The following is a 112,937-nucleotide window of genomic DNA, read 5'->3' on the forward strand; positions in this document are numbered from 1 at the left end:
ACAGGTCGGGACGCAGCCAGACGTCCTTGAAGAGCGGATCGGTGGTGTACTGGTCGAGGCCAGGAGCGGCGGTTCCGAGAAGGCGTTGCACGCTCGCGACCCGGGTTGCCTCCGCCTGCTCGTTGAGCGGCAGGAGCTGCGGCGACGCGGCCGGCAACTGATCCGGCCCGACACGGCGCTGGGCGAAAATGTCCTTGGTGACGGCAACCGCCGCCATGGCGTTTGACCAGCCTGAGTAGAAGGCGAGGTGCGTGATCGTCTCGGAGAGCTCGCGGGGTGTCACGCCGCTGTCGAGGGCAAGGTCGATATAGTGCGGCAGGTCCAGCATCTGGTTGCGCGCGATCAGGATCGCCACCGTCACGAGGCTGCGGTCGCGACGGGAGAGTTGCGGACGCTGCCACAGGCCTGCAACGTCTTCTTTGGCGTATCGGCCGAGGGCCGGAGAGACCGACTGGATGTCGGCAACCGAGAGCGCGGAAGCGGTTTCGAGGGGTGTCGGCATGGAAGCAGTTCCTTGGGCAAGGGCAGGTGTTCCCAACGCGAGGGACACGAGAGTGGCGGCCAGCAACTTCATGGACGATGATCCTTTGTATGGTGATCGACGGGTGAAGGGGGCAGGCGCGACGATTGCGACAGCCGGTGTGGTACTCACGTGCGTACGGATGATCCCGTACGCTTCGTCACGAACGCCATGAGACCCGCAGCGACCAGGATGGCAGCGCTCGCGCTGAAGGTGCTCTGATAGCCGCTCATATCGAACAGCAGGCCGCCAATGGTCGCGCCCAGGGTGATCGCCAGTTGGATGGCGGCCACCATCAGCCCGCCGCCGGCTTCGGCGTCCTCGGGCAAGGTCCGGGTCAGCCAGGTGTTCCAGGCAACGGGGGCCGGAGTGCCGAGCAGGCCCCATGCACCGAGCAGAATGGCCGTTCCGGCAAGCCAGTTGCCAAAGGCGACCAAGGCGATGGCGATCCCTGCCATCGCAAGCGGAATGGCGATCATCACGCCATACATCCCATTCTTCAGGAACGTTCCGATGAGGGTGGTCCCGGCGAGGCCAGTGATGCCTAAGAGCAACAGGATCAGCGACAGGGTCGGAACATCGACATGGGTCACCATCTCGAGGAACGGGCGCAGGTAGGTGAACAGCGCGAACTGGCCCATGAAGAACAGGGTGATCGCCACCATGCCGGAGGCGACCACGGGCCGGCGGAGCAGCTTGAACACGTCGCCAGAGCCGGTGGGCCGCCCAGCGTGCATGGAGGGGAGCTTTGCCAGCAGCCAGACCAACGCGATGGCCGCCAGAGGCACGACGCAGAAGAAGGCTCCGCGCCACCCGATGTACCCGCCGAGGAAGCTGCCCAGCGGCGCCGCGATGATGGAGGACAGTGCCGTCCCGCCTTGCAGGATCGCCAGGGCGCGCGGCACGCTGTCTGCCGGTACCAGCCGCATCACCGCTGCGGCCGACATCGACCAGAATCCGCCGATGGCGATGCCGAGCACCGCCCGGCCGAGCATGAGGACCGAATAGTTCGGCGCAAGGGCCACGACCGTCCCGGAGACGATCAGCGAGAGGGCCAACACGAGCAGGACGGTGCGCCGATCCCACCGGGACGTCAGGCCCGAGATCGACAAGCTCGTGAGGACGGCGAAGATGCCTGAGACGGAAATCGCCTGGCCGGCTTGGCCTTCCGTCATGTGGAGGTCGGCGGCAATCGGGGTTAGCAGGCTGACTGGCATGAACTCTGAGGCAACGAGCACCATGCAGCACAGCGACATGGCGCGGACCGCGCCCCATGCCGGAGAGCGGTCAGGAATTACGTCGCACGAAGAAGCAGTTCCAACTGTCATCAATGTCTCTCGATACGGATGGGAGGCCGGAAGATAGGCCGTCCTCATTGGATCGATTAGGTGCTAAGACCTGCATGAACCTATGAGGGGGGCTCATGAATGGCGCGCGAGAACATCAATGACCTGATTGCCTTCCTGGCGGTCGCGCGGGAGCGGAGCTTCACGAAGGCGGCCGCACAGCTCGGCGTCTCCCAATCGGCCCTGAGCCACACTGTGCGCAGCCTCGAGGAACGATTAGGCGTGCGACTCCTCACCCGGACGACCCGTTCTGTGGCACCCACTCAGGCGGGGGAGCGTCTGCTCCGGACGGCAGGCCCCAGGCTGGCCGAGATTGAGGCCGAGCTCGAGGCTTTGAGCGAGTTCCGCGAGAAGCCAGCCGGCACGATCAGGATCACGGCGGGCTACCATGTCACTGAGACTATCCTCTGGCCGAAGCTCAGGGCTGTTCTTGCCGACTACCCCGACGTCAAGGTGGAGATCGCCCTCGAAGAGGGCCTGACCAACATCGTCGAACAGCGGTTCGATGCGGGCGTGCGCCTTGGCGAACAGGTTGCCAAGGACATGATTGCGATGCGCATCAGCCCCGATGTCCGTTTTGCGGTGATCGGAGCACCATCCTACTTCGCAGGCAGATCACGGCCCATCACCCCTCAGGACCTGATCGGCCATACCTGCATCAACCTGCGCCTGCCCACCTATGGCGGGCTTTACGCCTGGGAGTTCGAGCGTGATGGACAGGAACTGGCCGTCCGGGTCGACGGCCAACTCGTGTTCAATGGCATCTTCCAGGTCCTCAATGCTGCGGTGGATGGCTTCGGGCTCGCTCACGTCCCGGAGGACATCGCGGTGACGCACATCGCCTCCGGCCGCCTCGAGCGAGTCCTCGAGGATTGGTGTCCAGCATGGACGGGGTACCACCTGTACTACCCGAGCCGCCGGCAGTCCTCCCCGGCCTTCAACCTGGTTGTCGAGGCTCTGCGCCACCGGAGCTGAGACAAGCAGGGCCGATCCTTCAAAATCACGCGAGATTGATGAGCCGGGGTCATAAGGGCATGCGCCGCAGCTCCGCTAATCCTCTGCCTTACCGCTTGCTACTGTTTAACCGAAGCCAGGCATCGGCCTGAGCAGGAAAGAGCAGAGATACTGGCATGAACAAGCAGAACAGTCCTGAGACTAGAGCAGCACAGACCTCCGGCCCGGACCTTGCCCGGCGTGACCTCCTGAAGCTGACCGGCGCTGGCGTCGCCGCGCTCGGTGTCGGGTCGCTTTCCAATATTCCCAGTCCGAAGGCTCAGGGCATGTCAGCCGGATGGGACAAGGTTTTCCCCCGAAGCGAGAAGGTCGATCACGAGAAGGTCACCTTCAAGAACCGCTACGGCATCACCCTATCGGCCGACCTCTACCAGCCGAAGAACCGTGCCGGAAGGAGGCTGGCGGCGCTCGCCATCAGCGGTCCGTTCGGGGCGGTGAAGGAGCAGTCGTCGGGCCTCTACGCGCAGACTATGGCGGAGCGCGGGTTCGTCACGCTGGCTTTCGATCCGTCCTATACCGGGGAAAGCGGCGGCGAGCCTCGCAATGTCGCCTCACCGGACATCAACACCGAGGATTTCAGCGCGGCAGTGGATTTTCTCGGCCTGCACCCGTCCGTCGATCGCGAGCGCATCGGCGTCATTGGTATCTGCGGCTGGGGCGGCATGGCATTGAATGCCGTCGCCGTGGACAAGCGCGTCAAGGCCGTTGCAGCCAGCACCATGTATGACATGACGCGTGTCATGTCCCGCGGCTACAACGATAGCGTGACGCTCGAACAGCGCACCCAAACGCTCGAGCAACTCAGCCGTCAGCGTTGGCAGGATGCGGAAAAGGGAACCCCGGCGCATGGTCCGGTATCCCTCGAACTCAAGGGCGGTGAGCCGCAGTTCGTGGTGGAGTATGCTGACTACTACAAGACGCCGCGCGGCTTCCACCCGAGAGCGATCAACTCGAACGCCTCTTGGACGCTCACGACCCCGCTGTCGTTCATGAACATGCCGCTCCTGACCTACATTGCGGAAATAGCGCCGCGCCCGGTCCTGCTGATCCATGGCGAAAAAGCCCACTCGCGTTACTTCAGCGAGACCGCCTATGCGGCAGCGGCGGAGCCGAAGGAGCTCCTCATCGTCCCGGGTGCCAACCACACCGATCTGTACGACCGTGTCGACATGATACCGTTCGACAAGCTCCAGTCGTTCTTCAGCCAGCACCTCTCCGCGTGAGCGGCGAAATGGAGCCTGGACTATTCGGTGCAGGCTCCATTAAGGCGAGGAGGCAACCGCATGCTGAAGTCCCTGTCGGGCGCCACCCTATGAAAGGAAGAAGCGAATGAAGAGCATAACCGTGCACACACGCAGGGGCCTCCGAGGACTACGACTGCTAGTCGGTGCGGGCACTGCTGCTGTGGTCGCGCTGGCAACAGTCCTGATTTCGGTTCTGCCTGCTGCCGCGCATCACGGGTGGCCCGGCTTCGAAACCGATCGCCTCGTCTACATCGCGGGAACGGTCTCTTCGGATGGTGTCTGGGGGAACCCGCACTCGCAGTTCGATGTCACCCTGGACAGCAACCTGCCGGCCGACACTCCCGAACTGGCGATTCCAGAGCAGTTGCAGGATCCCGAGGACAGCGTCCGGGTCAAGGCCGCTCGCTCGTACAAGGGCCTCCACAAGGAACTGGAGGTCATCATCGCGCCGCCGGCCTGGTCGGGCCAGTGGGGCTTGGGCCGTGCGCTGAAGATCGGGGAGCGCTTCCGGGCGGTCGGCTACATCAACCGGACGAATGACGGTCTGTTTCGTCCCGTCGTGTTTTGGTACGGGGACGACGCCGTGCCGGTCAACCAGGTGCTCGGCAACACGCTCCCGGTGCGAGCGCCGCTGCCGAAGTAGGCGTCCTCGACGGCTGCGAGCACCACCCCGTTCTCCGGGTCAAAGCCGCAGTGCAAGACCCTGGGAATTCGATGTTGTGGACGGTGTTCGGGGCCATCATCATCGCGGTCAGTGCGGGTGGTCCTCCACCTGCGCCATCGCACCGGGCGGGATTGAACGGAGTATGCTGGACTTGCTCGACACGTTGCTGATGCTGTTGCAGGGATCGACGCTCGGCGAGACGGTGCGGAGTGCCGAATATCTCTATCCGGTGCTCGAAGCCATCCACATCCTTGGGATTGCTCTTCTGGTCGGCCCGGCTTTCACCTTCGACCTCCGGCTGCTGGGAGTCGGACACCGCGTCGTGTCTGCAACCACCGCCGCGCGCTATCTGCTGCCCGTCTCGCACATCGGCTTCGCCATCGCCGTTACCACGGGTCTCGCACTGCTCAGTGCGCAGGCCACCGTGGTCGCCGGTACCGGAGCTGCACCATGGAAGTTCGGCCTGCTGATCCTCGCTGGCCTCAACGTACCGGTGTTCCACTACGGCGTTTACCGCCGCGTCGATGAGTGGACGGATGCCGCCGTGACCCCGGTCGCCGCACGCGCCGGAGCAGCAGTGTCACTGATCGCATGGACGGGCGTGATCCTCGCCGGTCGGCTCCTCGCCTACACCTGATCTCCTGAGAGTCAAGATACCTTCATCGGTGTCTGAGTGTTCAACTCCGCCACGCGGTGTGCCGGCTGGGCCCCTGAGCGTCTCTACGTAGGAGGCGTCAAGGATATGTCTCCTTCTGAGCCGGAGGAGACCTTCCGGTGGTCGGGCAGAAATGATCCACACCATCCTAGAAGGATGCTAACCTGTTCGAGAGGCGACGGCTGGCGTTGGTGTCAGAGCGCCCACCGCCAGCAAAATGGCCGGTCCGCATTAAGGCGGAAGAACCATGCAGGCTAGCCGGCGGTTGATCGAAGGGTGAGTCGCTGGACCAACGCTGACGCCAAATGCCGTTGGCGAAGCTTCCGCGTTCCAAGGAAGATCGACGCTGGATGAATGGGCTCCTGCACGCGCTCATCTGGGCTCAAGGCAACAACCGACCGAAGAGAGGCGCCTCATGGGCAGAAATAGCCCCGTGCGCTGTCCGAAATGCATCGCGCTCCGTTGGGGAGGGTGATCCCGCCTGCTCCGTCGGGCGGAATGTGGGCCCCAGTGGAGATCGTGAACCCGCCACTGGGATCGGCCGGTACGGTTGAGCCGTCCGGCAGGGTGAACCGGCCATCCCGGTAGGTGATATGCCGGGTGTATCCTGGCGGAAGGGCCGTCGGGACGGGGGGCGGGAGCACGGGAGGTGCTACCTGCGTCGACCCGAGGTTGGCTGGCGGAACGGGCTGGGACGGTGGCTCGCTTGACGAAACGCAGCCTGACAGGACAAGGCCCATCAGCGAGATTGTCGGCAATCGCATCAAATTCCTCCGCTCGGTCAGCGTTGGCCTTCGCGCCAAAGATAGCGGAGTGGATCCCGATCTGAAGCAGAAAATCGATCTGCTCTCTGTGACGTTGATGACTGTTGCCGGTCCACGTGCGTTGCCATCACCTTGGCGATTGAGGTCCTGACGACCAAGCGAAGCAGATCATCTTCCAAGTTGCTCTCGCATTGGCATGCCAGCCTGCGCGCCATGGGCAAGGCAAGCCAGGGATGCCGCGCGAACCGCCCGTTGGAGAGCGCTCGTGAAGGGCATGGCCTCATCCAGGCCATTGGCCAGTACACCGACGAAGGTGTCACCGGCTCCAGTCGTATCGACCGGCCGGATCGGCTCCGCTTCGGCACGCTCGCTTTGCCCATCAGGATGAAACACAAACGCTCCCTGGGCACCCGCAGTGACGACGCAAAGGCATCCGCTTCCCGACAGATGGGATCCAGCCTTCCTGAAATCGTCGATCGCGCAGCCAAGGAGTGTTGCCGCTGCCAAAGCCTCGTGCTCGTTGACCACGAATATGTCAGTCGCGCCGAGGAGATCCGAGAGATCCCTCGCCGCAAAAGCTGGCGGAGGCGGTGCAAAGTTCCAGATGACGCATCCGCCGGCTGCGCGCACACGCCGGGCGACAGTAGGGATGCGGGGAAGGGGACCTCCATCTGGAAGACCGCAACCGCCGCGGCATCCACTTGGAAACCCTGGGCCGCCGCTTCCGTGATCGAGGCATTTGCCCCGCTGCCGACGGTGATCGCATTCTCGCCGCGCTCGTCGACGGTGATGAAGGCGCGGCCGGTCGGCTCCGCAACGCTGGCAACCCGATCGACAACGACGCCGTTGCGAGCAAGGTTGTCGCGCGCCGATCGTCCGAAGGAATCATCTCCGACGCAGGCCGCGATCGCCACCCGACGCGGCAGCGAGACCCGGGCGGCGGCGACCGCCTGGTTTGCGCCCTTTCCACCGAACAGCGTCTCATAGGCCGGCGAGAGGACGGTTTCGCCCGGGCGCGGAATGGAGGCCACGCGAGCGACAAGATCAATGTTGATCGAACCGAAGACAAGGATCATGTCACGCGCCCGCTGCCAAAGCCGGTCGGCATCAACCTTCGGCATCCATGGCGTGGAGCATTTCCACGCGGCGGCGACAATCCTCGTCGGTGGAGAACTCCGCCGTCAGGTAGGACTCAACGAGATCCTGTGCGAGCCAGGAACCGACGATCTTGGCGCCGATGCACATCACGTTGACGTCGTCGTGCTCGACCGACTGATGCGCCGAGTGGATGTCGTGGCAGACGGCGGCGCGAATGCCCTTGACCTTGTTGGCCGCGATCGACGCACCGACGCCGGTGCCGCAGACCATGATGCCGCGCTTGGCCTCGCCTGACTTGACCTTCTCGGTCAGCGCGCGGGCGATATCCGGGAAATCGACAGGCTTGTCATCGAAGGAGCCTACATCGATGACCTCATGCCCGAGCGAGCGCACGTGCTCGACCACCGCATTCTTGAGGGGCCATCCGGCATGATCCGACCCGATTACGACGCGCATTGGATAACCTTTCCTTCGTGGTTGCAGGCCGGGTGGCGCCGGGCGCCACCCGATGTTCCCCTGGCTCAGCTCCGCATCTCCTGGGGAAGCTCGCTGCCATGGAATTTCTTGTAGATCTCGTTCAGCTTGCCGTTCTTGAGATTGGTCGAGATCCACTCGTTGAGCTTCTCGACCAGTCGCGGCTCGCCCTTGCGGACACCGATGGCAAGGTCGAAGGTGCGGATGAGCACCTTGGGCTCGAACGTGCGGGCCGGGTTCTTGACGCCGATCTGGTTCACGATCGTTGCGGACGTCGCAACGCAATCGGCCTGCCCCGAGACGGCAGCCGTCACCATCGTGGCATCATCATCGAAGCGGGCAAGGGTGAGGTTGCGATCCTTCATGTTCGTCAGCTCGGTATCCTGCGTCGTGCCGCGGGAGACGGCAATGGTCTTGCCCTTCAGGTCGTCCCAGCCCTTTGCCTCGACGGTCTTCAAGCAGCCGACAACGGACTGCAAGGCCGCATAGGCCTTGGTGAAGTCGATCACCTTGGCGCGTTCGGGCGTGACGGAAAGGGTCGAGATGATGATGTCGGCCTTGTTGGTCTGAATGTTCGGAATCCGGGTCGCACCCGTGGTCTGGACGAACTCGAGCTCAAGCCCAAGGTCCTTCGCGAGAAGCTGGGCAGTTTCCACGTCCGATCCCGTCGGCTTGAGGTTGGCGTCCATCATGCCGGAGGGCGGGATCGCCAGGTCGGTCGCAATGCGGATCTTCTTCGCCTTCATGATGTCGTCGAGAAGGTCAGCATGCGCCGCGGTGGTGCCAAGCGCCACCATGCAGCTCATTGCGATTGCAGCAGCGGAAAGCGAGCGTTTCATCATCTGTATCTCCCTGGTTATTGATTGTGGTTCAAAGCCCTGTGCCAACGAACTGGGCGAGTTCCGGAGTAGCGGGCGATGTCAGGATCGCGGCGGGCCCGGTCTCGTGGACCTTGCCGCGATGCATGAACACCACCCGGTCGGCGATACCCTTGGCAAATCCCATCTCGTGCGTAACCATCACCATGGTCATGCCGTCCGCAGCGAGCGCCTCAATCACCTTCAGGACCTCGCCGGTCAGTTCCGGGTCGAGGGCCGAGGTCACTTCGTCGAACAGCATCACCTTCGGCTGCATGGCAAGCGAGCGGGCAATCGCCGCACGCTGCTGCTGGCCGCCGGAGAGCTGTTCGGGATATTGGCGGAGCTTGTCCTCCAGACCGACCTGGGCGAGAACCTGTCGGGCCTGCTCCTTCGCCTGGGATTTCGAGATTCCCTTCACGGAGCAGGGGGCAAGCGTGATGTTCTCCTCGATCGTCAGATGAGGGAACAGGTTGTAGCTCTGGAAGACGATGCCCACATCCTGGCGCAGGGCCCGCAGATCGAGCTTCGGATCGCTGACGCGATGGCCGCACACAATGATCTCACCGCTGTCGATCGTCTCGAAGCGATCGATGCAGCGCAGGGCGGTGCTCTTGCCGGAACCGCTGCGGCCGATGAGTACGAGAACCTCGCCGCGATTGACCTCGAAGCTCACCCCGTTGAGCACCTTGAGCGCGCCGAAGCTCTTGTGCACGTCCGAGAGGCCGACGACCGGCGGCGCGGTATCCGTTCTGGTGATGTTGTGCATGTCAGGCAGTCTCGAGTTCGATGCGAGCCGGGCCGCCTCGCGCTTCCAGGCGGTGACTGAAGCGCGAGAGCGGATAGCAGAGGGCGAAGTAGATGACGGCGATGATGGTGTAGATGAGGAAGGGCTCGAACAGGGAGTTGTTGATGATCTGGCCCGACCGCGCGAGCTCCACGAAGCCGACCACCGAGGCCAGCGAGGTGTTCTTGATGATCTGCACCATGAAACCCACGGTGGGCGGTGTGGCGATCCGGACGGCCTGCGGCAGGATGACCTTCATCATCCGCTGGGATCGGCTGAGAGCGAGTCCTTCCGCGGCCTCCCATTGCGGCTTCGGAACGGACTCGAAGCAGCCGCGCCAGATCTCGCCGAGATAGGCGCTGACGAAGATCGTGAGCGATGCACCGGCGGCGGCCAGCGGGGAGACGGTCACGCCGAGCGCGGGCAGTCCAAAATATGTCAGGAACATGATGACGAGCAGCGGCGTGCCTTGGATGAGCTGGACATACCCGGCGCTCAGGAGCCGCACGATCCGGCTCGGCGAGATGCGGCAGAGGGCGACGATGAAGCCGGCGATGCCGCCGCCGAGAAGACCGATGAGCGACAGGCCGATGGTCCACAGCGCGCCGTAACCAAGGAACATTAGGTGATTGGCATTGATGGAACCGCCCATCCTCTCCTCCTCACAAAGGGGTGCCGAGGCGTCGGCGACGCGGGAAAATCACGAGACCGAGAAGCCAGAACCCGGCCCGCATGACCAGCGACAGGACGACGTAGACGATCGCGACCAGGATATAGGTCTCGAAGGCGCGATAGGTGTCGGACTGGATGTAGTTCGCGACTGCCGTCAACTCTTCCGCCGAGATCTGTGACGTCACGGACGAGGCGAGCATCAGCAGCACGAACTGGCTTGTCAGGGACGGATAGACCCTCTCTATGGCCGGCCACATCACCACGTGCCAGTAGATCTGCGCCCGGGACAGCGCCAGCCCCTCGGCGGCCTCGATCTGTCCACGGGGAATGGCGTCGAAGCCCGCGCGTATGATCTCAGTCGTGTAGGCCCCGACATTGATGGTCAGCGCGGCTGCCGCAACCGTGAATGCGGAGAGCTTCAATCCGAGGCTGGCGAGTCCGAAATAGACGAGGAAGATCTGGACCAGCAGCGGGGTGTTGCGGATCGCCTCGACATAGATGCCGCAGAGGCGCGAGACGACCGGGTGGCGGCTACGCCGCCCGATGGCCCCGAGCACGCCGATGACCGTGCCGAGCGCCGTCGCGATGAAGGCGAGCTGAAGGGTGAGCAGCGCCCCATCCAGGAAGGCCGGCCATCGCTCGAGGATCGCGGCGAAATCCAAGTTGAGGTTCATGGCAGGCGACCCCGGGCTAGGTGGCGGCCTGGTTCGTCATCCGGTCGTAGACGCGGAAGAGAGCCTGGTTACCGTTCGTGCCTTCACCGTGGGCGCGCGCCTCGACATACTGGCTGGTCACCAGGGCGGTTCCCGGCAGCGGAACTGATAGCGAGAGAGCCTGCTCCTGCACGAGGCGCAGGTCTTTTAGCATCAGGTCGATGCGGAAACCGGCGGATGCATCCCCGGCGATCATTGCTGGGCCCAGCTTGTCGAGCATCCAGGATGCGGCCGAGCCGCCCAGGAGCACGTTGCGGAGCTGGTCGAGGTCCACGCCGGACGCGCGGCCAAGCGCCAGCGCTTCGCAGATGGCTTGGAGGTTAATGCCGCAGACGAGCTGGTTGCAGAGTTTGACTGTCTGTCCGGCCCCGGCCTCGCCCACATGGGTGATCGTCGTGCCCATGGCCCGGAAATATGGCTCGGCGCGCAGGAAGGCGTTTCGGTCACCTCCGACCATGATCGAAAGCGAGGCATTCTTGGCGCCGACCGGGCCGCCCGACACGGGTGCATCGAGGAAGGCCACGCCGGCGGCCTTGAGATCGGCATGCATGCGTCGGACCGCGACGGGAGAGATCGTGCTCATGTCGACGAGGAGGCGGCCGCGTGGCGGCGACGCCAGAAGGCCGGATTCGCCATAGACGATCTCCTCGACCTGCGGCGTGTCGGGGAGCATGGAAATGACGATGTCTGCGTCGCGGGCCGCGTCAGCCGGACTCTCAGCGCCGGTGGCACCTTGGGTAACAAGGTCGTCGGTGGCCTCCTTGCGCACGTCATAGGCGCAGACTGCATATCCGGCCTTGAGCAGGTTGAGCGCCATCTCGCGCCCCATCGTCCCGAGGCCGACAAAACCGACCGTCGCGTTCTGTTCGTTCCGTCGCATCGTGTCTTCCTGCTCTTGGTCAAGTGTCATGAGTCGTTCCGGGCGTCGGACTCGCCGATCGCGGCGCGTCTACGGAAATTGTCGCCGATCGCGAAATGCTCCCGCAGGACCTTCTCGGCATGCTCCGGGTCCCGGCCGACGATGGCGTCGAAGATCCGGCGATGGTCTTCGATCAGGTAGGTTTTCATGGAGTCGAAAGCCTGAAGAAGCTCCCGGCGACCTCGATGGGAGCGCATCAGAATGCCGGACAGCGAGTTGTGCAGCACGATCAGCGTCTCGGACTTGCCAGCGTTGACGACGGCGCGGTGAAAGTCGAAATCGGCCGCGCTGCCGCCATCGGGGTCGTCGATGGTCTCGACGATGCGTGCGAGCGCCTGCTGCAATTTCTCGAAATCGGACACAGTGGCCCGCTCGGCGGCAAGCCGGACGGCCTGACACTCGATCGCGATGCGCGCCTGCATCACGTCGTCGACGACGTCAGACTGCTGCGCGAACGCAAAGGTGAAAAAGTCATTCAAGACGGAAGGGTCCGGGCGCCGGACAATGGTCCCGACCCGGTCGCGGATTTCAACGACGCCGAGAACCGTCAGGGCGCGCAGCGCCTCGCGCAGGATCGGTCGGCTGACACCGAGCTGCGCAGCGAGATCGCGTTCAGGGATGAGCCGGTCACCCGGTCGCAATGAGCCCGCAAGCAGACGCTCGCGCAAGAAGGCGAAGACCTTCTCGAACCCCTTGCCGCCACTCTCCCTAAGCCGCGTGATTTCAAGATCAGCGGTCATATCTCTTACCTTGGTCATACCAGGATACAGACCACGGTCATTCAGTCAAGTGGATGTTGCTGGATATTGCTGTCTTGGCTCCGCAATGGCATTTGGAGAGTAGAGCCGACGCTCGCATGTCAATCACTACGAAGCTGCGGCGGCGCGGAACGATCGCTCTAAGGTATTGCTAATCTGGAGGAAGGTTGATCCGCATTGTTCAACCGCAGGAACCTCGGCGGTTTCCCGGGCGGGGTGCGGGAGAGCGTGAAGCAACCCGGATGTAACGGGCTACCTCTCAGGTCCGTCCGCAAATGCCTTGCTCCCTGGACTGCTGTCCGACCAAGATCGGGTCCGCCGCGATTTCCAGAGAGATGCCAGGGAAACCCTTGCGTCAGACATAGGTGCTTGAAGCCAGTGTCCATGCCGCCATGCCGGCCAGCTTCGGCTCGACCTGCTCCAGCCGCGTGATCGCGACTTCCACGACCTCAGCGGGACTGACCTGCCGCTGCCGCACGAGATCGGCTAATGCCATGGCATCACAGGCGATGTAGTCCTCGGCCAGTCCCATTGATGCTCACCTGTCCTGTCGCTCTCGCCTGCAGCCCCTGCATTCGGGAGGGCTGGAGGCCTGCGGCTCAGAGGCCCCAGCCGGCCCGCGATGCCTCCTCAGATCACTGTCTCAAGGACGCCAAACCGCACAGGTATCACGGTTCGCATGCTGATCCGCCCATCGTCGGCCTTGTCGATGACAGTGAGGTGTTGGATTTCCGCGGGACCGAGGGGCAGGACCATACGGCCGCCCGGGGCGAGTTGCTCCAGCAGCGCCGTCGGCGGCACCTCGGCGGCGGCTGTGACCAAGATCTTGTCAAAGGGGCCATGCTCAAGCCAGCCACGGGTGCCATCGCCCACCCGAATGGCAACATTCCCGTAGCCAAGCTGCGACAGGCGCGCCTCGGCATGGCTGGCGAACTCCTCAACCAACTCGACGGTCCAGACCTGGCGGGCGAGTTCGGCAACAACGGCAGCCTGATAGCCCAAGCCGGTGCCGATCTCGAGCACAGCCTCATGGGGCTGTGGATCGAGCAGGTCTGTCATGAGGGCGCAGATGAAGGGCTGAGACACCGTCTTGTCGAAGCCGATCGGCAGAGGGGTGTCGTGGTAGGCAATGGCCGCCAGCTCCGGCGGCACGAAGAGGTGGCGCCGCACCCGCCGCATGGCATCGAGAACCCGCTCCCCCAGGGTGGCCTTGCCGATCTCCTCGCTCATGAGATCGGCGTGAAGTGCGACCACCTCCGTCATGTGCCGGCGCAGGATGGCGAGGTGAACTTCCGTCATCGGCTTCATGTCGGCAGATCCTCGATTGAGCTGATCCGAATGAGGCCTACGATCTTACGCTGATTGGGAGCAGGAGCTAAGTGTTCAGTCCCAAGAACTGCGCTGTGTCTCGGTCCACGGGGATGCCGGTGCGCTGCCGCTCGGCCTCGACGGCCCACTCGCGATCACCCGGCGCCATGACGTTTTTGCCCTCACCGGCTCCGCTTGCCCGCAGTGCGGCGAGATAGCGTGTCATGGCCTCATCATAGAGGGCCCGCCCCGCGAACCGATCAGGGTCGACTGCAAGGCAGAAATGCCCGATCCGGCGGGGCGTTTCAAAATCATGCGTCTCGGCCATCCGGATCATTTCATGATCCAGGGTGCTGCCGGTCAAGACTGCCGAAAACAGGGTCACCATTCCGGCCAAGGCCGCACCCTTGAATCCAAAGTCAGTCCCTCCCAGTGGGATCAGCATCTCCACGAGGGAAGGATCCAGCGTTGGTTGACCTGATGGATCGGCTGCAACGCCCTCGGGGAGACCCCTGCCAAGGGTCTTATAGAGGAGCACACGGTTAAACGGGATCGACGAGGTCGCCATGTCGAGAAGCCAAGGCCTCTGGTCTGGAACGGGGGCTGCGACTGCAATGGGGTTCGTGCCATGGAACCGCTCCGCTCCTCCATGAAGCGCAACAATGGAGTCGGTGTTCGACATCGAGATTGTGATGAGGCCAGCCTCGGCGCCCGCAAGCGCATAGGCTCCGGCTGCGCCAAAATGGGACGAGTTGACCACCCCGACTGCCGCAACACCCGACTCTCTGGCCATATTGCAGGCTAACTCCATTGCTGCGTAGGCGGCGGCATGACCAAGGCCATTGTCGGCATCCAGAACGGCAGATCCTGAGGCCGTGCGACGGGTCTCCATCTTCGGCGTAGGATTGACACGTCCGCTCTGCAGTACGTCAGCATAGTGTGACGCCAGCCGGACACCGTGACTGTCGATCCCGAGACGCGAGGCGTGCAGCATGGCACGGGTGGCTGCCCTGGCCGAAGCCTCATCAGCACCAGCGGCTTGCAGCGCAGCAAAGGTTCGAGTTTCAAGCTGGTCTCGTGGAGCAACAAGAATGTCTGTCACATTAACCTCATCTGACCATGAATTTTGGTAGCCACTCGTCTATGATGCCCAGTTGACCTTAAAGTCAGCGTAAAGGCTGACTCCGCCGCAGGCATAGAGCGTTTGGCCTGTCACATACGAAGCATCGTTGGATGCCAGGAAAGCGAAGACGGCCGCGATCTCCTCAGGCTCTCCAGCCCGGCCCATGGGTATATGACTCTCCACTTTGGCGCGAGCCGCCTGGTCGTCCTTCCAGGCGGCATTGATGTCAGTCAAAATGGCACCTGGTGCCACAGCATTCACCCGTATGCCTCTGTCTGCATACTCCAGTGCAAGTGTCCGGGTCAGATTACCAAGCCCACCCTTGCTGATTGAATAGGCGACAAAACCGGGCTTCGGTATGATCTCATGGACGCTGGAGCAGTTGATGATCGCACCACCGCCTGGACGGCTTAGAAAATGCCGGATGGCTGCCTGGCTGCACACCAAAGCGCCCGTCAGATCGACGCTGAGGATGCGATGGTACTCTGCAATCGAATAAAGATGGCTTTCTGCCTCAGACTGAATGCCCGCATTGTTGACGAGGATGTCGAGGCGCCCCCAATCGTGGAGGATGTCATCGAACATCGCGAGGGCCGAGTGCTCGTCGCTAATATCCGCCTGGATGATCCGGTGCTGATCCGCGGTGCCTCCGATCCTCTGGGTCTCCTCTCTGACCGCGTCAAGGGCATCTTCGGCAGCCTGCCGCGATCCATTGTAGTTGATGGCGACTGTTGCTCCTTCCCGAGCGAACCGAACGGCAACTGCGCGACCGATCCCACGCGATGCGCCAGTCACCAAGGCGCGGCGTCCCTGGAGTCTTCTCTGTAATATCATGGCATTCTCCGCACCATCCTTGGATGTGATTTAACATCAAATCGCAGCAAGTAGCTTAATCTATGTCTCTGATCGTAAGACACGCCACCTCCTGCTCTGTCCGACGGAGACGTCACACTCATCAAGTATAGCCATGGAGCCGCTCAACGGGCTCAGACTGCGCACAGCCAAAACCAATGGCTTCCTCGGCGGAAGAGCTCTCCTTGACGAGGATCGGGCAGTACTTCGTGTGCAGAACCAACCGAATTGATGTTCCTATAGGGCTTTCCGCCCCAGCGTTAGGACAAGGTCACCTCGCCGGTTCCGAAATCTCTTGCAGCACACGGTCGGTTCATACATAGAAACTAATGGACGTTTTGAGACCAGACATGATCTTGCGCCTCTCCGACTGCCACAACTTCCACGATTTTCGCCGTCTGGCGAAGAGGCGCCTTCCTGGCCCGATCTTCAACTACATCGATGGCGCAGCCGACGATGAGACCACCTATCGTCGTAACACAGCATCCTTCGAGAGCTGCGATCTTCTTCCAAGCGTTCTCCGCGGTGTCGGTGATGTCGACATGTCAGTTGTCGTGATGGGACAGAAGTTGTCCATGCCCGTCTACTGCTCGCCAACAGCGCTACAGCGGCTGTTCCATCATGACGGAGAGCGCGCCGTGGCCGCCGCCGCCGATCGCTTCGGAACCATGTTCGGCGTCTCATCGCTCGGGACGATCAGTCTGGAGGAAGCGCGCAAGATCAGCACAGCCCCACAGGTCTACCAGTTCTACTTCCATAAAGATCGCGGTCTCAATCGGGAAATGATGGCCAGGGCCAAGCAGGCCGGGGTCGAGGTGATGATGCTCACGGTCGACAGCATTACCGGCGGAAATCGCGAACGGGACAAGCGCACCGGCTTCGCCATTCCATTTCGCTTGAACCTAGCAGGGATGGCACAATTCGCAGTCAAACCAGCATGGGCGATCAACTATTTCACCCATGAGAAATTCCGGCTGCCGCAACTCGACACTCACGTCGACATGGGTAGCGGCACAATGTCGATCAGCCGTTACTTTACGGAGATGCTCGATCCCGCGATGAATTGGGATGATGTAGCCGAAATGGTCAAGATATGGGGCGGACACTTCTGTCTCAAAGGGATCATGACGGTCGAAGACGCGAAGAAGGCCATCGACATCGGATGTACAGGCATCGTTCTGTCCAACCATGGCGGGCGCCAACTCGACGGATCCCGAAGCGGCTTTGATCAATTGGCAGAAATTGTTGCGGCGGTTGGGGACCAGATCGACGTCATGATGGATGGGGGTGTTCAGCGCGGAACTCATGTCCTCAAGGCGCTTTCACTCGGTGCAAAGGCGGTTGGTGTCGGCCGCTATTATCTGTTCCCGCTTGCTGCGGCCGGACAAGCTGGAGTGGAGCGCGCGTTACTGCAAATGCGGACCGAGATCGAACGAGGCATGAAGCTTATGGGTTGTGCGTCGGTCAGCGAACTCTCCATCAGCAATCTTCGCTTCCGCTAAGGCACGGGTGTTGAGACGCAACATAGCTGCACAATCCTTATATAGCAGGCTGCTGACAGAGACATTCTTGCGCAGAGGGGCGTTGGTGCAGGGATCGTGAATTTTGCGGATTATGGTCTTTGATGGCGTGTCCTATGTAGCAGCTACCTTGGAGCGGGCAGACTTCGGGCGTGCGCATGTCAGCATACGATTGAGGACGGCGCAGCCAATGGCGACCTCTGTCTGCTGGGCGTCGAACGACCGCGCCCTTAGCCGTCTCCCGATAACGGCCTTGTATCGGCCGATCGCGGTCTCAACCAGAGACCGCTTGCCGTAACCGGTGACGGCTTGCCATGTCATCCGGCCATCCGTGTTGATTGCCGCAATATGGCGGTCCCGCTGGCTGGGCGGTTCGATATCCGACCGCTTGACAGCGTTGACCCGCGGCGGAATGACGATCGCCGCATCGGCGCTGTGGCTGGTGACAGCGTCGTAGGTCGGTTTGCCATCATAGGCGCCATCAGCGGTGAATTGGCGGATCGGGATGCCGATCTGGTCGAGCAATGGCTCCACCTGCGTGGCGTCGCCAGTGTCCTGATCGGTCATGACGTGGGCGATGATCTCGCCACTGTCGGCATCCAGCGCCAGATGCAGCTTTCGCCAGCTCCGCCGCGACCTGGTGCCGTGCTTCTCTTCTAGCCACTGGCCGGCGCCGCAAATCTCAAGTCCAGTGCTGTCGATGAGGACGTGAACGGGCCCTTCGCCTGACAACCGGCCACCTTGCCGCTCGCCAGACGATCGCCAGGTCCGTGCTCGCCGGCTGAGGGTGGTGTGATCAGGCACAGCGAGATCCAATCCCATCAGTTTCAGCACCGATGTGAGCAAGCCCTCCGTCTGGCGCAGCCGCAGGCCGAATACCATACCCAGCATCAAAGTGGTCTCGATCGCCAGATCGGAATACCGCTGTTGGCCGCCGCGCGTCATGCGCTTCGGCGCTTGCCACAGCGACAGCGCTTCGGGCGCGATCCACACCGTCAGGCTGCCTCGCTGGCGAAGGCCAGCCTTATACTCCGGCCAGTTCGTCACCTTGAACTTCATCTTGCCGATACGATGACGGCGGGCAGCATTGTGTTTGAAAGGCATGACTGGGACAGAGCGACTATTTAGATCGACGGCCGACTACATCCTGACCGCTAAACGATCCGTGCACCAACGCTGTCACGGTGCAGATCCGCCGGCCGTGCCCATCCCGGAGATGTCACATTAACAGGGAATACTGGTCTGTACTCGTCAAGGAAAAATCTCGCGCCATGGGAAATCAACGACTTGGACGGTGCAAAACCAAACCTTGTTGAGCGGCCCCGCAGCTCTACTCAGTTAATGTGACGGTGCCTCGTGAAACAAGACGTGCCGAGTCTTCTCATTGCAACAAAGCTGATTCGATTTCGATCTGGATGGGCGCTCAATCTAGCGTAACCCTGCGCAGAAGCTCGAAATGCGCCGGCACCCTTCCTTCAGCGTTTCGGCATCAGTGGCGTAAGAAATCCTGACGTAGGGGCTCATCCCATAGGCGCTACCCTGCACCGTGGCGACATGCTGCTCCTCCAGGAGTGCAGACACAAAGTCGGTATCAGACTCAATACGCCGCCCCCGTTCCGTCGTCTTGCCAATACATCCGGCAATGTTTGGAAAGACGTAGAATGCACCCTCGGGCGTATGACAGGTGATGCCAGGAATCGCGTTGAGGAACCTAACAACCAAGTCACGCCTTTCACGATAGACGTCCGCGCGCTCCTTCAGAAGATCCTGGGAGCCGTCAAGGACGGCTACCGCTGCGGCTTGGCTCAAGGTGCAGATTCCACCCGTCGCTTGCCCATGTACATTGTTCATCGCTGCGATCAGTTGCTTTGGCCCACCGCAGTAACCGACGCGCCAGCCGGTCATGGCATAGGCCTTTGAGGCTCCATTCACCGTCAGCACGCGATCCTTCAGCTTAGGTTCGACCTCGGCAATCGTACAGAACTCGAAGCCGTCATAGGTGAGATGCTCGTAAATGTCGTCGGTCAGAATCCAGACATGAGGATGCTTCAGCATGACATCCGCAATCGCTTGCATCTCGGAGCGAGTGCATGCCGCGCCAGTGGGATTGTTCGGGAAGTTCAGAATGAGCCACTTGGTCTTCGGTGTAATCGCGGCATCGAGATCATCAGCACGAAGTTTGAAATGATTGTTCTCAGGGCAGGGCACGGGAACGGGTGTTGCCTCGGCAAGGAGAGCTATATCAGCATAGGTGATCCAACCGGGGGCGGGGATGACAACTTCGTCGCCTGGGTTGCACGTCGCCAGAAGGGCGTTGAAAATGATCTGCTTTCCGCCGTTGGCAATCAGGATCTCGTCAAGGGCGTAGTCCAGGTTGTTTTCCCGCTTGAACTTGCGTTGAACCGCAGCCCTCAATGCCGCAGTACCCGGTTGAGCAGGATACTTGGTGTCTCCGGCAAGCGCCGCTTGGTGGGCCGCCTCGATCGCATGCGGCGGCGTCGGAAAATCAGGTTCACCCGATGAAAGGCTGATGATCTGAACACCTTGAGCGCGAAGCTCACGTGCTTTGTCCGTCATGGCTGCGGACGCGGAAACCTTCACATTGTCGAGACGGCTTGCGAGTTGAGGCATCATGGTAGTCCCTGAATTGAAATCTCGCTTGCCGGCAAAAGCTGCTGCAACGGTCACGCGGACGTTCATCGTCAGCCTTTTGCCGGATCTGCCTTCGGTCTTCCCACTCCGGGATGGGAGGTCACACGTTGATGCTTCGCGCTTCCAGCGTATCGACGAATGAGCGGTCCCATCTGCCCTCTCTGATCGCGTGCATGGTCTCTTCCTCTTTCTGCTGCTGGAGAAGTGCCTTTTGAATCACGGTCGGCGCCTCCTCGCGCGACAGCACGACAAGCCCGTCCTGATCGCCGACGACGATGTCGCCCGGGCATACCGCCATTCCGCCGACGGAAACCGGAACGTTGATCGCACCAGGGCCATCCTTGTAGGGCCCGCGATGATTGACGCCCCGGGCATAGACCGGGAAAGGACGCTCGCGGATCTCGGCAACGTCGCGGATGGCGCCGTCAAGAACCATTCCGGCGACGCCCACGCTTGCGGCATAGAAGGTCATGATCCCGCCGACGAGCGCATTGGCGATGTCACCATCGGCGTCGATCACAAGCACATCACCGGGCCTGCAGATGTCGAAAGCGCGAAGGATGGCCAGATTATCGCCGGCGCGTGTCCGTACCGTCACGGCGGTGCCTGCGAGCGGGGCAGGGTGATGGTAGGGCTGGAGTCCGGTGCTGCCCCGGTTGCGCTGCAACTGGTCACTAAGCAGAGCGACCGGAATCTGTTTCAGAGTTGCAATAAGTTCAGGATCGGCCGATGGAGCCGAGGGGTGTTTCCTAATGCTGTTTGTCATTGTTCAGCTCACGGATCTCTGATCGATCCCTGAGTGCTAACGGGGTGCCTGGAGACTAGCCAAGACAAGTTCGGTCTGCCAACATAGGAAAATCTTATGGCTCGCGTGTAGGAGGCGCCCTGATCATGTCCGGTGGCGGGAGCAGTGATCGGATAATGAACCTCAAACGCCTTCAGTACTTCGTGAAGATTGTCGATATCGGCAATCTGACACAGGCGGCAGATATCCTTCACGTGGCTCAGCCGGCCCTGAGTCAGCAATTGGCGACGCTGGAATCGGAGGTCCGCCAACAACTCCTCGTTCGCACGCCCCGGGGCGTGACGCCGACGGAAGCCGGTATGGTTCTGTATCGCCATGCTCAGCTCATTCTTCGGCAATGTGACCAGGCACGCGTTGATATGAGAGCCGCCGGACAGGGCATTTCCGGTGCTGTCTCAGTTGGCCTAGCGCCTGGCACCGCCGCCGCTGGCCTCGCCATGCCTCTGCTGGTGGCCACCAGGAGCCGCCATCCGGGGGTCGTGCTCTACCTCAACGAGACCTATGGAACCACGCTTTCGGAACTCGTCATGAACGGCAGAATGGATCTTGCCGTGCTGTATGGCGGGGGACAATCCGTGCACGGGCTCACGTTCCAGCCTCTCCTGCGCGAAAGCCTCTATCTGGTGGGCCCCAGCAGCATCCCGGCTCTGTCGGATCCCGTGCCTCTCGAACGCATTGGCGAAATGGATCTGTTCCTGCCTCGGCCGTACAATGTAGTCCGCAAAGTCGTGGACGCCGCGTGCGCCGGCATCGGGCTTGTCCCTCGCGTCGTCGCCGAGATTGAGTCGGCAAGCACGTTGGCCTCCGTGATCGCAGCCGGCATGGGAGTGACGATCCTACCTGGCTCAATGGCGAAGCAGGTCGTGGAGTCGACGTCGGCGTGGCACGCCCGGATTGTCGATCCCGCGATTGAGGTGCCCCTGGCGCTATGCCAATCGGACCACCTTCCGCTTTCCGAGCCGGCTGCGGCGATCCGGCAGATTCTGCTTGAACTTGTTCGGGAGCTGCCCGGCAATCTGCTGTCATCTAAAGATGATGGCATCCTGAAGAGAGCATAAGCTGCCCTTATGGGCACAGAGACAATCTGTCTTGGCCACCCTTTTGGGTGGCTGCTAGCGTCATGACATAGGCCCGTCGCGGTGACGGACCGGTGATCCTCATGACACTTGACGAGATCAAAGCGTTAATCGATGCGATGAGCACCTCCGACCTTGTTGAAGTGGAGATCAACAAGGATGGCTGGACCCTGCGCCTCACGCGCGATGCGGGGAATTCGGCGTTCACGCCTTCGACTGGTGAGGCAAGGGCGAGGCCGCCGGCGGCGCCCGCTCGCCCAGAATCCTCCCCTCGTGAGTCCGCGTCTTCCGTCGAATCCACAGGATCCACGACCGATGTCAGCGCCCCCTTGTCTGGGGTGGTCTATCTTGGCCCCTCGCCAGACGCGCCCCCCTTTGTAGCCGTAGGTCAGAAGGTCACGAGCGGAACGACCCTCTGCACGGTTGAAGCGATGAAAATGTTCAATCCTGTCACAGCCGAACGGGATGGCGTGGTCGAGGCCGTGTTCGTCTCGACGGGTGATGAAGTCGCAGCCGGCCAACCTCTTTTGCGGATTGTCTGAACCCATGTTCGACACTGTCCTCATAGCCAATCGCGGCGAAATTGCTCTTCGGATCCAGCGGGCGTGCCGAACGCTCGGGCTGCGGACGGTCGCCGTCTATTCCCAGGCCGATCAAGATGCGCCTCACGTGAAATACGCGGATACCGCGGTGTGCATCGGCCCAGCTCCAGCAGGAAAGAGCTATCTCGATGGCGCTGCCATTCTGCTGGCTGCAGAAGCGACAGGCGCCGAGGCCATTCATCCCGGATATGGATTCCTGTCCGAGAATGCGGGCTTTGCTGAGAGTGTCGCTCGATCGGGCTTGACCTTTATCGGGCCGAGCCCGGAGTGCATCCGCACGATGGGCGACAAGGTCGCCGCCAAGCGAGCCATGCGCGAGGCAAATGTGCCGTGCGTTCCAGGCTCGGAGGGAGCCCTGCCCGACGATCCGGAAGCCCTACAGGCTACTGTCGCCGAGATTGGTTTTCCGTTGATCCTCAAGGCGGCCGGCGGCGGAGGCGGTCGCGGTATGCGGGTCGTCAGGGCACATTCGGAACTTGCCGATGCATTTGCGCTCGTCCGCGAGGAAGCGCGCCGCGCCTTCGGCAACCCGGAGATCTATGCTGAAAAGTTCCTCGAGCGCCCGCGCCATGTAGAGATCCAGGTGTTGGCCGATGCCTATGGTACGGCCCTTTGGCTCGGCAGCCGCGATTGCTCGCTCCAGCGCCGTCATCAGAAGGTTTTGGAGGAAGCGCCAGCGCCGGGTCTGCCCGCCGATCTCATCGCGAGGATTGGTGAACGCTGCGTCGAGGCCTGCCGACGGATCGGCTACCAGGGCGTGGGTACCTTCGAGTTTCTGGTCGAGGACGAGCAATTTTTCTTCATCGAGATGAATACGCGAGTGCAGGTCGAGCATCCTGTCACCGAGGTGACCACCGGAATCGACATCGTGGCCGAAGGTATTCGGGTTGCGCGCGGTGAAGCTCTCACACTGTCCCAGGCTGACATAGGCTGCCACGGTCACGCTTTCGAATGTCGGATCAATGCAGAAGATCCCGACAGCTTCGCACCCTCACCAGGGCTGATCACGGGGTTCGAGGTGCCCGGCGGCCCAGGCGTCAGAGTCGACAGTCATATCGCCGCCGGAGCGACCGTGTCGCCCTATTACGACTCGATGATTGCCAAGCTCATTGTCCATGGACAGACCCGGCAGGAGGCAATGGCGCGGTTGAAGGTGGCGCTGTCTGAGATGAGGGTCGAGGGTGTTGCCACGAATCTTGCTTTGCACCGGCGGATCGTGGACGAGCCCGGCTTCATCGAAGGCGGGTTCGATATCCATTATCTCGAGCAATTGCTGAAAGTCGGGGCCTCTGCATGATCATCAAGGAGCCTCGGATTAGTCTGCTGGGCACCAGAGCGCTTCTCTTCGAGGCGCCCGGCGAGACCAGCCTGACGACGCAGCGGCGGATTTGGTCGCTCGCCCGTGAGGTGGGGACATGGCCGGAGGTGAGCGAAGCCGTACCGGGCGTCAACAATCTCCTCGTGAGTTTTTCGGTGCCGCCGCGGACGCTTGCGCCTATTGAGTCCCGTCTGCAATCCGCCTGGGACGCCGCGACGCCGATGATCCTGCAGGGCCGCACCATCGAACTGCCGGTCGTGTATGGCGGGGAAGGGGGGCCGCATATGGCGGATGTTGTCGCCCATACCGGCTTGTGTCCGGAGGAAATTGCCGAGATTCATGCCCGTCCGCTTTACCCGGTCTATGCGATTGGAAGCCATCCAGGCTATTGCTATCTTGGCGGGATGGATGCACGCATCGCAACGCCGCGCAGAAAAGTGCCGGTGCTGAAGCTTCCGGGCGGCGCGGTATCGATTGGAGGGTCGCAGACCGGCGTGTCAGCCTCGGCCGGTCCCAGCGGCTGGAACACGATCGGCACGACTTCGACGACGTTCTTTGACGCGACCCGCGATCCCCCGGTCCTGCTGCAGCCAGGCGACAGCATCCGCTTCCGCATCGTCGAGGTGGTCCGATGATGGAGATTCTATCAAAGAGCGCTCTTACGACCATCCAGGATCGGGGACGCTTCGGCGCTTTGAAATGGGGGGTCGGCACAGCCGGTGCGATGGACAGTCTCGCGCTTGCCTGCGGCAACCTTTTGCTCGGCAACAGTGAAGATGCTGCCGCAATCGAGATCCAGGTCTTTCCGTTCGAAGCCCGGTTTGACAGTGATGCGGCTATCGCATTAACCGGCGCGACCTGCGAGGCGGCCGTCGATGGGCGGGTCGTTCTTCCTTGGTCGAGCGTCCGAGTGACCGCCGGCTCGGTGCTGCGCCTCGGGTTGACGCGATCCGCCCGTTGGCGGGGAGCACGGGCGTATGTCTGCGTAGCAGGCGGGATCGATATTCCCATCGTCCTGGGTTCTCGGTCCACGCAATTGCGGGGAGCCATCGGCGGGCTTGAAGGTCGAGCGCTGCGGCAGGGAGACAAGCTTCGGTTCGGTCGGCCGAATGACGCGCGCTGCGCTCCAGATGGAACCAGCATTGTACCGCCAGCATTCGCTTTGCCGCTGATGTCGGACGGACTGCCCGCGGTCCGGGTTCTGCCGGCTGCCGAATACGGATGCTTCAAGCCCGAGTCCCAAAGCGATCTGTGGCTGAAGCCGTGGAAGGTAACGCCTCAGAGCGACCGCTATGGGTACCGCCTGTCCGGCCCGGTGCTGGAGCCCGTTGCTCCCATGGAGTTGCGCTCACACGGCATCGTACCTGGCGTCATTCAGGTGCCGCACGGTGGTCAGCCGATCGTGCAGATGTGCGATGCTCAGCCCTCCGGCGGATACCCGAAGATCGGAACCGTCATCGAGGCGGATCTCTGGCGGCTCGGGCAAGCGCCAATCGGAAGTTCCATTCGCTTCATCGAAACTGACTGGGATGGGGCACTGCACGCCAGCGATGAAGTCTCCCGATGGCTGTCCGATGTAGCACGTTGTCTTGATCTGGCGGGAGCCCGGAGAGTGCGCTCATGAAGATCTCGGACATTCCACAAGTTGCGTCCTGGCTGTCCGAAGCGGGGATCGCGACCTACGAGCTGACAGGACCGGACTATCGCATCTGCCTGCGGCGCAGTGTTAAGGCTCGATCCAGGCGTGGTCTCTCGGCAGGTCCGAGACAGGATTCAGCCGGTCCAGTACGAGGCCAATCCGACGCGGTCGTGGCGTCGCCGGGTGTGGGGGTTTTTCTCCGTGCCCACCCTGTCCAGGAAGCCGCGTTGGTGGAGCCGAACGATCCTGTCGCGGCCGGTCAGCCGCTGGGGCTTCTGCAGGTCGGCCCCATTCTCCTTCCTGTCCTTTCTCCCCGCGACGGAACTGTTGCCTCGATCATTGCGCCCGACCGCTCGCTTGTCGGCTATGGCGATCCGCTCGTCGCGCTGATGTCGTAAAGGAGCCAACCTGTGCATATCGATCTCAATGCAGACCTTGCCGAGGGCTATGGCCAGTGGCGTATCGGTGATGACGATGCCCTGTTGGATGTGTTGTCCTCTGCGAATCTCGCTTGCGGCTTTCACGCGGGCGATCCCCTGATCATGGAGAGGACCGTCAAGGCAGCCCTGGGACGCGGCGTCGATATCGGGGCGCATGTCGGTTTCCCCGATAAGCAGGGGTTCGGACGGAGGCCGATGCAGATCGACGCCGATGAGCTGGCTGCCATGGTGATCTATCAGCTCGGAGCGCTGGAGGGGATCGCACGCGTGGTAGGGCACAGGATGACCCACATGAGCTTTCATGGGGCCCTCGGGAACATGGCGGCCGCAGATTCCTCTGTCGCCGCACCCCTCGTTGCTGCGGTCGCGCGCTTCAACCCTGAGTTGATCATCGTCTCCTCAACGAGCCGGGCCATTGAAGATGCGGCGTCATCCTGCGGCCTTCGCGTCGCGACCACCTTTCTCGCGGACCGCGCCTACGACAAGGCAGGCCTCCTTGTCCCGCGCCGTCTGCCGGACTCTGTCATCCACGATGAGGCCAAGGTACTGGAGCGGGTGCGACAAATCCTTCGGCAGGGAACCGTTACAACGTACGAGGGAGAGGATCTTCCGATGCGCCCTCACAGCATTCTGCTGCATGGAGATACGCCTGGAGCCTTATCGCTCGCTCGCAAGATCCGTTCGGAAATCGAGCAGGCTGGTGGGAAGATCGTGCCCGTGTCCCAGATGGCGTAGTCCAGTTCCTACGCCGCAAGATAAGAACAGCTTATCGCCACAAACACAAATGGTCTTGGCGTCTGCTGGCTAACTTCTCCTAAGTTATATCAACCAGCGAGGACACTCATGCCCTTCTCTGATTACAAGACAGCTCTCGTGACTGGCGCTTCTTCGGGAATTGGTGCCGCCGTGGTCGAGCGGTTCCGCCGCGAAGGCTTGGAGGTTCACGCGATTGCCCGCAGTCGAGAGCCGCTGGAACGCCTTGCCGATAGGACCGGATGCATAGCGCATGTCATCGATGTGGCGGACCGCGAACAGCTCGCAAGTCTCGCAGAGACAGTCCAGTTCGACATCCTGGTCAACAATGCGGGCGTCGACCGCCCCAAGAAGTTCCTTGAGGCTGATCCGGAGGACATCGACCTGCTCGTCGATGTGAACACACGGGCCGTGCTCCATCTTTGCCGCCTCATCGTTCCCGGCATGGTGGCGCGGGACCGCGGTCACGTCATCAACATCTCGTCAATCGCCGGTGTCTACAACTTCGGTGGGAACTCGACCTATCACGCGACTAAAGCGGCGGTCAGCATGCTGTCCCGCCAGCTGCGCCTCGACGCTTTCGGGCACCGGGTCCGCGTTACCGAGATCTGTCCCGGGCGCGTTGCGACCGATATCTTTGCGCATGTCCATGGCGACACACCTGAGATCCGGGAGCGCTTCATCGAAGGCTTCGAACTGCCAGAGGCCGCCGACATCGCTGAGGCCATCGCCTTCGCCGTTGCAGCACCTGTATCCATGAATGTGGGTCACATGGAGATCACACCAACCCTTCAGGTTCTGGGTGGCCTCCAAACCGCTCGTCCGGCTGCCAGAGATGGCCAGCCCTCCAAGGCGAGTTAAGCTGCTATGGGCGGGTTCGATCTTGTCGCGATCTTAACGAACCCGAACTTCGGGCTCATGCTCCTCCATGGGCTGGAGATGACCTTTGTGATTGCCACCGGGTCATGGCTCCTCGCCATGACCCTAGCGATTCTGCTCCTGATCATTCGGCTGTCCCCGAGCCGCCTCGCTGATCGCGCCGTTGCGGCCTACGTCTCTTACCACCGCAATGTTCCGACCCTGGTGCAGCTGATGCTGTGGTACTTCGGAATATCGAGCCTCCTGCCCGAAGGGTTGCAATACTGGCTCTCTGATCATAATGCGGAGGCCACTTTTGCCATCGTTGCCCTTGGGCTGTGTCAGGCGGCTTATTTCAGTGAGGATCTGCGCTCCGGTATCCGTTCTGTGCCGGCCGGCCAATCCGAGGCTGCCCGTGCCCTTGGACACAGCTTCTTCGGCACGATGCGCTATGTGCTCATGCCGCAAGCGTTTCGCAATGCTCTGCCCGCGCTCATCAACCACAGCGTATCCTTGTTCAAGAACAGCAGCCTTGCGATGGCGATCGGGGTCGCCGAGCTCACGCATGCTGTTAAGGAAATCGAAAGCCAGAGCTTCAGAACCTTCGAAGCCTACCTGATCGCAACCATCGCGTACCTGATCTGCTCTCTGCTGATCATGTCTGTCGGAGCTGCACTCGGCCGGAAGGCAGCCTTGAGCGGAGGACGCTGACCGATGCTCTGGGATATCCTCTCCATCATTCAGGATAACTGGCTTCTTCTGCTGATCGGCCAATACCCCAACGGGCCGCTTGGAGGATTAGCCGCGACTCTGATCCTCTCCGTACTGAGCATCGCTCTTGCATTCCCGCTCAGCGTGTTGCTCGCCCTCGCTAGGTTGTCGCGATCGCCGTTTCTGCTTTGGCCATCGACCGCACTCGTCTACATCGCGCGGGGCGTGCCGCTACTGATGCTGATCCTGTGGGTCTACTTTATGGTCCCGTTGCTCCTTGGCGCGAATATTCCCGGGTTTGTGACCATGCTCGTAACGTTGGTTCTTTATGAGGCGGCATTTCTGAGCGAAGTCGTGCGAGCCGGGATTGTCGCCGTTGGCCGCGGCCAGATGGATGCGGCGCGTGCCCTGGGCCACAGCTATCTTGGTGCCATGTGGTACGTCATCCTGCCACAGGCTCTCTATAACATGCTGCCCAGCATCCTCAGCCAGTTCGTCTCGACAATCAAGGAGACGACTCTGGGATATGTCATCAACGTTCCGGAGCTTACGTTTGCGGCTAATCAGATCAACAATCGCCTCCTTTCGAAACCATTCGAGGTCTTCTTCATTCTGGCAATCATATACTATCTCGTCTGCTGGACGCTAACCCACGCGGCGACCGTTCTGGAACGACGCATCGCTCGCAAGCGAGCCGGGACGACTACCGGTCCATTGCCCGTCACAATGCAACCTCAAACACTTACGGCTGAGCCATGAGCACTGTGCGTCCGTCCGCGGGAGGCCCACCAATGATCCGCTTTTCAAATGTCCGCAAGAACTACGGATCATTTCAGGCACTTGACAACATCAACGCTGAGGTGGCTCGAAGCGAGGTCGTGGTGGTGTGCGGGCCATCAGGCTCAGGAAAGTCGACGTTGATCAGAACGGTCAACCGGCTTGAAGAGATTCAGTCCGGCTCAATCATCTTCGACGGTCAGGACGTGCATGCCAAAATGCGTAGCAAGGAGCTCAATCATCTTCGAAGCCGCATTGGATTTGTGTTCCAGAGCTTCAATCTATTTCCGCATCTCTCGGCGCTCGAGAATGTCACTCTGTCGCCCGTCACGGTCAATGGCGTCAAGCGGGAGGTAGCTCGCGAAAAGGCAATGCAGCTTCTTGACCGCGTGGGCCTCGCGGCAAAGGCCGGCTCCTATCCAGGCCAGCTGTCCGGTGGTCAGCAGCAGCGCGTTGCGATTGCCCGGGCGCTCGCCATGGAGCCGCCAGCGATGCTGTTCGATGAGCCCACCAGCGCCCTTGATCCTGAGATGGTCGGCGAGGTGCTTGCCGTGATGAAGGCACTGGCCGCGGATGGCATGACCATGATGTGCGTGACTCACGAAATGGGGTTCGCACGGGAAGTTGCGGATCGCGTCTGGTTCATGGACGGAGGTCGCATCCTTGAGGAGGCCGATCCCGAGAGCTTTTTCTCGCGGCCTCAGCACCCTCGCGCGCAGCGCTTCCTTTCGGATCTGCGCCATTGAACGATCAGCATAAAATAAAACCAGAGGAGAAGGACATGTCACTGAAGTCGCTTAAACTCGGCCTTGCGGCCGCCGCTCTCGGTCTCACCGCGATCGCCCCCGCGAGTGCCGATCAACTTGCTGATATCATGGCTCGCAAGGAGCTTCGCTGCGGCGTCTACGCTGACGTGCCGCCGTTCTCGGCGCCGGATCCAAAAACACGCGAGTTGGTCGGTTTCGATGTCGATCTGTGCAAAGGGATCGCCAAGCGATGGGGCGTCGAGGCAAAGCTTACGCCGCTGTCCGTCGAGGCCCGTGTGCCTGAGGTCAAGCTCGGTCGCGTCGATCTGACAATTGCGAACCTCGCCTATACCCTAAGCCGCGCTGAGCAGATCCAGTATAGTGACCCTTACTATATGGCGAAGGAAATGCTGGCTGTGAAGGCGAGTGATCCGGCAACGTCCAAGGCCGATTTCAAGGGCAAGCGGCTCGCCTCGACCAAGGGATCGACCTCCGAGCTCGCCATCAAGATGAATGGATCAGAACCGCTGACCTTCCAAGACACGGGCTCGGCGTTCATGGCGGTTCAACAGAACAAGGCGCTCGGCATGGTCGCTAATACCATGACGATCACGAAACTCGTCAACGAGTCAAAGACGAGAGGCGTCGAGCTGAAGATGATCCCTGAGCCCATGGTATTGCAACCAACGGGCATCGGCATGAAGAAGGACGAGCCTGCATTGTTGGCGAAGGTCAACGAAACCCTCAAGGAGATGGATGCGGCCGGTGAAATCAATGCAGCCTGGGATAAGTGGCTCGGGCCCAACACCGAGTTCAAGATGACGCGGACCGATAAAGTCACGCCTCTAACCGAACTGAAGTTCGAGCCAATTCCCTAAGATCTGGCACTTCCGTTCATTCCTAGCGGACATTCCCGCCGGCTTGCGTCAAGCGAGCCGGCGTCTCCATTTGCGAAACCGCCGCCGACTCTGAGACTCCATTCGATCCTTGGTATAGGCACAGGCGCTGCTTGCGGCATCTTGCGAACACATCGCCATAAGCAAAAGCTATGGCTACAGATTGTAGTTGTCTTTGTCGAGCTGGTTTCCTGAGCCTAGATTTCAAAGGCATTCGGCCATGAGGAAATGGTCGAAATGAACGACAAACTACATCTAAAAGTCCCATCGCGCACGATGGTTGAGAAGGATTCAATGGTGTCTTCATTGTTTTCGCTTGCAGGTCGACGTGCTCTCGTGACGGGCTCGTCACAAGGTATCGGTTTCGCTCTGGCCAGAGGTTTGGCGGAACACGGTGCTGCGGTCGTTCTCAATGGACGTGACCCGGGCAAGATCGAAGTTGCTGCCGCCCAACTGTCGGCGGCAGGACACAGAGTCGCGACTGCAATCTTTGACGTGACCTCGGCGGACGCTGTCCGGAATGGGATTGAGGCCATTGAAGGCGAGGGCCCGATCGACATCCTGATTAACAATGCGGGAATGCAGTTCCGCACCCCGCTCGAGGACTTCCCCGCTGACCGGTGGGAGCAGCTGCTGACCACCAATGTCTCCAGCGTGTTCTATGTCGGGCAAGCGGTCGCCCGGCACATGATCCCGCGCGGGCGCGGCAAAATCATCAACATCGCCTCGGTCCAGAGCGAGCTCGCCCGGCCTGGGATCGCTCCTTACACGGCCACCAAGGGAGCAGTGAAGAACCTGACCCGGGGCATGTGCGCGGACTGGGCCAAGCACGGCCTGCAGGTCAACGCCATTGCGCCCGGCTACTTCAAGACGCCGCTCAACCAGGCCCTCGTCGACAATCCAGACTTCTCAGGCTGGCTGGAGAAGCGCACGCCGGCGGCCCGCTGGGGCAACGTCGAGGAGCTGATTGGTGCGGCGGTGTTCCTCTCGAGCGAGGCCTCCTCGTTCGTCAACGGGCACACGCTCTACGTTGATGGCGGCATCACCACCTGCCTCTGACGCAAGCATCAGCCGCGTCAGACAGCCGCCAGCAAATGCCGACATGGGAGAACGCTCGCAATGACAAAGCCTGAGATCCTGATGATGGGTCCCTATCCGACTTGGGACCTTGAGGACCTGGAGAGCAACTACACGGTTCACAAGCTTTGGGAAGCGCCCGACCGGGCAGCCTTTCTGCGCCAAGTGGGTGACAACGTTCGCGCCATCGCGACCCGCGGCGAGATTGGCGCGTCGGCTGAGCTCATGACGGCTTTGCCAAGGCTTGAGATCGTCTCCTGCTATGGCGTCGGAACCGATGCCATCGACCTCTCACATGCGAAGGCCAATGGGATCCGGGTGACCAACACGCCCAACGTCCTCACCGCTGACGTGGCCGACATCGGCGTCGGGCTGCTCCTGGCAGTGGCCCGTCAGATCCCGCAGGCTGACAAATATGTCCGGGACGGACGCTGGCGCAACGCCAACATGCGTCTCGTCACCCGCGTCCACGGCAAGAAGGTCGGCATCGTCGGTATGGGACGCATCGGCGTCGAGGTGGCCAAGCGCCTGGCGGCGTTCGACTGCCCGATTGCCCATTTCGACATCGCCCAGTGGGATGATCTGCCGTACACCTTCGTGCCTGATCTGATGGCCCTGGCCGAGCAGTCCGAGTTCCTCATCGTCACTCTGGCGGGCGGCGCTAGCACCCAAAAAATCATCAACGCCGATGTCCTGCAGGCGCTCGGACGCGACGGCATCCTGATCAACATCTCGCGGGGATCGACCGTTGATGAGGCAGCCCTGCTCGATGCACTCGAGCACAACATCATCAAGGGCGCCGGCCTTGATGTATTCTGGAACGAGCCGAACATCGACGAGCGCTTCCTGACGCTCGAGAACGTCATCCTACAGCCGCATCACGCATCCGGGACTGTGGAAACCCGGCAGGCGATGGGGAAACTGGTGCGCGACAACCTAGCGGCGCATTTTGCCCAGCAGCCCCTTCTCACGCCCGTCATCTGAGGATTGCCCCATGAAAGCCGTTGTCATTCATGCCGCCAAGGACCTGCGCATCGAGGAGCGTGAGCCGGAGACTCCCGGGCCGGAACAGGTCGAGGTCGCCATCGAGGCCGGCGGCATCTGCGGCTCCGATCTGCACTACTACAACCATGGCGGCTTCGGCACGGTTCGGGTGCGCGAGCCGATGATCCTCGGCCATGAGGTAGCCGGTACCGTCCGCTCGCTCGGCGAGGGCGTCTCGGGTCTGGCCATCGGAGACCGGGTGGCTGTCTCGCCGAGCCGGCCCTGCCAGCACTGCGAGTACTGCCTGAAGGGCCAGCAGAACCAGTGCCTGAACATGCGCTTCTATGGCAGCGCCATGCCGATGCCGCACATCCAGGGCGCGTTCCGGCAGAGCCTGGTGGCCGAGCAATGGCAATGCCACAAGGTAGCGGAGGATGTTTCAATCAACGAGGCGGCGTTCGCCGAGCCGCTGGCGGTGACGCTGCATGCGGTCAACCGGGCCGGATCGCTTCTGGGCAAGCGGGTTCTGGTGACCGGCTGCGGCCCGATCGGGGCTCTCGCGATCATCGCCGCGCGGGCGCACGGGGCACGGGAGATCGTCGCCACGGATGTCATGGATGCGGTGCTGGAGAAGGCACGGGCTGTCGGCGCCGATCGGACGATCAATGTGGCGAGCGAGCCGGAGGCGCTGTCGCCCTTTGCCACCAACAAGGGCACCTTCGATGTTCAGTTCGAGGCTTCAGGCAATGGGAGCGCCGTACGCTCCGGCCTGGAGGTGCTGAAGCCGCGATCCGTGCTGGTGCAGCTCGGGCTCGGCGGCGACGTGTCGATCCCGCAGAACCTGGTGGTGGCGAAAGAGATCGAGATGAAAGGGACGTTCCGCTTCCACGAGGAGTTCGCCCTCGCGGTCGACCTCATCAACGCGCGCCGGGTGGATCTCAAGCCTCTGATGAGCGGGACCTATCCCATCACTGACGCGGTGGCGGCCTTCGAGGCGGCCGGCGATCGTAGCCGGTCGATGAAGATCCATCTGAGCTTCACCTGACACACCGCCAGAGCAAGGACCATTGGCCATGAGGATTGGAACTCCGAGGGAAGTCTTCCCAGGTGAGGCGCGGGTGGCGATGACGCCTGAGTCAGCCCTCCAGCTGCAGAAGCTCGGGCATGCCTGCGTGATCGAGGCCGGGGCAGGGGAGAAGGCGGGCTTCTCGGATGCGGCCTTTGCTGCGGCCGGGGTGAGCATCGTGCCGGATGCGGCAGCCCTCTACGCCGCCTCCGACGTGCTCACCAAGGTGCGGCCGCCGACGCAGGCTGAGGTCCACCAGCTCCGCCAAGGCCAGACCCTGATCTCGTTCTTCTGGCCGGCCCAGAACTCCGATCTTATGGAGCAGGCAAGGGAACGGGAGGCCACCGTCATTGCCATGGACATGGTGCCGCGCATCTCCCGCGCCCAGAAGATGGACGCGCTCTCCTCCATGGCCAACATCGCCGGCTACCGCGCCGTGATCGAGGCCGGCAACCACTTCGGCCGCTTCTTCACCGGCCAGGTCACCGCCGCCGGCAAAGTCCCGCCCGCCAAGGTGCTGGTGGTCGGTGCCGGCGTGGCAGGCCTCGCCGCGATCGGCACCGCGACCAGCCTGGGCGCCATCACCTATGCCTTCGATGTGCGGCCCGAGGTGGCCGAGCAGATCGAGTCCATGGGCGCGCAATTCGTCTTTCTGGAGTTCGAGGCGGCACAGGACGGCGCTGCCACCGGCGGCTATGCCGCGCCCTCCAGCCCCGAGTTCCGCGAGAAGCAGCTCGCCAAGTTCCGCGAACTCGCACCGGAGATCGACATCGTCATCACCACCGCCCTGATCCCCGGCCGGCCAGCGCCGAAGCTGTGGACGGCCGACATGGTTCAAGCAATGAAGCCCGGTTCGGTGATCGTGGATCTGGCAGCGGAACGGGGCGGCAACTGCGACCTGACCGTGCCGGACGAGAAGGTGGTGACGGACAACGGCGTCACCATCATCGGCTACACCGACTTCCCGAGCCGCATGGCCGCCCAGGCCTCGACACTGTATGCCAACAATATCCGCCACTTCCTGACCGACCTGACCCCGAACAAGGACGGTGTCATCCACCACAACATGGACGATGATGTGATCCGCGGCGCCACGGTCACGCACCAGGGCACGATCACCTACCCGCCTCCGCCGCCCAAAGTGCAGGCGATCGCGGCCGCCAAGCCTAAGGAGAAGGCGAGGGAGCTCACCCCGGAGGAGAAGCGGGCGCAGGAAGCCGCTGCCTTCCGGAGCCAGACCAGGACCCAGGTGGGGCTGCTCGTGGCCGGTGGCCTGCTGATCGCGCTGGTCGGTGCCTATGCGCCGGCAAGCTTCATGGCTCACTTCATCGTCTTTGCCCTGGCCTGCTTTGTCGGCTTCCAGGTGATCTGGAGCGTCAGCCACTCGCTGCATACGCCGCTGATGGCGGTGACCAACGCCATCTCGGGCATCGTGGTGCTCGGCGCCCTGCTCCAGGTGGGCTCCAGCCACTGGCTGGTGGTCAGCCTGGCCTCGCTCTCCTTCCTGATTGCCACCATCAACATCGTCGGCGGCTTCCTGGTCACGCGCCGGATGCTGGCCATGTTCCAGAAGTCGTGAGGATCGTCCGATGAGCTTTGGTCTTGTCTCCGCCGCCTATGTGGCGGCCGCCATCCTGTTCATCCTGTCGCTGGGCGGCCTGTCGGGCCAAGAGGGCGCCAAGCGGGCCGTCTGGTACGGCATTGCCGGCATGGCGCTCGCCGTGGGTGCTACGGTGTTCGGGCCGGGTGTGGGCAACTACGCCATCATTGCCGCCACGCTGGTGATCGGCTCAGCGATTGGCTGGTATGTGGCCAAGAAGGTCGAGATGACCGAGATGCCGCAGCTGGTGGCAGCCCTGCACTCCTTTGTCGGTCTCGCGGCCGTGTTCATCGGCTTTAATGCCGATCTCGAGCTCACCCGCGTGCTCGCCCTCGACGAAGCCTCACGGCAGGCGCTGACCGGCTTTGCCGGGGTGCTGGCGCACAAGACCGGGGTGGAGATCGCGATCCTGAAGGTCGAGGTCTTCCTTGGCGTATTTATCGGTGCCGTGACGTTTACCGGCTCGGTGATCGCGTTTGGCAAGCTCGCCGGCAAGGTCGACGGCAAGGCCAGGAAGCTGCCCGGCGGCCATGGGCTCAATGCCGGGGCGGCGCTGCTCTCGCTCGTGTTGCTGGTGCTGTATGTGCAGGGTACAGGCATCTGGGCGCTGGTAGCGATGACCCTACTGGCGTTCTTCATCGGCTACCATCTGATCATGGGCATCGGCGGGGCCGACATGCCGGTGGTGGTCTCGATGCTCAACTCCTACTCGGGCTGGGCGGCGGCTGCGATCGGCTTCACGCTGGGCAACGACCTGCTGATCGTCACCGGTGCCCTGGTCGGGTCGTCGGGTGCGATCCTGAGCTATATCATGTGCAAGGCCATGAACCGGAGCTTCATCAGCGTGATCCTCGGCGGGTTTGGCGCCACCACGGGTCCAGTGATGGCGATTGCCGGCGAGCAGATCGCGATCGACGCCGACGGAGTGGCGACCGCCCTGGAGGAGGCCGACAGCATCGTGATTGTGCCCGGTTACGGCATGGCGGTGGCGCAGGCGCAGCAATCGGTGTCGGAGCTGACCCGCCGGCTGCGGGCCAAGGGCAAGGACGTGCGCTTTGCCATCCATCCGGTGGCAGGCCGCCTGCCCGGGCACATGAACGTGCTGCTGGCGGAAGCCAAGGTGCCGTATGACATCGTGCTGGAGATGGACGAGATCAACGAGGACTTTTCAGAGACGGATGTAGTGATCGTCATCGGCTCGAACGACATCGTCAATCCGGCCGCCCAGGAGGATCCGAACAGTCCGATCGCCGGCATGCCGGTGCTGGAGGTGTGGAAGGCCAAGCAGGTGTTCGTCTCGAAGCGCGGGCAGGGGACCGGCTACTCCGGCATCGAGAACCCGCTGTTCTACAAGGACAACACCCGCATGTTCTACGGCGATGCCAAAGCCAGCATCGATCTGCTCGTCCAGTCTCTCTGAGGCTCTTGTGTGGGAAGTTGACCGACATGCATTGATGCTGTGCCGGCAGAAACCAACGAAGTATAATCGTCTACTTTCGGACTGCGAGAGCGGTGGCATGCGGTCAACGCAGTCCCTTCATGAGGCATGCTGCATTGCAGAGAGGCGCGATGCCGCCGATATCAGCAGTGGCTGATTTCAACGCGGCATCGCCTTTTTCCTCCCGGCTCTGCTGTGTCAGTCGTTCCCTCTGGAAGGTTTTGATGGATTTGTCGGACCTGAACTTCGCCGGACGTTGGCCCGGCTTTTTCTTGTCTGCCGGTCCAGCTCCTTGATGGGTCTAGCGAAAAGCTGGCCATAGCGCATCTGACTTTGGTCATAGACCGAGCGGGTGGGCGAACCAGCTTGGCACAGTCGCTTTTCCCACGAGAGATAAGCCCCAATGCGCCACAACTATAAGCTGTGGTCAGGCGCGCCTGTCTCGCAAAATGTCGCCTCTATACCGATCTTACGTTGAGTTGGCACCCAGTCACAGGGCAGTCGCCAGCGATATTCCAGGTGCCAAGGTTGCTGCGGAGCGGCTTGCATCGGCCATCGTCGCAAGCCTGTTACACGAGGACCTGGCCATTCATCAGCTCCTTGGTTTTACACTGTCTTAACCAAGACAACGAAAACACCCGTATCGTGGCAGCCGGCAGCCTGAGCTGGTCCGTTACAGCCTCTTTGTCGCCCCAACCGTGGGTCCGAATGAGGGGCGCTGAATTTCGGTCATCTTGCGTACGCGGGAGGCGCCCATGTTCCAGGAGTCTGCGCCACGTCTATTGAACGCACATCGCGGCTTAATCCTTGCGCTCAGTCTGTCCGCGGCCGCAGGATGGAGTTCATTCGCTATCGTGAGGCACACGTCGGCTACGGTCGGACGCCAGCTTCAGGATCAGGTCGCAAGCTTGCAGGTCACGCAAACCCAGCTCGTTGCCGAGCAGACCAAAACTCAAATCTCGCTCTCCGAGATGGCCCAGCTCCGTGCAGAGCTTGCCACGGCACATCGCGAGATCAATCGGCTGTCCCAGTCTCGCGAGCAGGCTCGGGTCGAGTATCCTCCCGTCAGGCCTGATGCCAAAGGTGCAAACCGCCAACCCAATGACGTCACCCGTGATGTGTCCCGGACAGATTCCATTGGGGAGAAAACCGGCGCGATCCAAAAAGACAAAGCAGCCTCAGCAAAGCTGCTCGAGAAGCAGGCTCGCAATCTGCAGGTTGCCGCCGTTGGTATGTCATCACCCAGTATCCAAAAGGCAGCTGTAAAGCCCCGCGGCAAAGAACGGGTTGACGTCAGTGAACCAGATACAGCAGCCTTGCGCCAACTCGTGAGGTCGACGGAGACGCCAGGGCGGTAGATAACATCCCTACGGTAGGTGCCGGTTCTACGCCCAATGGCAGGGAGAAGGCGCGAAACCGATTGGCTGCTTAGGAGGTCGAGCACGACCGATCAATCAGCCTTGCACGAACAAGATCCTGCTGAATGAGGAATCGGTACGGCAGCATGAAGTTTGCGCCTCCAGCAAAAGGCATCGCGCATGAGCAAGACGAAGACCGACACCAAACAACCCCTGCACCCTGCATTAGAAGAACTGTGGCAAATCCTTGCCAGAGAGCAGACGCTGGAGGAGTGTCGGAAACGCTCTGGATACGATCCTTCCGCCTCTTCCCGACGGGTCACGGCACGAGAGGTGAGGAAGGCAGCTGAGAAGCGGCGCTAACCTACTAACAGCTACAGTTTCCGCCGACCCGCCGTTCGGGTATCTGCCCTAGATCGACCAAGTGGAGCAGACGGCATGACACCGGAGCGCTTCGCCCTGATGCAGCAACTGCTGAACAATGCGAAATTCGACTGGACCTATGGCGACACGGAGTATCTGCGTGAGCCGGTCGACTTTATTCCGCGCTATCCCAAGAACAGCGTCGTGGCGGATCTGCCGCGGCTCAGAAAGATCGCTTTCACCCTGCATAAGGACCGTGTGGCAATGGTCGACCGCTCCGGTTCCCCACTGACACCCTCGTTCATGATTGCCTGGGTGGAAGCGGAAGGCTACGTGATCCAAGCTTTCGCCTTCGATGACGATGGTGGTGGCATGGCACAAGATATGATCGGTTCCCTATGCCCAAAGTGCCGGAAGTTATGATCCAATATCGCCTTGGGATTATTAGGTCAGCGCCGTGAAAGCGTCAACGTGCCTCCGGCGTTAACTCCTCGTTGAGCATACTTCCCTCATATTAGCTGAGGTCTCTGGGAGGTGGTGAGATGCGCGTGCTGCTGATCGAGGATGACATCTCTGTCGCTCGAAGCATTGAGCTCATGCTCCAGCGCCTCAATGTCCAGATCTCCGTCGCCGATCTGGGCGAGCACGGCATCGATCTCGGCCGGCTCCCCGATTACGACATCATCCTGCTCGATCTCAATCTCCCGGACATGTCAGGCTATGATGTCCTGCAACAGCTGCGGCTTGCCAAGGTGAGCACGCCTGTCCTGATCCTCTCAGGCCTGGACGGCATCCAGAACAAGGTCAGAGGCCTCGGCTACGGCGCCGATGATTACCTCACAAAGCCATTTCATAAGGATGAACTCATCGCCCGCATGCAGGCCATCATCCGCCGCTCGTCTGATCAGACCGAGGCCGTCCTTCAATGCGGCGATCTGACGATCAACCCCCGAGTTCAACAGGCTGAGATCGCAGGCCGCCGGGTGAACCTGACGGGCACGGAGTACAAGATCCTGGCGTTTCTGGCTCAGCGCCAGGGGAACACGCTGACCAAAGAGATGCTCCTCAATCATCTGTATAGCGGCATGGACGAACCTGCGATCAAGATCATCGACGTATTCATCTGCAAGCTGCGCAGGAAGCTCGCGGAGGCTTCAGGTGGCAGGGACTACATCGAGACGGTCTGGGGCCGCGGCTACATGCTGCGGGAGCCACAACTCGTCAAATTGGCAAGCTAAGTCTCAGGTTCACGACCCCCGTCTCACATCCGCTGCCCTGCGTTCTGTCAGCGGATTGCAGGTTTTCTGGATTCTCATGCCCCTGTAGAGCCCGTTTCCTCACACAATCTATGGCAACATCGCGACTTGTCGGACTGAGAACGCCCCAACTGAAGCCTCTTCCAAACTTCAGTCGGGGCGCATGCGATGCCGGTTGCAACACCACATAGAAGCACCCTGGCTGAAGGCCGAGCACCAGACCTCTCACCAGGGCGCATACGATAGGTCTCGACACTGACCGAGGAAGATGATTGCAGACCGTGTTCAGGCAAGTGTGCCTGAGCACATAGCGATGGATTGGCACCAAGCCTTTATCGCGTCGTTCTTCTCACCCGTTTGAAACCGCTGGTTAACCATGAAGGCGCATGCTTTTCCATGTGCTTCAAGGGCTGGGCGGGCTTCCTCGTACCTGGAGACGGTTGCTCATGGCGGAGAACCAATTCACCAACACGATCGAAGAGAAGTTGGCCCTGATCTCGCCAACTGTGAAGGCCATTGAGTTCGGAGGAGAGCTACCCTACCTCCGCGAATTGCAGACGCTCCTCAGACAGCACCTGGCGAGCCTTGTGGCCTTGTTCGAGCGAGATCCCGGCCTGGATGCCGCAACAGCCGACCTGTACGCGGCAGCGGCGGCTGTTGTGAACGACACCGCCAGAGCCTCTCAACCCCTCGCCCGAAAACGCCGTCTGCTCAAGGAAGCGCAGGTCCGCTTCCAGGAGCGCATCGCGACCGCACGCCCGAATGGACGACGAGCCTGCGCCGCTTGGCGACAGAAGGAGCTCTTTCTTGCCGCCTGATCCAGGCCCGGGTTCCGCCTCAGCCCTCAATGGGCCGGAACCCAGTCGCCTGCGTTTCCGGCTACAGGAGTTGCTTGTCCAATTGCACAATCACTCACAGGATCCTGTGCTGCCCCAAGATCCTGTGAATCCGTTCCGTCCCGGTTATTGAGGCCGGAGCCCTCTGGTGGTTTCAATCTTGGGTGGCAAACCCTTTGCCCATCGACTGACTACTAGATTGTCAGCGCATCAGGAGGATCTCACCCATGGCGAAAGCTGCAACCAAGACGACAGCCAAGAAGGCGCCGGCCCGCAAAGCGGCCGCATCGAAAGCAGAACCGACTAAGACGGCCGACGCCGTTGCCAAGAGGTCTACGAAGGCCGCAGCACCGAAGGCGTCAGTCAAGGCAGCCCCCAAGGGTGCAAAGAAATCCACTGGCACCTCGGCTGGCGCGATCCTCACCCTGCGCCACATTGCCGAACAGTTGTCGGAAGTGCACGAGCTTCCCAAGCGCCAGGCTAACGAGATGCTGACGCAAGTCGTTGAGATGATCGCCAAGAGCTTGAAGAAGGGTGACAAGATCCGCCTGAGCGGTCTCGGCATCCTGCAGGTGCGCAAGCGCGCCGCGCGTACCGGGCGCAACCCGCAGACTGGCGAGCCGATCAACATCAAAGCCTCCAAGAAGATCGCCTTCCGGCCTGCGAAGGAGCTCAAGGAGGCGGTCTAGCCGGGAGCCGCAACCGGATGGCTGAAGCGACACCCACCCCACCGGCACGCTGGCGGGGTGGGCCTGTTGTTGCGTCCGCTCAGGAGAGATGCTGGGCAAAGTGCTTGTTCATCTCGAACATGCTGACCTTGCTCTTGCCGCCGAATACAGCCTGAAGCTTCTCATCCGCGAGGATTTCCCGCTTGTTTTCGGGGTTCTGCAGATTGTTGGACTTGATGTAATCCCACACTATTGCCACCGCTGTGTTCCCAAGCAGAGGTGGGGCGCGTCCTGCGCCTTATTGAGCGGTTGGAGGTCGCCGATCATGTGGTGAAGGCGGGAGGTATCAACTCGTTGGCTCAAGCGCAGATGCGGTTGCCTTATCTAGTCTCCGACGGATAGGAGATCCCTTCATCCACCTCTTCGGCGCCTTTGCGTTGGGCGTTCAGCCCGGCACTTCCGACAACCCGGCATCGATCAGGTTTGCCCTTCTGCGCTACATGCGGGGCGAGAACAGGCGCCTGTTCATCACTCCTGAGTGCACATCCTTCAAGGAAGACTTGGTAGACGCAAGGGATCCAAAATCCCTTGGGCTTGTCCGTGCAGGTTCGAGTCCTTCCGTCAGCACCATCAACAAATCCCTTCACTAAACCCCGCTATTTGCTGATGCAGGCGTAGATGAGGTGACTATTGGATCACAGAGGGCCAAGCAGCAAAAAGGCAGGGCCGCTTCCAGACAATAAAATGATCCCGTGTAGCAAGGCCGAGGTCTGGATCTCTTTCCAGTCGAGCGATCTGTGCGTCAACCGCCCTGAGTTTCTGCTCAAGCCGCGCTATCTCACGTCGCGCAAAGGAAACACCTTTCTGCTTTTTCGCTGGCATGTCGCACCCCAATCCTTGTGGTAAGGGCTCATTAACCAGTTTCGTTGAAGGCTGCTGTGCCCTGACGCACGCCAGTGCACGTCCAATGGGGAGATCCGAGGGTAGAGGAACGCCCTCCGGAATAAGTTGGACGAGATCCGCGAACGGGTCCTCCAAGCATTCCAAGTAGCCTGACGCCTCTGGCATCAGCCACCGGAAGTAACCATCCGAGCCAGAACCATAATCTTAAGGGATTGTTGATCTATCCCTTTGAGTTTATTGCGAAACAGAGATGGACATTTACGCTTGAAGGTGGTCTCCAATGGAACCGCAAGCGTGGAACGGGTGGTGGTAACGCGTACAAGGAATGATGTCTGGTCGGTCTCGCACGACGGGCGAAGCATCTCAGTTCACTCCACAGAGGAGCAGGCACTCTCCGCGGCGTTTGCCTTAGCCTCAAGGCGCAAACGGCAGGGGTTTGACGCCGTTGTCGTGATTGCGCGAGAGAGATGAAGATGATGACGCGCTCATGCCAATGGTACTGTCTGTCGCCTATTGTAGGATTTCCTCAACATGGTTGACGATGATGACAAGCTCCTGATGGCTCGTCCGTAGTCGCCCGCCAATGATAGGCTGTCGCGTGTCCTCGAATGGTTCGGTTTGCTGGCTGCCCTAGGTATTATCGGCTGGGCCATCGTCTACACGCTCGGTTAGTCGCCGAGAGGCAGATGCGCCTTGGCCCGGGCTCCGGGAGGCATTCGCAGCAGATGCTGCGTGATCCGACGCGCTGCGCCGAGATCCCGGCAAAATAGGTGAGGCACTGGCGCCCCTCGTAGCCGCAGTTGCCCCGCACGATGCGACAGGTATCCTCGTCCGTCATCTTTTCGTTCCTCAATCCTCAAGACGGGCTTCGCGCTGGAGAGCGAATACCCATAGCGACGCCATCCGACCGGCTCCGCCCAGACATGCGATGGTGCTATCCTGAGGCTTCAATCTTGCTTTCTTGCAGAGCGAAGTCGGCTGCGAGCGCCTGCTGCAGGATCCTGTCACGGATCACCCGCTTCATGCTCCCGACCCTGCGAGCCATGGCATAGACCCGATCTTGCAGGGCTGTCGCATCTGACATGACCTGAAACGGCGGCTCAGGTGGGAACGGCCGCGCGAGTTGCGTCTCCAGCTCAGCCAGCAGGTTCGCAAGATCTGTATGGTCGTCGCGTAGCCGCTGCAACTCTGCCTCGAGCATGTCTGATGCCTCCTGAGCCTCTCCGGGGATCGCCAGCTTCTAGATTTTGGGGCCTCTGCTTCAGGAGGCTACTGAGGCATGACCACGGTCAGGTAAGGGGATGAGGGCTTCTCGTTGGCGCCGACCGGACCGGGTACCTGGTTCCTGACCGGCTTCAGACTCTTCAGATAGCCAGCCAGAGCTTTGGCATCGGCATCCGTGAGCTTGCCATAGGAGTGGTACGGCATGATCGGCACAAGCTGGCGACCGTCTGGCCTGACGCCGGTTCGCACCGCTTTGATGATGTCGGCCTCGCTCCACTTGCCCAGTCCCGTCTCGCGATCAGGGGTGAGGTTGGGTGGATAGAAGATACCGAGCCCGGGGATCTGGAATCCGACCTCTGAACCAGCCAGAGGTCGCTGCAGGTCGGGCTTGCCAAGAAAGGTGCCGGGCGTATGGCAGCCGGTGCAATCCATGATGGTCGCCAGGTACTCGCCGCGCTGCGTTTGGCTCTGCGCCAAAGCCGCCGGAATGAACAGGAGGAGGCTCCCGGCTGCCAAAGCGGAGCAGATGAGTGGTTTCATGAAGCTTCTCTGACTGAGGTTGAACCCAGCCAAGGTGCCAGATGTCCTACAGGAGTGAAGTGCGCAGAAGGTGTAGATGAGTCTATGCCGCTCCCAAGGCACTTCTTATCCAGCCTCTCGCCACAGTGCGTCCCACGCCTATGTGAGAGTGAACCCTTGGTAGGTTTGCAGTGCCGACAAGCTCCATAATGTTTGGCAACAGAACTGCGTGAAGGCGGGAGGTGTGTGGCAACCAAGTTGAAATGTCGCTGCTTGCGCGAAGATATCCCCCTCGCGATCGACACCTCATCGCGAGGCCTCAAAGAAAAAGCCCCGGATCACTCCGGGGCTCTTCCTGTGGTCTGCTGGAGGCAGAGGCTTAGAAACCGCCCATGCCACCCATGCCGCCACCCATTCCACCGGGCATGGCCGGAACAGCGTCATTCTTGGGGGTCTCAGCAACCATGGCCTCGGTAGTGACCAGCAGGCCAGCGACCGACGCTGCATTCTGCAGAGCGGTGCGGACCACCTTCGCCGGGTCGACGATACCGGCCTGGAGCAGATCCACGAACTCTTCCGTCTGGGCGTTGAAGCCGAAGGTGTCGGACTTCGTGTTGTCGTTGATCTTGCCAACGACTGTCGATCCTTCGACGCCGGCATTCTCGGCGATCTGGCGGATCGGGGCTTCCAGGGCGCGCAGCACGATGTTGATGCCCGACTTCACATCCGGGTTGTCGCTGGTGAGCTTGGCCACCGCAGCCTTGGCGCGCAGCAGAGCCGTGCCGCCGCCGGGGACGATGCCTTCTTCCACCGCAGCCCGGGTGGCATGCATCGCATCGTCAACGCGGTCTTTCTTCTCCTTCACTTCGATCTCGGTCGAGCCGCCAACGCGGATCACCGCAACACCGCCGGCCAACTTGGCGAGACGCTCCTGAAGCTTCTCACGGTCGTAGTCCGAGGTGGTCTCCTCGATCTGTGCCTTGATCTGCTGCACACGTGCCTCAATGTCTTGGCTGGAACCAGCACCATCAATGATCGTGGTGTTTTCCTTCTCGATGCGAACGCGCTTGGCGCGGCCGAGCATGTCGAGGGTGACGTTCTCAAGCTTGATGCCAAGGTCCTCAGAAATCGTCTGGCCGGCCGTGAGGATGGCGATGTCCTCGAGCATGGCCTTGCGGCGGTCGCCGAAGCCCGGAGCCTTCACGGCGGCGATCTTCAGGCCGCCGCGCAGCTTGTTGACCACCAGGGTGGCGAGCGCCTCACCCTCGATGTCTTCCGCTACAATCAGCAGCGGCTTGCTCGTCTGCACCACGGCCTCGAGAATCGGCAGCAGCGACTGCAAGGAGGAGAGCTTCTTCTCGTGGATGAGGATGTAGGGATCCTCGAGTTCCGCGATCATCTTCTCGGCATTGGTGATGAAGTACGGCGAGAGGTAGCCGCGGTCGAACTGCATGCCCTCGACCACGTCGAGCTCGGTCTCGGCGGTCTTGGCTTCCTCGACCGTGATCACGCCCTCGTTGCCGACCTTCTGCATCGCCTGAGCAATCATCTCACCGATGGAAGCATCACCATTGGCGGAGATGGTGCCGACCTGGGCAATCTCTTCCGACGAGGCCACCTTCTTGGCGCGGGCCTGGATGTCCTTCACGGCCTCAGCCACGGCCAGGTCGATGCCGCGCTTGAGGTCCATGGGGTTCATGCCGGCGGCCACTGCCTTGGCGCCCTCGCGCACGATAGCCTGGGCCAGAACCGTCGCCGTGGTGGTGCCGTCACCCGCCACATCGCTCGCCTTCGAGGCGACCTCGCGCACCATCTGGGCGCCCATGTTCTCGAACTTGTCGGAGAGTTCGATCTCCTTGGCGACGGTGACGCCGTCCTTGGTGATGCGCGGAGCCCCGAAGGACTTCTCGATCACCACGTTGCGGCCCTTCGGACCGAGCGTGACCTTCACGGCATTGGCGAGAATATCGACGCCGCGCAGCATGCGATCACGGGCATCGGAGGAGAATTTGACGTCTTTGGCAGCCATAGGCTGAACTCCTGTTGGTTCTTATCTGGTCGGGGCGGGTTAGGCGGCCTGCTGCGCTTCGGCAGACTGCTCGATCACACCCATGATGTCGGATTCCTTCATGATCAGGAGGTCCTGACCGTCGATCCGCACCTCGGTGCCGGACCACTTGCCGAACAGAACGCGGTCGCCGGCCTTCACGTCGAGGGCAGCAACCTTGCCGCTCTCGTCACGGGCGCCGGGGCCGACGGCGACGACTTCGCCCTCTTGCGGCTTTTCCTTAGCGGTATCGGGAATAATAATGCCGCCCTTGGTCTTCTCTTCGGCTTCGATGCGGCGAATGACCACGCGGTCGTGCAATGGGCGAAAGGTCATGGGGGTACCTCCTCGTTCTTCGAATTGGAGGCACTCGTCTGCGCCGAGCGGCACGATTAGCACTCGACGCATGAGAGTGCTAACGCGAAGTGATAGTCCAATGCTGCAGGTGAGGCAAGGCCACTCAAAGGCCAAGCTTAAGGTGCGTTGGGCTCTCGTGACTCCTGTCGGAGCCGGTAGCCCTGGTGGTCCTCTGTCACCGGCGGCTGACGCCCCAAAGGGCAACAAAATAGCCCACCAGCTTAGGGCCAGCGGGGCGGATGAAAGGCTTTGGCGATACTAAGTGACAGATCTTACGAAGGGAGCACCTTTGCTAGCAAACTTTGGCGGGGCTGTGACGACGCGCATTGGCGGTGCCATCTTGATCGTCCTGGGCGCTCATTGACCCGTCCCATCATCTGTCCATACTGGCTTTCATGAAGCGCCTGATCGGATCCATCCGAGCCCTGCTGTCTCGTCGTCCACAGTCCAGGACTCAAGCGGGTCTCACCGCCGTCGAGTACGAGGCGATATGCCTGATTACAGATGAGGGAAGAGCTGCCTACGCCCGAGCGCGGCAGCAGGCGTATTACTGCCGCGCAAGAGGCAGCGAGCAAGGATTTCGGTTCTGGTCGGCTGTGGCGACTGAAGTTGACCGGCGAGCGGGTGCCAGCGCAAAAAGCGCCAATCAGCCGACCCGCTAAGACCCGCCATCGTCTCGGGCGGAGACCTGAGAAACGCGGATCGTGCAAGCATCGCGCTTGAGCGCTCCTCACATCCAACCGTATCGATGCCACAAACGCCGGATCGGCACTGTCGATGGCCGGTATGTCCCCAAACGATGGGAGAAGGCCCGTCAGAGGCCGCTCAATCCAAGGCCGTCCGCAGCCTCACACCCCGCTTCTGAGCGTCCTTCAAGTAATCGACCACGACGGACGGCAGCTCACGCCGCTGGCCAGAGGCGCGGCGTTGGAATGCATCAAACTCGCCCTTGCGGATCATGGCTGCTTCAAAGCTCAGTCCAAAACGCTCCACGATCTCCTCAACCGTATCAGTCGCACTGAGGAGATAGTTAGGAGCCAGGAACATCGCAGCAAACCGTCTTGCCTCGCTCTCCTCCTTCTTGGCCTCCAACACGAGCCTTCCGGCGCTCGTGTGAGTGACACTCCTGCTGTGAGCGCCCGAGTGCCGCATTGCGAAGTGCCCAATCTCATTAGCGATGGCCATTCGGGCTCTTGGCTCACCCCTCTGCATGGCACCGACGACACTCTCACGCATCCGCAGGAGACCCTTGCGGGCGTCCCATTGCGCCTCGGCATCGGGCATCTCGGCGTCTGGTACCCGCTGATGGGCAAAGTGCCGAAAGCTGGTCGTAAGCTTGTGGATCACAGCCATCATGTCAGGGCGGCTCTGGTTCTGCAGACCGAGCTCCCTTCGGAGAACCTTCACGCGTTGCTCAATCTCTTCATCCGTGACATGCCGCAACATATCGGACCTCGAAACTATAGCGGCTACTAGATATAGATTAAATTGCGCTTTCTGGGTTTGCAATCCCTCGTATGGGATCAAGGTCGAAAGCGCAGTTCTCATGTCTCGAAAGCAGTTCTGGTGCTCAAGCTGGGTGGGCGTGTGGTCCGAATTGAGAAACTGCCCCCCCCCGACGAAACAAAGACCTGACCCCTCCTTGGCAAAGGAGGAATAGATGTCGATTGGGGATTCAGCATGCAGCCTCTCATAGCCCGGACGCGTCTCAAGGCCATCGGCAACCCAAACGCTGGACCAGTCCTGATTGGCAAGATGGAGGATGCTCTGGTGATCTGCCTCGCGAAACCATGGCGTCGCGTCGAACTCAAGCGAAAGAGCGTTATCGGCGGTGTGACACGAGGCCCGGATCATCACGCACCTCCCGGAATGGCTGTCCCAGAGGCCACTTTAACACACCCTACTGTGGCAGCTGGCGAGCGCCGTCCAAGAACAGCGTCTACCGCCTGAGCTTTTCCAGGCCCAGATCCCGCCAGAGCCAGGTGAAGTCATAGCTGGCCATCGGATCGTCCGATGGTACCCCACTCTTCGTCTGGTTCTCGATGTGTTTCAGCCAGTCCGCGACCTTGCGCCGGCCTGCAGCTGTTTTAGCCGCGGCCCGTGGGCTCAGATCCCCGAGCGCCGGGATCGGCTCGTCGAGAGTCTTGAGGTAATGATCGGTCAGCGCGCCATGGACAAGTTCGGCCTGCAGTTCGGCGGGAAGGTCGCCGACCTGATCCAGATGGTCGTCCCCGTCTCGCCCAGCCATCGCCTGTTCGAGCGTTTCAATCTCGGTCAGAGCCGGCCCGACCAGCACCCCGGCCAGCTGAGCCAGGATGGCCCTCCCGCGCTCAGCCCGCTCGCGGGAGTTCGCCTCCAGCAGCAATGCCTTGTCGGTCAGTTCGATGTTGCCCAGAACCGTGTCGCCCGTGTCGAGCGTCACCCGCACAGACGGGCCTTGCTCTGGGACAGACCTGTTCGCCGGCTTGCCTGAGGATTTCCGTTTGGCAGGCTGTTGCGGCTCGATCCAATTCCAGAAGCCTTCGTTCTCCTCTTGAAACACCGGAGCAGTGCGCAGGCGCTCCCGGATCTCTGCGGCGGCGTCCTTCGAACGCAATGGGAAGCGGACCCGGCAGAAGACCACCTCGTCGCCATCGCTGTTGAGAACGGTCGGCAGGCTCTGATCGAGGGCTGAGGCCAGAGCATCGTCCAGCCAGATGTTGCTGAAGATCGGTGCGGCTGTCGCCATAAACAGGAGGTCGGCAATCTGGCCATCCTCCCGGGTGGACTTAGGCAGCTGAGCCTCCTTGGTCAGCTTCCGGAATTCGCGTCGGGCCTGCTGCCTGGCCGCCTTGAGCTCCTCTATGAGCAGAGTGGCGGCGCTCGGGCGGAAGGGCAGGAGGCCTCCGGCCAGGATGTTCTTGCCCGAGACCTCAACGATGCGGGCACCGATCTTGTCCCAGACCTTGAGGCTTTTGGTGGCGGAGTGCTCGCTGACCCGGATCGGCTCCCCGTCGCGCAGAAGATCCCGCGCCAGGAAGGACTGGCCCGGCACGATCTCGCTCACCTCGTACAGGCTCATGCAGGAGTCCCGCAGCGCCTCCATGTAGCGCCGGTTGCCTGCGCTTTTCTTCCAGCCACGGCGCTTGAGGTAGTCCTCGACGATGTTGCGCCCGTCCGGCTCGACGGCTTGGGTGAGGAAGTCCTCGAAGGCGCAGCCCCACAGGGTCATGGCTGCGTGATCGCCGATCACCTCGGCGATTTCTTCGAAGTCCATCTCATAGTCTTCACACGCCGGACCGAGGTGCAGGCCGAGAACGTCCGCAAACGGCTCACGCCATTCCTCGTGCGCAAGCCACTTCATCAATCCGGAAAGGGAATGGTTGCCGAGCATGGTCATTCGATCCTGGTTGAGCTGCAGGAGAAGCGCGGGCGATCTGGTCTACTGAAAGTGCACCTCTGTAAGGGATGGAGTGCTTTAGGCTCAGTGTATCGCCGCGGCAGTGCCGATCAAGCGCGGCTGGCACGACTACATGCACGCATTGGTCCAGCGTTCAGGCGGCTGTCGTGCGCTCCTCCTCGTTCAGCGGGTGGAGGTCACGGACCATATGGTGGAGACGGGAGGTGTCGAGATGGGTGTAGATCTGGGTGGTCTCGATGCCGGCGTGTCCCAGCAGCTCCTGCAGCACGCGCAGGTCCGTGCCACCGGCATGCATGTGGGTGGCAAAGGCATGGCGCAGCACGTGCGGGGAGACCCGCTCGGGGCTGGACAGCCCTGCCGCCAGCGCCGCCTCCTTGATCTCCAGCAGGGCCGCCTGGCGCGTGAGCGCCTTGGCCCCGTGGCGCACCGGGTGGAACAGCCAGGGGGAGGGCGCTCCGCCGGAATAGGCCGCAGCCAGCCGCTGCCAGAGGGCGATGGCCTTGATCGCCCGCCCATGCAGCGGCACGAGGCGCTGCTTGTCACCCTTGCCGCGCACCAGCAGCATCCGGGTGCCGGCAGGCGCGGCATCGGCGGGCAGGGACAGGGCTTCGCTGATGCGCATGCCCGAGGCATACAGCGTCTCGAACAGGGCCGCCCGTCGGGCATAGCCGGCCTGCCGGTAGAGCCCCACCGAGGGATCCGCCGCAAGGGCATGGGCGGTCTCGAGCAGGGCCTCCGTCTCGGCGATCGACAGGACGAACGGCAGCTTGCGCGACCGCTTCATGGCCGCCAGATGGGCGGTGGGATCGCGCGAGCCGAGTTCCTCGGCGATCAGGAACCTGTGCAGGCCGCGCGCCACGGTGATCCGGCGGGCGATGGTCGAGCCGGCGTAGCCGCGCCCATCGAGACCGGCGATGTAGTCCCGGATCTGCTCCAGGCCGACCGCGTCCAGGCCGAGGCTGTTCTCGTCGAGCCAGGTGAGATAACAGGTCAGATCATCGCTGTAGGTGGCAAGGGTGCCCGCCGAGGCCCCGAGTTCGGTGGCCAGGGCGTCGAGCCAGAGCTGGGCCAGCCGCTGGTTGGTGCGCATGAGATCCTCCTGTGGGAGCACCCTGCCACGGCAGCGGTTACCGACTTCTTGTCAAAATAGCGCTTCAACGAAATTATCGACCTGAGGGTGAGCACCCGCTAAGATATACGACAGCACCCCATTGAGCTTATATGTATTTTATCTGTAATAATACGGATCTTTGCAATTGTTAGCCTCCGAGAATACAGCGTGCTCCCGCTCGCGCCCCCAAATTTTATGTCCTGCTCGCTTGGGATACCTCCGAAATTGAGTGTTCCGCTCCACGAAATAGCGGTCGATTGCGGCCTTCGCCTCGTCCAAGCTCGCATAGTTGCTGTTGTGTATAATAGCGCGAGCCATGCCGCTAAACACAGACTCAATCACGTTTAGAAATTGGGCGCCGGATGGGAGGGGAGCGGTATTGACAAGTGGACCTCCTACGCGTTGGGCGGTGGCATTATACTTCTCAATCCGGTCATAGAGTTGCCTGGAGATGTGCCACGACGCAGCATCCCATGAGAGATAAAGCCTTTGATGGTTCGGGTATCTTTCAATCAGGCATTCCATCATGCGGATCATCTCGGCTGTATTCTTTTTCTCGCTGTAAAAGTGGGTGACCTGGTTCCGAGAGAGTTCCAGAGCTGCAGTGATGATCAAAGTACCGCGCGAGTTTTGCCATTGCGGCAGGGTGCGAAGCTCGCCCGGAGGTGTAAGCGCGCGACCGCCCTGCATTTTAACAGCGAACGGACCAAACTCGTCGATTGAGAAGAACGCCTCATCAGGCTGAAGACCCGAAAGGATGGAGCGCACGCGCCTAAGTTTTTCGGAATACGCTGGATCGGAAGATGTCAGCACCACACGAGCTTTGCGCCACCGCCAGCCTGCCGCTCGGGTGATCTTGCGGATCACATCAGGACAGACGGATTGCCCCTTCTCGGTCAGCACACGGCGCAGGGTCATCATCGTCCAGGTTGTTCGGTTGATTCCATAGTTCGGTGGAGGCTCATGAAGGACACCGAAGATCAGCGTCTTCAAAGCCTCATCATCCTGTTTACGGACTGCTCTGACTTGACGTGCGAATAACGCTGCGGCCCCACCTTGCTCGAAGTTCCGCACATACTTGCGGAGAGTCTTCTTATCGATACCCAGGAAAGCGCAGATCGCGCTGGTGCGCCAGCCACGGATGCTCGCGAGGACCGATAACGATCGGTTTCGATCGGACAGGGAGCCTTCATACAATCTCTTTAACAATGAGCCGAAATCAGGAACTTTACCAAGCTCCAGCCACAATGACGCGCTGCTGACTTCCTTCTGGAGAACCCGACGCATCCACTCGAAAGCTTCTCTGTCGGTACGCTCCTTGGTGGTCAAAGCCGGGGCTGCACCAGATAACTGCCTCAAGAATTTGATAGCGGCCTGTCGATCCAGTGAAAGGATACGGTCATAGGCAGCCTCCCAAACGCGGGTATTGCTGTGCCTCATCCTGTTCAGGTAGCGCTGAACCGTTCTGCAATTGCCGTTGAAGCCCAGTTTGCGAATGCTTTCGAATATTGCGGACGCAGTAAGATGCTGTGGTCCAGTTGAGGCCTCTCTTTCCTGAAGCATCTTGTGGATTGCACTGATATAAGGGCCAAGCTTCGGATGCCTAACACATCTTGGACCATACGGCAGCGGTCGTGGATGGGCGAGCATCTTTCGCACAGTTTTGACGTCTATCCCGGCTTCACGAGCCACCTGCTTTCGCGGAATGCCCTCTACCAAGACCTGGTGTCGGATCTTCAGCCATTGATCATTGTCGCGGTACATCGAGCTTACCTCATCGTCGGATGATCAAGTTTCAATGCACTAAATGGCGCAGCGTGCTCCCGAGGTACGAGAGCGAGTAACGATCACAGGAGACAGCATTTACTTCCTGGAAGAGCGGCTCAGAAGCTTGTGCTCCCGTAAGAGCAGCTAACGCCCTGTCACTGCAGATGAGCTCAGGAAGATAAATGTCTAACCTTATGCCTGGCTTGACATCAATGTGAGCAGCTCATGGGTGCCTCTATTTTCTGCACATCGATGACTTCAATGATTGAACGTACCCAGCAACCTTCTTAGACGAATACTCCGTGACTAGTTTCATGAGAAACCTCAGCCACCCAGGTGAGTTGCGTCCTCGATATCTTTCCTGCGCTGCTTCGCCCGACGGTCATAGCTCGCCTGGTTTTTGGTGCACACCAGCGTGTAGGGTCGGCCGCGACGATCGGTGGTAACGTCCACATCGCAGTGAGCCCGTTGGATCGTCTGCTCAACGTGGGAACGGTCTGCTTCGACGGCTTTGAAGGCCCATGTCTTGCGCTCAGGATCCGCCAAGAAGCGGCTCAATTCGGCGCAATGCTGGCATTGACAGGAGAGCACGCTTGCTCGGCTCCAGTTATGAGGTGGCGCGAGCGGCTCGGTAATCCGGGCGCGCAGGTGCTCAAGACAGGCGTCCCGCAGCCGCTGGACCGCGGGCTCTTGCGCAATCTTGGATCGAACCAGGTCCCGCATCGCCGGGATCAGAACGGTGTCCAGGTCATAAGTCTGGGGCCACGTCAGCATGTGACCTGCCGCTTCCTCAGCCAGTCGCCTGTCAATCCGACACAGAGCCTCGAGGAGATCAATGACGAGATGAGGTTTCACGCTCCGATCCTGCCACCAAAACCATGCACTCGGTGCGTGCTGCGGATCGCTTGGCAAGGCGTCGACCAAGGCCGTCGCGGCCCCGCTGAGGTCGGCTTGCCGGCCGTTCCCCCCTGCAGCCGCCAGCCGGGCGAGCAGATTCCCGCAGGCGGTCAACGAGGTCGACGCATTCCCGGCGATGATTTGCCGGGTCAAGGCTGCGGCTCGCTGAGGCGACAAGACACCGAGCGCCTGAACGATAGCCTCATTGTCGCCCTCGGTGTAGACGCCACTGCCCGCCGCAATGGTCGCCAGAAATGCCTCAAGGCGGGTCCTGTCCCTGAGCTGGATCAGGAGGAGGAGCATCTGGGTGGCGTGGGTTGGAGCCTTCTCCCGCGAAGGGTATCTCTCCTGGCCGTGCCAGGAGGAGATCATGTGGCCGGAGAGTTCATGCGCCTCACGCCACAGGGATGACGTGTGATCCTCGCCGCTGCTCAGCCAACGCTCGGTCAGGTCGGCCAGATAGGGGAGGGTGACAGCCACGCCGGCCTGACACAGAACGGCGAGAAAGCGCTCGCGCGGCCAGAGCACGAGAGCCGCCCGACGGTAGGTTCGCTCAAACGAGGCGCCCTCGTTGCCGGTCGCCTCATGAAAGTGCTCCTCGTCAGGCTCCAAGTCGTCGAGAGCATCAGGCGGGCAGAGTTCATCGTCTCCGACCGGAATCTCACCCAGCACCGAGGGCTGATCATCGGGCCGCCGCCATGTCGATAGGGCAATCGAGCGGTCGAGGACCTCAACCTCCTCAAATTCGTCCTCGTCAGGTTCCGACCACCGGCGGTACGAGGAACTGTAACCCGTGTAGTCTGCACTGCCGCTCTCTTCGACCACGATCAGGGCCAGGTGGAGATCGCAGTCGGCCACCTGGGCGGCGGCCCTGAGAACCGCCGCCGCGGCTGCATCGGCGCCTTTCAATGCTCCAAACCCGAGTTCAGCTGGAGTATAGGCATGCTCAAGAGGAACGATGAGCTTTTCTGGTGCGTCCGAGGTCGCACGGCTCAGATCAGCGCCCCAGGCCTGCAGGAGGGCCGCGATCCTGGTTTTTTGATTGGAATAGCTGGGTGGCTCGGGCAGCCGCCCGGGCCCAAGACGCATCAGGTTGTAGATCAAGGCCAGCCGAATGCCCGACGTGACAGGCAGGACTTCGTGAACGCAATCGGCATAGAAGGCTGCAAACGCCACCTCCGAGGGGTCAGAGGAGTGAAGGTCAAGCCGAACCTCGCGGTCCCTATGACGGACCAGAAGCTCACCCCCGGTCGATGTCGAGGGCAGCACCACCACCAGCGTGGCGAACATCCCGGGCGCTTTCTCGGTGTCGCGATGGCTCGCAAAGAAGCTGCCTTCATCATAGAGCAGCAGCTTGTAGAACTCGGCTTGCACGGGCTCAGTGACTCCAAGGCCGTCACAGGCGCGAGTCAGGATGGTATTCAGCGTCCGTACCCAACCCCGGCCCTGGATCCGAACCTGGTCCGGGCCGATCTGCCACGTCCGACGAACCGCCGTGTCGACCAGGGTCTGCTCTCCTCGCCCATAGGGAGCCCGCTCGGCCGCTGCAATGAGCTGCTTGGCTTGAAGCTGAAGAAGCGGCAGCGCGATTGGACCGACGCCGTCCACCTCCAGCTGTGGCGCAAGGAATTCGATCGTGCCGGAGGCGAAGAAGTCGCCTGGGCGACGCACTGTGGTCAGGACTGCAGCCAGTTCGCTCGTGAGGGAGGACATTGAGGCGGCTCACTTCGCGGGAAGCGCAATGAAGTGGAGCATACAATATGACACGCTCCGCCGCCACGGCTACGACTGCGGAAGCCTCATCAAAATGTTTGCATCAGCCGCTCTGCCTTGTACTGCGTTCTTGGCCCTCAAACGACGATCAATTATCGGGAGGGCGGCCTCTGATGTGACGGATGTGACGCTGGAGTAATTTACATGGTCCGAACTGCTGAAGGCTGCATCGATTGAGAGAGGCAGGCTAAGGCGGAATGTAAACGAACAGTAGCAGCCGAAGCCCCGCCCGTCAGCGTCATGAGGCCGCCACCAAGGTGCTTTAGGTCAGACCCGTGGCCGCTTGGCCCGAGAGACAAGGACGCGCACGGATGCACTGGCGTCCTTCGCCTCACCCAGTTCATCAGTAGCCGCGGAAGGATCGGAAGCGGTTATCTCGTTTTTCCAGGTTCAGCGCTTGCGCTCAAGGGGTGCAACCTCCGCCTGTGCCGTGCGGACGCCGCGGGCTGGTGGCTGTGGGGGAGTTGGCGCTTTACGCACAGTCAACCCAGCCTGGGGAACACCCGCCTGCGGCTGACGACCTGTCGATGAGACGGCTTGAAGCGGAGGGCGAGCCATGGCTGGCTTTGGCTGAACCGGGACCTTCTCTTGGGACAGGCGAGCGATCTCGTTCTGAGCGAAACCTTTCGACATGCTGGGCTCTAGGACCTCAGGTGCTGGGCTCTGGGCTTGGGTCCGTCCGGGCAACGTCGGGCTCTGACCTGCTTGCAATTCGGCAGCTGGCGCCGAGACCTGCCGCTCAGGTTCTGCGGTCAACCCACGCGATCCAGAAAGCAGGCTCCATCCCGCGACGGCGCTTAGCCCCAGGACGACAGCAGCGGCTTGGTAGCGGCGCGGGAGAATGCGCGTAAAGGCCTGAAACATCGAAGCTCCTGGAGCAGGAAGACCTAGCGGGATGACAACCGTCTGGATCGGAACAGCCGGCTGGCGGCGCTCGCGGGACGAGAGCCCGTGTGCCTCAGGATAGATCGATCAGGGTAGCTGAACCGTTAAGGAACGATGGAACGAGAGGTTGGCTGATCGTCAAGCTCAACATCCGCTTGGCCGCCGCTACCGAAGACTTCTTGTCAAAAGCATTATTATGCGAAATGTTATCTCGTTGATGGGTACGCTCGAACTTACCCCTGCTCCAGTAACGAAGCGCCCTCGGTCTCTGCTATATCGATGCCACCAGGGGAACTCTCTGCTGGAGGCAGGTTGTTTCCCAAATTGCCTTAGTTGTCCAAGTTGGCAATCTACAGTACAAGGCTTATCTTAGCTCCAAGGAGTAGCAGATGGCTCGCATCAAAGACCCTCAAGCGAAAAAGCGGTCGCCTGCTCGGCGGTACTCCAGGGCGAAGTCATCCGTGCCCCCGTCTGTTCACTCATACAAAGTGGTCGGAGATCCCGCACAGGTGCTTCGGGAGATACCCGACGGAGTGCTGGTCGCATTAGTTCCTCCTGACGCAACGACAGAGAAGAAGCTGTTGCGTGTAGGGTCTGGGCGGATCCAACGGCTTCGAGGGCTCTTGGCAGTGTCGCAGGGCCGTCTCTTTACCAGGGTCGGGTCAGGCGCAACCAAGAAGAGACCCGTTCTTGATGCTTCTGCATTTGAGCCCAACTCGCGGGCCAAGGCACTCCTCAAAGGTATTCAGATCGCCCAGAACGATCTGAAGGAATCGGGTGGAACCTACGACTTGGATCAAGTTCGTGTCCTGATGAACGGCATCTCACGGCAGATGGTGGATCGAAAAGTCCGAGAAGGCAGCCTGCTGGCTGTTCCGGGTCCGAGCAACCGGCGAGCCTACCCTACCATACAATTCACCCGCGATGGCACAGTCGTCCCTGGTCTGAAGGCTGTGCAGGAGGCTCTCCCAACAGAGAACCCCTGGGCTGTGCTGAACTTTCTTGTTCGTCCCGATCCGCGCCTGAACGGACGCAAGCCGATTGATCTCCTCAAAGCTGGCGAGATCGAGTTGGTTGTCGAGGCTGCCCAGCGCATGGGTCAGCAAGGATCGTGACGGCACCATTGCCGCCATCGGATCTTGCTATGCGGGATCCGGTCCTCATCACCCTTGAGGCTGGCGAGATCCTCCACCGGTTCTTCACGGCAGCATACGATCCAATCCATTTCGATCGCAGCCGCGATGGCCGCCTCAATGCGCCTGATGCGTCGTACGGCGTCCTCTACACGGCCAAGGACGCGCGTGGCGCTTTTGCTGAGACCTTTCTCCGAGAACCAGGGCGCACTCTCGTTCCGTCCGATCTGCTTGCAAGGAAGGCTTATGTGCGACTGCGCGTGACTCGTCCACTCGTGCTGATCAAGCTCGGGGGACCTGGTCTGGCCCGATTGGGAGCGACAGCGGAGATTGTGCATGGTGGTCTTCCGTATGACGTTCCGCAAGCCTGGTCAGCGGCTCTTCGCAATCATCCCATCCGAGCGAGCGGAGTCGCCTACTACGCCCGTCATGACGACGAGGCCCTTTGCTATGCAATCTATGATCATGAACCGTTGGCTATAGAAGAAGAGCGTCGAGATACCAGTTTGGATGAGAACTGGTTCTGGGACCTTGCTGAGCCCTACGGAGTCGGTCTGTCTCCTTAGGGATTAACTGCCACCCGCTTCAGGCAAGAAGCCGCCATAACAAGGTGGCGGTGACAGAAACGAGATCTTTACCCAACACGGCCAGGATAGCCCAGCGGTGTTGCAACCGGCACTGCGCACGCCTTCGCTGAAAACCCCGCCCGGTTCCTTCAGCCGAGGCGTTTCCGGGCCTCCCAATGCCGGCTCTTCATGACGACTGGAGCCCTGGGAACCGAACCGGCGTGCCAGTGACGGGCTGTGCACGAAAGGGGGACACTGATGCCTGATCCCAAGATGCTCTCCGGCGAACTGAGCCTGTGGTCTGCGGTGTTGCTGGGCCAGGGCGAGAAGGGTTCGGCTGAGCTGCTCGATCAAGCGGCGGCCAAGCTCGCCCGAGGCGAGCAGGATGAAGCAACAGCCGCCAGCCTCCGACTATACGCTGCTGTGATTGGGCAGAAGAACCAGCCTTCGTTTCAGGCTCTGCTTGAAAAAGCGGCCGATTCCCTGGTCTGATCTTCGCAACCCTCTGCGCAGTGGATGCGCCTGGAGAAGGCAATTTCGAGTGGCAGAGTCTGTCTCATTATGCCGCTTGGCGGACGGAGTAGTCCGGGACCACCAGGTACTCGTACGGTCCGATGCGATCGGCAGCCGCTTCGAGCCGGCTGCAAAAGCGCACATGGGCCTCCTTGAGGAGGCGCCGCCCTCTTGCCGCAGGAGACGAAGGCTTCTTGTTCTCCCCTACCAGCGCCGCCGCGGCCGTATACAGGTCGTCGGCCGCAGCCTCGATGCCGGGATTGCGCTCGAACAGGCGTAGAGCACGGACGAGGTGTGAGGCGAGATCGCGCAGGTCAGCATTCTGACCACCCTGCTCTATTTGCCTTACGACAGGTGCAATTAACGCGAGCTTCTCATCGACTGCATCCGTGAGGATCCTGAACATCATCTGTTTGCCTTGTGAGAAAAGCTCTGCATCTTCCTTGGGGTACGATGGAAGCATGTGTGAGTATGGTTAACGAGCTGTTACCCGCCCAGAGCATAGTGCCCAGAAACTTCTATGATCGGACGTAGCCGAACGATCGACCTTAAGTCGGAGGGTAGCCTGCTGGTCAACAGCAGGTCAGGTGACAGGGTTCAACCTCCCAAACATCGCTGCTGACAGGTGCAGCTGAGTTGCCTGATCGGGCGCAGTCAACTTGAGGGCGCGTCTGACTGCCACACAGGCGTCTCCACATGTGCTGAGGTCAGCCGTTTGGGTCGCCCCTCAGCTGCGGAAGAACACATTTGGTTAACCATGTGTCGCCAAACGCTTCCCACAGTCCTAATTGCGTCACAAGCTCGACCCAATGCGGAGCTGATGTGAGCACGCAACGCTCTCAGACATTCAGCTAACGATCCGCGAGTAAGCTCATGAGCTATGTGAAACCCCAAGTAAGGCTGCAGCTCGGTGCAACAAACAAAGGCCTCCTGGCGGCGACGGCGATCGGCTGGGGCCTGTTCGTATACTCCGTCCTGTCTACAGGATTTGAGGAGCACACGCTCCAGAGTGAGAGTCGGCAGCTTCGGCAGCAGATTGAGACGGTCACCGCAGAGCGCGACCAGTTGGCGAAAGCCAATGAACGAAGAATTCTGGCAGGCCAAGATCTGAACACGATGCTGGCGCGGATCGAAGCAGCAACCGAAGAGCTCCAGCAGCTGGATTCTCTGCGGGCGAACGTTAGTCAGGCGATTGAGCAAACCCGCCTTCAGCTCACCGGACCGTCAGATCAGCCTGCAGCTATGACGGAAAGTCCTACAGTCAGCACGACGTCAGCGGTGCGCCTTTCCAAGCAGGAGATCCGTACGGCGCAGGAAGCGCTTGTCGACTTCGGATATGGAAAGCTCAAAGCTGATGGGGCATTAGGCCCCTCTACCCGCAAGGCCGTTGAAGCCTTTGAACGATCCAAAGGTCTTCCCGTTACGGGCAAACTTGGAAATGCGACCCTTCAGGCGTTGAGAACTCACACAGCCTCAGTGACGCAATAGCCTTCGCAGGATCAGGGTCGAAGCCCGTGGCGCCACGCGGACCGTTCCAGGAACCCTCTCCGCCGGTATTCTGAACTTCGAGCGTTTCTACGACGGAGAGCCTAGGCCACGAGCTGGGCCTTTTTCTTGCGTTGCACCGAAACTGTCATCGCGTCTGAGCATTACTCGAGCGGAAGCTGGCACGCCAATCCTGGCTTTCCGGAACGGGAGGCCTCCTCACCAATCTGGCAACGGCGAGTGAGGAGGCCTCTCCTTTCAGTGGAACAGGTTACGCCTCGGCAGTTGAGGGGCCGCGTCGACCGACTCATCATTATCGAGCGGCTTCATCTCGGGTTCCGGCGACAGATGCACGATGGCTGCCAGGACGGCGGCTGGCCGGATTTTCAGCTCCTCATCGACTGCCTTCAGAAGTTCATCGTCCTTCGCCACATACTCGAGCACGCCCAGCAGGAAATGCGATGATGTTGCTGACGCGCGGATCGTCTCGGGCTGGAGGCCGGTGACGTTCAGAAACTGAATGATCCGATCAACATCTGAGACAATGAAGTTCAGGACTTGAATGGCGACACTCTCGGCGTCGCCCCGGCCGGCGATGGCTCGCCTTTCGAATATCTCGGTCATCTCAGCCTCCGCCGCTTCCCGTATCTGCTGACACCTGGATATAGGAGAGCCCATCCCGTGATGATAGCGGCTTCAGGTATGCTTGAAAGCGTGCCTGTTCTGTTTCCCTTCCCGAAGGATGAAACAGACCCGCACCGACGGGTTGGAATTTGGCGAGACCGGTGTTAATCCCCTGCCCATCCCTACACCTCTTTTCCGGGCCGAGCGATCAGGACACTGCATCGTCCTTAGCCTGAAAACCTTTTCAGCGATCAGGATTAGCCAGATGCCCGGCATCGCACGTCAGTTCGAGCCGCAGATCACCCGGACCGGTGGCGCTCCCTCCAGGTACCGCTTCACCGCCCGCTGTTCGGGATGCCACAAGACGGACACCTACGAGTCGAGCACGTCTGTCGGTGACGATGTCGTCAAGGGCTACTTCAAGGACCGCGGCTGGCTTCTCGCCCGCGATCGCGCCCATGATCTGTGTTCGGCTTGTCTGGCTAAACCCCACGGGGCTCAGCCGCCGCGCCAGCGCACCGACGGTCGGCACCACCAGTCGCCAGAGGGCACGAACCATCCCGATCGCCTGACTCCGGCTGCGGACAAGCGGTCCCGGGACACCGCCGATATCCTGGCGCGCCACCTGGGCAAGCCTGACGCGCTTGCCCAGGAGGTCTTTCGCCCCAAGCCGGTGCTGGCCCCCCGCCCGTCGGCTGCGGACGCACCTCAGCTGACCGCACCAGTCCCTGCCCCGCCACCCGAGGTGCAACAAGCCCTCGTGGCAATGGCCGAGGAGCTGAAAGGCCTTCGCGCTACGATGGACCTCATGGCGGAGCAGGTGGGCCAGCTGGTTTCTCTGGGCACTCAGCAGATCGAGGCCATGGCGCGCCTGACGCCTCTGGTGGTGCAGTCGGCCGAGGGGATCTCCGGAAGCCTGCGGGCGGTTGCTAACGCGGTGCAACTGATCCCGACCGTTTCTACCCCTGCCGGGGAGGCCACGAAGCCATCCACCGTAACGGCGGGGGTTGAGGAACCGCCGGCCCTACAGCTCAATCTTCTGCAAGATGTGGACCAGGCGGTTGATCCGGAAGCAGAGCCTGCACTAATCGCTGCAGAGACAAAGAAGCCATCCAATCAGAGCCGACGCCCCAAGACGACCGCGGCACCAGCGCCTCAGGCGGGCTCTGGGCCTGTCGTGGTCAAGTCGATCCCCGATGCCAAGCGCTCGGATCGGTTCTACACGAGCATCCGACTGCCACGAGACTTGTGGAACCAAGCTGGCTTCGGTCCGGAAGATCGTCTCCTGCTCGACTGGAGCGGGAGGGCTCTGACGATCGAACGTGCGACCGAAGGCGGGGTAAAGCCAAAAGCAATCGGGGAGACCTCGGTGGTGCTGCAGTCGTGGAAGCTGGGCAACCTGAACTTTGATCAGACGAAAGCGACAGAAACTGACGGGGGCCTACGCCTGACAGGAAGACGTCAGCCAGCCTAAGGCTGCGTCACAGCGTGGCGAGCGCCGTGCAAAGTTATATCGCTGCGCAACAGATCATGGGTAACGTGCGACGGCCGGTCCGCTGCACGGCATTGCATGACGAGTTTGGATGAAGCCATCCGAGATCTCCCTCACCTGCTCTGCCTCACGTGAACTGACACAACCAGAGCGCCTGCCAGACGCATCTCGCAGGCCGGTGTTTGCCTGTTTGTAGCATCGACATTCGAGGTTCGTCACGTTCTCGTCCAAGGGCGGTGGCTGCTTGAGGAACAGTCGTTGATCACCAGCCAGCCAAGCGCCAAGCGCCAGCTTCACGTTGGCTCCGACCCAAGGTGGGCTTGAGGAGCCATGGCAATGGCAGTGAAAATTCTAGTGCAAATATTGATCCGGATCACCACTCCTGTTCACCTCTGTGAGGCCAGTCAACGACCACGTTGCAACAGGATCAACCCGGCCTCGAGCGGGAGCGTCCAACCCCGTAGGTGAGGCCCGAAAAATACGGGACGAGAGGGTCACAGAAGAGGTCGAGATTTGCTTGTTACTATCTGGCAGGCAGCGAACGCAGGGAGCTGCGTTGCGCCGATTTTTTGCGCCTCATTGTCCGTCCGTCGCTACGGATTGGATCCGATCAGGCGATCGGTGGGGAGCCTTTAATCGCTCCGGTAAGACAAGCTCTCGCCGTGATGGGCAAAGTCCCAAAGTGCGTCAAATTCGGAGTGCATCCAGCGCTCTGATCGCTGCTGCACAAAAACGGAGGTATTGAGCCCCGGGATGGACCTATAGGTGAGAGGATAAAATTCCTGCATAAAGTTTACAGTATTGAGCCTGGGCTATCCGTGCACAAAAACTGTGGTATTGAGCCCTGATTGCCCTGACATAACGTTGCTGCGTCAAGGCTACGGCATTGAGCCCGAACACGGTGCACAAAAACTACGGTATTGAGCTATAACTGAAAGGAGATTACGTTGCTGCGTCACATCTACAGTATTGAGCCCTTAACCCCACTGCACAAACTTTGAGGTATTGAGCCTCCTGCGGCCCGTACGGCTTCCGGCTCCCGACCGCCGCCCCAGATGGGTCCAAAGCCGCTCCTTGGCCTCCGCATGGGCCTTGCCGAGCCGTTCTGCGGAGGGTTTGCGGTATTGAGCCTCGCTGGTTGGAAGCATCCAAGTGTCGCCCGGATGGTCTCCACTGATGAAGTCTATCGCGAGTTCGGGCGAGAGAAGTCTCTCAGGGAACGCCCTCTGGCCGAGGTTACTGGCGCCGCAACAGCAATCGCCAGAACCTGAAATGCGAATATCCAGCGCACCATTTTTTCTGTGGCTCAGCGAGCGAATCCACAGTTTCCGAGTGAGAAAATTGTACGCCAATTTTCTGCAGCATCTCGGCCCCTCAGGCGCTACGCTGCGCAGTACAGCTCCGGTGGCCCCACCCGCGTCACGATTATTAACCGGTCTGCGCGAGCCCGGCGCTTGTCGCCCGGACACCCCAGCGATGCAGACCATCATGCACCAGGCTCCTCTTCATTGTCGTTCTTTTCCATAGCTTTCCGAGCTAGATCGCAAATACGTGCACCGCTGCTTTCTCATTGGTCAGCCACTGACGTTATCGCGATGTGAGAATATCTGGTTACCTATCGTTTCCAGTCCCCTCGACGCTCCTGTAAAGTCTAACCTAGGCCACCCACTGAGACGCAACCCGCGGATCAAGTGCGAACATACCTGAGCCCGCGAGTGACAGCAGTTCCCCGCAGGATCAGATCAAGACCGGCAAGCGCAGCTCAGCCAGTCTCATTGGGGCCTCGGATTTCGGGCCCATAAATGTGAATCCATAGGGCCGAAAAATCCGCAGTTCAGCGGGGCCGTCGGTTGCGGCAGGGAGCGTCCTCAACCATGTGCGAATTTCCGGGAGTGCCTTTTCTCACCAAGCCCTGGGACTGGGATTGGGGAACTGGCGAAAGCGGCAAAGCAATCGGATCAATGACCACGGAGCGAATGAGAACACAGCGGCACCATTTTTAGCATAATCTACATTCATAGGACTTGGGCCCCATCGACCTTGTGCGAATTTTGGTTGCACTGTGTTCCCACATTCTGAGGCGCGGGAGGCGTCGGAAATCGGGCGCGAATAAACTCTGGCGTTTATTCTCACCCCTGATCTCGGCCGCTCGCGGTCTGCACAATCCACATGCAAAAATTGACGCGGAATTTGCCGGTACGGTATAATATGAGGGACTAAAATGTCACGTGCCCACAGGGCACCTTTGCTCCGCAGGAGCATAAATCGGGTGGGGGCTGATGGTAAAGTATATATGGGGTAAGGAGCGTCCCACGGACCGACGGCATCGTTTTGAGACGACGGTTATCAAGAACTGCAAGGCCGCCATCGAGGAGATCGAGCGCAGCTATCAGGCGGCAATCGACAAAGCGAAGGAAGAACTGCGGCGGGCCGAGTTGGAGATCAAGAGGATCGACTACCTGACCCCTCACGGCCGCTACATCCGCAGCCGTGAGGCGGATCTGGCTGCCATGGGCCTTGCCAACACATTCGAGGAAGCTCCCGTCAAACGTGGTCGGGGCCGGCCGCGCAAACACCCCCCAGGCCAGCGCGCCCCCCGTCGGTCTCGGGCGAAGGTGAGGCTGGCAGCACAGGGGCAGCCACCCGCGCGCGCTTCTGGTGGGCGCAAGGCAAGCCGCGCCTCTTCGCGCAAGACGTCCGGCACGGTTTCTCCCGTGACGGCCGCGCCGGCGCGTGTGCCAACTCCGGCTCCTAAGGCTGCGCCGAAGGTTGCGGCCGCTTTGCTGGAGTCGACCCTGGCCGGTGGCCTTGGCCAGGACACCATTCAGATTGAGGCGCAGGAGACGGCGTTCGAAATCAAGCCGATCGAGACCCGGACGGTGGAAATCACCGTGGTCGAGAACGATCCTGAGTATGAGGCGGAGTTGGCCGAGCAGGCTGCGCTCGTGAAGGCACGTTTAGACGCCGAGAACGAGCCGGGCGAGGAAGTTCCGCATCCGAGCGTCCGCCGGACGAAGTTCACCCGTCGCTATGACTTTTCAGATGCCCAGGACGCATCGAAGGTTGATCCTGCCGTCCTTACGCTTTTCCCGCATTTTGGTTTTCCCACCATTCATCGGGGTGGTCCGATGTCGGAGGACGACTTGAAGCGCTGGCTTTTCGCTACCCTGTATAAGGAGAAGCGAAATGATGCGATCAGGGAAGATCGCTTTCAGGATGATCTCCGGATCTACAGAGGCTTGGAAGGTTTCTACAACGCGGTTGAGGTCATCATCGAAGGCGATATCCAGCGCGAGCGCGATCGGATCGCGATCTGGCACGTGATCGATACCCGGGTCGCCAATGCGGAGCAATACAGCGAACGTGCGGCCAAGGGTGAGATCAGCGACGACTTGGCTCGGATGTGGGTGGCTCATCTCGACTATCTTGCCTTGGGTAACCTCGAAGACAGCGAGCATCTCGTTTGGCGTCAGATCGTCGATGCGATGGAATGGCCTGAGGGCTTCTCGCGGATTGATCTGGCCCGGTGGGCTGGTCAAGATCCCGACGTGGTTCCTAATGTCCGGTCTTGGGCCGGTCAGCCGAAACACTTCCCTGAGCATCTGAGGGATGTTCCGTTCCCTCCATAGGATTTGAGGGGATGCTCATAAAGAAAGGCGGCCGTCGCAAGACGTGCCGCCTTTCGGTGTTTCTGCTCGAATGAGTGCCTCGCCTATTCTGCGACCTTCCGGGAATGGAAGGGGCGGCTGTTTACGCGGCGGCCTTCAGCGCCTCCGGGTGGCTATGGAGGAGGCGGTAGGCGTACTGCCACATGTGAGCCGGCACATGTAGGAACGCGATGGCGACCTCAAGCGGCAGGGCATGGAGGCGGCGCTCGATCTGCCTGCTCTGATCGTAGTAGGCGCGGTTCCGCCGCTCGGCGTAGGCAAACGTCCAATCCATGGTCTCCATGAGATGGACGAGCTCGGCGTCCCATTCGGCCGGGACGTACTGAGCGACTGCCTCATCGATGACGGCGCGGACGATGGCCTGCTGGCGATCGTCCTCCTGGTCGATCTCGGCATTGACGGTATCCAGTGCGAGGAGCGTCTCGATGGCCGGCACCTTGCCGAGCAGGATGTCGGTGGCGAATTCGGCCTGACGCCGGAAGGCGGCGTGCTGCAGGGCCGGGCCGGTCAGCGGGAGAACCCACTTGTCGAAGGTTCGGCTGCTGCGCGGGGTCGGCGAGCCGAACACGAAGCCGTGGTAGGCCGCGTCCTTCAGGGGCGAGGTATACGAGTACTCCGGCTTCCAGCGGTCATAGGCGGTGGTGGCGATCTCGTTCATCTCGCCCAGGACTTCGGCCGTATCGAGGTCGATGGCATAAGGCTCATCGTCGATAGAGGTGAAGCCGACACGGGTCAGGGAAACCCGGCCACGCTGGGAAGAGCCATCACGGCCCGAGCAGAGGTTGATCACGAGGTAGGTTGCCTCGGGATGGACCAGGAATTTCGTGGTCAGGCCCATGACGCCCCAGGGGGTGTTCTTGTATTGGGCCGCTAGCACTTCATTGGCATCGCGGACGGCCTGCCAGCGGGCCCGGCCGATCGTATCCTGGCGGGACTCGAGAGAGCGGAGGATCGCGATAGCGGTGTCGATGCGAGCGTCGATCATGTTGTCGTCTCCTTATTGGGATTTTGAACCCGCCAGGGGTCAATCCTAATTTTTGAGGAGATCTCTTTTCGGGTTTAGGCGAGTGAGCATGAAAAAACCCGCCGGAGGGCGGGTTTGAGTTTTAGGCCGCGGCCTTCACCGAATCCGGATGGTTCCGGAGCAGGTGATAGGCGTAGCTCCAGCTGCGGCCGGCCACATGGAGGAAGGCGATCGCGACTTCCAGCGGCAGGGCATGGAGGCGACGGGTGATTTCCCGGCGCTGGTCGTAGGACTCGCTCTTCGGCCGATCGGCTTCGTCGAAGGTCCAATCCATCGTCTCCATAAGGCGGACCAGATCGGCGTCCCACTCACGGGGCTGATACTGGGCCACGGCCTCCTTGATGCCGCCGTTGCGGATCACGTCGGCAAGGTGCGCCAGGCGCTTGAACGCCGGGTGCTGCAGGGCTGGGCCGGACATGGGCAGTACCCAGGAGTAACGGGTCAGGGACTCGCCCTTATAGGGAGAGGCGAAGACGAGGCCGGTATAGGCAGCGTCACGCTCTGGATTCGGAGAGTACCAGCCGTCGTTATGCTGAAGGCCAGATCCCACCCCACTGGAACCATCCGCAAGTCTGCAACCGATTATAGATCAGCCGTCCCTTGTGCGTCCGACCTCCGGCGTCTTCCAGGGCACGTAGGAAATGTATGCCAGGCGGATGACCAACAAGGTCAGCGTGCGCTGAACCGAGATCTCCATGGCTCGTGGCTCGCCGGTCTCAGTATCGTAGACGAGCTGACAGCTCTGCCCGGATAAGTCTTCCCGCGTCGCAATCCACATCAAATCGATGAGGATCTGCCCAGGCGTATGCGTAACCACGTACCCCCCGATCCTGTAAGACATCGGGGTGTTCCAGGATACCCGCCTTTCCTTGCTTTCTCCATCGAGTTCGACATCGCCGACCCCGGCAGCCCGCCCGCGAAAGCCAGGCCCGCGACCCTGGAACAGACCGGTGAAGGAGAACCGCCGCCGGGGCGTGACCGGGATCAGGGCGATCAGCCGCCTTGCATCCTCACGGGAAAAAGTCGCTCCATCTATCGTCAGACGGTCGAGCAGCGCATGGGCCTCGAGCCGCGCTGAGGTCTCGAGATCCTGGCTACTCATTGCCCCGGACCTCCTGATCGTCGGTACCCGACGGCGGGGCTGCGTCCTCCTCAAGCGCACGATCGACTGGGAGAACCAGAATACTCTCCTCTCCAAGAACAAGCCGAACCTTCCCAGCGCCCTTTGCCTTCGCAAGGGCAAGGTCCACGTCGAGGCGATCGAGCAAGGCCTGAACGCCGTTTGCATAGGCACCGAGCACGGGATGCAGGCCGTAGGTCACAAGGCGTGCATCCAGGCCGCCCTCCTCGAGCACCAGACCATGCGCGTGGACTTGGTCCTCAAGTCCCTGGCAGTGACGCCGCGTCAGCTCGCCCGTCGTCAGCCTCTTCAGGCAGATCACGGCGTCGACGCTTCTGAGTACAGGGATCGGAAACCCGGCATCGGCCAGCAGCTTGACGGCTGACACATGGAGTCGGTCGGGATCGCTCTCCTGGCGGGCAAGTTCACCAATCTCGCCCTGTGCCAGCTCGGTCTTGAGGATGAAGACAGCCTCGCGCGTCGAGACCTCCCTCCCTGAGGGGTCCTGCAGGACATTGTTGGTCCAGGCTGACATGAGGCGACTGACGATGGTCGGATGCGCCCGTTCAATGGCATTGAGAACGATCACCGATTTCGGGTTGCCCCGCAGGAACTGCGGCAATGACATACTCTGAGGAAAGCCCCGATTCAGCCCGAGGATTATGGCGTCCTCGCCGCCCCACGGCGGAGACAAATCGTAGAAGTGTCCTGCAGCCCCCAAGGCCGCTGTAAAGGGATGGAAGATGCCGGCTTTGGTGTCATTGGCATCAGGGCCAGCCAGCACGAAGACGCCCAGAGGACGATCGTCGGAGTGGGTTTCAAAGCGGTGGGCGAGTTCGGCTGCGAGGGCATCGATGGCAGCATCCTGCCCGAAGATGTCGTCTTTCGCCGCGGTCCTGAACTTCTCGAGGATCGCTTGGGTGGTATTCACATCGGTCGTCATAGGTCTCATTTCGTAGATGGGTTGATGGAGATGAGCCCGTGCTCTTTCAGCTGCGAACACCCGGGCTCATGCAATGAGGTCGGACGGTCGCGTGCTGCGCCGGTTCACGGCACAGCAGCCTGGAATGTCCTCCTTGGGATTTTCTTGGTCCCACCCTCACCCATCTGACGTCTCAAATGTCTCTTGCTGGGAACGGCAAGGAAGGGTTCAGCAAAGCGCACACTGTCCACTTTCGGGAATTTTGAGCCTTGGCCCTCACCCATCCGGACATCGTCCCGTTCGTCAGCTCTTGGAACTAGGGCCTCCTGGGTCGCCGCTCCCCTCCTCCCATAGGAACCATCCGCGCCAGTGTTGATGCTCCGTTTGGCTGGAACAGTTCGGACGGTTCCTGATTGCTGACCTTGCCCGCTCGTCATCCTACTATCGGGCGAGTGGCGTATCAGCCCATGTTGTGAATGTAATGTTGCAACCGGCATCTGAGGCTCCCCGTCTGAGACGTCTCTTGGTCGGGGCATGCCAGTCCATCGATGATAAGATGATCGCCCTCGCCTCGCCGATCACAGAACATAAGCTAGCGAATGGCTCACGTTTGATGTGTTCCGCTCTTAGGAACCACGACACTATTGGTGGTGAAGTAAGCTTGCCAGGGCCTCGATTGCCTTGCCCGCTAAGAGTTGGATTTCAATGATCTGCAGGTCCTGATGACCGCCTACATCGCCCTGCTAAAAACAGGGAATCTGATAACGCCCCTTTTGACAAGAAGTCCGCTGCTCCGGGAACAGTTCACCGATGTCCCTTCATCATCCGTGAGATCGGCGAGGCTCGCTGCCCTGAGGTGCTCCTCGACAGATTCTGATCCGGCCCGTTTGACGGATCTATGAACGCCGCAGGGCCCTCAGGGCTACCAACACGGCCTCAGTCGAATCCTCCCGTGCGGTCACACGCATACTCCATACTTGATCTGGTCGAGGAGCGTCAGGACTTGGTCCGACCTACCTTGAGACACCAGGTCTAGAGGAGTGGCCTGCAGCGCTTGATTATGCTCGACTAACCATAACACGCCCTGATCGCCAAAGACCTCGTGTGTCCTCGCAACGACTGTAGCGATCTCTGGCCCAGAGCCCTTGAGAGACCTGAGTTGCGCAATCTGTCCTTCAAGATGAGTGATCGCTTGATCCAGCAAGGGGTCAACGTTCATCGTGGTGTAATCCTTGTCGATAGGCTCATTGTCGTTTGGTCCCTTGCCTTGCCTCTGCGCAAGCAGACCCTCTTCGAAGGGAAGGTCCTCGACACGCCCATCGTGTTCATCAATAAACCGAATGTCGGCGTCTGTATAAGGCTTGAAATCCCGATCAATTTCGTTGGGCGGCATATAGACGCCCTGCGCTGCAGCGCGGAGGAATCTCAGGAGTTCGAGCTGCCCTTCCTCGGTTGCCATGAGCTCACCCGGAGGGCGGCTGCCGAATATGCCGTGAGGTCCCCGTAGAAAGTCCTCAGGGTCATCGTAGAGGGCCTCAATGAGTGTGCGGATCTCGTCGACGATCTGGGTCATGCCTGAGACTCTAACATCAGGAGGGATAAACGCCAGTTCTCGGGGAGGTCATGGTTGCAATCGCGCTCACGTGAAAGATAATTCCGGTGAGGACGGCTCTCCCTACCGACTGACACCGTTGACTTCAGCGTATGAGATCGCGCCCGCTCTCTCATCTGTCACGGCAACCCTCCTACCCGTCCCTGAGCGCGTAGCCACGTCGGCGCTTCCGCTGGAGCCAAGTCTCAAGAGCTTCCACGGCCATCGATTGGGTTTCGTAAAGCTCAATCCGCGTCTGACCAGGCCGACCGATACGGCCCCATTCCCGGATCAACGAGGCATCACCGAACAGGCTGGTCTCGATCGACAGGACATAGTAGCGAGCCATGTTGCAGCTTGGGTCGCACCGGTGCAGGACCAGGCAGTGGATCGTATCGTGAGCCATTCGCCACTGTCGCGCGGGCCCCTGGACGCGGTCCAATCAAAGTCCTGAATCCTTTGCGCACCAACGATTCACATCCGTGATGCACCCTACCGCCGCTGCTCTCTAAGTCTACGCACGCTGGCCAATCCTTCATCTCGACGCGCACGAACTCTCTTCCTATGCCATTCGTCGCCTCCTCATGGCGAGGATCTCGACGGCGAGGTCGATCTTGCCGGTTTTCACCATGCGGGCGAGCGCGCGGAAGTAGCCGCCCGGGTTCTTGATCCGGCTCTCGCCGCCGTTTTTGGCCACATCGTCCTCGTAGAGCTGCAGGGTGTAGATCACGGAGATCGCCGACCTGACGGTGCCGATCTCCTCCACGGCCTCGGCCCAGGCGCTCTCATGTGCCCCGAGGGAAGCCCGCAGGTAGCGGCCAGCCGAGACGATGTCGGCCAGATCCCGCACCGGCTGGCCGTAGTCGCTTAAGGTCGGGCAGGCCTCAAGGATCAATTCCGGTGATAGGTGCTCTGACGGTTGTTCGGTTGAACGAACCGCTTCAGCTTTCTTCGGAAAGCCTTTGTTACAAGCTTTGCTAGGAGATCCGTTGTTGTTATTAGAGTGACGGACTCCGAGTCCGGCATTGCCCGCTTCATAGAAGGCATCCTCAACCTGGGTTCTCAACAGCTGCCAGGCCTCCATTAGATCGGCCGGCAACGTCACCTTCGATCGGGCTGGCGTGCGGGCCTGCAGGGCCTTCAGCTCCCCTTCGAACGCGCTGCGGTCGAGCTCGGGGAAGTGCTCGGCCAAGGCCGCCAAGGCTTCTTCCGCTGCCCGCCGGCAGATCGTGACCTCATCGAACGCCCGCTTCTGCACCACTCTGAGCTGCTTCTGCTCGATGAGCATCGCCGCCCAGTCGCCTCTTCTGGCGTAGACCGGGGTGAGATCGAACCCAAAGGCATCGACCACCTGCCCGGCCAGGTCCTTGACGGCATAGCGCTTGCCGTTGGGCGAGTCCTTGGGGGTCAGCAGCTGCAGGTCGATCAGCTGGCGCAGGATGCGCCGGATCGCCCGCTCGGTCAGGCCGGTGCGGCTCATGAGATAGTCATTCGATGGCCAGACCAGCAGCCGGTCCCATTCCTGTTCGCCCCAGCAGGCGACGAGCTCGGACAGGACCGCCCGCTGGGCTGGCCTGAGGTCGAGCGCCTTGCCCGCATCCCGGGCGGCGGCTGAGAGTTCTTTTCGCGTTACCGTGCGCTCGGCTTCGAGCGCAAGCTTCCTTGCGGCCAGAGCGGCATGTCTCAGCCGCCGGCCTCCTGACGATGCAAGCTGCATCGTACCCTCCATGGTGAGGGCAAAGCGGAAGCGTTCACCGAAACCGATGCTCTTGACAGTCAGTTTGTTGGGGTGGCATAAGGAGATTGTCACATCTTTACTTATGCCCACCCTCGCGGTGGTCTCCAAAGGCCCTCGAAGTTTCCAGCTTCGTGGGCCTTTTGCTTTGCCTAGTTTACGTCACGGTCTTCAGCTCCTTACGAACGAAGGCTGCTTCGAGCGCATGGGTGATAGCGACTTGGCGCGAGGGGAAGAGGCCGCTCTCGACGGCCTCGTCGATGGCAGTACCGATTTCCCGAGGAAGCCAAACATTGGTTTCCCGGTCTCCCCTCTCCCGCCGTGTCTGACGGAGACGTTGAGCTCGCTTGCGACTCGCTGCATCAGCCATTGCGTACATCCATGATACTCGTAGCGATACGAGGATTGCCCGATTCTGGGGCGGCTGTGGAGTCGGAGCGCAAGAATCCATTCACAATAATTGGATTCTTCGTTGGAAAACTCCTTCAGGCAGAATCAATTAGCGCAAAAAGCCGAATCAATTCGCAAGTAAAACGCTGGTTCCATGCGATCTGGCTTTACGCACTTGATTCTACCTCCTGAGTTATGGGGTCCTTCCCTCGAGGCACATCTCGACTTTCCTCGCTCCAAGACTCGATCTTGTGTCTTGAAGACTGAGTGCCAGTAGAAATCCAACAATCACTATTTGCGCTAGACTCAAGAGAGCCGACTTTTGGCGGAGTGATCGAGCGGTGCTCGTCAGACCTATGGCCACAGGAACCTTATTGGACTTCGACGGGGACTGAAGGGTCATCCTCCCAATAGAGTGGAGAGGAACTCCACCTGAAGCGACCCAGTCGGGTGAGATCGACTTCACGCGAGGAGTGACATGTCAACTTGGGAGCTGCTTATGACAGCCTGGCCAAGGCGAATTTCCGCCTGAAGCGGTCACTCTCCGCGGTGTGGCATGCGCAGCCCGAACGCCATTTTGACCTTCCTAATTGGTACGTGGCCAAGTGGAGCGGTGTGCCGAGCAATAAGGAAGAAACAATCCGGACCTACATCGGGCAGTCCGAAGACGAACTGGCAGGACGTGGCGCCGGCGGCGTAGCCACTTGGTCGTAAATCCTCGTCCTCAGGAACCCGGATCGGTACGCCATTTTCGATGCTCGGGTCGCTATGGCCCTCAACGCCCTCCAGATTGCCCAGGACCACGAACGGCCGATTTTCTTTCCCAACCTGACCAGCAAAAATACGACCGCTAAAGCCTTCCATGATTTCATGAAGGTTCGCGACAATGGCGATGCGCACCGGGCTTACCCGTCGCGCGTCTACTCTATCTATTTGCAGGTCCTGAGAGAGGTTGCTCGCCGGGTTGAGCTTGAACCGCTCGATGAAATCGAGATGACGCTATTCGCCCAAGCCGAAGTCCTCGCACGCAGAGCCATGTCGCACCCTTCAGGACCAGAACATTTCTCAGCGATCGCCGCTGAATAATCCTGGCGTCCGAGAGTCATATTCGGCGGGAGAATTCCGGCCGGAGGCTACGAGTCTGCTCAATCAACTTCGGAAAAGCGAAAGGCTTTTTGTCTTAACTCCCGTTGCCTGAGCATGTTAGGTTCACCCGCGGCTTCCTGCCGAAACCAAGACCATCCTGATAGAAGCTCAACTGAGCGGGTCTGGATGTACCAATAATCAAAAAACGAGACCAAAATGGCAAACTACTCTGTGCCGACTATCGACGATATGGGCCTTCACAACCTTTTTAGGGAGTTCGGCACCGCGAATATCACCGCCTTCAATTTTACGTCATTGACGGTTCAATTCGCCAATGGCGGATCAGCTATGATCGAGGGCGTCGGCCTGGTTGTGGATGAGCCTCAGTACAATCCGCTGGTATCGGGGACGGTCACGACGATCCGGATTTTCAATGCCGTCCATATCGAGGTCGCCTCGATCACGGATTTGAACATCGGAGCGAATGGCCTGGGAGCGGTGCTTACGGCTGATCCGTCAGACTTCGAGTTTCCAATTAACATCATGCGCTACATTTTCTCTGGCGATGACAGTGTCCAGGGGAGTGACGGCTACGACGTCATTTATGTCGGTACCGGCAATGACACAGTGAGCGCAGGGGATGGGACCGATTTCATCTATGCAGGACCTGGCGCTGCCACCATCGACGGCGGCGAAGGCCGGGATACACTGAATTTCGCGGAGGATTTCGCAGGTTACCCGACCTACACGGCGGGGCTTAACCTCAATCTCGTTGCTGGAACCGGGACAAACACGGACGGTAAGCCTCTCCTGATCTCGGGCATTGAGGATGTCGTTGGCAGCCTCGGCGATGACACCATCACAGCGAACGACTTCGACAACTTCCTTTTTGGAAATGATGGAGATGACTCCATCTCTGCCGGCGGCGGCAATGATATCCTCTATGGCGGCCGTGGCAATGACACGCTCGACGGTGGCGCCGGAGATGACATGTTCTTCATCGGCGAGATGGAGATGAACACCTACCTGACCGGTAACAAGCTTCTGATCGGCGGCGAGGGACACGATACCGCGAACCTGCTCGGATCCCTTTCTGACTTCGACTACACGTTCAACGGTGACAACAACCTCGTTTTCACTCACAAAATTTCCGGGGCAAAGTTCACAGTCACCGGTATCGAGACCATTTTCGACGGCGTGAGGACCTATACCGTCGACGACTTCAGGAGCCCCATTGAGACTCCTCCTACGGACATATTCATCCCGGAGGATACCTTCTGGTCCTATACCATCCCTGAGAGCGTATTCGGTCCAGGGGCCGTCAACGTCAGTTTCAAGACCGACGGCTTCCAGCCCCTGCCCTCTTGGATCACATATGACCCGGCCACTAGGACGCTCTCAGGCACGCCGCCTAAGGACGATAATGGCGCTCTGGGCCTTTCGCTGACGGCGATCGTCAATAGCTCTCCGAAGACGATCTATCTCAATATCGACTTCACACCGGTCAATGATGCTCCGACGAACCTGACCCTGAGCAACGGATCCGTGATCGAGAACCCGGCCGCCGAAGCCTTCGTTGGTCAGCTGAGTGCAACCGACGTCGACAGTGGCGCCGTGCTCACATACGAGCTGATCGATAGTGCCGGCGGCCGCTTCAAGCTCAATGGCTCGCAGCTCGTCGTCGCCGATCCTGCAAAGATCGACTATGAGCAGGCCCGCAGCCATACTGTGATTGTCAAGGTTTCCGATCAGTTCGGTGCGTCCACGACCCAGAAATTCACCATCTCCGTTCAGGACGTGGCCAAGGAAACGGCCGTCGGCGGCATGGGTGACGATCTCATCAAGGGCGGATCGGGCAGTGACAAGCTCTACGGCGGCCTCGGCAAGGACGTGCTGACGGGTGGCAAAGGCAAGGACGCCTTTATCTTCGACACGAAGGCATCCAAGGCCAACGCCGACAAGATCACCGACTTCAACGTCAAGGATGACTCGATCTATCTCGATAACGCGGTCTTCACGAAGCTTGGAAAAAAGGGATCGGAAAAGAGCCCGGCAAAGCTAAATCAGGACTTTTTCACCATCGGCTCGAAGGCCAAGGATAAGAACGACTATATCGTCTACGATAACAAGAAAGGCGTCCTGTACTACGATGCGGACGGTTCTGGTAAGGGCAAGGCGGTTGAGATCGCCACGCTCTCCAAGAACCTCAAGATGACCGCGGCTGACTTCTTCGTTATCTGACGCTCATCTCTAATCGCTAAGCCCTTCCCAATGAAGGTTGGGAAGGGCTTTTCATTGGTTGGGTGATCGGCGTATCAAACCAGGGAAAGTTCCTCGGAGAGCCATGTCGCACCCATTCAACCTGGTCCAATGCGTTACCGCAGCCGAGTGCTCCTCCATTTCGGAGCCTCCGGCAGGTATAGGAGCACAAATCCGGTGTCGCTAACCGGCCAGATCATTTTCATGCCGTGGGTCACGCTCCCACATGCGGTGACAATTAGTGGGATCCGGTTCTCGCCGATTGACTTGAAGGATCCGATTTCGGTCATAGGGCCCGAAATGGCGCCTACCGTCGCAATGGCCCTTAGGCCCTACGTCGATCGGCGCGGCCATCAAATCGAGAGTTGCACAATCCTGCTGCGGCCCCGCCATCAGCAGTCCTGGAATATGCCCGACCGAATGTGGGGAGCAGCACGGCGCGCTGCCGAGATCCTGGCCCTGTCCTGTCTGGCAGAGCAGAGATTTATGGAAGGCCATTTAAGCCCCCATCTCAACGCGACGATGTTCCAGATTATCGGGCAGCGGATCACCGCCGGGTCGGACCAGATCGGTTTGTTCTATCCGCGGCGGGGAGGTGGGCTTCGGGTAGGTGGCGTCCGTTTCAAGGATGTCGTTTTTCAGCGCCCATCCCAGGTAGAGGGTACCAGGTGCGAGGCCGTCAATGTCCGCCTCGCCAGAGCCCTTGCGAAAGCCAGCAGGTCAAAATCCCCAATCTGGGATCCGATAGCTTCCTCCCTTGAATTTTTCCTTTTGGGGAACGCCGAGGTTCCAGAACTCGATTGGGAAAGCTGCATCATGCTCTCGGCCATGGCCTTTGAGAGGCTCCTCGAGCCGGCTCAGGCCAACGCCCAAGGTGTCGCGGAGGCCCTTGCCAATCTATGGGCTCCATATGCCAGCCGGACCCTGGCTCAAGCCAAGAGGGTAAAGCCCGACAACAAGCCGGATTTCGCGAAGGTGCAGCAGGAATGGCCGCTACACCGCAAATGGATGAAAGAACTTTACGAGGCGAGGAGCTCACGCGCGCACCGCGGCCCTCGGTCTGTCTTCAGCCAAAATTGGAGAAACTTGCAGCACATGGTTATCGCTGCCTTTGTCTATCCACTCGCGATCAAACTGAAGCTCGCCAATGCAGATCTTTACCAGCTGAGCGCGCGTGAAAAGGGTGCTTGCGAGGCCCTGGATCGGCTTCTCGACAGTCACTGGGGCAAAGGCTGGGAGAAGGATCCGGAGTGGTCGAAAATTCTTTCGATGGCCGAAGCCGAGCATGAATGGTTGCGCATTATTGAAGAAGCGTACGACGAAACGACTAGGAAGGGCGAACTAGGTTCGTGAAACGAGTGCTCGCAATTATCATCTCCGTGGTCATCGGGATCTGGCTGGCCATTGCTCTTCTTGTTTTTGTCACCCAGCGCCATCTGGTTTTCCCGCGGCACCTCTTGCCGCCGGTCGCGCGTATGGAGCAGCTCTCCCCAGAAATTCAGGAGGTCACGGTCGAGACCGCAGACGGTGAACGTCTCTATGGACTGTGGAAAGCACCGCAAGCTGGCCGCCCCGTGGTCGTGTCATTTCATGGCAACGCCAGTGCTCCGGGCTGGGCCGCAGACCGGTTCTCAACCGGGCGTTGGGCCGCTCATGGCTGGGGCGTTCTGGCTATTGCCTATCGAGGGTATCCCGGATCGACCGGTTCTCCGAGCGAAACTGGGATCCTAGCGGATGGTGAAGCTGCGATATCCTTCGTTCAAAAGGCGGCTCCTGAGTCCGCCATTCTGGTCCACGGCCACTCGCTGGGTACAGGGGTTGCTGTCGCCATGGCGGCGGCCCATCCGGTTATCGGGGCATACCTCGAAGCGCCCTATGCATCCCTGCTTAGTCTCGCAAAGCGGCAGTTCCGGTATCTTCCAGGATTTCTGATGCGAGACCCCATGCGATCGGATTTGCGGGTCGCTCGCGTGACAGCGCCGGTCATCGCAATCCATGGCAAACAGGATCCGGTAATTCCGGTCTCCTCTGCGAGGGAGTTGATCGGCAAGGCCACGAGCAATTCGCGATTAATCGAGGTCGACGGAGATCACGTCTCCATCCTTGGCGAGGCTGATGGTGAGGTCGAGGATTTCTTCCGGCGAGCCGTCGCGCCCTAAACTAATGAAAGTCATTCTCACCCTCGGCAGCTCTGACAACCTCATCGGTGTGCTTCGAGCGCAACCGGTCGATCGGAGCCTCGTCATTGGTGTATTTATGGGGCGTGACGAGCCACTCCCACACCTCGTCTGGTGAGGTAAAGAACGCGACAACCCGATCAAGTCCCTCAACCGGCTCTGATCCATCGAACTGCCGGACCGGGTAGATGTACTCTCCATCGTCATTGCGGAAGGCGATCGCTCTATTGGCGTCGCGCCAAGTATCCAAGGTCGCCAGGGGGACTTGAAGTCTCTCCGCCAAGTCGGTTGCGCTCAGAAGCTCGGATGCGGCCCAATCGGTTGAGTCGTCATCGACCGTTATCTTAGCAAGCAGAGCTTCGCCCTCCTCCAGGCTGACCAATCGCCCAAGTCCGGATCCTCTAATGAAGGTAGCCGGCATGGCCGGGCTATCGGATGGCGCCTGCTGGGAGTTGCGCCCGATAACTTCATCCGCCGTGAGTGGTCGGTAGGAAGCCTCCGGGGCAGCGAAGGCTCTTGCCAGTTCCGCTTCCACGGCTGCGCCATCCTCATGGTCCTCAGATTCTGCCGCCTCGACTGCCGCCTCAATCAGCGCGACGATATCCTCGGGCAGATCACCGACGGCATAGACTTGCCTATCCAAATAGGCCTCGAAATCAGCAATCAGTATCGCTGGCATGCCAATTGCTCGTGGACCATCGACGTCTGCTGACGGCGTGTCGCCCACGAACAGGATCTCCGCCGGCTGAAGCTCCAGCCGATCGCAGACCAGGCGGAATATAGCAGGATCCGGTTTCGCCAGCCCGACCTCACAGGAGAGGATCGCGGCATCCGGAGTGTCTGGCAGGGTTGCTAGAAGTGGCGAGCCATAGGGCAGCGCCAAGTTGGAACAGACACCGATCCGGAGGCCCCGCTTCCTCAGGTTTTGCCATATTTCGGCGATCCCGGGCCGGAGGCGGATAGAGGCACATTCAGCCTGCAGGTCCGTTTCCAGTTTCGCCAAGTCGCCCTCCCCTAGTTCATGACTGACACCCGCAGCGACTTCTCGGAGGCTCAGAGGTTTTGTGAGGACCTCCTCGACCGTAATCCCTTTCACCCCTCCCCGCAGCAGGGCACGGAACGGCTGGCGCTTGTCGGTGATCTCGACCAGCGTCCCGAAAGCGTCAAAGCATATGGCTCGGATGTCACTCATGATCGCTGCGCTGCCTATAGATCGTCCAGCTTGATCGGAATCGGGGTCTCGCCAGTGCGGCGGTTAATGAGGCCCGCGAGCTTGATGTCATCCCTGATTTCCCAAATGATTTTCCCGACCCGCTCCAACTCGTGATCATCTTGCTCGAAGGGCGGCATGAATTCGGCGATCGGAATCCAGTTCGCCTCGAAGTCGTAATCGTCGTCCAGAGGCACATCCGGAGGCAGTTGGCGCCCGTGGCGAATGGACAGGATGTGGATCTCGTTGCCAACGACCTCATAGTCCATCAGGTAGTCTCCGACGACGAGCCGGCGCATCCCCCTGATCGGCAGCTCCTCGCTCTCAAAACCCATCCCGTCGAATGCCGCCAGGTTGCGCTGGGCGTTCCGCATCTGGCGGGACAGGTTCCGCGCCGCGGCCGGGTTCAGCTTCCTTAGGTAGGCGGTCTCTCGAAGTAGATAGGCCCGGGCGTTCTCGGAGGGCTCCGTTGCATTAACCTCGGCCGTATAGCGAGGAGCGGTTCATCAAGGATCCGCTCCCGTGTCTCTGTTCAAGCGCCGTCGCTTCCCGGTTGAGATCATCCTGCTGTGCGTGCGCTGGTACTGCAAGTATGGGGTCAGCTACCGTGATCTGGCAGAAATGATGTCCGAGCGCGGTGTCAGCGTCAGTCCAAGCACGATCTTTCGTTGGGTCCAACGCTATGCCCCGGAGATCGAGAAGCGGATGCGTCCCTACCAGGGACATCGTTCAGGCTCCTGGAGAGTGGACGAGACCTATGTGCGAGTGGGCGGACGCTGGCGGTACTTGTTCCGAGCGATTGACAAACATGGTCGGCTGATCGCCTCCCTGCTGTCCGGCCGGCGTGATACTGGAGCGGCGTATCGCTTCCTGCGCAAAGCTCTGAGGGCGGCGAGCGACTATCCTCCTTCATCCATCACGACCGACAAACTGGCGTCGTATCCAAAAGCAATTCGACGCTTGCAGAACGAAGGATTGCTGCCACAGAATGTCGAGCATCGGACCTCGAAATATTTGAACAATATTCTTGAGGCGGATCACGGCGCACTCAAACGCGTAATCCGTCCGACGCGCGGCTTCCAGACGATGAAAACCGCCGCCGCAACGTTGAAGGGTTTTGAAACCATGCGCATGATCCGCCGTGGTCATTGCATCCCGCGGACACGTCGAGCGACAGGCGAAGCCCGTCTCGTCAATCAGCTCTTCGGCCTTGCAGCCTGAATGACCCGCTCGACGGGGTTCGTTATGCCCTTTTCAAGTTACTGCAACGGTGCCCAGTTTTGGGTCGTTGATGGATGATCTGTATGGACCACATCTTCACTAGAGCTTTGCTGAGCGAAGTTTCGCATTCCATGATCCCGCAGGAAAGTCGAATATTCGAGCCGTTTATCGGGAGCTGGGAACTGGTGGTCAGTTGGTTTGATGACCACGGGCGACTGAACCGCCAAGTGCCTGGCGAATGGCACTTCGCAAGAGTTCTCGAGGGGCGTGCCATTCAGGACGTCTGGATTGCTCCGAATCGCGAAGAACGCGACGGGCGCGGAGAATACGGGACGAGCCTCCGGTTCTACGACAGCACTATTGGTGCCTGGCGGTCAACCTGGATCGGGCCAGTACATGGTGTCATCTATACATTTATCGCCCGAAGAGTCGGTGACCAGGTGATCCTGGAGACAACGAACGATATGGCGTTGAAGATGCGATGGTCTTTCTCGGAAATTGGTTCCAATTCATTCAAATGGAGCAATGAAGTATGGCAGAAAGGGCGATGGCGAACTCAGCAAACCTTCGATGCCCGACGGGTTCCATCCGACTAGGTTATGTCTGACAGTCTTCGAGCCTCGTTGAGGCTGCAGGGGCTGCCCGGGTTTGAACAGCGCAGCGCGAGGGGCGACACGGCGGCAAGGGATGAGATGAATGCCCATAGTATGTCAGAGCCGCTCGATTTTCGAAATTCTCGAAATGCAACTCCGCGAACACCGCAGCCTTTAAGGAGAGAAGTCATGCCCATCATCAACGTATCAGTAACAGGCAAGCCGGACGCCATGCTGTCGGCGCAGATCGCCGAACAGGTGACGTCGATCACCCAAATTCACCTCCGTAAGGATCCTACCATTACAGCGGTGGCCGTTCACTATCTCGACCCTGATCACTGGTTCGCGGGCGGCCAGTCACTTGCGCAGCAGGAGAAGAACACATTCTTTCTCGACATCAAAGTCGTCGACGGTACCAACACGAAGCCAGAGCTTGCGTCGTATCTCGAGGTGATCTTTGGTGCGCTTGATTCCACGCTGGGCGGTGTGCACACAGAGAGCTACGCTCTGGTCCACGAGGTGCCCGCCGCGGCCTACGGCTTCGGCGGCAAAACACAAGAGTTTCGTTTCATTGCTGGCCGTCTTACTGCCGCAAGCGAGTTAGCTGCCCAGCCATGACGAGCACGAAGTGAATGCGTTGAAGCCTGTGTCTGAGAGAATGGCGCGTCATGTGTTTGCAGATTTCCAAGGTAAACTGTGGGATCTCGTTCAGTTCACAGATAGGCCTGACTGAGCGCTCCAGGCCGAAGTTTCGCAAACGGACTCTATGGAGCGCTCAGGCGCGGCACAAGAAAGGCCTCGTCACCCGCCATTGTCAGGAAGATGGGGCGGCTCTTGCGCCGGTTCCGTTGCAAACTCTAACGTATGCCAATCGGACGCCGGACGAGGGCTCAGGTTAGGCGGCCGTTCCGAAGACAGCCGCAATGAAGTCACTCTGAGCCTTCATGTCGCTCGCTGGTGCGCCCACAACCTGTCCCTTGCGGATCATCGCCATGACCTCGTAGCCCGCAATCGTCCGTGAGGCCGTCGTGAAGCACTTGAAGCCCAGCCCAGGACGGACCAGCCGTTTGATGCGCCGGTGATCCTGCTCGACGATGTTGTTGAGAAATTTCACCTGCCGGAGTTTGGCGAACCGCCAGAGCTCGCCGGCACGTTTCATAGCCTTCGTTGCAGTTGGATAGGCGGCGTTCTTGTCGACCGTGATGGTCCGTGGATTGACCGTGTGGGGCTGCCCTAATGCCTTCCGGAAGAAGCGCCGGGCGGCAGCCGCATCCCGCTTGGGCGAGAGCAGAAAGTCAATGGTCTGCCCGGTCGCGTCAACGGCGCGATAGAGATAAACACATTCACCTTTCACTCGAATGTAGGTTTCGTCCACCCGCCATGAGCCGCTGGTCATGCGGAGGTGCGGACGGACGCGCTTGTCCAATTCGGGAGCGTAAGCCTGGATCCACCGAAACAGGGTCGTATGATCCACCTGAATGCCGCGATCCGCAAACATCCGCTCGAGATCACGATAGCTGATGGGGAACTGCAGATACCAGCGCACTGCCCATAGGATGATCTCCGCCGTGAACTGCCGACTCTTGAACGGATTCTTGTTACCTGCCGTCACTATGAGCGCCTCTCACTCAATCCCGTCATAGCCTGGGTGGTGGGAAGCTTCAAAGCTGCAATAGAACCATATGGAGCGTCGCGCTAGCGCGAAGCAACCCAGCTCTTCGGCGCTGCCAGTCGTCGATGGATCATTCGAGATGATGTCCGGTGCACAATCCGAGCGAGACGCGTTTTCTGACGCACAAGTTCGCCAACTCGATTTTTGTTAGTCCAAGCTCTATTGACCCTTGCAGCCTCGTGTCGCCTACTGAGGCGGAGTCCGTTTGCGGGATTGAAACGAGGGGCCGTGCCTGCTGTGACGAGACGCTCCGCCAAGCGCGTGCGCTCAACCTGTTTGCTGCGCGGGCGGATCCCCGCCTGTGCAAGCTCCCAAGCCGGACTTCCAATCTCGGTTCCAACAGCGGCAAGGTGCTGGCGAGCCCTTCGGCAATACTCGATGCTCAGCGCGCTCATCGCGTCTGAGCCGTGTCCGGCGCGGTACTTCATCAGCGCGCGGCACAGATCACCATCAGCCAGTCGCCAGGCTTTGGCCAGATACCCCACGCCATAGCGGAGGTTGGTCCTCGGCTCAGCCAACTCCGCGGCGGTTCCCTGAAATCCCAGCAATGCGGCAGTCTTGGGTCGCACCTGCATGAGCCCGATCTCCCCAATGCTGCCAACGGCAGATGGATCGTACCGGCTCTCGATCCGCACCACCGCATCGACAAGAGCCGGCGGCACCCCGTTGGCTGTGGCCTCCTCGGCGATGGCAGGCAAGTACGTGGAGCGCTCTTTGAGGGCACGGGGAGGAGAAGCAATGTCCAGAACGGCAGATGTTGAGATCGGCTCAAGATCAGGAGGCGGAGGGAGGGACGCAAGCTGCCAATCCACGTCGATTTCGAGAACATCAAAGTCAGGCGCAGCCAATCCTGAACTTGGAACAAGCGCGAGGAACATTGTCGCGTAGGCAACAAGACGCACACTGAACATGGCCAGCATCCCTTGAGGGTGGGGCTCTACTTAGCTTTTCGCAAATGTGTTGACGGACGGTTTATGCGGGCTGGTTCCGAAACGCAGCGGATGCGGCTGATCAGCAGAGGTTCAGACAGCTTTCATGTTTCAGCAGTAACAATACAGGATGTCCGCTCCAATCTTAACAATAAAGCCGTTCCAAGGCTGGTGAGGAGCAAGACACATCTAACAAGTGGCTGGGAAATATGCTTAGAAAAACTGAAGATATACCTACAACTCTCACCAGGGAGCTGGACCCACTTGAGCGGCTGATCGCACAAGTTCAAGAGCCGCTGCCATCGCACGAGTTTACCCTCACCGACAGCTTCATTGAACTCATTGAGGAAAGCTTGGCACGGGGCTGGATCTATTCAACCGCCTTGCAGGAGCTGATTGCCGCTATGGATCCGCGGCTGGCCGGCTTTGCCGTCGACGCGTTGGCGCAGATCTTCGACTTTGAGGAGGTGCAGGTCTGGGCCAACTCCACCCGATCGATGCCCACGCGGTCGCATGGCGCCGTTGCTATGCGCAATGCCGCCTTTCTGCTCATCCAGCTTAAAGCAATGGGCTTTCAGGTTGACGATGCGCCGCTCAGCGCTCGAATGAGGCCGTTGCTGGCCAGCAAGAAGGTCCTCGTCGGTCGGGAGTTCTACGTCTTCTGGCAGCAGGAGCTGGAAGGCAAGCGCGAGGCCTTCGTTCTCTATACCGCCCCTTCTTCGCCAACCGCGACAGCCAAAGATGTGACCTTGCCGCTGGGACACACTATGCGGGTCATCTCCGATGGAACACGCCCGATCGGCATCGAGGTCAGATCGCCCCTATCGACGAAGATCGGTCCGGTTTAGCGCTGGCCGACCTGACAGTGATCGACCAGAGGCTGCCGGAGTGGCACGTGCGGAGAAAGAGCGGACATCGCTGTGGGGCGAGCCTGCTCTTTCGAAGCATCAGGGTAGTGCCGATAGACCAATCCCTGTGAATCCCGTGGAGAACGGGGACAATCGGGAGAATGGTCACTGGCCGTTGCTCACAGAGGCCCAGAACTCGTTTTTGCTTCCATTGAGTTAACCGAACCTTAGCAGGTCCAGAGGCGCTGGAGCACGCTGATGCGCCATGCCCTTGCCTGCACGGCCGCGATTTGATCCTGGATCTCTCCGGCCGCCCGACGCCGAGAGGAGAAGCCCGTGAGCCCGTCGTCCCAATGGACCTTGTTCCTCGCCCGCCCCGGCCGTGACCGGCAGCACGTCGTCAAAGACCCCAGAGGCGAGCCCCGTCTCATGTTTGGTGAAGATGATGGGACGCGGATCAACGATCGCCTCGCCCGGTACCTTGTCGGGAGTCTGAATGCAGGCCTTCATCCGGAAGACCCGGACCCAGACCGGGGTTGGTTCCTGGACAGCCCGGGAGACGGCGACGCGCAGGATCCGGCCGTTCTCATTTGCGATCCGGATTTCGAAACAAGGCTCGAGATCCTTGAGACAGGAAACCTCGATGAGGATCAGGCGCTGGGCCGACGAGTGACAGCGCTCATCAATACCTATTTCCTCCAGGACGAACGTTCCCATCCAAGCACGTCCTCTTCCAGCCCTCGGACGGGGCGAGAGCCATCCAAGTCTAGACAGTGAGGGTTTGGGAGCCAGCAACGACCACAAAGGGCGGGTGGCGACGGTGACCGTCGCGTTCTGGATCGAACGAACGCAGAGGGAGGACTACCCTGTGCATCCTTGGGGTGGGTCCGATTCAGCCAATCCCCCCGACAGGCAACTGCCTTGTTTTCCTTCAGGTCTGGCTGAAATCATCTCTCATACTGGGTTCGCTGACAGACCCTCTAGGGCCAGTGAACTGGACCTTTGTGACCTAAAAATCACCCACAGCCACACCTTACCCTGCACCATTAGCCTCACGGAGACTCTATCGAACCACATGGAACCCTGAGCCTTTTGTTGTCATTTTTCTCATACAAGCGAACATAGTAACTCTTGAGCTTATATGATCTCTCCGGAAGAACTCGACTTGAGATCACCAGGAGCGAACACAGGGAATGACGGGAAGTCAGGTCGGTCGAAGTACGACCGTTTCAGAGCCGTGATAGCTGCGACAGCAAAAGCCTCACGAAAGGACGCAAAGAATAATCCGTTACCTCTCTCCTCCGTGATTGCCCACGAAAACTGAAACTGATCACTGACCTCCATTTTGCCCATGCGTAATGTATCAAGCGGCGGAAGGAGGCCGAGGAGGTCTTGTGGTAGTTCTCCTCGGATCGCTTGAGCATTTGAGTACCAGATCGGCATAACGCCTCCATCATGGGGAACCCGCGCCTTGAACGCCTCAGCATGGAGCGCGAGTCCCATTTTTGCACCAAACACCTTCATGTGCTTCGTCAAGATTGGGCCATCAGCCCTCATGATGCCGCTGTCCGGGTGAACACCCAGGCGCTTCACTTCCAGCTTCTCCCCTGCCCTTCGCGTCCGCATCTCCTCAAGCAGCCCCGGCACGTTCTGGTGAACAGACAGCAGGAGTTTCCTGAACTCGCCCGCTTCCATCTGGGTGGTCGGGTCTGGAGAAAGGCGACCAATCAAAGATGCTACAATATCAGAATGGCTCGTCCCATTGTTGCACGAACGGCAACTCGGAAACTCCAAGCCCTTTGGCCGCTGTTTGCCTCGGAACATCATCCGGGGCGGCATATGCTCAATCGTATCTGCCCGCTCGCCGCAGTAGATGCATCGAGGGTCCCGTCCGAGGATGCTCGCGTGTGCGCGCCTTTTTGCCTTACTCTCGCCCATAGCTCGATCCGGTCAATCAGCCTAATACTACATTCGCCTTCGAGGACATCGATACCAGCGAATGCGGGGTCTCAATAGACCCCAGCGCGCAGCTATCCCTTCATGTCAGCCAAGCTAATAGTGATCCGAAGCGGCAAAGTGTGACTGTAATGGGGAACCCCGCTTCCAGACCCTGGTTGGCCTGATACGCGACGGGACCGGAAAGGACGAGCCAATGATCTGTCAGTTCTGCCAACAGGACGTGAAGGACCCCTGCCGTGACACGCAGGAGATGCGACATCGAGCCATGAGCCACGTGGAGCGCTGCGAGAGGGCTCTTAGGGATGACCTCAGTGATGGGATCAATCCCAGCGATGGTCAGAGCGCCAGGAGCATCTGAAGAGGCGGAGTTCGAGATGACGAAGAACCCTTGGCTCAGCCTCTGGCTCAGTGCCGCGAACACCTGGGCCGGGGCCGCCCGAGGCTTCTGGACGGTAGAGATGCAGCGTCAGCAGAAGGCGATGCTGAATGAGATGACGAAGCCAAAAGGGCGGCTCGCCACCAAAGGCTCGTCCAAAAAAGCGTCAGCAGGGGTGCGGAAGAAGTCCAAGGGGCGGTCCTGACACTGCCAATCCTGATTCCTCACCGCCTCCGCTCCCGCCCCGCGCCCGCTTTGGGCAAGCCCTGCGGTTGCCCAGAGTGAAAGATCATAAGCCGAAACGGCGTAGAGATGGTCCACTATGACAACACGCCCACCGTCGTGGTGGTACTGGTGCCTCTCCGAGGCGGCTTGCTGATGGTTCGCCGTGCGCTTGCGGGCGAAGGTTATGGTAAGCTTGCTCTTCCCGGTGGCTACCAGATGCTGGGACAGACTTGGCAGGAGGCCGGTGCGCAGGAGGTGCTGGAGGAGACAGGCGTCATCGTATCCCCAGAGGCGCTCCAGATTGTAGACGTGGAGACCACTCCTGATCGGCGGCAGAATCTGCTGTTCTGCCAAAGTCCGCTCGTCGAGCACGAGGGCGGGTTTGTCCATGACGCCGAGGTCTCAGAAGTACTTGTCGTCTATGAACCCGTCGAAACAGCATTCCTCCTTCACACGCGCATGGTCGGAAAGTTCTTCCAGCAGACGCTATGAGGCCAGGGACTTGCAGCCGATCTCAGGTCGGGTGACCCTCTGTATCTTCGATCTCAGGCGACTGCTCCACAGGTATCTGCTGATCCGGCACTTTGGCATTCTCGCTCGGATCGTGCTTTCCGTCCTGATGATCCGCGTTGCCGGTTCCGTCTTCCTGCACACCATTACGGCGGCTGCTGTTGACGCTCAGGTTCTCTAACCCTGTATCCTGGTTTGGTTGCTTGTTTCCCGCCATGGCCTCCTCCTCGGGATATCTCATCCTCTAGGAGAACGGTGGCCGCAGTGCTCGGTTGCAGAACCTACCCCGTCACCGCCTGTCTGATCCGAGCAGCCGCATCTATCGGGTTGATACCATCCGTGTACCAATCCAAGATCGCCAAATAGAGGCTATTTCGCAGAAGTGGGTGATGCTCAGGGGGAAGGTGCTCTTCGACAGCCTCCAGGTATCGCGAGAAGGGCTTTAGCATCGAACCAGCCTCCGTTGATGGTCATCAATCCGGGACAGTGTCCTTCCAAGTAGAGCATCAATGGAGCAGCATTTTGTCTTTCGCCCTCCACTCAAATTCGGAGCATGATCCAATGTTACGAGAGGATAAGATGCTGAAGCCGTGCACCGCTGCGCTGCATCTGGCGCTCGCGCGGCAACTTTAGAGCAGCACGGAACCTTCCTTGTCGTTCTGCGCTGATATCGACTCCGTGCTCTTCCGGCTGCGGGATTAGCCATGCCCGACGACCCTGACAAGACCTTGCAGGAGTTGTGTCAGCGAATAGTCAGTGAGGGGTTGCCGAAACTCTCGGCAGAGGCATTGCGCGTGTTCAAACGGGAGGAGCGGCGCGGTCCGAGGTTGGCCCAGCCGACTGCGTCCAAACCTCTGCTCAGCCTGTCCACAGAGGCACTCCGACTGGTCCATGAGAAATCCAATCCTGCATGGCCGTGGAACCAGCGATAACTGACTCTCCCGGCACTTAATCTCCGGTCGTTCAGCTAACCGTGGCGGTTGGGGTGACAGCGCTTCTTGGTGAAATGCTTCTGCCGTTCGATGACCTTGGCCGAAGCCATCACTTCCCTGTCACTGCGGGGTGTTCCTCAGTGAGGGTTCCAATCAGACGCAGCAATTCCTGCTGTTCCGGACCCGAGCCGCGACTCAAGAAGGCCACGACATCCTCATGTTCCACATGTCCTCCCGACGCCAGATTGGCTTCATGATGGACAAACACAGTCCCTGAAGGGTCTGCAATCAGGAACCAGCGGTCACCGCTCGGGCTTTCGTAGAGCTTACGCGCCTTCTTCATGGAGGCTCCTGTCGGATCGACATGGTGGAGTTATTAAAACGTATTTGGTCGGAAGGCAGAAAGCACTCTCTGCGTGGCCAACGTTCTTCAGCGGGAACCTGAGCCGCAAATTCAGCAAGGGTTTGAGAACGGAGTTCCTCACTCAAATGAGGCTGGGTCTAACAGTTCAAAGGGCTCTGCTGGGATTATCGTCGAGATCGCATGCTTGTACACGACCTGTGTCCCGCTACCTCGGGCAAGCTGCACCGTATAACTGTCAAACCGTTTGATCCGGCCCACGAGCTTGATCCCGTTCACAAGGAACATCATAACCTCAATTTCACTGTCGCGAAGGTGTTTGAGGAACATGTCCTGGATCGTTGGGGTCTTTTGTACAGTCACGGTTGACCCCCTCGGCATGTGGCACCGCTCATAGTCGACGCTGGGTAACTGGAATTGCGGGAAGCCGCTCCACCTCAACAACCCTCGTCGCTTGTGGCAACTTCCGCTCAGCGTAGTCCCGTATCGGTCTTGCTGTCTCGCGAAGACGAAGGCTGAGCCGCTCGATCTCGGGCACCACCATCGGCGCTCCGTGCGCCGCTACCATCTCGGCGAGGTCTTCAGGAAGGGCATCAACGTGCTCTTGGAGGAGGAGAAGGGCTGCACGGATGGTACTCAACTCTCGTTCGTCCACAACAAGGGCGAGTTTCTTCATGGGGGTGCATCGGCCTCTAAGCTTGTCCTTTCAGGCTACAGGCGGATGCGGCAGAAAGAAGGCGATCAGTCTGCGGGCAAACGCTCCCGATTGATCAAGCTTAAAGCAACGCTTCCTTAATCCACCTCGCAGACGATTCCATCTGAAAGGGTGTGATCATGGCTGTGGGAGCGAGACTATCCAAGGAGCCCCTACGCCGGAACCGCTTCCTGAAATCCAAACCTGCAGATGCTCCCTGGCTGGCTGGGCTTGCTGTAGGGCTTTTGGCTGTGATCCTCGTTGCCGGATTTCCTGCCCAGGCAGATGAATTCGATGCACTGGCCGTATACAGCGCGGCAAGACCTCTCAATGATCGCTGGCAGGCTTGTGCCGCATCCTATGTCAGGCGTCGGCTCCAATCCCATGTTCCGTCAGACTCGCTTGCGAAGGACGCTTTACGCAGTTGTCAGCCTCAGGAGAACGAGCTCCTTCGCTTCTTTACCAGCAGGATCGGGCAAAGGTCTGCCAAGACTGTGGTGACGGTCCTGCGCCAACGATATCGATCTGACCTTGCCGCAGCTATCGATGAGCATAGAGCCCGAGAATAGGAACCCTGCTTCCATAAGCGGGTTAGGTTGGCCTACAGCCACTGAGGGCGACAGCAGTAAGATCGGATCGATCACCGGTGCCGAGCCGTTTCTCCGACGATACGCGGAACTCCGGTCGTGCAACTTTGTTGGCCTGACAGCCTAACCAAGAGGTCGCACCAATGATCTGTCCATTCTGCAAGCAAGAGGTCGATGAACCCTGCCGCAACACTGTTGAGGTGCAGCGGCGAGCCAGCGAGCACATTGAGCGATGCGATAAGGCTCTGCGAAACCTGAAAGGGATCGTGTTTGGCTAAACGTGTCGGTTGGCGTAGCGCCGACTTGGTGAGATTCTTCAGTCCTTCCAACACCTTCGCGGGCGCAAGGCTCACATGATTGCTTGCCAACCCACCCGAAGTCTCCAACAAAAACCCCGTCCGTGGACGAGGTAAGGTGACTCAGGAGAAATCATGTTGCGTAAGGCAATGTCGCCCCATCTGGGTCAGTTCGTGCCGCTGACGAAAGAAAGGTGAGCCGAACGAAGGGGCGTGGCTTCCCGTCATTATGGCATGCGCCACTTGGCGCGGATAAGACAATGGAGAACGATATGCTCCATAAGCATCTCGCATTGGCTCTTCTCGGTACGATCCTAATCTCAGCCCCGGCGCTGTCCCAGACCAACCAGCCCGCAGGCTCGACCACAGCTCCTCCTACCGGTTCAACGGCAGCCCCTTCGGCGGGTGACCCGAGCTTCGGCGCGAAGGAACCAGTCCGCATGAACACCGGTAACTGGATGACCCAGGAGCAGCCGGGGCAGTGGCGCGCCTCCAAGCTCGAAGGGTTGAATGTCTACAATCAGAACAATGAGAAGATCGGCGACATCAGCGAAGTGATCGTGGACAGCAGCGGCACAATCCAGGCCGTGGTGGTGGGCGTCGGCGGGTTCCTGGGCATCGGCGAACGGGACGTAGCGATCCCGTTCGATCAGATCAAGTTCGTCAACGAGCCGCGTGCAGTGGCGACCACAGCCACCACGACCGATCCGAATGCCCCAGCAGCGCCACGAGCACCGGCCACAACAACAACAGCGCCAGCGGCTCCGGGGACAGTCGATCCGAACGCGCCGACCACCACGGGAACAGTGGCGACCGATCAGAGGGCCGGTGCTGCAAACCGCTCGGCTCCGGATCATGCGCTACTGACAACCAACATGACCAAGGATCAGCTAAAGGCGGCTCCCGAGTTCAAATACGCCCGCTGAGACGATCAATCCTTCCAAGGAGGGGCCGCGAGGCCCCTTTCGCTATATTGCGGCTGTCTCGGAGGCGCACCGAGATTTGCTCTCCGCTGGAAGTCGAGCGCAGCGCTTATTCGATGATCTCGACGATCCGACCAGTGCGCGGGTCAACCAGCACCGTTCGGTCGTTCACAATCGAATAGCGATAGGGATTGCGAAGGCCGACACTGGCCGGGAGCGGTGAAAGCCGTGCACGCGCTGGCGCGGGTTGCCCAACTGTCACTGGTTCGGCGACCCGGATCGAGGGGCTCCGTTGCGCCGCCACATAAGTGCGCACCCGCCGCGCCTCCTCAGTGGTCAGAATGCCTCCCACCGCTGCACCGGCCACACCACCGACCGCCGCGCCGACTGGACCACCTACAACGGTTCTGTCGCAACTCGGGAATAGGGATGAGAAAGCAGCAGGTGGATCGAAAACCGCTTATGCGGCAAGCAGATGGAACTGCTCGGCGAGCGATAGCTGCTGCTTGCAGGCATATTCCGCCTGTCCTTTACGCATCATATGGATCAACTCGATGCCGCCCAGGATCACGCGGGCGCTGTCAGCCGACTTGAAGCCAAGCATCGGACGCACGCGCCGTTTGACGGCGCGGTGATCCTGCTCGATGCGGTTGTTGAGGTATTGGCTCTGCCGGATCCTGATCGGTTTCAGCGTGCATCCCGATCTGTCCTGCAGCCGGCTCTCGGCATCACACGACAGGATGGCTTCCCGATTGGTCTGGCTGCCGTCGATCACAATCCGCTCGGGCCGGCCATGTCGCTTGAGTGCCTTGCGCAGGAACCGTTTGGCCGCAGTCAGATTGCGCCGCTCACTGAACCAGAACTCCACTGTGTCGCCGTTGCTGTGGACTGCCCGGTAGAGATACATCCATCGGCCGCGGACCTTGATGTAGGTTTCGTCGATATGCCACTTGCCAGTGACCGCTCGCTTGCGGCGATTGAACCGCTCCAGTAATTGGGGTGAGTAGCGGGTGACGCATCTGTGAATGGTCGCGTGATCAACGGAGATGCTGCGCTCGGCCATCATCTCCTCAAGGTTCAGCAGGCTCAAATTGTAAGCCAAATACCACCGGACGCACAGCAGGATTACGGATCTATCGAATTGCCTGCCCTTGAACATCTTGCTTCATCCTCTCCCGCCAGGGCAGGCCAGAGCCGTTCAAGAGGTAAGAAAGAGTTGCGACAGATCCCATCTTTGCCACGCTCGCGCGCCTTGCTGAGTTACACAGGAACGGTGTGCTGACGGATGAGGAGTTTGCCGCCAAGAGGGCAGAGTTGCTGGCCCGCATCTAAGGATCAAGTTCAGCTCACCGTTATGTTCAGCCGATCATCCGCTATATCTCAACTGGGGCGGACCAGGGATTCTGGTCCTGTCGCGATTTCCGGGCCACAGACACAGAGAAGATGCCTGAGCGAACGGTAGGCTATCATGCGACGAGCCGCGCGAATTGCTTCGGAAGGTTTCCTGCGGATCAACGCTGACGCACCTGAACGAAGTAGGCCGCGATCGGCGCTTCGCCGAGAGCCTTGCAGGCTTCCAGCCGATGCAAGCCTTCGACCAGAACAAACGGCTTGCCATCGGGCCGCACGAGAACGGGTGCCTGCCGCCCCTTCCGGATGATGCTCTCGGCAAGGGCTGCAACCTTGTGCGATTCAAGTGTTTGACGTCGCACCGGCACATAGAAATCTGCGATGGCGATTGTCTGCCTCTTCATCATCGCGGCGCCTCCGGTCTCTCGTCATGATGATCAAAGCTTAGGCGCCGCAGATCGGCTTGCCGAGGAACATGCGATCCCAGATTGAATTGCCCGAGATGGGCAGCTTGGCAGGAGGTTGGCGTTGCTGTGCTGGCTCCCTCACATGGAGACATCTCATGAGCAAACTCACGGCATTGCTTGGCTTTCTCTTCCTGGCTGCTTCATCGGCCTGGGCGCAGACCCCTGCCCCCTCCCCTGCGCCCGGCGCTCCCTCCGCGGCAACAAGTGGAGGGATCGCTGACTACTGGTGGATCATCCTGCTGGTGATCGTTGTCGCCGCCGCGATCTGGTATTTCTCCCGCAGCCGCAGGGGCGTGTAATCGAGCATCCGGCAGGAACGGACCCATGGCATCAGGCGTTAATCTGCAGCCCTTTGATGCTCCTGACGGTCCTATCGACATGAACCCGGCTCCGCGCCGGGTTCTTTTTGATCTGGGCTGACATCAGCGAGCACTCACCCGTTTTCTGGCGTGCCCTGACACATGAGGAGCAGGGCAGACGCGCTGATCATTGGGGTGTTTCAGGCGACATCGGAGCGGCATCGGCTGGAGTCCGTGCTCCAGATCGCTCCTGAGCACCCAGTGGCGTGCCAAGCTGCTGCCTTACCCCGGCCAGCTGGCTCTGAGCATCAGCGAGGTCCTGACGAGTGGCCTGAAGCCGCCCCTCCAGTTCTGCAACCTCCCGGTTGCGCGCGGCCAAGTCATCCGTTGCTCTCGCCAATTGGGCCTGAAGATCAGCCCGCTGCTGAGTTACCTGGTTCTGAATTTCAGTCTGTTCCCATGTCAGGCGGTCCCGCTCCGAGCGGAGGGTGGTCAGCTCTGCCTGAGTGGATGCTTGTGCCTCACGCGCCTGCTGGAGGCGTTGCTCGACCTCCGTGAGCTCTGATCTCCTTGACGACAGCTCCTGGGTAGCTTGGGATACCGTCTCACGAGCAGCTGCTTCCTGACGGCGAGCATCTTCGAGCTGGCGGCTCACATCGGTCATTTCCTGCCTGCGTGTCGCGAGCGTCTGCTCGCTTGTGGCAATCTCCTCCTTCACAGAAGCCAGCCGTTGCTCCGCCTGCTGGAGCTGGTTCTGGATCTCCGGCAGGCGCTGCGACAGTGCCGTGACACTGCGGCCCAGCTCAGCGGCTCTTTGCTCGTTGGCTTGCAGCGTTTGCTGAGCAGTGGCGGTCTGGGTCTGAACCTCGGTTCGGGCCTGGGTGAGTTGCGTCAGTTGCTGCTGTTGCGTCTGCAGGTCCTGCAGAGTGCCGGTGAGCTGCGCTTGGGCCTGCTCCCGCGCCTGCGTCACTTGGGCCAGCTGTTGCTGGGTTGTCTGGAGCGACTGCTGCACGGTCCCGAGCTGAGCCTGAAGCTGGTCACGAGATTGCGCTGTCTGCGCGAGTTGCTGCTGCGACGTCTGGGCCGTTTGCTGCAGGGTTGCAACTTGCGCCTGGGTCTGCTCTCGAGCCTGAGCGACTTGGGCCAGCTGCTGCTCCGCACCAGCGACCCTGGCCTGCAAGTCTGCCAGAGTTCCTCCAGTGCGCTGCTGCTCGTCGAGCTGCCGTCGCAGGGTGGCTTCAGTTTGCTGAAGGCGGATCAGTTCCGTTTGGGCTTTCTGCCGCTGGTCGGAGGAAGAGAGCCCGACGCCAAGGGCCAAAAGCCAGCCCAGGATGGCAGCTCCAGCCAATGCCAAAGTTACAGGCCGCTTCATCTCGGAGCGGTAGTCGACTGCCATCGTGATCTCCTGCGCGTGGGCTGCTCGATCTAACGCAGAGCCGTGACGAGCGTTGCTCACTTCTGCACCAAAAGCAGCCCTTCGGTTCGCGCTGACCATTGGCTGCTCCGATGCCAAGAAACCGCACGGAACGCTCAGCTCCGTCACGGATTATCCGTATCGCTGCGCTATTGGATCAGGAGACTAACAATGGCTGACAAGGATTTGAAAGCTCTCTTTCTGCATCAGCTCAAGGATACGTATTTCGCCGAGAACGCCATCCTCAAGGCCTTGCCGCAGATGGCGGAAGCTGCGCAGGCCGAGGAACTCAAGGGCGCCTTTGCCGTCCACCTGAAGGAAACGGAGGGGCAGGTGAAGCGACTTGAGAAGGTATTCCAGCTGTTGGGCGAGAAGCCTGCGGGAATTGAGTGCAAAGCCATTCAGGGCATTATTGAGGAAGGTCAGGAAATCCTGCAGGAGTTCAGCGGCGGCGAGGCTCTCGATGCTGGGCTGATCGCAGCGGCCCAGGCGGTGGAGCATTACGAGATCACCCGCTACGGCACCTTGCTCGCGTGGGCTAAGCAGCTTGGCCTCTCCGAGGCTGAGGAACTTATCCAAGAGACCCTGGTCGAGGAAGAGAATACCGACCAGATCCTCTCAGAGTTGGCTGAGGACGCTATCAATCCTGCTGCCGCGTAGGAGACCGAAGGAGGACCTGACCAGAAAGCCGCCCCATCAGGAGCGGCTTGAATAGCCAGCGCCAGTTTCCAGACTATCCGCATTATGCTTACGGAATAGTCCCGTGTCTTTGGAGAGGGCCCACATTGGGCTCAAGAGATCCGTCGCCGTTCGGAAGGGTGAGATGAAAGACGGCTCCGTGCGGGACATTGTCGGTCACCCACAGTTTTCCGCCATGGCTCTCGATGATCGACCGGCTGAACATGAGCCCCATCCCCATTCCATCCGGCTTCGTACTGAAGAATGGTTCGAAGATGCGGTCCTTGAAGTTGGGCTCTATGCCCGGCCCGGTATCCGCTACGGATACAAGGATCCCTCTACTCTTCAACCGTTTTGATGTGACATGCACGACCCGGGGCCGATCACTTATGGTACCCATCGCTTCGCCCGCGTTGGCAATGAGGTTCGAGATGACCTGTTGAAGCTGTGACGGGTTTCCGGTGGCACGGGGCAGCTTGGCATCGAGATCAGCCCTGATCGTGACACCGGCCATCCGGGCTTCTTCCCTCCAATGTTGTAGGACGTCTTCGATGAGGTGGTTCAGGTCGAGCGGCACACGCTCTTGGGCATCCCTCCGGAAGAGTCTCCTGATCCCGTCGACCACATCTCGGGCACGATGACCGTCACGGGCGATCCGCTCCAGTGCGGCTCGCACTTCCTCGGTCTGTGAGACTTCCTGATCGAGCCATCGAAGGCCGGCCCCGGCGTTTATGACGATACTTGCCAGCGGCTGGTTGATCTCATGGGCGATCGAGGCTGACAAGGCCTCCATGGTCGTCAGGCGGCTTTCACGCGCCAGACGCTCGGAATGAACCGAGCGGGCGAGACGGGCTTGCAGGGTCGTCGCTTCCGAGAGCAAAACGAGGAGAACGATGCTCGCGGAGACCAGTCCGTACAGCCGCCCGGCCCACCAGCCAAGGTTGAGGCGGGTGCCGCCGGTGACATATGTCAGCGTGATATTCTCGATCAGCAGCGTACAGAGCACGACCATCAGCCACAGATCGAGACTCGAGCGACGGCGAACCCACAAGGATACGAGTCCGATTAGATAGAGGCAAATCGCTGCGATCGGAACGGCATGCCAGAGTGGGGCGACGTTCCTGTTATCGATCATGAACTTCGGGAGTTTGTCAGGGTGGACAATGGCAACCCAAGCCACTGCCCCTGCAAGGCTGGCGATCAGAGCAGTTCTGCGCACGATGATCATGGGTATGGAGCGTTGCGGCTCATCGCCGGTGGAGTCCCGGTCCTTTGTCAGGGCATAGGCGATGACGAAGAGGGGAAAGCTCAGGCGCCGGACGGCGGCAAGCGTAGCCGTGCTTTCGATGTTGCTGCCCATCCCAAGGGGCGCAAACACGTCAGGCAGCGTGACCACCCACGGGATGACCAGAAGCCCTGAGAATAGATAGCCAGACGACAGGGTGAGAACGGCCCACGACTTTTGAACGGAGAACAGGGCCAATAAGAGGGTCGAGGTGAGCAGTTCAACAAGGAAGACCGCGACGGCATAGGCCGGGAGCAGGACTTCTGTCCCTGTTGTCCGGAGCCGCGCGTAGGGGATGGTAATCAGCAAGGCGAGGACCAAGGTGGCGAGCCCCGCGCCAGCCAGCCACTTCTCGGCCCGGCTGGGAGGCGCCGTGGACAACAGGAACGGATCAGGGCCGCGACTATCGGGCATCCGTGCATCTCTGCCGTGCGGTGTTCCATCGGAATTTAGAGCACAACCCCAGGAACAAAGTAAGGGCGTAATCCCGCCAAGCAAGCGGCACGTAGCTAGCTCCGTCTATGATCGGCTCAGTTGGGCGAGTTCGGGGCGCTCGTCCGGGGTGAGCGGACGCGGGAGTCCTTCAGGCGGCGCGGCATGGACACCTCGCAGCACGAGGATCAGCGCGCCACTTTGCCATATCCGATGCCAGATGACCCACTAGTGTCGCGTCGGCTCCAAGCAAAGAGAGGCCAAGACCCTGCCGGATGAGTCAACGATATTAAGCCACCAGCCCTGCCAGGATGCGCCAACCTCAATCGCCTCATTCCGAAGGTCGTCGATGGCTGCCAAGGCCTGAGCCTTGGCATGATCAAGATCGGAGACCTCGATTCCTTCGTCATCGAGGATCTCCTCGTGGCTGTTCACTAGGTGAAAGTAGCAGCGCATGAGCAGTGTCGAGTCTTCAGTCTTCGTTCCAGATAGTCATACTTTATAAATACTCGGGCCGAAAACAACGTGAGTTGTTCATAGCAGTTAGTACAAAACAGAGCGCACTAGGGAACTATGAAGACTTGCCACTTCCGATAGGAACGACCCTGCACCAGTTGCTGGCGGCTCTTAATTAATAGATGTCATTTTATCTTATGTCTTGCCTCGAACATCGCACGGTTATACTTGCTGTAGATCAGCCGCTAGTGCACATCTTCATCGCCGATTTTATGATGAAGCTGGCTTCGAGGTGTTTGAGGCGGCGGATGCAGATGAAGCTTTGACGATCCTGAAGGTCAAACCCGATGTTTAAGCCATTATTAGTGATGTTGAGATGCCTCGCGATTCGATGAACGGGTTTGCGCTGGCTCGAACCGTCCGGGAGCAATGGCTGGAGATTGGGATCGTGATTACGCCAGGGCGAGAGCGCCCCCGGCCCTGACGAGTTGCCGGAAGAAATTGTCTTTCTCGCCAAGCTCTACCTGCCAGATGCCGTCACTCAGGTGATCCGACTGAGGGCCACGCCCCAAGCGGTCGAGACGGCGCCTGCTAACATCATGTAATTTCGCAGAAGGCCGGGTGGCACGACGCCTCGGACGCTCTCTTGTGGTACGGATGGTTCCAGAGATTGTTCACCACGAGAGCGAGAAGAACGACGCTCAGGAGCAGGATCAGGAGCAGGGCGACACGGGACAGTCGTTCGTGGCGGGCTAGTTGGGCCTGCGCCGCTTCAAGCTTTTGGCGGCGCTCATCCTGATCATGGTCTTTGCGCGGCATGGCTGGCCAATCTACTAGTTTAGAACTAAACTAATATCTGCCTCGCGCATCTAGGAACATTGTCCAAAAGTTCGAATATGGTCGTTTATGGACCCTGAGTAACAGAGTTCCGTCGCCGGGAAGATCATCATCAGAAGCCCATCTATCCTATGCAGTCTCGGTCGAACTTGCTTCGTGCTGGATGAGGCTGAGACATGAACTGGATTTCCGAAGTCGTCCGTCCGAAGATCAAGACGCTCTTCAAGCGCGAGACGCCGGACAATCTCTGGATCAAGTGCCCGGAGACCGGGCAGGTGGTGTTCCACAAGGACGTGGAGGCGAACCAGTGGGTGATCCCGGGCTCCAACCACCACATGCGCATCTCGGCCACACAGCGCCTGCAGCTCATGTTCGACGGGGCTACCTGGCTCGACGTGGCCGTACCGGAGGTGCCGGTCGATCCGCTCAAGTTCCGTGACGAGAAGCGCTATGTCGACCGCCTGAAGGACGCCCGTGCCAAGACCGGCCAGCAGGACGCGTTCAAGGTCGGCTTCGGCCGGGTCGACGAGCTGCCGATGACCATTGCGGTCCAGGATTTCGGCTTCATGGGCGGCTCGCTCGGCATGGCGGCCGGCGAGGCCTTCATCAAGGGGGCCGAGACGGCCCTCGACAAGAAGACTCCCTACGTGCTCTTCGCCGGCTCCGGCGGCGCGCGCATGCAGGAGGGCATCCTGTCCCTCATGCAGATGCCCCGCACCACGGTGGCGATCCGCCGCCTGCGCGACGCGAAGCTGCCCTACATCGTCGTGCTCACCAACCCGACCACCGGCGGCGTGACCGCCTCCTACGCCATGCTCGGCGACGTGCATCTGGCCGAGCCGGGCGCGCTCATCGGCTTCGCCGGCCCGCGCGTGATCGAGCAGACCATCCGCGAGAAGCTGCCCGACGGCTTCCAGCGCTCCGAATATCTGAAGGAGCACGGCATGGTGGACGCGGTCGTGCACCGGCACGACCTCAAGGCCACCGTCGCGCGCCTGTCGCGCCTTTCAGTACAGCCTCACCTATAGCAGCTTAATTTTGCGGAAGCGCCCGTTTGGAATGCGGATCTGCCGGAGGTGATGATGGATGCTGAAGCAGAGTACTTCCGCCTGAGGCAGGATGCACATCCCGGCTGGGACGGTGAGGCCTACCAGCGCCGCCTGGCAGGATGACGAGCACAGTCGATCAGCTTCGCCAGGACAGTAGGTTTCCACGGCCTCCCGCTCACGTCATCGAACTTGGCTCCGGCGGCGGTCACAGGGTGTAGGCACGTGTAAGTGCAACTGTGGCAGCCCGTAGGCCTTTATGATTGTGGAGCGTCACCCGCTCGAGCAGATGCTATGGCTTGATGACCTTCAGGCGTGCTCATCCAGGTGAGAGCTTCTGCCCGGCAGGTGAATTTCTCTCGACAGATCCTGGGCGTCAGCTTTCCGCGCACAGGGACAACCACCCGCCAGGATCGCTTCAGCTCCATTGGATATGCGGCAGGATGCTCTTTGCTCATCATACCTTCCCAACGTCCTGCTCGAAGGGGCACAACAATCAGCCCCAAGGTTCTTGACCGAAGGCGAGCTGCACTGGGCAGTATACCTAGATCCTAATTAGGAGGAGGTTAATATCGTGCTTGTACTTCTCCTAAACCGTGCTCCAAACGTGCTCCTATGGAACCCATGAGATAATTATAGGGATCAGCGCGGCCTTACTTCTAGTCAGCGGGGTCGCTCTAGACGGCAAGAGAACCCGACCAAGTTCACCGATGAGAGGGATCGAGCGTTCTGGGGCTTGGCCGGGAAACGGGTGTTCCAAGCTGCGGGGTTCCCGACTGAACGATGTGTGAACACGGAACAGCATCCGATGCGGCAGCTAAAGAATAGGGGCGCTCACCGCTCCCAAGTGTCCCTATGCCTATTGTTGGTTTTGATCTGAGGCTCGCCGAGCCAATCACAAAGATCCTCTAACGAGGCGAAGATATGCTCGATTTCCGTGAAAGGTGCCGGCCTCCATGCTGGAGGCAAATCCTCGAGCAGTTCCGCTGTCCACGTATAAGGCTGGTAGGAGCTGTTGCGCACCACACTAGCTACGACCTCTCCGTTCAAAAGGAGATCATAGGCGCCGGGCGCCAGCTGGATCAGGCTGTAGGTCATTGCAGGCTCTCGTCCGAGGCCAGCTGGCGATCGATCCACTCTCGGGCCATGGCGAGGACTGTCTCCCGTTCCGGAGCCATAACCAGGGTGGGCTTCTGGTCGGGCCGGGTCACGAGGGCCATCCAGTCCAGGCCGCTTGGGTTGAGACGGATGCGGTAGTCGTGATGGTCGACGAGGTCAGTGTCCTGAGAGGGAGAGGGATCGGTCATCATGGGACGGGTAGGTCTGTTGTGCGGCAGTAACGTCTGGAATGGGCTGCACGCCTTTGCTGGGCTGGGTTGATATGTGGTGGGCCCGGAGGGACTTGAACCCCCGACCCGACCGTTATGAGCGGCCGGCTCTAACCATATAGCTACAGGCCCCACCATCTGCCATCCGCTCAACGTTGGCGGATGGCCCGTGCCTCCCCTGACACAGGCAGCCGCAGCGGATCAAGTGGCCAATGTTGCCCCCGCAGGCGACCTGGCAGAAATCCTCCCCGATGCGAGCTCAACCGTCTTGAGGACGCGATCACCGCCCTTGCGGCTGCAACGAACGGGCGAGTTCCCGGATCACTCTATCCTCAATGTTGAGCCCATCGAGCTCCTGGTCAGTCTCTGGATCCAATGCGGCTTCCGATGTCTCGGACACACGCGACACCTCAGCCGGGTGCAGCTGGGGCTCGCCAACCCGGTTGTCCAAGGCATCGAGCAGGCCGTGGAGGGCCTCATTCGTGACCTCGACGGCCGGAACAGAGGGCAGACCCGTGAGAGCCAGAGAGCGGACCTGGTAGGCGGCTTCACTGGTGACCTCGGGACCAAACCAAGCAGGCGGCTGGAACTTGCGTGCCGTCTTGTCTTGTTTGAACGTGATGCTGATCAGATCGAGCGGTGCCGGGGTGACGAACCGCTGGATGGTAGCACCATGTGAGCCAATGGCCATGGGAATGCTCAGATACTCGGCCTGTCCGGCGGTTAACTCGAGCAGCGCCTCGGCTTGAGCCTGTGAGATCTCAGCCGGCTCCTCGCGCGGGCCGGCCACATGGTGAGCAATCAGGATGAGGTGGGCGGTCTCACCTGAAACCTGGACGTGGGCGCTCCGGTCCGTCCGATCCGGGAAGAAGCCTTGTCGCACGAGATGGCCTCCCCTCTCCCTCTCGATCAGGCGAGCCAGAGCGGAGGCGAGCAGGAAGACACGGGTGGTGCTCATCGGGTCAATCCTCCGCAGCGGTACTGTTGGTCGAGCAACTCCTTCCAAGCTAGGGTTTAAGGATCGATCCGGGAAGGGACTGGCGCTGCCTTGATTGTCTTAGAGTATTTGAGGTTAAAGGAGCCGAGCTGGCCCAAGCAGCTTCGAAGTTCTGTCAAAACGTTCATCAGCTATTCACTGCCCAATGAAGGTAGTGTCCGATCGGCCGAAGCGCGCGCTTCTACAATGCAGTATGCCTCATGTGAGCACTCCGCTAAGAACATGATTTGGCTATCGACCCCGTCAGGGGCATCCCTTCCCAGTCAGATCCCGTCGTGCACTAACCTCACCAGGATGCAGGATGGAGGCGCCGCTTCCAGCGTTCTTGTCGCGGGAGTTGAACGGAGGCAGCTTGGCGCTTGGTCAGTCTACTCTTGACCACTTTCGGCGATGTCAGCGTTGGTGAACAAGGCAACTCGGCTCCTGCTGTTTGCTCAAAATCATCCATTGGTTGCTGAGGATCCACCTGCTCAACCACCATGGGAGCCTTCCTCGTCGGCTTCCGCGACCTGTCTTTCGCACTTTTAGCCTGCACTGGCTGAGTATCTTGAACGGAAATCGGGTCTTGTTCCGGAGCAATGTCAACTTGGGGCACAGATCCGCTGGTCTCCGGCACATCAGAGTGTGCCTCCTTCGCGTCCCCGGAGGCGCTCGTTGTCAGAGCAAGCTCCATCTGTTCCTGATGAGGCTCCCCTACAGAGACCTTGCGCTGGACAGGTTCAGCGGCCCCCGAACTACCCCACATCGGTTCGACAATGCTCGGCAGGATGCGAGGGACAGGAGAGATCTCGGCGGCTGCTTGAGGCTCCTCCTTCTGAACTATCTGGGACATCTCATCCTGCCTCGGCTCGAAGAGGCGCCTTGGCGGGAGAGAATTGATCTGACCTGGAGTGCGGGATTTCTTAATCTCGATCGAAAAAGGCTTGGTGTTCCGCTTCATGTCATATGCTGATGATGGTGTAGGAAAGATAGTGACCTAAGATCTCGCGTGTACGACGTCAATACCAGAAGCACACGCCGCCTTCCATCAGGACTGTCGGACCTTCGAATGACTCTAGAATAGGTGCTGCTTTACTGCTTCTTCAAGACATCGTGAGAGCACTGAACCCACGCTACGGTCGCCAGGAGCTACAGCCGGCGGACTGATCAGGGTGGACTTGCAGATTGCTGTCAACAAGCACCCTCCCCTCACCATTTAAGCCGTGTCTCTCGAGCAAACGCAGGAGTGTGGGTTAAGCGGCCAGCACGTTGCGTGAGGCGGTGATCTGGAACAGATAGAACCCGTTAAACCGCACACCAGCTCGGGCGGCCCATTCATCAAAGCCTGCCGGGCTCCTGTCCGACGGCCGCAGCGTCTGCTCAAACCTCCAGCCACTCGGATCAAGGAACCCGGGAACCGGGCGATCCTCCGGCACGGCACAGAGAAGTTCGGGCCGCGGCGTGTTGCGGAACAGGTTATAGGTGCACCCCCGTGCGGGTGCTCTGGCTGGAGCCAAGTGCTGAATGAATGACATGACGCCCCCCGAGCCGGCGCTTGCAAACAACTGCTCGTGCACCGCGTCTGAGATCGCTTTACACCAGACAGAGGAATTTAATATTACCCTTGTGGGGTATCAAAGGCAGGCGGGCTCTGCCAGAAGAAAAAGGTCTGCTGCCTCGGTCGAGGTGCCGTCAAGTCAGTGTGCACTCAAAGACACTAATCTGCTCACAAGAATGGCGATCCGCAGTTCTCACGCCGGGCGTTTCCCGGCACTCACCTCCGCCGTGGACGGTCGTGCGTAGACCAGCCGCCGGTGCCAAGGGCACCAGCTTGAGCCCTCTTGCGTCTCACTCCCGCAAAAGATTGCTCTGGACTGATCGTCCGAGACGATGAAGCGACACTGACGCGCCTGGAGCTTGAACAAGGTGGTTCGGGTCTGCTGCGACGGCTGGCTGATCTCAGGCATGGCTCTGATATCCGATTCATGGACCAGAGTGCAACACGATCAGGGCTCAGAAGAGTTCCGCGCCGGCGTGATCTATCAACAGATAGATTGAGACAGTCAGGGTATCGGACGGGGCGATTTCACAAGGCGATCGACATTACTTCGTATGGGAGTTGAGGGCATAGGGTGATGAGTGCAATCGCTGCCGAAGCCGCAGTGGCCGTCAACCCGAAGGGTCAATCCGGTTCCCACGGCGGTTCACATTGGGGCAGCAGTTCAATGGCGCACGGGGCCATGACGAGCATGCGATCTACAGGTATATATTCCAGAGCAGCCCCTGCTCCTAAAGAAACGGCGTCTGCGGGAGAGAGCGTGCCTTTGCCATGTGCTTCGTAGGGGCTGAGGTAGTGCTTGAGACCTGTGACCAGCGCGACGTGGTGAACGGTGCCGGCAGGACGCAGCCTATCTAGGACATTGCGCACCGTGGCCGCGTCAACCCGGATATTCTCGGCTCCCACCGCCTGGCGTGAACAGGTTGTGATCAACCGGCTTCCGCCTTGACCTTTGCAATCGCCGCGCAGAGAGGCCTCATCCTTAAGGTCGGCCGCAACTGGCGTCACGGCTGCCTTGCTGGATCCAGCACGTTCCAGCGATCTGCCGCGAGATGCGAAGCCCTGGCACTTCCCACGATACTGTTGAAGCCTATCACCAATGGACCGAGCCATGCGGTCGCGTTCCGTTCCATCAATTCCATCAGCGGTCGGGGCGGTACCCGGCACCTCGTCATGCTCCCAATTGTGCGGAGCGCTCGGGCCTCGCTCTTGTACCCAGCGCATCGTCAACCCATACAAACGTGCAATCGAGACAGTCACGTGGACAATTGGCGTGAAGCGCGCCCGCGATCATCATCACCATACCGAGGAGTAACTCTGTACGGCTGCGAATGACCGTGCTCACGACTACTGAGGGTATGAGTCCGCCCTAGCCAGGCGTCGATCTTAGGGAAAGGAGGCTTCGATGCGGCGTGCCGAAATCTGGGCGGTCTTCAATAACGCCTTGGCTGTCGTGATGACGATCATTGTCATCTCAGCTTTCTTCTACTCCCTCCCCGCTCGGGCCGAGCGGGAGCAGTCTCCCAAACACCAGACAACGCATGCAGTGCATCACCACCTTCATAACAACGTCATGCCTACGGATGTGAAACGTCAACCGGTTTTCGTGAGCACGACTGCGCGCCTACCGAGGCGAGTTGAGACTGCGTTAGGGAGGGTCAGACCGCATTACAAAGGGATGATTCGGTAGGCGTGCCTGTCAGCACGACCGATCCGCGAGATCGACTGCCGTATGGCCTTGGCACTAAACCTCACTTGCACACTTCACCTCCTATCGCTCCACATTCAGCAAAGATAATGCGTTCCGTTTCACTGAGCCCGATGACAGGGCCTGAGAGCTCGGGCAGGTTTCAATGAGAATCCTTGGCATCCTGATGGACCCGTCGCCGCGAACGAACCCACGGCTCAATCAGTGCAGCCGATGTGGACACTGCAGGAAGCCCTACGTATTCCGGCGTGGCTTCCTTGCCAAGATCGAGCATAGGACGAAGGAGATGGTGCGTGACGAGGATGGCTCATGGTATCTAAAGCGAGATGTCGGGGTGTACGCCTGCCATTCGCTCGAGTGCTTCCTTGCGATGATCGAGCCAAACGGGCATGCATAAGCTTCTCTCTACTCGACGGTATGAGGTCAACCGCTTACATGCGTTCCACATCCCTAGATTAAGGCTCAAGCAACATCACGTAATACCATTTTGATCGATGGTCTCAGCTCGAATGCAGAAGCTGTGGTATGTAATTGGCGCAGTGTCCACGCCTGAGACGCCGCTATGGATCTAGGCCTATACTGGCTTGACAGTGCCAATTTTCCTCTCGTCGAGGTTTATGCTTACCCTCACAGTCTTGCATTTTGGAATCGGAAGGCAGAAGACATGGACCTGAAATGGAGCGGCCAGACAGCTCTCGTCACCGGCTCTACTGGCGGCATTGGTCTTGGGATTGCCCACCGGCTTGCTGCCGAGGGCGCGGAGGTGATCATCTCCGGACGTGGCGCGGAAAAGGTCAATACCGCCGTACGTGGGATCAAGATCTCCAGCGGCAACTCGGTGCGTGGTGTCGTTTCTGATGTGACGACCGCTGATGGGGCGTCTGCCCTGCTTGAAGAAGCGGGACAGGTGGACATCCTCGTCAACAATCTCGGTATCTATGAGAGCAAAGCGTTCGGCGACATCACAGATGATGACTGGATGCGTTTCTTTGATGTGAATGTGGTCAGTGGGGTACGGCTCGCGCGAGCAGCTTTTCCAGCAATGCTTCACCGTAATCAGGGACGCATTATATTTGTGTCGAGCGAGTCAGCCCTGTCAGTTCCAAAGGAAATGATCCACTACGCCGTAACAAAGACAGCACAACTGTCCCTTGCCCGCGGACTCGCAGAACTGACCAGAGGGACAAGAGTCACTGTTAATTCCGTCCTGCCCGGTCCAACCCGCGCGGAAGGTATAGAAAGCTTCCTACGCAGCCAAGCGAGTAATCCCTCTGCTTCGATGGCGACAATTGAGGCCGAGTTCTTCGCAAAGGCCCGGCAATCGTCGCTTTTGCAGCGCATGATCGATCCTAGCGAAATAGCGAGCCTCGTCGCATACCTAGCAAGCCCTTTAGCGTCCGCGACAAACGGCGCGGCATTGCGTGTCGAAGGTGGGCTCATCTCAACGATAGCTTAGCCTTCGAACTCTTAAGGTGGCGAAGGTGTGAATCAGAGCCTCTGATTGAGGAGGTATGGTCTGCCGGCTTTGCTTCTGCTAAGCGAGCGTCAGATGGCGCATATCTAACGAACGAATCTGCTTGTCCATGCCTCGCCTCAGATGGACGGCCGGCGGGTTGTAGCGGGATCGCGAATGTGATCTGCAGCAGCCTGCTGGATCCTGTGCGTGACCGATCACCCTGGAACATCGGATCAATCAGGCTGGGATACCTCTCGCCGCATCTGATGTTCTCAGGGAAGGCGAACATATCCTAGGAGATCTCGGATAGCCGAACTCTGGATCGATGATTTCTGAATCGTGCGCCGAGGCAACCTGATTGCGATGACATTCATGTTGGACGGCCGGCCTTACACGTTCTGCATCAATGGCGACCAATTGTTCGACCCGACAGTCTCTCAGGCTCAAGTCGCGGCAGCAGACTACGTATATGACGACCTCCGCAAGTTTGCCACGGAACTCGCCAAACTCGCCTCAACCGAGTCGTAGCGGCAAGACATCTCCGATACAGCCGCGCTACCCTGTGGAGTCACACAGCCGCTTCATGGAGCCTCGTTGTAGCCCCGCGCGCGCCACTCATGTTCAACCTGCTCTCGCGTCTTCGCAAGCTCGACCGCTTGGCTGATATCGGCAATCCACATCATCGATACAGAGACTTTCGGGTCCGGGCAGCGCCCCGTATCTAGAAACAGAACATGGCCCAGGACCTCACGAACCGCGCCGATCCGGTGGCCATCGGATGTCAGTACATCCATTCCCTTGTGGATCTTGTCGAGTTCGATCACTGTACATCTCCGGCGCGAGAATGGGGATGGTTCAGGCTCAATACCGCAAGGACGCGACGGATAGTTTACTACGAGGCTGAGAAGCATCACTTCCTTTAGGTGGCGGACAAAGTGAGCCAGACCGACTTTTGAACGTCGTGAATGCTCCCCATTATACTCTGATCAAATGGAGATCAGAAGAGCCCTTTGCTTCCAGGTTTAGCGGATGCCGGAGCGGATCGAGCAGTCATTCATCATGGGCTGCTGCCGCTTGGCCTTCGACCTTGCTCTTGCGTAGCGCTGGCTGTTTTGCCTCAAAGGATAGAACTCGAACAGCACGAGGGCGAACGATCACCCGCACCGGGAAAGGCTTTCCCCGTTTTTGCTGATGCCCCGAACCCAACGCCGGTAGCAGGCGCTGCGAAATCTTTAAGATGGTTATCAGCGCTTACTTCAGGAGGCCTCAGGCTATCCGAACCACCAGACGAAGTTGATGCACGAAAGCTGTCGCTTCCCGCCAGGGTTCACGACTGAGCGGCATTGCCGTAAGTTGCCGTAACCTTGTTGTATGACGATGGCAGCGGTCCGGAAGGTGCGGCATAGAACGAACAAGCCCTATACGCCTCAGTTAATGGCTTCGTGGGGCGCTTCAGTGGCTGAGGGCAGCGTGAGGTCCAGGGATCGCGATCAATAGCCACCAAGATCGCGAGACGCTGCTCAAGGGCTTCAACCCACCTACAACAGAAGGCGTCACCGTATGCTCAAGATTTCCCCCGAGCAGGCCGTTTAACGGCGCCTGACCGCCGAGCCAAACCTCGCCGATGCGTGTTTCAGGCCGCCTGATCTCCGGACAGGTTTCCAGGTCGTTCAGAGCGTCGCTCATGCCAAGGGGCTCGCATCCCGACAAATAGAGTGTTCGGTCTATGATGCGGCGGCGTGTGTTCCAGGGAAACGGGGCCCCATGCTGCATCGGGTGCTGAAATTCGGCTAGAGGTACGCTCAGCAGATTAGCCGCCTCTCGAATACCCAGGGACAAGTGGCACCTGGACAGGGTCTCCATCAGGATTGCAGTCCAAAAGCAGTGGCTCTCGCAGGTCGTTGGCTGACACGGAACCGTGCCTGGCCTCCTGGATCAAAGTCGCCGAAATGCGATAACCGACAAGCTCCTGTCGCGAAAGCTGCTCACGAAGCAGAGCGTCGTACCTGGTTTGGAGATTACAAACATGGTGGTTACTTATGCCGCTGTCCACGATGGGAGTGATGGAGGCCTAGAGCCTCTGCAGCGATAGGGCTTGAACAATCGTGCCGAGAACAGTTATCAGAGGTCGGGGTAGCGCGAGCGTATCAGGACGCGCTTCAATTCTCTCGGGCAGGCCCAGCGCGTTCTCTCGATTAATGATCAGGTTGCAAGTTTCTTTCCGCATCCTGCCAACACAAATGCTGCCGGTCCATCGCATGATCCTTGTTCGCGAGTTCCGTCTCTGAGCAGAGGTTTCTGGCTTCGAGGCAGCCTCCGACATACCCGTTCAGGAAGAGTCGGCTCTAACTCAATCCGTTAAGGTGACGATGTCGTGCCGCTGGTCTGCTCGCTCTATTCTCAGCGGCAACGTCCTCCTGCCATGGTGGAAGCGTGAACTGGAGCCTGGCGCCGCGAGGCTCGTTCGGGCTCGCCCACAGGCGCCCGCCATGCGCCTCGATGATCGAGCGGCAGATCGACAGCCCCATGCCCATGCCGCTGGCCTTGGTCGTGTAAAACGCCTCGAACACCTGCTCGATCCCCTGCGCGTCCAGCCCCGGGCCGGTATCCCGCACGCTGACAAGCACATCGCCCGCCCCGTCCTGCTCCGTCCGGATCACCACCTCCCGCGCCCCCTCGTGCACCCCGCTCAGCGCCTCGATCGCGTTCACGATCAGGTTGAGCATCACCTGCTGCAGCTGCACCCGGTCGCCGCAGATGAGCGGCAGGTTCTCGGCCAGCTCGGCCGTGACTGAGACGCGGCTCTTCATCGCCTCGGTGCGGGTCAGCTCGATCACCTCCCGGATCGGGCCGTTGATCGCCAGCACATCCTGCTGGGCCGGCGCCTTCTTGATCAGAGCCCGGATCCGGTGGATGACCTCGCCGGCGCGCGCGCCGTTCTTGACGATCTGGGCCAGCAACTGGCGCACCTCGTCCAGATCCGGCGGCTGACGCCCCAGCCAGCGCAGCGCCGCCTGCGCGCTGATCACCGTGGCGGCGATCGGCTGGTTGACCTCGTGCGCAATCGAGCCGGTCAGCTGGCCCATGGTGGTGACCCGGTTGGCATGCGCCAGCTCCAGTTGCACCTCACGGTAGCGCCGCTCGCTCTCGCGCGCTTCCGCTTCCGCCCGCTTGCGCTCGCTCAGGTCGAGAATATAGGCCACCCCCTGGTCGGGCGGCTCATCGAAGCAGGCTGCCCCGATCAGCACCGGCACCCGGCTGCCGTCCCGGCGGAAGAACTCCTTCTCGCGCGCTTTCATCATGCCGGTCGTCTTCAGCTCCTCCGCCTCCTCGAGTACATGCGCCTCCTGCCATTCCGGCGGCGTCATGTCGAACCAGCGCATGCCCGCGGCCACATCCTCGCGGGTGTACTGGACCATGCGCAGGAAGGCATCGTTGGCATCGAGCAGACGCCCGTCCAGGTCCCAGATGACGATCCCGATCACGTCGGCGTCGACCAGGCGCCGGATCCTGGCCTCGCGCTCCGCCAAGTCCTTGTACAGGCGGGTATTCTCGAGCGAGACCGCCGCCTGGGAGGCGAGCAGCTTGAGCACGGGAATGCGGGCCGGGGCGAACACCCGGGGGGTCAGGTTGTTCTCGAGGTAGAGCAGCCCGATGACCTTGGCCTGGTTGAGCAGCGGCAGGCAGAGCACGGACCGGACCTGGTGCTGGCGGATGTAGGCATCGGCGGCGAACGAGGACTGCGCCGCATCGTCGAGAACGACGCTCTCGCGGGTGCGCAGGGCATAGTGCAGCACTGCCCCCGGCAGCCGGTCGGGGGACACGGGCTCGTCGCGCAGGCACACGCTGACCTGGTCGCCGCGGGTTGTGGCCTCGGCCGCCACGTGCTGCTCGGCCCCATGCGTCAGGATCAGCACGCCGCGTTCGGCGCCGGCCTGCTCGAGGGCGGTGCGCACGAGCGTCTCAAGCAGCTTGTCGAGCACGATCTCGCCCGAGACTGCCTGCGACACCTTGATCACGGTGGACAGATCCAGGTGTTCGACCGGCGCGGCGATCGTGGTTGCAGGAGCAGGCTCTTCTGCTCTCAGGTGCGGGTACATCGCCTCAAGGTGCCGCACCTTGCCCTCAGCACCCCACTGCTGGTAGCCAGAGCGAGCGTTTCGCCAGTAGAGCTGCGCGAAATTGTCGAAGCCACGCGCGGCATAGAAGCGGGAGGCGAGCTCGTGAGTAAGCGCTTCGTTGTGGATAAATCCATTCTGGCGCGCGGACCGCAGTGCCAGTTCGTAGCCGCGCATCGCGTCAGCGTCATCGCCCGAGATCCGGGCCAGCTCGGCGCCAAGAAGCGCGGCGCGGTGCTCGAAGTTATCCGGCCCAATCTCTGCCCACTTCTGAAGCTGTACGTGATGCAACCTAATGGCAGCGATGTACGCCTCGCGGTCGCTCCCCGATACCGTGTCACAACGCGCCACGTGCGCCAAGCCGCTATAGAAGTGATACTCCGCCTCCTCAATGAGAGACGACGTCGTCGACAGGAGCTGATACGCGTTGGTTGCGGCGTGTAGTGCGGTGGCGTAGTCGCCGGCCAGGTAGCGCGCCTGCAGCTTCCGGATCCAGTAGAAACACGCGGCAATTCCGAGCTCCGGATTTGTACCGAACCGCTTCTCGGTGAGATGCTCATCGTACTCGACGTCGTTGAAGCTGCCAAACGTCGGGGTTACCCCCCGGAGCGTCCGGACCAATGCGAGCTGCGTGGTAAGAAACTCGACGACGAGCGGAAACTGTGCGTTTCGTGCATATTCGAGACCCTGCTCAATCTCACGCTGCGCGTCTGGCAATGCCTCGCCGGCAAAGAGCAGATCCGAAGCGAGGATGTTGCGCGTGTACGCGCCATAGGTGAGGTCACCGACCCGATTGGCGACCTCGAACGCACGACGCACCAGATCGGACGCCGTCCGTATGTGCCTCATCCAGCCAATGACAAAGATCGAGAAGCAGAGGAATGTGCTCGCCTCGAACCTCTTCAAGCCCCGCCGCTCCACGAACTGGTAGCCGAGTTGACCAAAACGCCACCCGGCCTCGTAGTTGTTGAACCGCGGCCCGGCAATTCGCCCAAGCAAAACATAGGACAGGCACGACGCGTCGCAGACGCCGCGCTCGAGACTGAGACTGATCGCTTTGCAGATCGTCAGTGACGCGAGGTTCGGAGCTGTGAAAGCCGCGGTCGAAAAGAGCTTGCTGAGCACCTCGGCGGTCGCGAGCGATGCGGGATCCGTCATCAGAGGTAGATCGATGAGCGTTTCGATCGATCGCTCGCCAAGCGTAGTCCATATCCTCTCGTACTCCGCTTGCACCTCGCCATCCGTGGGCGCCGCCGTCCATGTAATACCGACGCCTCGAAGATAGTCGAGACAAACGTCGACTGCGCGGCTGTTCTGATCGAGAAATGTGTACACATCGAGCTGAAGGCACGCTACGCTAGCCTGCTCTACCGCCGTGGTTGCACGTTCCGACAGCGTAAGCAGATGCTGCTCGGCCGCGGGCAATTGCCCAGTGAGGAACTCGCATTCCGCTTGGTTCATTGCGAGCGCGAAGCACAGTTCGTGACGCCGTTCCCAGGCATCGCCGCCTAACAGCTGTCTGCCCGCCGCGAGATAGCTCAATGCCGACGCGTAGGCGACCGAGGACTTCGCGCGGAGCGCCGCGCGCAGGTTGTATTCTGCCAACTGCTCCCGCTCCTCACGTGCGGTCATCAACTTGGCGCCTCGGTTGAGCTGATTCACGATTTCGAAGATCGCCTCATCAAGTGTCGCTGCGGGGATCCGCGCCACGAGGAGCCTGCCGATCCGCAGATGGACCTGTGCGCGCTGTGCAGCCGGGATCAGAGAATACGCCGCTTCCTGCACGCGATCGTGGATGAAGCGGTAGCGATTGTCCTGGCGTTCGATGAGCTGCTGACGGACGGCCGACCACAAGGCCGCGTGGACCTGCTCCTCCGACATCTGCAGGACGACCGTCAGTATCGCCGCCTCGGCGACATTTCCGAGGCAGGCTAGCTGCGGCAGCGCCTGCTGTGTCTCGGCCGGCAGACGCGCCAGTTTGGCCACCATGAGATCCACGACGTTGTCGGTGTACCGCTTGGCGTGGATCAGCTCAAGGTTCCACGACCAGCGTGAGCCCGCATGGTCAAACCACAGCAGCCCCTCCTCGAAGAGCGACGAGAGAAACTGCATCACGAAAAACGGATTGCCTTCCGTTTTCTCGTATACCAGCTCCGCAAGCGGAGTGGCATGCTGCGCTTCGCAGTGCAGGGTGTGGGCGAGCAACCGCTCGATGTGCCGTCGCGCGAGCGGGGCGAGCGCGAGCTCGTGGATCCGGCCGCCGGCGCGCTTGATCGCCTCGAGCCTGCGTCGGAGCGGGTGGGCGGCATCCACTTCGT

At 60.2% G+C, this 112,937-nt stretch carries 111 protein-coding genes, 1 tRNA gene and 3 pseudogenes (2 of these 115 running past the window's edge); 50 read left to right on the forward strand and 65 right to left on the reverse strand.

The window, feature by feature from the left end; translation table 11 throughout:
- Together HPT29_RS25050 and HPT29_RS25055 are read right to left on the reverse strand one after the other, a co-directional pair.
- Positions 1-574, reverse strand: the 5' portion of a protein-coding gene (locus HPT29_RS25050) for a carboxymuconolactone decarboxylase family protein (protein ID WP_173948993.1). It extends 215 nt beyond the left edge of the window; only the first 574 of its 789 coding nucleotides appear in the window; it begins with the start codon at positions 572-574; its stop codon lies off the left edge, out of view.
- Positions 575-648: 74 nt separating this feature from the next.
- Positions 649-1,848 carry an MFS transporter gene (locus tag HPT29_RS25055; RefSeq protein ID WP_173948992.1) on the reverse strand — a complete coding sequence of 400 codons (1,200 nt, stop codon included), beginning with the start codon at positions 1,846-1,848 and terminating at the stop codon, positions 649-651.
- Between the two features lie 99 nt (positions 1,849-1,947).
- Between HPT29_RS25055 and HPT29_RS25060 the strand changes: the two genes are divergently transcribed.
- From HPT29_RS25060 to HPT29_RS25075, 4 genes are all read left to right on the forward strand, one after another.
- Positions 1,948-2,841, forward strand: coding sequence for a LysR family transcriptional regulator (locus tag HPT29_RS25060; protein ID WP_173948991.1), 894 nt, complete (start codon positions 1,948-1,950; stop codon positions 2,839-2,841).
- Between the two features lie 155 nt (positions 2,842-2,996).
- Positions 2,997-4,103, forward strand: a complete 1,107-nt coding sequence (locus HPT29_RS25065) for an alpha/beta hydrolase (RefSeq protein ID WP_173948990.1) — start codon at positions 2,997-2,999, stop codon at positions 4,101-4,103.
- Positions 4,104-4,209: 106 nt separating this feature from the next.
- Positions 4,210-4,767, forward strand: coding sequence for a hypothetical protein (locus HPT29_RS25070; protein WP_173948989.1), 558 nt, complete (start codon positions 4,210-4,212; stop codon positions 4,765-4,767).
- A 163-nt stretch (positions 4,768-4,930) separates the two neighbouring features.
- Positions 4,931-5,425 carry a hypothetical protein gene (locus HPT29_RS25075; RefSeq protein WP_173948988.1) on the forward strand — a complete coding sequence of 165 codons (495 nt, stop codon included), beginning with the start codon at positions 4,931-4,933 and terminating at the stop codon, positions 5,423-5,425.
- Positions 5,426-6,375: 950 nt separating this feature from the next.
- On the opposite strand, the gene HPT29_RS28755 is transcribed toward HPT29_RS25075, so the two are convergent.
- From HPT29_RS28755 to HPT29_RS25135, 13 genes and pseudogenes are all read right to left on the reverse strand, one after another.
- Positions 6,376-6,837 carry a PfkB family carbohydrate kinase gene (locus HPT29_RS28755; protein WP_349774735.1) on the reverse strand — a complete coding sequence of 154 codons (462 nt, stop codon included), beginning with the start codon at positions 6,835-6,837 and terminating at the stop codon, positions 6,376-6,378.
- Between the two features lie 92 nt (positions 6,838-6,929).
- Positions 6,930-7,328: pseudogene (locus HPT29_RS28760) on the reverse strand (PfkB family carbohydrate kinase); the annotation flags it as partial.
- Positions 7,315-7,761 carry a ribose 5-phosphate isomerase B gene (rpiB, locus tag HPT29_RS25085; protein WP_173948987.1) on the reverse strand — a complete coding sequence of 149 codons (447 nt, stop codon included), beginning with the start codon at positions 7,759-7,761 and terminating at the stop codon, positions 7,315-7,317. The gene rpiB and the pseudogene HPT29_RS28760, both read right to left, overlap by 14 nt.
- Before the next feature lie 65 nt (positions 7,762-7,826).
- Positions 7,827-8,618 (reverse strand): transporter substrate-binding domain-containing protein, encoded by a 792-nt coding sequence (locus HPT29_RS25090; protein ID WP_432807334.1) that lies wholly within the window; start codon positions 8,616-8,618, stop codon positions 7,827-7,829.
- 31 nt (positions 8,619-8,649) lie between these two features.
- Positions 8,650-9,405 carry an amino acid ABC transporter ATP-binding protein gene (locus tag HPT29_RS25095; protein WP_173948985.1) on the reverse strand — a complete coding sequence of 252 codons (756 nt, stop codon included), beginning with the start codon at positions 9,403-9,405 and terminating at the stop codon, positions 8,650-8,652.
- A 1-nt stretch (position 9,406) separates the two neighbouring features.
- On the reverse strand, positions 9,407-10,075 hold the full coding sequence (locus HPT29_RS25100) for an amino acid ABC transporter permease (protein ID WP_173948984.1): 669 nt from the start codon (positions 10,073-10,075) through the stop codon (positions 9,407-9,409).
- A gap of 10 nt (positions 10,076-10,085) precedes the next feature.
- Positions 10,086-10,769 (reverse strand): amino acid ABC transporter permease, encoded by a 684-nt coding sequence (locus HPT29_RS25105; RefSeq protein ID WP_173948983.1) that lies wholly within the window; start codon positions 10,767-10,769, stop codon positions 10,086-10,088.
- A 16-nt stretch (positions 10,770-10,785) separates the two neighbouring features.
- Positions 10,786-11,718, reverse strand: a complete 933-nt coding sequence (locus tag HPT29_RS25110; protein WP_173948982.1) for an NAD(P)-dependent oxidoreductase — start codon at positions 11,716-11,718, stop codon at positions 10,786-10,788.
- Positions 11,715-12,467 carry a FadR/GntR family transcriptional regulator gene (locus HPT29_RS25115; RefSeq protein WP_173948981.1) on the reverse strand — a complete coding sequence of 251 codons (753 nt, stop codon included), beginning with the start codon at positions 12,465-12,467 and terminating at the stop codon, positions 11,715-11,717. The genes HPT29_RS25110 and HPT29_RS25115 overlap by 4 nt, the downstream gene beginning before the upstream one ends.
- 373 nt (positions 12,468-12,840) lie before the next feature.
- Positions 12,841-13,017 (reverse strand): hypothetical protein, encoded by a 177-nt coding sequence (locus tag HPT29_RS25120; RefSeq protein ID WP_173948906.1) that lies wholly within the window; start codon positions 13,015-13,017, stop codon positions 12,841-12,843.
- A 98-nt stretch (positions 13,018-13,115) separates the two neighbouring features.
- A complete protein-coding gene (locus HPT29_RS25125) occupies positions 13,116-13,793 on the reverse strand; it encodes a protein-L-isoaspartate(D-aspartate) O-methyltransferase (RefSeq protein ID WP_173948980.1) in 678 nt (225 codons plus the stop codon).
- Positions 13,794-13,860: 67 nt separating this feature from the next.
- The gene (locus tag HPT29_RS25130; RefSeq protein ID WP_173948979.1) at positions 13,861-14,895 is read right to left on the reverse strand and encodes an Ldh family oxidoreductase; all 1,035 of its coding nucleotides are present in this window, start codon (positions 14,893-14,895) and stop codon (positions 13,861-13,863) included.
- Between the two features lie 39 nt (positions 14,896-14,934).
- Positions 14,935-15,750 (reverse strand): glucose 1-dehydrogenase, encoded by an 816-nt coding sequence (locus tag HPT29_RS25135; protein ID WP_173948978.1) that lies wholly within the window; start codon positions 15,748-15,750, stop codon positions 14,935-14,937.
- A gap of 374 nt (positions 15,751-16,124) precedes the next feature.
- On the opposite strand from HPT29_RS25135, the gene HPT29_RS25140 reads away from it, so the two are divergent.
- A complete protein-coding gene (locus tag HPT29_RS25140; RefSeq protein ID WP_173949011.1) occupies positions 16,125-17,270 on the forward strand; it encodes an alpha-hydroxy acid oxidase in 1,146 nt (381 codons plus the stop codon).
- 132 nt (positions 17,271-17,402) lie between these two features.
- Here the strand turns inward: HPT29_RS25140 and HPT29_RS25145 are convergent, their stop codons facing one another.
- From HPT29_RS25145 to HPT29_RS25155, 3 genes are all read right to left on the reverse strand, one after another.
- Positions 17,403-18,392 carry an IS5 family transposase gene (locus HPT29_RS25145; protein ID WP_173948977.1) on the reverse strand — a complete coding sequence of 330 codons (990 nt, stop codon included), beginning with the start codon at positions 18,390-18,392 and terminating at the stop codon, positions 17,403-17,405.
- A 324-nt stretch (positions 18,393-18,716) separates the two neighbouring features.
- On the reverse strand, positions 18,717-19,919 hold the full coding sequence (locus HPT29_RS25150; RefSeq protein ID WP_173949010.1) for a pyridoxal phosphate-dependent aminotransferase: 1,203 nt from the start codon (positions 19,917-19,919) through the stop codon (positions 18,717-18,719).
- 121 nt (positions 19,920-20,040) lie between these two features.
- Complete coding sequence (locus HPT29_RS25155; protein ID WP_173948976.1) at positions 20,041-20,706, reverse strand: RraA family protein; 666 nt, start codon at positions 20,704-20,706, stop codon at positions 20,041-20,043.
- Between the two features lie 155 nt (positions 20,707-20,861).
- On the opposite strand from HPT29_RS25155, the gene nac reads away from it, so the two are divergent.
- From nac to HPT29_RS28960, 22 genes are all read left to right on the forward strand, one after another.
- Entirely contained in the window at positions 20,862-21,803 is a 942-nt protein-coding gene (gene nac / locus HPT29_RS25160; protein ID WP_173948975.1) for a nitrogen assimilation transcriptional regulator NAC, read from the forward strand.
- A gap of 101 nt (positions 21,804-21,904) precedes the next feature.
- Entirely contained in the window at positions 21,905-22,363 is a 459-nt protein-coding gene (locus HPT29_RS25165; RefSeq protein ID WP_173948974.1) for an acetyl-CoA carboxylase biotin carboxyl carrier protein, read from the forward strand.
- Positions 22,364-22,367: 4 nt separating this feature from the next.
- Positions 22,368-23,720, forward strand: a complete 1,353-nt coding sequence (gene accC, locus HPT29_RS25170) for an acetyl-CoA carboxylase biotin carboxylase subunit (RefSeq protein ID WP_173948973.1) — start codon at positions 22,368-22,370, stop codon at positions 23,718-23,720.
- The gene (pxpB, locus tag HPT29_RS25175; protein ID WP_173948972.1) at positions 23,717-24,376 is read left to right on the forward strand and encodes a 5-oxoprolinase subunit PxpB; all 660 of its coding nucleotides are present in this window, start codon (positions 23,717-23,719) and stop codon (positions 24,374-24,376) included. Before accC ends, pxpB begins: the two co-directional genes overlap by 4 nt.
- Positions 24,373-25,365, forward strand: a complete 993-nt coding sequence (locus HPT29_RS25180) for a 5-oxoprolinase subunit C family protein (RefSeq protein WP_173948971.1) — start codon at positions 24,373-24,375, stop codon at positions 25,363-25,365. The genes pxpB and HPT29_RS25180 overlap by 4 nt, the downstream gene beginning before the upstream one ends.
- Entirely contained in the window at positions 25,362-25,778 is a 417-nt protein-coding gene (locus HPT29_RS25185) for an acetyl-CoA carboxylase biotin carboxyl carrier protein (protein ID WP_173948970.1), read from the forward strand. Before HPT29_RS25180 ends, HPT29_RS25185 begins: the two co-directional genes overlap by 4 nt.
- 12 nt (positions 25,779-25,790) lie before the next feature.
- Positions 25,791-26,555: a LamB/YcsF family protein gene (locus HPT29_RS25190; protein WP_173948969.1), complete on the forward strand. Its 765-nt coding sequence runs from the start codon at positions 25,791-25,793 to the stop codon at positions 26,553-26,555.
- Between the two features lie 108 nt (positions 26,556-26,663).
- Positions 26,664-27,434 (forward strand): SDR family oxidoreductase, encoded by a 771-nt coding sequence (locus HPT29_RS25195; RefSeq protein WP_173948968.1) that lies wholly within the window; start codon positions 26,664-26,666, stop codon positions 27,432-27,434.
- Between the two features lie 6 nt (positions 27,435-27,440).
- Entirely contained in the window at positions 27,441-28,142 is a 702-nt protein-coding gene (locus HPT29_RS25200; protein WP_173948967.1) for an amino acid ABC transporter permease, read from the forward strand.
- Positions 28,143-28,145: 3 nt separating this feature from the next.
- Positions 28,146-28,901 (forward strand): amino acid ABC transporter permease, encoded by a 756-nt coding sequence (locus tag HPT29_RS25205; protein WP_173948966.1) that lies wholly within the window; start codon positions 28,146-28,148, stop codon positions 28,899-28,901.
- A gap of 32 nt (positions 28,902-28,933) precedes the next feature.
- The gene (locus tag HPT29_RS25210; RefSeq protein WP_173948965.1) at positions 28,934-29,665 is read left to right on the forward strand and encodes an amino acid ABC transporter ATP-binding protein; all 732 of its coding nucleotides are present in this window, start codon (positions 28,934-28,936) and stop codon (positions 29,663-29,665) included.
- Between the two features lie 35 nt (positions 29,666-29,700).
- Positions 29,701-30,543 (forward strand): ABC transporter substrate-binding protein, encoded by an 843-nt coding sequence (locus tag HPT29_RS25215; RefSeq protein ID WP_173948964.1) that lies wholly within the window; start codon positions 29,701-29,703, stop codon positions 30,541-30,543.
- 315 nt (positions 30,544-30,858) lie between these two features.
- Complete coding sequence (locus HPT29_RS25220; RefSeq protein WP_173949009.1) at positions 30,859-31,620, forward strand: SDR family oxidoreductase; 762 nt, start codon at positions 30,859-30,861, stop codon at positions 31,618-31,620.
- A 60-nt stretch (positions 31,621-31,680) separates the two neighbouring features.
- A complete protein-coding gene (locus HPT29_RS25225) occupies positions 31,681-32,622 on the forward strand; it encodes a 2-hydroxyacid dehydrogenase (RefSeq protein WP_173948963.1) in 942 nt (313 codons plus the stop codon).
- A 10-nt stretch (positions 32,623-32,632) separates the two neighbouring features.
- Positions 32,633-33,667 (forward strand): L-idonate 5-dehydrogenase, encoded by a 1,035-nt coding sequence (locus HPT29_RS25230; RefSeq protein ID WP_173948962.1) that lies wholly within the window; start codon positions 32,633-32,635, stop codon positions 33,665-33,667.
- A gap of 28 nt (positions 33,668-33,695) precedes the next feature.
- The gene (locus HPT29_RS25235) at positions 33,696-35,267 is read left to right on the forward strand and encodes a Re/Si-specific NAD(P)(+) transhydrogenase subunit alpha (protein WP_173948961.1); all 1,572 of its coding nucleotides are present in this window, start codon (positions 33,696-33,698) and stop codon (positions 35,265-35,267) included.
- Between the two features lie 10 nt (positions 35,268-35,277).
- Positions 35,278-36,708: an NAD(P)(+) transhydrogenase (Re/Si-specific) subunit beta gene (locus HPT29_RS25240; protein WP_173948960.1), complete on the forward strand. Its 1,431-nt coding sequence runs from the start codon at positions 35,278-35,280 to the stop codon at positions 36,706-36,708.
- 773 nt (positions 36,709-37,481) lie between these two features.
- A complete protein-coding gene (locus HPT29_RS25245) occupies positions 37,482-38,084 on the forward strand; it encodes a triphosphoribosyl-dephospho-CoA synthase (protein ID WP_173948959.1) in 603 nt (200 codons plus the stop codon).
- A 438-nt stretch (positions 38,085-38,522) separates the two neighbouring features.
- Positions 38,523-38,870, forward strand: coding sequence for a hypothetical protein (locus HPT29_RS25250; protein WP_173948958.1), 348 nt, complete (start codon positions 38,523-38,525; stop codon positions 38,868-38,870).
- A gap of 119 nt (positions 38,871-38,989) precedes the next feature.
- On the forward strand, positions 38,990-39,685 hold the full coding sequence (locus tag HPT29_RS25255; RefSeq protein WP_173948957.1) for a response regulator transcription factor: 696 nt from the start codon (positions 38,990-38,992) through the stop codon (positions 39,683-39,685).
- Between the two features lie 458 nt (positions 39,686-40,143).
- A complete protein-coding gene (locus HPT29_RS25260; RefSeq protein WP_259060991.1) occupies positions 40,144-40,521 on the forward strand; it encodes a hypothetical protein in 378 nt (125 codons plus the stop codon).
- 245 nt (positions 40,522-40,766) lie between these two features.
- On the forward strand, positions 40,767-41,228 hold the full coding sequence (locus tag HPT29_RS28960; protein WP_432807326.1) for an HU family DNA-binding protein: 462 nt from the start codon (positions 40,767-40,769) through the stop codon (positions 41,226-41,228).
- Between the two features lie 79 nt (positions 41,229-41,307).
- On the opposite strand, the gene HPT29_RS25270 is transcribed toward HPT29_RS28960, so the two are convergent.
- The 10 genes from HPT29_RS25270 to HPT29_RS25315 all read right to left on the reverse strand — a co-directional run bounded on the left by HPT29_RS25270 (position 41,308) and on the right by HPT29_RS25315 (position 55,145).
- A complete protein-coding gene (locus HPT29_RS25270; RefSeq protein WP_432807335.1) occupies positions 41,308-41,484 on the reverse strand; it encodes an SWIB/MDM2 domain-containing protein in 177 nt (58 codons plus the stop codon).
- Positions 41,485-43,044: 1,560 nt separating this feature from the next.
- Entirely contained in the window at positions 43,045-43,311 is a 267-nt protein-coding gene (locus HPT29_RS25275; RefSeq protein WP_173948955.1) for a hypothetical protein, read from the reverse strand.
- A 68-nt stretch (positions 43,312-43,379) separates the two neighbouring features.
- Entirely contained in the window at positions 43,380-43,874 is a 495-nt protein-coding gene (locus HPT29_RS25280) for a c-type cytochrome (RefSeq protein WP_173948954.1), read from the reverse strand.
- A gap of 358 nt (positions 43,875-44,232) precedes the next feature.
- A complete protein-coding gene (gene groL / locus HPT29_RS25285; RefSeq protein WP_173948953.1) occupies positions 44,233-45,882 on the reverse strand; it encodes a chaperonin GroEL in 1,650 nt (549 codons plus the stop codon).
- A 39-nt stretch (positions 45,883-45,921) separates the two neighbouring features.
- On the reverse strand, positions 45,922-46,236 hold the full coding sequence (groES, locus tag HPT29_RS25290; RefSeq protein ID WP_173948952.1) for a co-chaperone GroES: 315 nt from the start codon (positions 46,234-46,236) through the stop codon (positions 45,922-45,924).
- 846 nt (positions 46,237-47,082) lie between these two features.
- Positions 47,083-48,111, reverse strand: coding sequence for a M78 family metallopeptidase domain-containing protein (locus tag HPT29_RS25295; protein WP_173948951.1), 1,029 nt, complete (start codon positions 48,109-48,111; stop codon positions 47,083-47,085).
- An 85-nt stretch (positions 48,112-48,196) separates the two neighbouring features.
- Complete coding sequence (locus tag HPT29_RS25300) at positions 48,197-49,630, reverse strand: DUF7986 domain-containing protein (RefSeq protein WP_173948950.1); 1,434 nt, start codon at positions 49,628-49,630, stop codon at positions 48,197-48,199.
- Positions 49,631-49,790: 160 nt separating this feature from the next.
- On the reverse strand, positions 49,791-50,747 hold the full coding sequence (locus tag HPT29_RS25305; protein ID WP_173948949.1) for a tyrosine recombinase: 957 nt from the start codon (positions 50,745-50,747) through the stop codon (positions 49,791-49,793).
- Between the two features lie 138 nt (positions 50,748-50,885).
- Complete coding sequence (locus HPT29_RS25310; protein ID WP_173948948.1) at positions 50,886-52,532, reverse strand: IS630 family transposase; 1,647 nt, start codon at positions 52,530-52,532, stop codon at positions 50,886-50,888.
- Positions 52,533-52,859: 327 nt separating this feature from the next.
- The gene (locus HPT29_RS25315) at positions 52,860-55,145 is read right to left on the reverse strand and encodes a 2OG-Fe(II) oxygenase (protein ID WP_173948947.1); all 2,286 of its coding nucleotides are present in this window, start codon (positions 55,143-55,145) and stop codon (positions 52,860-52,862) included.
- A 1,568-nt stretch (positions 55,146-56,713) separates the two neighbouring features.
- Between HPT29_RS25315 and HPT29_RS25320 the strand changes: the two genes are divergently transcribed.
- From HPT29_RS25320 to HPT29_RS25330, 3 genes are all read left to right on the forward strand, one after another.
- Positions 56,714-57,205: a hypothetical protein gene (locus HPT29_RS25320; protein WP_259060992.1), complete on the forward strand. Its 492-nt coding sequence runs from the start codon at positions 56,714-56,716 to the stop codon at positions 57,203-57,205.
- 29 nt (positions 57,206-57,234) lie between these two features.
- Positions 57,235-57,789, forward strand: coding sequence for an RES family NAD+ phosphorylase (locus HPT29_RS25325; RefSeq protein WP_210272240.1), 555 nt, complete (start codon positions 57,235-57,237; stop codon positions 57,787-57,789).
- 258 nt (positions 57,790-58,047) lie between these two features.
- The gene (locus tag HPT29_RS25330) at positions 58,048-58,281 is read left to right on the forward strand and encodes a hypothetical protein (RefSeq protein WP_173948945.1); all 234 of its coding nucleotides are present in this window, start codon (positions 58,048-58,050) and stop codon (positions 58,279-58,281) included.
- Positions 58,282-58,348: 67 nt separating this feature from the next.
- Here the strand turns inward: HPT29_RS25330 and HPT29_RS25335 are convergent, their stop codons facing one another.
- Positions 58,349-58,765, reverse strand: a complete 417-nt coding sequence (locus tag HPT29_RS25335; RefSeq protein WP_173948944.1) for a hypothetical protein — start codon at positions 58,763-58,765, stop codon at positions 58,349-58,351.
- Positions 58,766-59,175: 410 nt separating this feature from the next.
- On the opposite strand from HPT29_RS25335, the gene HPT29_RS25340 reads away from it, so the two are divergent.
- A complete protein-coding gene (locus HPT29_RS25340; protein WP_173948943.1) occupies positions 59,176-59,790 on the forward strand; it encodes a peptidoglycan-binding domain-containing protein in 615 nt (204 codons plus the stop codon).
- Between the two features lie 255 nt (positions 59,791-60,045).
- On the opposite strand, the gene HPT29_RS25345 is transcribed toward HPT29_RS25340, so the two are convergent.
- A complete protein-coding gene (locus HPT29_RS25345) occupies positions 60,046-60,411 on the reverse strand; it encodes a DUF3572 family protein (protein WP_173948942.1) in 366 nt (121 codons plus the stop codon).
- Between the two features lie 118 nt (positions 60,412-60,529).
- Here HPT29_RS25345 and HPT29_RS25350 point away from each other — a divergent pair, with 118 nt between their 5' ends.
- Positions 60,530-61,885 (forward strand): hypothetical protein, encoded by a 1,356-nt coding sequence (locus HPT29_RS25350; RefSeq protein WP_173948941.1) that lies wholly within the window; start codon positions 60,530-60,532, stop codon positions 61,883-61,885.
- Between the two features lie 2,453 nt (positions 61,886-64,338).
- Complete coding sequence (locus HPT29_RS25355) at positions 64,339-65,532, forward strand: hypothetical protein (protein WP_259060994.1); 1,194 nt, start codon at positions 64,339-64,341, stop codon at positions 65,530-65,532.
- Positions 65,533-65,653: 121 nt separating this feature from the next.
- Here HPT29_RS25355 and HPT29_RS25360 read toward each other — a convergent pair whose 3' ends face one another.
- The 8 genes from HPT29_RS25360 to HPT29_RS25395 all read right to left on the reverse strand — a co-directional run bounded on the left by HPT29_RS25360 (position 65,654) and on the right by HPT29_RS25395 (position 72,333).
- Positions 65,654-66,556, reverse strand: coding sequence for a hypothetical protein (locus HPT29_RS25360; RefSeq protein ID WP_173948939.1), 903 nt, complete (start codon positions 66,554-66,556; stop codon positions 65,654-65,656).
- A gap of 121 nt (positions 66,557-66,677) precedes the next feature.
- Positions 66,678-67,145 carry a hypothetical protein gene (locus tag HPT29_RS25365; protein WP_173948938.1) on the reverse strand — a complete coding sequence of 156 codons (468 nt, stop codon included), beginning with the start codon at positions 67,143-67,145 and terminating at the stop codon, positions 66,678-66,680.
- A gap of 39 nt (positions 67,146-67,184) precedes the next feature.
- A complete protein-coding gene (locus HPT29_RS25370) occupies positions 67,185-67,697 on the reverse strand; it encodes a hypothetical protein (RefSeq protein ID WP_173948937.1) in 513 nt (170 codons plus the stop codon).
- Positions 67,690-68,658, reverse strand: coding sequence for a P-loop NTPase family protein (locus HPT29_RS25375; RefSeq protein ID WP_259060996.1), 969 nt, complete (start codon positions 68,656-68,658; stop codon positions 67,690-67,692). The genes HPT29_RS25370 and HPT29_RS25375 overlap by 8 nt, the downstream gene beginning before the upstream one ends.
- 937 nt (positions 68,659-69,595) lie before the next feature.
- A complete protein-coding gene (locus HPT29_RS25380; protein WP_173948935.1) occupies positions 69,596-70,210 on the reverse strand; it encodes an antitoxin Xre/MbcA/ParS toxin-binding domain-containing protein in 615 nt (204 codons plus the stop codon).
- Between the two features lie 172 nt (positions 70,211-70,382).
- Positions 70,383-70,634, reverse strand: a complete 252-nt coding sequence (locus HPT29_RS25385) for a WGR domain-containing protein (RefSeq protein ID WP_173948934.1) — start codon at positions 70,632-70,634, stop codon at positions 70,383-70,385.
- A gap of 156 nt (positions 70,635-70,790) precedes the next feature.
- Positions 70,791-71,945: a plasmid replication protein RepC gene (repC, locus tag HPT29_RS25390; protein ID WP_173948933.1), complete on the reverse strand. Its 1,155-nt coding sequence runs from the start codon at positions 71,943-71,945 to the stop codon at positions 70,791-70,793.
- Positions 71,946-72,120: 175 nt separating this feature from the next.
- Positions 72,121-72,333, reverse strand: a complete 213-nt coding sequence (locus HPT29_RS25395) for a hypothetical protein (RefSeq protein ID WP_245435671.1) — start codon at positions 72,331-72,333, stop codon at positions 72,121-72,123.
- 506 nt (positions 72,334-72,839) lie between these two features.
- Between HPT29_RS25395 and HPT29_RS25400 the strand changes: the two genes are divergently transcribed.
- The 5 genes from HPT29_RS25400 to HPT29_RS25420 all read left to right on the forward strand — a co-directional run bounded on the left by HPT29_RS25400 (position 72,840) and on the right by HPT29_RS25420 (position 77,857).
- Positions 72,840-73,067: a hypothetical protein gene (locus HPT29_RS25400; protein WP_173948932.1), complete on the forward strand. Its 228-nt coding sequence runs from the start codon at positions 72,840-72,842 to the stop codon at positions 73,065-73,067.
- A gap of 54 nt (positions 73,068-73,121) precedes the next feature.
- Positions 73,122-73,439: a hypothetical protein gene (locus tag HPT29_RS25405; RefSeq protein WP_173948931.1), complete on the forward strand. Its 318-nt coding sequence runs from the start codon at positions 73,122-73,124 to the stop codon at positions 73,437-73,439.
- Between the two features lie 216 nt (positions 73,440-73,655).
- Complete coding sequence (locus HPT29_RS25410) at positions 73,656-75,680, forward strand: putative Ig domain-containing protein (protein ID WP_173948930.1); 2,025 nt, start codon at positions 73,656-73,658, stop codon at positions 75,678-75,680.
- 195 nt (positions 75,681-75,875) lie between these two features.
- Complete coding sequence (locus HPT29_RS25415; protein ID WP_173948929.1) at positions 75,876-77,051, forward strand: hypothetical protein; 1,176 nt, start codon at positions 75,876-75,878, stop codon at positions 77,049-77,051.
- Positions 77,048-77,857 carry an alpha/beta hydrolase gene (locus tag HPT29_RS25420; protein WP_259061000.1) on the forward strand — a complete coding sequence of 270 codons (810 nt, stop codon included), beginning with the start codon at positions 77,048-77,050 and terminating at the stop codon, positions 77,855-77,857. Before HPT29_RS25415 ends, HPT29_RS25420 begins: the two co-directional genes overlap by 4 nt.
- A gap of 1 nt (position 77,858) precedes the next feature.
- Here the strand turns inward: HPT29_RS25420 and HPT29_RS25425 are convergent, their stop codons facing one another.
- Together HPT29_RS25425 and HPT29_RS25430 are read right to left on the reverse strand one after the other, a co-directional pair.
- Positions 77,859-79,067 carry an HAD family hydrolase gene (locus HPT29_RS25425; RefSeq protein WP_173948928.1) on the reverse strand — a complete coding sequence of 403 codons (1,209 nt, stop codon included), beginning with the start codon at positions 79,065-79,067 and terminating at the stop codon, positions 77,859-77,861.
- A 14-nt stretch (positions 79,068-79,081) separates the two neighbouring features.
- Positions 79,082-79,534 (reverse strand): annotated as a pseudogene (locus HPT29_RS25430) (type II toxin-antitoxin system RelE/ParE family toxin); the annotation flags it as partial.
- A 73-nt stretch (positions 79,535-79,607) separates the two neighbouring features.
- Between HPT29_RS25430 and HPT29_RS25435 the strand changes: the two are divergent.
- The 3 genes from HPT29_RS25435 (at position 79,608) to HPT29_RS25445 (ending at position 81,517) form a co-directional block, all read left to right on the forward strand.
- Positions 79,608-80,306: an IS6 family transposase gene (locus HPT29_RS25435; protein ID WP_173948927.1), complete on the forward strand. Its 699-nt coding sequence runs from the start codon at positions 79,608-79,610 to the stop codon at positions 80,304-80,306.
- Positions 80,307-80,389: 83 nt separating this feature from the next.
- Entirely contained in the window at positions 80,390-80,902 is a 513-nt protein-coding gene (locus HPT29_RS25440) for a hypothetical protein (RefSeq protein ID WP_173948926.1), read from the forward strand.
- Positions 80,903-81,088: 186 nt separating this feature from the next.
- On the forward strand, positions 81,089-81,517 hold the full coding sequence (locus HPT29_RS25445) for a tautomerase family protein (protein ID WP_173948925.1): 429 nt from the start codon (positions 81,089-81,091) through the stop codon (positions 81,515-81,517).
- A gap of 277 nt (positions 81,518-81,794) precedes the next feature.
- Here HPT29_RS25445 and HPT29_RS25450 read toward each other — a convergent pair whose 3' ends face one another.
- Positions 81,795-82,511 carry an IS6 family transposase gene (locus HPT29_RS25450; RefSeq protein ID WP_173948924.1) on the reverse strand — a complete coding sequence of 239 codons (717 nt, stop codon included), beginning with the start codon at positions 82,509-82,511 and terminating at the stop codon, positions 81,795-81,797.
- 83 nt (positions 82,512-82,594) lie between these two features.
- Entirely contained in the window at positions 82,595-83,482 is an 888-nt protein-coding gene (locus HPT29_RS25455; RefSeq protein ID WP_259061002.1) for a lytic transglycosylase domain-containing protein, read from the reverse strand.
- A gap of 227 nt (positions 83,483-83,709) precedes the next feature.
- Here HPT29_RS25455 and HPT29_RS25460 point away from each other — a divergent pair, with 227 nt between their 5' ends.
- Positions 83,710-84,348, forward strand: a complete 639-nt coding sequence (locus HPT29_RS25460) for a hypothetical protein (protein ID WP_173948923.1) — start codon at positions 83,710-83,712, stop codon at positions 84,346-84,348.
- Positions 84,349-84,564: 216 nt separating this feature from the next.
- On the opposite strand, the gene HPT29_RS25465 is transcribed toward HPT29_RS25460, so the two are convergent.
- Positions 84,565-85,065 carry a hypothetical protein gene (locus HPT29_RS25465; RefSeq protein ID WP_173948922.1) on the reverse strand — a complete coding sequence of 167 codons (501 nt, stop codon included), beginning with the start codon at positions 85,063-85,065 and terminating at the stop codon, positions 84,565-84,567.
- Positions 85,066-85,485: 420 nt separating this feature from the next.
- Positions 85,486-86,286 carry a hypothetical protein gene (locus tag HPT29_RS25470; protein WP_259061004.1) on the reverse strand — a complete coding sequence of 267 codons (801 nt, stop codon included), beginning with the start codon at positions 86,284-86,286 and terminating at the stop codon, positions 85,486-85,488.
- Positions 86,287-86,681: 395 nt separating this feature from the next.
- On the opposite strand from HPT29_RS25470, the gene HPT29_RS25475 reads away from it, so the two are divergent.
- Both HPT29_RS25475 and HPT29_RS25480 read left to right on the forward strand, forming a co-directional pair.
- Entirely contained in the window at positions 86,682-86,888 is a 207-nt protein-coding gene (locus HPT29_RS25475) for a hypothetical protein (protein WP_173948920.1), read from the forward strand.
- 107 nt (positions 86,889-86,995) lie between these two features.
- Positions 86,996-87,400, forward strand: coding sequence for an NUDIX domain-containing protein (locus HPT29_RS25480; protein WP_173948919.1), 405 nt, complete (start codon positions 86,996-86,998; stop codon positions 87,398-87,400).
- Positions 87,401-87,422: 22 nt separating this feature from the next.
- Here HPT29_RS25480 and HPT29_RS25485 read toward each other — a convergent pair whose 3' ends face one another.
- From HPT29_RS25485 to HPT29_RS25500, 4 genes are all read right to left on the reverse strand, one after another.
- Positions 87,423-87,635, reverse strand: a complete 213-nt coding sequence (locus HPT29_RS25485; protein ID WP_173948918.1) for a hypothetical protein — start codon at positions 87,633-87,635, stop codon at positions 87,423-87,425.
- Positions 87,636-88,459: 824 nt separating this feature from the next.
- Complete coding sequence (locus HPT29_RS25490; protein WP_173948917.1) at positions 88,460-88,693, reverse strand: hypothetical protein; 234 nt, start codon at positions 88,691-88,693, stop codon at positions 88,460-88,462.
- Positions 88,694-88,831: 138 nt separating this feature from the next.
- Positions 88,832-89,092, reverse strand: a complete 261-nt coding sequence (gene hfq, locus HPT29_RS25495; RefSeq protein ID WP_173948916.1) for an RNA chaperone Hfq — start codon at positions 89,090-89,092, stop codon at positions 88,832-88,834.
- 10 nt (positions 89,093-89,102) lie between these two features.
- Entirely contained in the window at positions 89,103-89,387 is a 285-nt protein-coding gene (locus HPT29_RS25500) for a hypothetical protein (protein ID WP_173948915.1), read from the reverse strand.
- Positions 89,388-90,728: 1,341 nt separating this feature from the next.
- On the opposite strand from HPT29_RS25500, the gene HPT29_RS25505 reads away from it, so the two are divergent.
- Positions 90,729-91,214 carry a PRC-barrel domain-containing protein gene (locus tag HPT29_RS25505; RefSeq protein ID WP_349774733.1) on the forward strand — a complete coding sequence of 162 codons (486 nt, stop codon included), beginning with the start codon at positions 90,729-90,731 and terminating at the stop codon, positions 91,212-91,214.
- A 106-nt stretch (positions 91,215-91,320) separates the two neighbouring features.
- On the opposite strand, the gene HPT29_RS25510 is transcribed toward HPT29_RS25505, so the two are convergent.
- On the reverse strand, positions 91,321-91,578 hold the full coding sequence (locus HPT29_RS25510; RefSeq protein ID WP_173948914.1) for a DUF1236 domain-containing protein: 258 nt from the start codon (positions 91,576-91,578) through the stop codon (positions 91,321-91,323).
- A 93-nt stretch (positions 91,579-91,671) separates the two neighbouring features.
- Complete coding sequence (locus tag HPT29_RS25515; RefSeq protein WP_173948913.1) at positions 91,672-92,370, reverse strand: IS6 family transposase; 699 nt, start codon at positions 92,368-92,370, stop codon at positions 91,672-91,674.
- Between the two features lie 65 nt (positions 92,371-92,435).
- On the opposite strand from HPT29_RS25515, the pseudogene HPT29_RS25520 reads away from it, so the two are divergent.
- Positions 92,436-92,543: pseudogene (locus HPT29_RS25520) on the forward strand (SHOCT domain-containing protein); the annotation flags it as partial.
- A gap of 179 nt (positions 92,544-92,722) precedes the next feature.
- On the opposite strand, the gene HPT29_RS25525 reads toward HPT29_RS25520, so the two are convergent.
- Complete coding sequence (locus tag HPT29_RS25525; protein WP_173948912.1) at positions 92,723-92,968, reverse strand: ParB N-terminal domain-containing protein; 246 nt, start codon at positions 92,966-92,968, stop codon at positions 92,723-92,725.
- A 155-nt stretch (positions 92,969-93,123) separates the two neighbouring features.
- On the opposite strand from HPT29_RS25525, the gene HPT29_RS25530 reads away from it, so the two are divergent.
- Positions 93,124-93,327 carry a hypothetical protein gene (locus HPT29_RS25530; protein WP_173948911.1) on the forward strand — a complete coding sequence of 68 codons (204 nt, stop codon included), beginning with the start codon at positions 93,124-93,126 and terminating at the stop codon, positions 93,325-93,327.
- A 187-nt stretch (positions 93,328-93,514) separates the two neighbouring features.
- Here the strand turns inward: HPT29_RS25530 and HPT29_RS25535 are convergent, their stop codons facing one another.
- Positions 93,515-94,723: a coiled-coil domain-containing protein gene (locus HPT29_RS25535; protein WP_173948910.1), complete on the reverse strand. Its 1,209-nt coding sequence runs from the start codon at positions 94,721-94,723 to the stop codon at positions 93,515-93,517.
- 189 nt (positions 94,724-94,912) lie between these two features.
- On the opposite strand from HPT29_RS25535, the gene HPT29_RS25540 reads away from it, so the two are divergent.
- Positions 94,913-95,401: a YciE/YciF ferroxidase family protein gene (locus HPT29_RS25540; RefSeq protein WP_173948909.1), complete on the forward strand. Its 489-nt coding sequence runs from the start codon at positions 94,913-94,915 to the stop codon at positions 95,399-95,401.
- A gap of 88 nt (positions 95,402-95,489) precedes the next feature.
- Here HPT29_RS25540 and HPT29_RS25545 read toward each other — a convergent pair whose 3' ends face one another.
- From HPT29_RS25545 to HPT29_RS25550, 3 genes are all read right to left on the reverse strand, one after another.
- A complete protein-coding gene (locus HPT29_RS25545) occupies positions 95,490-97,202 on the reverse strand; it encodes a sensor histidine kinase (protein WP_259061009.1) in 1,713 nt (570 codons plus the stop codon).
- A 162-nt stretch (positions 97,203-97,364) separates the two neighbouring features.
- Positions 97,365-97,592 (reverse strand): DUF6894 family protein, encoded by a 228-nt coding sequence (locus tag HPT29_RS28965; protein WP_432807327.1) that lies wholly within the window; start codon positions 97,590-97,592, stop codon positions 97,365-97,367.
- Between the two features lie 597 nt (positions 97,593-98,189).
- Positions 98,190-98,411 (reverse strand): hypothetical protein, encoded by a 222-nt coding sequence (locus HPT29_RS25550; protein ID WP_173948907.1) that lies wholly within the window; start codon positions 98,409-98,411, stop codon positions 98,190-98,192.
- Between the two features lie 194 nt (positions 98,412-98,605).
- Between HPT29_RS25550 and accD the strand changes: the two genes are divergently transcribed.
- A complete protein-coding gene (gene accD / locus HPT29_RS25555; protein ID WP_259061010.1) occupies positions 98,606-99,457 on the forward strand; it encodes an acetyl-CoA carboxylase, carboxyltransferase subunit beta in 852 nt (283 codons plus the stop codon).
- 852 nt (positions 99,458-100,309) lie between these two features.
- Here the strand turns inward: accD and HPT29_RS25560 are convergent.
- The 7 genes from HPT29_RS25560 to HPT29_RS28970 form a co-directional block, all read right to left on the reverse strand.
- On the reverse strand, positions 100,310-100,573 hold the full coding sequence (locus HPT29_RS25560; protein WP_173945117.1) for a hypothetical protein: 264 nt from the start codon (positions 100,571-100,573) through the stop codon (positions 100,310-100,312).
- Positions 100,570-100,785, reverse strand: a complete 216-nt coding sequence (locus HPT29_RS25565) for a hypothetical protein (protein WP_173945118.1) — start codon at positions 100,783-100,785, stop codon at positions 100,570-100,572. Before HPT29_RS25565 ends, HPT29_RS25560 begins: the two co-directional genes overlap by 4 nt.
- A 74-nt stretch (positions 100,786-100,859) precedes the next feature.
- Positions 100,860-100,935: transfer RNA gene (locus HPT29_RS25570), tRNA-Ile, on the reverse strand.
- 148 nt (positions 100,936-101,083) lie between these two features.
- The gene (locus HPT29_RS25575; protein ID WP_173945119.1) at positions 101,084-101,761 is read right to left on the reverse strand and encodes a CYTH domain-containing protein; all 678 of its coding nucleotides are present in this window, start codon (positions 101,759-101,761) and stop codon (positions 101,084-101,086) included.
- A 325-nt stretch (positions 101,762-102,086) separates the two neighbouring features.
- Positions 102,087-102,740: a hypothetical protein gene (locus HPT29_RS25580; protein ID WP_173945120.1), complete on the reverse strand. Its 654-nt coding sequence runs from the start codon at positions 102,738-102,740 to the stop codon at positions 102,087-102,089.
- A 292-nt stretch (positions 102,741-103,032) separates the two neighbouring features.
- Complete coding sequence (locus tag HPT29_RS25585; protein WP_259061013.1) at positions 103,033-103,314, reverse strand: hypothetical protein; 282 nt, start codon at positions 103,312-103,314, stop codon at positions 103,033-103,035.
- A gap of 216 nt (positions 103,315-103,530) precedes the next feature.
- Positions 103,531-103,773 (reverse strand): GcrA family cell cycle regulator, encoded by a 243-nt coding sequence (locus tag HPT29_RS28970; protein ID WP_432807336.1) that lies wholly within the window; start codon positions 103,771-103,773, stop codon positions 103,531-103,533.
- Positions 103,774-105,709: 1,936 nt separating this feature from the next.
- On the opposite strand from HPT29_RS28970, the gene HPT29_RS25590 reads away from it, so the two are divergent.
- Positions 105,710-106,501: an SDR family NAD(P)-dependent oxidoreductase gene (locus HPT29_RS25590; protein ID WP_173945122.1), complete on the forward strand. Its 792-nt coding sequence runs from the start codon at positions 105,710-105,712 to the stop codon at positions 106,499-106,501.
- Positions 106,502-107,082: 581 nt separating this feature from the next.
- Here HPT29_RS25590 and HPT29_RS25595 read toward each other — a convergent pair.
- From HPT29_RS25595 to HPT29_RS25605, 3 genes are all read right to left on the reverse strand, one after another.
- Entirely contained in the window at positions 107,083-107,325 is a 243-nt protein-coding gene (locus HPT29_RS25595) for a DUF2171 domain-containing protein (RefSeq protein WP_173945123.1), read from the reverse strand.
- A 628-nt stretch (positions 107,326-107,953) separates the two neighbouring features.
- Complete coding sequence (locus HPT29_RS25600; protein WP_173945124.1) at positions 107,954-108,187, reverse strand: hypothetical protein; 234 nt, start codon at positions 108,185-108,187, stop codon at positions 107,954-107,956.
- Positions 108,188-108,846: 659 nt separating this feature from the next.
- Positions 108,847-112,937, reverse strand: partial view of an ATP-binding sensor histidine kinase gene (locus tag HPT29_RS25605; protein WP_259061015.1) — the 3' portion only. 1,489 nt of this gene lie beyond the right edge of the window; only the last 4,091 of its 5,580 coding nucleotides appear in the window; its start codon lies beyond the right edge, outside the window; the stop codon is at positions 108,847-108,849.

This window comes from Microvirga terrae (genome assembly GCF_013307435.2).
In the GTDB taxonomy this organism is placed as follows: Bacteria; Pseudomonadota; Alphaproteobacteria; order Rhizobiales; family Beijerinckiaceae; genus Microvirga; species Microvirga terrae.

What these genes read in the sequence shown, in the direction of transcription:
- HPT29_RS25325 (WP_210272240.1), top strand. Translation starts at nt 57,235, where the DNA reads ATGCGGGATCCGGTCCTCATCACCCTTGAGGCTGGCGAGATCCTCCAC.
- HPT29_RS25455 (WP_259061002.1), bottom strand. Translation starts at nt 83,482, where the DNA reads ATGTTCAGTGTGCGTCTTGTTGCCTACGCGACAATGTTCCTCGCGCTT.
- HPT29_RS25180 (WP_173948971.1), top strand. Translation starts at nt 24,373, where the DNA reads ATGATGGAGATTCTATCAAAGAGCGCTCTTACGACCATCCAGGATCGG.
- HPT29_RS25585 (WP_259061013.1), bottom strand. Translation starts at nt 103,314, where the DNA reads ATGTCATTCATTCAGCACTTGGCTCCAGCCAGAGCACCCGCACGGGGG.
- HPT29_RS25335 (WP_173948944.1), bottom strand. Translation starts at nt 58,765, where the DNA reads ATGCTTCCATCGTACCCCAAGGAAGATGCAGAGCTTTTCTCACAAGGC.
- HPT29_RS25590 (WP_173945122.1), top strand. Translation starts at nt 105,710, where the DNA reads ATGGACCTGAAATGGAGCGGCCAGACAGCTCTCGTCACCGGCTCTACT.
- HPT29_RS25410 (WP_173948930.1), top strand. Translation starts at nt 73,656, where the DNA reads ATGGCAAACTACTCTGTGCCGACTATCGACGATATGGGCCTTCACAAC.
- HPT29_RS25300 (WP_173948950.1), bottom strand. Translation starts at nt 49,630, where the DNA reads ATGCTCGGCAACCATTCCCTTTCCGGATTGATGAAGTGGCTTGCGCAC.
- HPT29_RS25340 (WP_173948943.1), top strand. Translation starts at nt 59,176, where the DNA reads ATGAGCTATGTGAAACCCCAAGTAAGGCTGCAGCTCGGTGCAACAAAC.
- groES (WP_173948952.1), bottom strand. Translation starts at nt 46,236, where the DNA reads ATGACCTTTCGCCCATTGCACGACCGCGTGGTCATTCGCCGCATCGAA.
- HPT29_RS25075 (WP_173948988.1), top strand. Translation starts at nt 4,931, where the DNA reads ATGCTGGACTTGCTCGACACGTTGCTGATGCTGTTGCAGGGATCGACG.
- HPT29_RS25475 (WP_173948920.1), top strand. Translation starts at nt 86,682, where the DNA reads ATGACGAAGAACCCTTGGCTCAGCCTCTGGCTCAGTGCCGCGAACACC.
- HPT29_RS25385 (WP_173948934.1), bottom strand. Translation starts at nt 70,634, where the DNA reads ATGGCTCACGATACGATCCACTGCCTGGTCCTGCACCGGTGCGACCCA.
- HPT29_RS25215 (WP_173948964.1), top strand. Translation starts at nt 29,701, where the DNA reads ATGTCACTGAAGTCGCTTAAACTCGGCCTTGCGGCCGCCGCTCTCGGT.
- HPT29_RS25245 (WP_173948959.1), top strand. Translation starts at nt 37,482, where the DNA reads ATGTTCCAGGAGTCTGCGCCACGTCTATTGAACGCACATCGCGGCTTA.
- HPT29_RS28965 (WP_432807327.1), bottom strand. Translation starts at nt 97,592, where the DNA reads ATGCGCTGCTACTTTCACCTAGTGAACAGCCACGAGGAGATCCTCGAT.
- HPT29_RS25150 (WP_173949010.1), bottom strand. Translation starts at nt 19,919, where the DNA reads ATGCCTCAACTCGCAAGCCGTCTCGACAATGTGAAGGTTTCCGCGTCC.
- HPT29_RS25575 (WP_173945119.1), bottom strand. Translation starts at nt 101,761, where the DNA reads ATGAGCACCACCCGTGTCTTCCTGCTCGCCTCCGCTCTGGCTCGCCTG.
- HPT29_RS25565 (WP_173945118.1), bottom strand. Translation starts at nt 100,785, where the DNA reads ATGATGACCGATCCCTCTCCCTCTCAGGACACTGACCTCGTCGACCAT.
- pxpB (WP_173948972.1), top strand. Translation starts at nt 23,717, where the DNA reads ATGATCATCAAGGAGCCTCGGATTAGTCTGCTGGGCACCAGAGCGCTT.
- HPT29_RS25305 (WP_173948949.1), bottom strand. Translation starts at nt 50,747, where the DNA reads ATGCGCACCAACCAGCGGCTGGCCCAGCTCTGGCTCGACGCCCTGGCC.
- accD (WP_259061010.1), top strand. Translation starts at nt 98,606, where the DNA reads ATGAACTGGATTTCCGAAGTCGTCCGTCCGAAGATCAAGACGCTCTTC.
- HPT29_RS25250 (WP_173948958.1), top strand. Translation starts at nt 38,523, where the DNA reads ATGACACCGGAGCGCTTCGCCCTGATGCAGCAACTGCTGAACAATGCG.
- HPT29_RS25470 (WP_259061004.1), bottom strand. Translation starts at nt 86,286, where the DNA reads ATGGGCGAGAGTAAGGCAAAAAGGCGCGCACACGCGAGCATCCTCGGA.
- HPT29_RS25350 (WP_173948941.1), top strand. Translation starts at nt 60,530, where the DNA reads ATGAAACAGACCCGCACCGACGGGTTGGAATTTGGCGAGACCGGTGTT.
- HPT29_RS25370 (WP_173948937.1), bottom strand. Translation starts at nt 67,697, where the DNA reads ATGAGTAGCCAGGATCTCGAGACCTCAGCGCGGCTCGAGGCCCATGCG.
- HPT29_RS25530 (WP_173948911.1), top strand. Translation starts at nt 93,124, where the DNA reads ATGAGCAAACTCACGGCATTGCTTGGCTTTCTCTTCCTGGCTGCTTCA.
- HPT29_RS25135 (WP_173948978.1), bottom strand. Translation starts at nt 15,750, where the DNA reads ATGATATTACAGAGAAGACTCCAGGGACGCCGCGCCTTGGTGACTGGC.
- HPT29_RS25125 (WP_173948980.1), bottom strand. Translation starts at nt 13,793, where the DNA reads ATGAAGCCGATGACGGAAGTTCACCTCGCCATCCTGCGCCGGCACATG.
- HPT29_RS25210 (WP_173948965.1), top strand. Translation starts at nt 28,934, where the DNA reads ATGATCCGCTTTTCAAATGTCCGCAAGAACTACGGATCATTTCAGGCA.
- HPT29_RS25505 (WP_349774733.1), top strand. Translation starts at nt 90,729, where the DNA reads ATGAACACCGGTAACTGGATGACCCAGGAGCAGCCGGGGCAGTGGCGC.
- HPT29_RS25195 (WP_173948968.1), top strand. Translation starts at nt 26,664, where the DNA reads ATGCCCTTCTCTGATTACAAGACAGCTCTCGTGACTGGCGCTTCTTCG.
- HPT29_RS25440 (WP_173948926.1), top strand. Translation starts at nt 80,390, where the DNA reads ATGGACCACATCTTCACTAGAGCTTTGCTGAGCGAAGTTTCGCATTCC.
- HPT29_RS25460 (WP_173948923.1), top strand. Translation starts at nt 83,710, where the DNA reads ATGCTTAGAAAAACTGAAGATATACCTACAACTCTCACCAGGGAGCTG.
- HPT29_RS25295 (WP_173948951.1), bottom strand. Translation starts at nt 48,111, where the DNA reads ATGATCCGGGCCTCGTGTCACACCGCCGATAACGCTCTTTCGCTTGAG.
- HPT29_RS25500 (WP_173948915.1), bottom strand. Translation starts at nt 89,387, where the DNA reads ATGAAGAAACTCGCCCTTGTTGTGGACGAACGAGAGTTGAGTACCATC.
- HPT29_RS25515 (WP_173948913.1), bottom strand. Translation starts at nt 92,370, where the DNA reads ATGTTCAAGGGCAGGCAATTCGATAGATCCGTAATCCTGCTGTGCGTC.
- HPT29_RS25405 (WP_173948931.1), top strand. Translation starts at nt 73,122, where the DNA reads ATGGCCCTCAACGCCCTCCAGATTGCCCAGGACCACGAACGGCCGATT.
- HPT29_RS25345 (WP_173948942.1), bottom strand. Translation starts at nt 60,411, where the DNA reads ATGACCGAGATATTCGAAAGGCGAGCCATCGCCGGCCGGGGCGACGCC.
- repC (WP_173948933.1), bottom strand. Translation starts at nt 71,945, where the DNA reads ATGCAGCTTGCATCGTCAGGAGGCCGGCGGCTGAGACATGCCGCTCTG.
- HPT29_RS25310 (WP_173948948.1), bottom strand. Translation starts at nt 52,532, where the DNA reads ATGTACCGCGACAATGATCAATGGCTGAAGATCCGACACCAGGTCTTG.
- HPT29_RS25065 (WP_173948990.1), top strand. Translation starts at nt 2,997, where the DNA reads ATGAACAAGCAGAACAGTCCTGAGACTAGAGCAGCACAGACCTCCGGC.
- HPT29_RS25445 (WP_173948925.1), top strand. Translation starts at nt 81,089, where the DNA reads ATGCCCATCATCAACGTATCAGTAACAGGCAAGCCGGACGCCATGCTG.
- HPT29_RS25535 (WP_173948910.1), bottom strand. Translation starts at nt 94,723, where the DNA reads ATGGCAGTCGACTACCGCTCCGAGATGAAGCGGCCTGTAACTTTGGCA.
- HPT29_RS25380 (WP_173948935.1), bottom strand. Translation starts at nt 70,210, where the DNA reads ATGACCCAGATCGTCGACGAGATCCGCACACTCATTGAGGCCCTCTAC.
- HPT29_RS25375 (WP_259060996.1), bottom strand. Translation starts at nt 68,658, where the DNA reads ATGACGACCGATGTGAATACCACCCAAGCGATCCTCGAGAAGTTCAGG.
- HPT29_RS25120 (WP_173948906.1), bottom strand. Translation starts at nt 13,017, where the DNA reads ATGGGACTGGCCGAGGACTACATCGCCTGTGATGCCATGGCATTAGCC.
- HPT29_RS25485 (WP_173948918.1), bottom strand. Translation starts at nt 87,635, where the DNA reads ATGGCGGGAAACAAGCAACCAAACCAGGATACAGGGTTAGAGAACCTG.
- nac (WP_173948975.1), top strand. Translation starts at nt 20,862, where the DNA reads ATGAACCTCAAACGCCTTCAGTACTTCGTGAAGATTGTCGATATCGGC.
- HPT29_RS25540 (WP_173948909.1), top strand. Translation starts at nt 94,913, where the DNA reads ATGGCTGACAAGGATTTGAAAGCTCTCTTTCTGCATCAGCTCAAGGAT.
- HPT29_RS25580 (WP_173945120.1), bottom strand. Translation starts at nt 102,740, where the DNA reads ATGAAGCGGAACACCAAGCCTTTTTCGATCGAGATTAAGAAATCCCGC.
- HPT29_RS25185 (WP_173948970.1), top strand. Translation starts at nt 25,362, where the DNA reads ATGAAGATCTCGGACATTCCACAAGTTGCGTCCTGGCTGTCCGAAGCG.
- HPT29_RS25200 (WP_173948967.1), top strand. Translation starts at nt 27,441, where the DNA reads ATGGGCGGGTTCGATCTTGTCGCGATCTTAACGAACCCGAACTTCGGG.
- rpiB (WP_173948987.1), bottom strand. Translation starts at nt 7,761, where the DNA reads ATGCGCGTCGTAATCGGGTCGGATCATGCCGGATGGCCCCTCAAGAAT.
- HPT29_RS25155 (WP_173948976.1), bottom strand. Translation starts at nt 20,706, where the DNA reads ATGACAAACAGCATTAGGAAACACCCCTCGGCTCCATCGGCCGATCCT.
- hfq (WP_173948916.1), bottom strand. Translation starts at nt 89,092, where the DNA reads ATGCCGAGGGGGTCAACCGTGACTGTACAAAAGACCCCAACGATCCAG.
- HPT29_RS25095 (WP_173948985.1), bottom strand. Translation starts at nt 9,405, where the DNA reads ATGCACAACATCACCAGAACGGATACCGCGCCGCCGGTCGTCGGCCTC.
- HPT29_RS25330 (WP_173948945.1), top strand. Translation starts at nt 58,048, where the DNA reads ATGCCTGATCCCAAGATGCTCTCCGGCGAACTGAGCCTGTGGTCTGCG.
- HPT29_RS25230 (WP_173948962.1), top strand. Translation starts at nt 32,633, where the DNA reads ATGAAAGCCGTTGTCATTCATGCCGCCAAGGACCTGCGCATCGAGGAG.
- HPT29_RS25465 (WP_173948922.1), bottom strand. Translation starts at nt 85,065, where the DNA reads ATGGGAACGTTCGTCCTGGAGGAAATAGGTATTGATGAGCGCTGTCAC.
- HPT29_RS25115 (WP_173948981.1), bottom strand. Translation starts at nt 12,467, where the DNA reads ATGACCGCTGATCTTGAAATCACGCGGCTTAGGGAGAGTGGCGGCAAG.
- HPT29_RS25560 (WP_173945117.1), bottom strand. Translation starts at nt 100,573, where the DNA reads ATGACCTACAGCCTGATCCAGCTGGCGCCCGGCGCCTATGATCTCCTT.
- HPT29_RS25070 (WP_173948989.1), top strand. Translation starts at nt 4,210, where the DNA reads ATGAAGAGCATAACCGTGCACACACGCAGGGGCCTCCGAGGACTACGA.
- HPT29_RS25255 (WP_173948957.1), top strand. Translation starts at nt 38,990, where the DNA reads ATGCGCGTGCTGCTGATCGAGGATGACATCTCTGTCGCTCGAAGCATT.
- HPT29_RS25090 (WP_432807334.1), bottom strand. Translation starts at nt 8,618, where the DNA reads ATGAAACGCTCGCTTTCCGCTGCTGCAATCGCAATGAGCTGCATGGTG.
- HPT29_RS25100 (WP_173948984.1), bottom strand. Translation starts at nt 10,075, where the DNA reads ATGGGCGGTTCCATCAATGCCAATCACCTAATGTTCCTTGGTTACGGC.
- HPT29_RS25060 (WP_173948991.1), top strand. Translation starts at nt 1,948, where the DNA reads ATGGCGCGCGAGAACATCAATGACCTGATTGCCTTCCTGGCGGTCGCG.
- HPT29_RS25280 (WP_173948954.1), bottom strand. Translation starts at nt 43,874, where the DNA reads ATGAAACCACTCATCTGCTCCGCTTTGGCAGCCGGGAGCCTCCTCCTG.
- HPT29_RS25480 (WP_173948919.1), top strand. Translation starts at nt 86,996, where the DNA reads ATGGTCCACTATGACAACACGCCCACCGTCGTGGTGGTACTGGTGCCT.
- HPT29_RS25600 (WP_173945124.1), bottom strand. Translation starts at nt 108,187, where the DNA reads ATGAGCGACGCTCTGAACGACCTGGAAACCTGTCCGGAGATCAGGCGG.
- HPT29_RS28960 (WP_432807326.1), top strand. Translation starts at nt 40,767, where the DNA reads ATGGCGAAAGCTGCAACCAAGACGACAGCCAAGAAGGCGCCGGCCCGC.
- HPT29_RS25105 (WP_173948983.1), bottom strand. Translation starts at nt 10,769, where the DNA reads ATGAACCTCAACTTGGATTTCGCCGCGATCCTCGAGCGATGGCCGGCC.
- HPT29_RS25165 (WP_173948974.1), top strand. Translation starts at nt 21,905, where the DNA reads ATGACACTTGACGAGATCAAAGCGTTAATCGATGCGATGAGCACCTCC.
- HPT29_RS25490 (WP_173948917.1), bottom strand. Translation starts at nt 88,693, where the DNA reads ATGAAGAAGGCGCGTAAGCTCTACGAAAGCCCGAGCGGTGACCGCTGG.
- HPT29_RS25360 (WP_173948939.1), bottom strand. Translation starts at nt 66,556, where the DNA reads ATGATCGACGCTCGCATCGACACCGCTATCGCGATCCTCCGCTCTCTC.
- HPT29_RS25275 (WP_173948955.1), bottom strand. Translation starts at nt 43,311, where the DNA reads ATGCTCGAGGCAGAGTTGCAGCGGCTACGCGACGACCATACAGATCTT.
- HPT29_RS25240 (WP_173948960.1), top strand. Translation starts at nt 35,278, where the DNA reads ATGAGCTTTGGTCTTGTCTCCGCCGCCTATGTGGCGGCCGCCATCCTG.
- HPT29_RS25525 (WP_173948912.1), bottom strand. Translation starts at nt 92,968, where the DNA reads ATGATGAAGAGGCAGACAATCGCCATCGCAGATTTCTATGTGCCGGTG.
- HPT29_RS25110 (WP_173948982.1), bottom strand. Translation starts at nt 11,718, where the DNA reads ATGACACTTGACCAAGAGCAGGAAGACACGATGCGACGGAACGAACAG.
- HPT29_RS25425 (WP_173948928.1), bottom strand. Translation starts at nt 79,067, where the DNA reads ATGAGTGACATCCGAGCCATATGCTTTGACGCTTTCGGGACGCTGGTC.
- HPT29_RS25205 (WP_173948966.1), top strand. Translation starts at nt 28,146, where the DNA reads ATGCTCTGGGATATCCTCTCCATCATTCAGGATAACTGGCTTCTTCTG.
- HPT29_RS25315 (WP_173948947.1), bottom strand. Translation starts at nt 55,145, where the DNA reads ATGTCCTCCCTCACGAGCGAACTGGCTGCAGTCCTGACCACAGTGCGT.
- accC (WP_173948973.1), top strand. Translation starts at nt 22,368, where the DNA reads ATGTTCGACACTGTCCTCATAGCCAATCGCGGCGAAATTGCTCTTCGG.
- HPT29_RS25225 (WP_173948963.1), top strand. Translation starts at nt 31,681, where the DNA reads ATGACAAAGCCTGAGATCCTGATGATGGGTCCCTATCCGACTTGGGAC.
- HPT29_RS25395 (WP_245435671.1), bottom strand. Translation starts at nt 72,333, where the DNA reads ATGGCTGATGCAGCGAGTCGCAAGCGAGCTCAACGTCTCCGTCAGACA.
- HPT29_RS25550 (WP_173948907.1), bottom strand. Translation starts at nt 98,411, where the DNA reads ATGCCGCGCAAAGACCATGATCAGGATGAGCGCCGCCAAAAGCTTGAA.
- HPT29_RS25145 (WP_173948977.1), bottom strand. Translation starts at nt 18,392, where the DNA reads ATGCCTTTCAAACACAATGCTGCCCGCCGTCATCGTATCGGCAAGATG.
- groL (WP_173948953.1), bottom strand. Translation starts at nt 45,882, where the DNA reads ATGGCTGCCAAAGACGTCAAATTCTCCTCCGATGCCCGTGATCGCATG.
- HPT29_RS25055 (WP_173948992.1), bottom strand. Translation starts at nt 1,848, where the DNA reads ATGACAGTTGGAACTGCTTCTTCGTGCGACGTAATTCCTGACCGCTCT.
- HPT29_RS25235 (WP_173948961.1), top strand. Translation starts at nt 33,696, where the DNA reads ATGAGGATTGGAACTCCGAGGGAAGTCTTCCCAGGTGAGGCGCGGGTG.